Origin of the sequence: Geomonas sp. Red32, from assembly GCF_023652955.1 — a bacterium.
GTDB lineage: Bacteria > Desulfobacterota > Desulfuromonadia > Geobacterales > Geobacteraceae > Geomonas.
The window spans coordinates 338,655-453,997 of the sequence record NZ_JAKLOY010000003.1 but is presented as its reverse complement, the minus strand read 5'-3'; the positions used below and the strand labels follow the sequence as shown (position 1 = coordinate 453,997).

Annotated in this window: 99 protein-coding genes and 1 riboswitch (2 of these 100 cut by a window edge); of the genes, 28 read left to right on the top strand and 71 right to left on the bottom strand. The window is 62.4% G+C overall.

Features of this window, described 5'->3' with window-relative positions; genetic code table 11:
* The 5 genes from sucC to L4X63_RS11295 all read right to left on the bottom strand — a co-directional run.
* Positions 1-1,000, bottom strand: the 5' portion of a protein-coding gene (sucC, locus tag L4X63_RS11315; protein WP_250678736.1) for an ADP-forming succinate--CoA ligase subunit beta. It extends 188 nt beyond the left edge of the window; the window shows 1,000 of its 1,188 coding nt (coding positions 1-1,000); its start codon is at positions 998-1,000; its stop codon lies beyond the left edge, outside the window.
* A gap of 195 nt (positions 1,001-1,195) precedes the next feature.
* The gene (locus L4X63_RS11310; protein ID WP_250678735.1) at positions 1,196-2,104 is read right to left on the bottom strand and encodes an electron transfer flavoprotein subunit alpha/FixB family protein; all 909 of its coding nucleotides are present in this window, start codon (positions 2,102-2,104) and stop codon (positions 1,196-1,198) included.
* Between the two features lie 9 nt (positions 2,105-2,113).
* Complete coding sequence (locus L4X63_RS11305) at positions 2,114-2,890, bottom strand: electron transfer flavoprotein subunit beta/FixA family protein (RefSeq protein WP_250678734.1); 777 nt, start codon at positions 2,888-2,890, stop codon at positions 2,114-2,116.
* A gap of 135 nt (positions 2,891-3,025) precedes the next feature.
* Positions 3,026-3,802: a helix-turn-helix domain-containing protein gene (locus tag L4X63_RS11300; RefSeq protein ID WP_250678733.1), complete on the bottom strand. Its 777-nt coding sequence runs from the start codon at positions 3,800-3,802 to the stop codon at positions 3,026-3,028.
* A 29-nt stretch (positions 3,803-3,831) separates the two neighbouring features.
* Complete coding sequence (locus L4X63_RS11295) at positions 3,832-5,823, bottom strand: heterodisulfide reductase-related iron-sulfur binding cluster (protein WP_250678732.1); 1,992 nt, start codon at positions 5,821-5,823, stop codon at positions 3,832-3,834.
* 584 nt (positions 5,824-6,407) lie between these two features.
* On the opposite strand from L4X63_RS11295, the gene L4X63_RS11290 reads away from it, so the two are divergent.
* The 3 genes from L4X63_RS11290 to L4X63_RS11280 all read left to right on the top strand — a co-directional run bounded on the left by L4X63_RS11290 (position 6,408) and on the right by L4X63_RS11280 (position 7,888).
* Entirely contained in the window at positions 6,408-6,800 is a 393-nt protein-coding gene (locus L4X63_RS11290; protein WP_250678731.1) for a class I SAM-dependent methyltransferase, read from the top strand.
* Positions 6,801-6,958: 158 nt separating this feature from the next.
* A complete protein-coding gene (locus tag L4X63_RS11285; RefSeq protein ID WP_250678730.1) occupies positions 6,959-7,405 on the top strand; it encodes a DUF2147 domain-containing protein in 447 nt (148 codons plus the stop codon).
* Positions 7,406-7,489: 84 nt separating this feature from the next.
* Positions 7,490-7,888, top strand: a complete 399-nt coding sequence (locus L4X63_RS11280; protein ID WP_250678729.1) for a MerR family transcriptional regulator — start codon at positions 7,490-7,492, stop codon at positions 7,886-7,888.
* Positions 7,889-8,110: 222 nt separating this feature from the next.
* On the opposite strand, the gene L4X63_RS11275 is transcribed toward L4X63_RS11280, so the two are convergent.
* From L4X63_RS11275 to L4X63_RS11215, 13 genes are all read right to left on the bottom strand, one after another.
* Entirely contained in the window at positions 8,111-8,533 is a 423-nt protein-coding gene (locus L4X63_RS11275) for a hypothetical protein (protein ID WP_250678728.1), read from the bottom strand.
* A gap of 62 nt (positions 8,534-8,595) precedes the next feature.
* Positions 8,596-10,293 (bottom strand): acyl-CoA dehydrogenase family protein, encoded by a 1,698-nt coding sequence (locus L4X63_RS11270; RefSeq protein WP_250678727.1) that lies wholly within the window; start codon positions 10,291-10,293, stop codon positions 8,596-8,598.
* 24 nt (positions 10,294-10,317) lie between these two features.
* On the bottom strand, positions 10,318-11,508 hold the full coding sequence (locus L4X63_RS11265; protein WP_250678726.1) for an ATP-binding protein: 1,191 nt from the start codon (positions 11,506-11,508) through the stop codon (positions 10,318-10,320).
* A 212-nt stretch (positions 11,509-11,720) separates the two neighbouring features.
* Positions 11,721-12,497, bottom strand: coding sequence for an enoyl-CoA hydratase (locus L4X63_RS11260; protein WP_250678725.1), 777 nt, complete (start codon positions 12,495-12,497; stop codon positions 11,721-11,723).
* 29 nt (positions 12,498-12,526) lie between these two features.
* Entirely contained in the window at positions 12,527-12,910 is a 384-nt protein-coding gene (locus L4X63_RS11255; protein ID WP_250678724.1) for an acyl-CoA thioesterase, read from the bottom strand.
* 118 nt (positions 12,911-13,028) lie between these two features.
* Entirely contained in the window at positions 13,029-13,946 is a 918-nt protein-coding gene (locus L4X63_RS11250; RefSeq protein ID WP_250678723.1) for an alpha/beta hydrolase family protein, read from the bottom strand.
* A 15-nt stretch (positions 13,947-13,961) separates the two neighbouring features.
* Positions 13,962-14,513: a chalcone isomerase family protein gene (locus L4X63_RS11245; RefSeq protein ID WP_250678722.1), complete on the bottom strand. Its 552-nt coding sequence runs from the start codon at positions 14,511-14,513 to the stop codon at positions 13,962-13,964.
* Between the two features lie 163 nt (positions 14,514-14,676).
* Complete coding sequence (locus tag L4X63_RS11240) at positions 14,677-16,677, bottom strand: oxidoreductase (protein WP_250678721.1); 2,001 nt, start codon at positions 16,675-16,677, stop codon at positions 14,677-14,679.
* 16 nt (positions 16,678-16,693) lie between these two features.
* Entirely contained in the window at positions 16,694-17,635 is a 942-nt protein-coding gene (locus L4X63_RS11235; protein WP_250678720.1) for an MBL fold metallo-hydrolase, read from the bottom strand.
* A 190-nt stretch (positions 17,636-17,825) separates the two neighbouring features.
* Complete coding sequence (locus L4X63_RS11230) at positions 17,826-19,598, bottom strand: acyl-CoA dehydrogenase FadE (protein ID WP_284694584.1); 1,773 nt, start codon at positions 19,596-19,598, stop codon at positions 17,826-17,828.
* 164 nt (positions 19,599-19,762) lie between these two features.
* Complete coding sequence (locus tag L4X63_RS11225) at positions 19,763-20,935, bottom strand: thiolase family protein (protein ID WP_250678719.1); 1,173 nt, start codon at positions 20,933-20,935, stop codon at positions 19,763-19,765.
* Between the two features lie 181 nt (positions 20,936-21,116).
* Complete coding sequence (locus L4X63_RS11220; protein ID WP_250678718.1) at positions 21,117-23,504, bottom strand: 3-hydroxyacyl-CoA dehydrogenase/enoyl-CoA hydratase family protein; 2,388 nt, start codon at positions 23,502-23,504, stop codon at positions 21,117-21,119.
* 34 nt (positions 23,505-23,538) lie between these two features.
* A complete protein-coding gene (locus tag L4X63_RS11215; RefSeq protein WP_250678717.1) occupies positions 23,539-25,347 on the bottom strand; it encodes an AMP-dependent synthetase/ligase in 1,809 nt (602 codons plus the stop codon).
* A 598-nt stretch (positions 25,348-25,945) separates the two neighbouring features.
* Here L4X63_RS11215 and L4X63_RS11210 point away from each other — a divergent pair.
* The 6 genes from L4X63_RS11210 to L4X63_RS11185 all read left to right on the top strand — a co-directional run bounded on the left by L4X63_RS11210 (position 25,946) and on the right by L4X63_RS11185 (position 33,211).
* Positions 25,946-27,271, top strand: coding sequence for an OmpP1/FadL family transporter (locus L4X63_RS11210; RefSeq protein ID WP_250678716.1), 1,326 nt, complete (start codon positions 25,946-25,948; stop codon positions 27,269-27,271).
* A 49-nt stretch (positions 27,272-27,320) separates the two neighbouring features.
* Positions 27,321-29,660 carry an Ig-like domain-containing protein gene (locus L4X63_RS11205; protein ID WP_250678715.1) on the top strand — a complete coding sequence of 780 codons (2,340 nt, stop codon included), beginning with the start codon at positions 27,321-27,323 and terminating at the stop codon, positions 29,658-29,660.
* Between the two features lie 49 nt (positions 29,661-29,709).
* Positions 29,710-29,901, top strand: a complete 192-nt coding sequence (locus L4X63_RS11200; protein ID WP_250678714.1) for a ribbon-helix-helix protein, CopG family — start codon at positions 29,710-29,712, stop codon at positions 29,899-29,901.
* 17 nt (positions 29,902-29,918) lie between these two features.
* Entirely contained in the window at positions 29,919-30,224 is a 306-nt protein-coding gene (locus tag L4X63_RS11195; protein ID WP_250678713.1) for a hypothetical protein, read from the top strand.
* Positions 30,225-30,522: 298 nt separating this feature from the next.
* Positions 30,523-32,781 carry a PAS domain S-box protein gene (locus L4X63_RS11190; protein WP_250678712.1) on the top strand — a complete coding sequence of 753 codons (2,259 nt, stop codon included), beginning with the start codon at positions 30,523-30,525 and terminating at the stop codon, positions 32,779-32,781.
* Positions 32,782-32,869: 88 nt separating this feature from the next.
* Positions 32,870-33,211 (top strand): helix-turn-helix domain-containing protein, encoded by a 342-nt coding sequence (locus L4X63_RS11185; protein ID WP_250678711.1) that lies wholly within the window; start codon positions 32,870-32,872, stop codon positions 33,209-33,211.
* A 207-nt stretch (positions 33,212-33,418) separates the two neighbouring features.
* Here L4X63_RS11185 and L4X63_RS11180 read toward each other — a convergent pair whose 3' ends face one another.
* Positions 33,419-35,098 carry an FAD-dependent oxidoreductase gene (locus L4X63_RS11180; RefSeq protein ID WP_250678710.1) on the bottom strand — a complete coding sequence of 560 codons (1,680 nt, stop codon included), beginning with the start codon at positions 35,096-35,098 and terminating at the stop codon, positions 33,419-33,421.
* 489 nt (positions 35,099-35,587) lie between these two features.
* On the opposite strand from L4X63_RS11180, the gene L4X63_RS11175 reads away from it, so the two are divergent.
* The 4 genes from L4X63_RS11175 to L4X63_RS11160 all read left to right on the top strand — a co-directional run bounded on the left by L4X63_RS11175 (position 35,588) and on the right by L4X63_RS11160 (position 39,667).
* The gene (locus L4X63_RS11175) at positions 35,588-37,252 is read left to right on the top strand and encodes a cytochrome c3 family protein (RefSeq protein WP_250678709.1); all 1,665 of its coding nucleotides are present in this window, start codon (positions 35,588-35,590) and stop codon (positions 37,250-37,252) included.
* Positions 37,253-37,342: 90 nt separating this feature from the next.
* Positions 37,343-37,939, top strand: a complete 597-nt coding sequence (gene mobA / locus L4X63_RS11170; RefSeq protein ID WP_250678708.1) for a molybdenum cofactor guanylyltransferase — start codon at positions 37,343-37,345, stop codon at positions 37,937-37,939.
* The gene (locus L4X63_RS11165) at positions 37,936-38,283 is read left to right on the top strand and encodes a winged helix-turn-helix domain-containing protein (protein WP_250678707.1); all 348 of its coding nucleotides are present in this window, start codon (positions 37,936-37,938) and stop codon (positions 38,281-38,283) included. Before mobA ends, L4X63_RS11165 begins: the two co-directional genes overlap by 4 nt.
* Before the next feature lie 166 nt (positions 38,284-38,449).
* Complete coding sequence (locus L4X63_RS11160; protein ID WP_250678706.1) at positions 38,450-39,667, top strand: molybdopterin molybdotransferase MoeA; 1,218 nt, start codon at positions 38,450-38,452, stop codon at positions 39,665-39,667.
* 10 nt (positions 39,668-39,677) lie between these two features.
* Here the strand turns inward: L4X63_RS11160 and L4X63_RS11155 are convergent, their stop codons facing one another.
* Positions 39,678-40,328 carry a L,D-transpeptidase family protein gene (locus L4X63_RS11155; protein WP_250678705.1) on the bottom strand — a complete coding sequence of 217 codons (651 nt, stop codon included), beginning with the start codon at positions 40,326-40,328 and terminating at the stop codon, positions 39,678-39,680.
* Positions 40,329-40,660: 332 nt separating this feature from the next.
* Between L4X63_RS11155 and L4X63_RS11150 the strand changes: the two genes are divergently transcribed.
* Complete coding sequence (locus L4X63_RS11150) at positions 40,661-41,551, top strand: homocysteine S-methyltransferase family protein (protein WP_250678704.1); 891 nt, start codon at positions 40,661-40,663, stop codon at positions 41,549-41,551.
* A gap of 51 nt (positions 41,552-41,602) precedes the next feature.
* On the opposite strand, the gene L4X63_RS11145 is transcribed toward L4X63_RS11150, so the two are convergent.
* The 17 genes from L4X63_RS11145 to L4X63_RS11065 form a co-directional block, all read right to left on the bottom strand.
* Positions 41,603-42,121, bottom strand: a complete 519-nt coding sequence (locus L4X63_RS11145; protein ID WP_250678703.1) for a GSU3529 family protein — start codon at positions 42,119-42,121, stop codon at positions 41,603-41,605.
* On the bottom strand, positions 42,111-42,332 hold the full coding sequence (locus L4X63_RS11140; protein ID WP_250678702.1) for an Rdx family protein: 222 nt from the start codon (positions 42,330-42,332) through the stop codon (positions 42,111-42,113). The genes L4X63_RS11145 and L4X63_RS11140 overlap by 11 nt, the downstream gene beginning before the upstream one ends.
* 64 nt (positions 42,333-42,396) lie before the next feature.
* Entirely contained in the window at positions 42,397-43,185 is a 789-nt protein-coding gene (gene extS / locus L4X63_RS11135; protein WP_250678701.1) for a selenite/tellurite reduction operon c-type cytochrome lipoprotein ExtS, read from the bottom strand.
* Positions 43,161-43,577, bottom strand: coding sequence for a selenite/tellurite reduction operon b-type cytochrome membrane protein ExtQ (extQ, locus tag L4X63_RS11130; RefSeq protein ID WP_250678700.1), 417 nt, complete (start codon positions 43,575-43,577; stop codon positions 43,161-43,163). Before extQ ends, extS begins: the two co-directional genes overlap by 25 nt.
* Positions 43,574-44,194 (bottom strand): cytochrome b N-terminal domain-containing protein, encoded by a 621-nt coding sequence (locus L4X63_RS11125; protein WP_250678699.1) that lies wholly within the window; start codon positions 44,192-44,194, stop codon positions 43,574-43,576. The genes extQ and L4X63_RS11125 overlap by 4 nt, the downstream gene beginning before the upstream one ends.
* Positions 44,191-44,589, bottom strand: coding sequence for a QcrA and Rieske domain-containing protein (locus L4X63_RS11120; RefSeq protein ID WP_250678698.1), 399 nt, complete (start codon positions 44,587-44,589; stop codon positions 44,191-44,193). Before L4X63_RS11120 ends, L4X63_RS11125 begins: the two co-directional genes overlap by 4 nt.
* Positions 44,544-45,776: a selenite/tellurite reduction operon b-type cytochrome iron-sulfur cluster-binding subunit ExtO gene (gene extO / locus L4X63_RS11115; RefSeq protein ID WP_250678697.1), complete on the bottom strand. Its 1,233-nt coding sequence runs from the start codon at positions 45,774-45,776 to the stop codon at positions 44,544-44,546. The genes L4X63_RS11120 and extO overlap by 46 nt, the downstream gene beginning before the upstream one ends.
* Positions 45,730-47,565 carry a selenite/tellurite reduction operon c-type cytochrome ExtM gene (gene extM / locus L4X63_RS11110; protein ID WP_250678696.1) on the bottom strand — a complete coding sequence of 612 codons (1,836 nt, stop codon included), beginning with the start codon at positions 47,563-47,565 and terminating at the stop codon, positions 45,730-45,732. The genes extO and extM overlap by 47 nt, the downstream gene beginning before the upstream one ends.
* 174 nt (positions 47,566-47,739) lie before the next feature.
* Positions 47,740-47,961, bottom strand: a complete 222-nt coding sequence (locus L4X63_RS11105; protein ID WP_250678695.1) for a hypothetical protein — start codon at positions 47,959-47,961, stop codon at positions 47,740-47,742.
* Between the two features lie 47 nt (positions 47,962-48,008).
* Complete coding sequence (nrfD, locus tag L4X63_RS11100; protein ID WP_250678694.1) at positions 48,009-48,977, bottom strand: NrfD/PsrC family molybdoenzyme membrane anchor subunit; 969 nt, start codon at positions 48,975-48,977, stop codon at positions 48,009-48,011.
* An 11-nt stretch (positions 48,978-48,988) separates the two neighbouring features.
* Complete coding sequence (locus tag L4X63_RS11095; protein ID WP_250678693.1) at positions 48,989-49,549, bottom strand: 4Fe-4S dicluster domain-containing protein; 561 nt, start codon at positions 49,547-49,549, stop codon at positions 48,989-48,991.
* Positions 49,542-51,746: a molybdopterin-dependent oxidoreductase gene (locus tag L4X63_RS11090; RefSeq protein WP_250678692.1), complete on the bottom strand. Its 2,205-nt coding sequence runs from the start codon at positions 51,744-51,746 to the stop codon at positions 49,542-49,544. The genes L4X63_RS11095 and L4X63_RS11090 overlap by 8 nt, the downstream gene beginning before the upstream one ends.
* 156 nt (positions 51,747-51,902) lie before the next feature.
* Positions 51,903-53,276, bottom strand: a complete 1,374-nt coding sequence (locus tag L4X63_RS11085) for a rhodanese-like domain-containing protein (protein WP_250678691.1) — start codon at positions 53,274-53,276, stop codon at positions 51,903-51,905.
* 27 nt (positions 53,277-53,303) lie between these two features.
* On the bottom strand, positions 53,304-53,621 hold the full coding sequence (locus L4X63_RS11080) for a hypothetical protein (RefSeq protein ID WP_250678690.1): 318 nt from the start codon (positions 53,619-53,621) through the stop codon (positions 53,304-53,306).
* Positions 53,622-53,688: 67 nt separating this feature from the next.
* On the bottom strand, positions 53,689-55,347 hold the full coding sequence (locus L4X63_RS11075; RefSeq protein WP_250678689.1) for a DUF3373 domain-containing protein: 1,659 nt from the start codon (positions 55,345-55,347) through the stop codon (positions 53,689-53,691).
* A gap of 893 nt (positions 55,348-56,240) precedes the next feature.
* Positions 56,241-57,185 (bottom strand): diguanylate cyclase domain-containing protein, encoded by a 945-nt coding sequence (locus tag L4X63_RS11070; RefSeq protein WP_250678688.1) that lies wholly within the window; start codon positions 57,183-57,185, stop codon positions 56,241-56,243.
* Positions 57,182-61,720 (bottom strand): PAS domain S-box protein, encoded by a 4,539-nt coding sequence (locus L4X63_RS11065; RefSeq protein ID WP_250678687.1) that lies wholly within the window; start codon positions 61,718-61,720, stop codon positions 57,182-57,184. Before L4X63_RS11065 ends, L4X63_RS11070 begins: the two co-directional genes overlap by 4 nt.
* A gap of 580 nt (positions 61,721-62,300) precedes the next feature.
* On the opposite strand from L4X63_RS11065, the gene L4X63_RS11060 reads away from it, so the two are divergent.
* The 5 genes from L4X63_RS11060 to L4X63_RS11040 all read left to right on the top strand — a co-directional run bounded on the left by L4X63_RS11060 (position 62,301) and on the right by L4X63_RS11040 (position 68,114).
* Positions 62,301-63,455: a hydrogenase small subunit gene (locus L4X63_RS11060; protein WP_250678686.1), complete on the top strand. Its 1,155-nt coding sequence runs from the start codon at positions 62,301-62,303 to the stop codon at positions 63,453-63,455.
* 2 nt (positions 63,456-63,457) lie between these two features.
* Positions 63,458-64,531 carry a hydrogenase 2 operon protein HybA gene (hybA, locus tag L4X63_RS11055; protein WP_250678685.1) on the top strand — a complete coding sequence of 358 codons (1,074 nt, stop codon included), beginning with the start codon at positions 63,458-63,460 and terminating at the stop codon, positions 64,529-64,531.
* Entirely contained in the window at positions 64,524-65,726 is a 1,203-nt protein-coding gene (gene nrfD / locus L4X63_RS11050) for an NrfD/PsrC family molybdoenzyme membrane anchor subunit (protein ID WP_250678684.1), read from the top strand. Before hybA ends, nrfD (L4X63_RS11050) begins: the two co-directional genes overlap by 8 nt.
* A gap of 199 nt (positions 65,727-65,925) precedes the next feature.
* Positions 65,926-67,635 carry a nickel-dependent hydrogenase large subunit gene (locus L4X63_RS11045; RefSeq protein ID WP_250678683.1) on the top strand — a complete coding sequence of 570 codons (1,710 nt, stop codon included), beginning with the start codon at positions 65,926-65,928 and terminating at the stop codon, positions 67,633-67,635.
* Positions 67,632-68,114 (top strand): HyaD/HybD family hydrogenase maturation endopeptidase, encoded by a 483-nt coding sequence (locus L4X63_RS11040; protein WP_250678682.1) that lies wholly within the window; start codon positions 67,632-67,634, stop codon positions 68,112-68,114. The genes L4X63_RS11045 and L4X63_RS11040 overlap by 4 nt, the downstream gene beginning before the upstream one ends.
* A 94-nt stretch (positions 68,115-68,208) precedes the next feature.
* Here the strand turns inward: L4X63_RS11040 and L4X63_RS11035 are convergent, their stop codons facing one another.
* The 10 genes from L4X63_RS11035 to L4X63_RS10990 form a co-directional block, all read right to left on the bottom strand.
* A complete protein-coding gene (locus L4X63_RS11035) occupies positions 68,209-68,673 on the bottom strand; it encodes an RES family NAD+ phosphorylase (RefSeq protein WP_284694582.1) in 465 nt (154 codons plus the stop codon).
* Complete coding sequence (locus tag L4X63_RS11030) at positions 68,673-69,125, bottom strand: Xre family toxin-antitoxin system antitoxin (RefSeq protein WP_250678680.1); 453 nt, start codon at positions 69,123-69,125, stop codon at positions 68,673-68,675. The genes L4X63_RS11035 and L4X63_RS11030 overlap by 1 nt, the downstream gene beginning before the upstream one ends.
* Before the next feature lie 187 nt (positions 69,126-69,312).
* Positions 69,313-69,639, bottom strand: a complete 327-nt coding sequence (locus L4X63_RS11025; protein WP_250678679.1) for a putative signal transducing protein — start codon at positions 69,637-69,639, stop codon at positions 69,313-69,315.
* Positions 69,640-69,791: 152 nt separating this feature from the next.
* Positions 69,792-70,343 carry a dihydrofolate reductase family protein gene (locus L4X63_RS11020; protein ID WP_250678678.1) on the bottom strand — a complete coding sequence of 184 codons (552 nt, stop codon included), beginning with the start codon at positions 70,341-70,343 and terminating at the stop codon, positions 69,792-69,794.
* A gap of 157 nt (positions 70,344-70,500) precedes the next feature.
* Positions 70,501-71,262, bottom strand: a complete 762-nt coding sequence (locus L4X63_RS11015; RefSeq protein ID WP_350339187.1) for an HNH endonuclease — start codon at positions 71,260-71,262, stop codon at positions 70,501-70,503.
* Between the two features lie 199 nt (positions 71,263-71,461).
* Complete coding sequence (locus L4X63_RS11010; protein ID WP_250678676.1) at positions 71,462-72,388, bottom strand: abortive infection family protein; 927 nt, start codon at positions 72,386-72,388, stop codon at positions 71,462-71,464.
* 308 nt (positions 72,389-72,696) lie between these two features.
* Complete coding sequence (locus L4X63_RS11005) at positions 72,697-73,200, bottom strand: DUF4259 domain-containing protein (protein WP_250678675.1); 504 nt, start codon at positions 73,198-73,200, stop codon at positions 72,697-72,699.
* A 721-nt stretch (positions 73,201-73,921) separates the two neighbouring features.
* Positions 73,922-74,365, bottom strand: a complete 444-nt coding sequence (locus L4X63_RS11000) for a VIT1/CCC1 transporter family protein (RefSeq protein WP_250678674.1) — start codon at positions 74,363-74,365, stop codon at positions 73,922-73,924.
* 837 nt (positions 74,366-75,202) lie between these two features.
* Positions 75,203-75,562 carry a hypothetical protein gene (locus L4X63_RS10995; protein WP_250678673.1) on the bottom strand — a complete coding sequence of 120 codons (360 nt, stop codon included), beginning with the start codon at positions 75,560-75,562 and terminating at the stop codon, positions 75,203-75,205.
* A 191-nt stretch (positions 75,563-75,753) separates the two neighbouring features.
* Positions 75,754-75,903 carry a hypothetical protein gene (locus tag L4X63_RS10990; RefSeq protein ID WP_250678672.1) on the bottom strand — a complete coding sequence of 50 codons (150 nt, stop codon included), beginning with the start codon at positions 75,901-75,903 and terminating at the stop codon, positions 75,754-75,756.
* A 181-nt stretch (positions 75,904-76,084) separates the two neighbouring features.
* Between L4X63_RS10990 and L4X63_RS23880 the strand changes: the two genes are divergently transcribed.
* A complete protein-coding gene (locus L4X63_RS23880) occupies positions 76,085-76,291 on the top strand; it encodes a ParB N-terminal domain-containing protein (protein ID WP_350339185.1) in 207 nt (68 codons plus the stop codon).
* 159 nt (positions 76,292-76,450) lie between these two features.
* On the opposite strand, the gene L4X63_RS23875 is transcribed toward L4X63_RS23880, so the two are convergent.
* Both L4X63_RS23875 and L4X63_RS10980 read right to left on the bottom strand, forming a co-directional pair.
* Complete coding sequence (locus tag L4X63_RS23875; RefSeq protein ID WP_250678671.1) at positions 76,451-77,155, bottom strand: response regulator transcription factor; 705 nt, start codon at positions 77,153-77,155, stop codon at positions 76,451-76,453.
* Entirely contained in the window at positions 77,152-79,236 is a 2,085-nt protein-coding gene (locus L4X63_RS10980; RefSeq protein WP_250678670.1) for a sensor histidine kinase, read from the bottom strand. Before L4X63_RS10980 ends, L4X63_RS23875 begins: the two co-directional genes overlap by 4 nt.
* A 423-nt stretch (positions 79,237-79,659) precedes the next feature.
* Between L4X63_RS10980 and L4X63_RS10975 the strand changes: the two genes are divergently transcribed.
* The 3 genes from L4X63_RS10975 to L4X63_RS10965 are packed head-to-tail and all read left to right on the top strand — an operon-like array spanning position 79,660 to position 82,582.
* Positions 79,660-80,931: an SAM-dependent methyltransferase gene (locus tag L4X63_RS10975; protein WP_250678669.1), complete on the top strand. Its 1,272-nt coding sequence runs from the start codon at positions 79,660-79,662 to the stop codon at positions 80,929-80,931.
* On the top strand, positions 80,918-82,018 hold the full coding sequence (locus L4X63_RS10970; protein ID WP_250678668.1) for an NAD(P)/FAD-dependent oxidoreductase: 1,101 nt from the start codon (positions 80,918-80,920) through the stop codon (positions 82,016-82,018). Before L4X63_RS10975 ends, L4X63_RS10970 begins: the two co-directional genes overlap by 14 nt.
* 12 nt (positions 82,019-82,030) lie before the next feature.
* Positions 82,031-82,582, top strand: a complete 552-nt coding sequence (locus L4X63_RS10965) for a hypothetical protein (protein ID WP_250678667.1) — start codon at positions 82,031-82,033, stop codon at positions 82,580-82,582.
* A gap of 30 nt (positions 82,583-82,612) precedes the next feature.
* Here the strand turns inward: L4X63_RS10965 and arsS are convergent, their stop codons facing one another.
* Together arsS and L4X63_RS10955 are read right to left on the bottom strand one after the other, a co-directional pair.
* On the bottom strand, positions 82,613-83,566 hold the full coding sequence (arsS, locus tag L4X63_RS10960) for an arsenosugar biosynthesis radical SAM (seleno)protein ArsS (RefSeq protein WP_250678666.1): 954 nt from the start codon (positions 83,564-83,566) through the stop codon (positions 82,613-82,615).
* A gap of 12 nt (positions 83,567-83,578) precedes the next feature.
* Positions 83,579-83,911 (bottom strand): arsenosugar biosynthesis-associated peroxidase-like protein, encoded by a 333-nt coding sequence (locus L4X63_RS10955; protein ID WP_250678665.1) that lies wholly within the window; start codon positions 83,909-83,911, stop codon positions 83,579-83,581.
* Positions 83,912-84,286: 375 nt separating this feature from the next.
* On the opposite strand from L4X63_RS10955, the gene L4X63_RS10950 reads away from it, so the two are divergent.
* The 3 genes from L4X63_RS10950 to L4X63_RS10940 are packed head-to-tail and all read left to right on the top strand — an operon-like array spanning position 84,287 to position 86,695.
* Positions 84,287-84,706: a QcrA and Rieske domain-containing protein gene (locus L4X63_RS10950; protein WP_250678664.1), complete on the top strand. Its 420-nt coding sequence runs from the start codon at positions 84,287-84,289 to the stop codon at positions 84,704-84,706.
* 49 nt (positions 84,707-84,755) lie between these two features.
* Entirely contained in the window at positions 84,756-85,859 is a 1,104-nt protein-coding gene (locus L4X63_RS10945; RefSeq protein WP_250678663.1) for a cytochrome b, read from the top strand.
* The gene (locus tag L4X63_RS10940) at positions 85,856-86,695 is read left to right on the top strand and encodes a cytochrome c3 family protein (RefSeq protein ID WP_250678662.1); all 840 of its coding nucleotides are present in this window, start codon (positions 85,856-85,858) and stop codon (positions 86,693-86,695) included. The genes L4X63_RS10945 and L4X63_RS10940 overlap by 4 nt, the downstream gene beginning before the upstream one ends.
* An 89-nt stretch (positions 86,696-86,784) precedes the next feature.
* On the opposite strand, the gene L4X63_RS10935 is transcribed toward L4X63_RS10940, so the two are convergent.
* The 5 genes from L4X63_RS10935 to asnB form a co-directional block, all read right to left on the bottom strand.
* Entirely contained in the window at positions 86,785-87,306 is a 522-nt protein-coding gene (locus L4X63_RS10935) for an acyltransferase (protein WP_250678661.1), read from the bottom strand.
* A gap of 15 nt (positions 87,307-87,321) precedes the next feature.
* Complete coding sequence (locus tag L4X63_RS10930) at positions 87,322-87,582, bottom strand: acyl carrier protein (RefSeq protein ID WP_250678660.1); 261 nt, start codon at positions 87,580-87,582, stop codon at positions 87,322-87,324.
* 36 nt (positions 87,583-87,618) lie between these two features.
* Positions 87,619-88,611 (bottom strand): NAD(+) synthase, encoded by a 993-nt coding sequence (gene nadE / locus L4X63_RS10925; RefSeq protein ID WP_250678659.1) that lies wholly within the window; start codon positions 88,609-88,611, stop codon positions 87,619-87,621.
* Positions 88,612-88,735: 124 nt separating this feature from the next.
* Positions 88,736-90,331 carry a class I adenylate-forming enzyme family protein gene (locus tag L4X63_RS10920; protein ID WP_250678658.1) on the bottom strand — a complete coding sequence of 532 codons (1,596 nt, stop codon included), beginning with the start codon at positions 90,329-90,331 and terminating at the stop codon, positions 88,736-88,738.
* Entirely contained in the window at positions 90,300-92,327 is a 2,028-nt protein-coding gene (gene asnB / locus L4X63_RS10915; RefSeq protein ID WP_250678657.1) for an asparagine synthase (glutamine-hydrolyzing), read from the bottom strand. The genes L4X63_RS10920 and asnB overlap by 32 nt, the downstream gene beginning before the upstream one ends.
* A gap of 314 nt (positions 92,328-92,641) precedes the next feature.
* A riboswitch (cyclic di-GMP riboswitch) is annotated at positions 92,642-92,718 on the top strand.
* Between the two features lie 143 nt (positions 92,719-92,861).
* On the opposite strand from asnB, the gene L4X63_RS10910 reads away from it, so the two are divergent.
* The gene (locus tag L4X63_RS10910; protein ID WP_250678656.1) at positions 92,862-94,442 is read left to right on the top strand and encodes a malectin domain-containing carbohydrate-binding protein; all 1,581 of its coding nucleotides are present in this window, start codon (positions 92,862-92,864) and stop codon (positions 94,440-94,442) included.
* 182 nt (positions 94,443-94,624) lie between these two features.
* Positions 94,625-96,379: a glycosyl hydrolase family 28-related protein gene (locus tag L4X63_RS10905; protein WP_250678655.1), complete on the top strand. Its 1,755-nt coding sequence runs from the start codon at positions 94,625-94,627 to the stop codon at positions 96,377-96,379.
* 408 nt (positions 96,380-96,787) lie between these two features.
* Here the strand turns inward: L4X63_RS10905 and tssF are convergent, their stop codons facing one another.
* From tssF to L4X63_RS10830, 15 genes are all read right to left on the bottom strand, one after another.
* Positions 96,788-98,542 (bottom strand): type VI secretion system baseplate subunit TssF, encoded by a 1,755-nt coding sequence (gene tssF, locus L4X63_RS10900; protein WP_250678654.1) that lies wholly within the window; start codon positions 98,540-98,542, stop codon positions 96,788-96,790.
* Positions 98,543-98,545: 3 nt separating this feature from the next.
* A complete protein-coding gene (gene tssE, locus L4X63_RS10895; RefSeq protein ID WP_250678653.1) occupies positions 98,546-98,956 on the bottom strand; it encodes a type VI secretion system baseplate subunit TssE in 411 nt (136 codons plus the stop codon).
* A gap of 76 nt (positions 98,957-99,032) precedes the next feature.
* Complete coding sequence (locus L4X63_RS10890; RefSeq protein WP_250678652.1) at positions 99,033-99,512, bottom strand: Hcp family type VI secretion system effector; 480 nt, start codon at positions 99,510-99,512, stop codon at positions 99,033-99,035.
* Positions 99,513-99,562: 50 nt separating this feature from the next.
* Positions 99,563-101,047, bottom strand: a complete 1,485-nt coding sequence (gene tssC / locus L4X63_RS10885; RefSeq protein ID WP_250678651.1) for a type VI secretion system contractile sheath large subunit — start codon at positions 101,045-101,047, stop codon at positions 99,563-99,565.
* A 9-nt stretch (positions 101,048-101,056) separates the two neighbouring features.
* Complete coding sequence (gene tssB, locus L4X63_RS10880) at positions 101,057-101,542, bottom strand: type VI secretion system contractile sheath small subunit (protein ID WP_250678650.1); 486 nt, start codon at positions 101,540-101,542, stop codon at positions 101,057-101,059.
* A gap of 20 nt (positions 101,543-101,562) precedes the next feature.
* Positions 101,563-103,164: a type VI secretion system protein TssA gene (gene tssA / locus L4X63_RS10875; protein ID WP_250678649.1), complete on the bottom strand. Its 1,602-nt coding sequence runs from the start codon at positions 103,162-103,164 to the stop codon at positions 101,563-101,565.
* A 24-nt stretch (positions 103,165-103,188) separates the two neighbouring features.
* Complete coding sequence (locus L4X63_RS10870) at positions 103,189-106,596, bottom strand: type VI secretion protein IcmF/TssM N-terminal domain-containing protein (RefSeq protein WP_250678648.1); 3,408 nt, start codon at positions 106,594-106,596, stop codon at positions 103,189-103,191.
* Positions 106,597-107,268: a type IVB secretion system protein IcmH/DotU gene (icmH, locus tag L4X63_RS10865; protein WP_250678647.1), complete on the bottom strand. Its 672-nt coding sequence runs from the start codon at positions 107,266-107,268 to the stop codon at positions 106,597-106,599. It lies immediately after the preceding gene.
* Between the two features lie 22 nt (positions 107,269-107,290).
* Positions 107,291-108,652, bottom strand: a complete 1,362-nt coding sequence (gene tssK / locus L4X63_RS10860) for a type VI secretion system baseplate subunit TssK (RefSeq protein WP_250678646.1) — start codon at positions 108,650-108,652, stop codon at positions 107,291-107,293.
* 12 nt (positions 108,653-108,664) lie between these two features.
* Entirely contained in the window at positions 108,665-109,180 is a 516-nt protein-coding gene (tssJ, locus tag L4X63_RS10855; protein ID WP_250678645.1) for a type VI secretion system lipoprotein TssJ, read from the bottom strand.
* Between the two features lie 470 nt (positions 109,181-109,650).
* Complete coding sequence (locus L4X63_RS10850; protein ID WP_250678644.1) at positions 109,651-110,766, bottom strand: phosphotransacetylase family protein; 1,116 nt, start codon at positions 110,764-110,766, stop codon at positions 109,651-109,653.
* An 8-nt stretch (positions 110,767-110,774) separates the two neighbouring features.
* Positions 110,775-111,806 (bottom strand): ATP-binding protein, encoded by a 1,032-nt coding sequence (locus L4X63_RS10845; protein ID WP_250678643.1) that lies wholly within the window; start codon positions 111,804-111,806, stop codon positions 110,775-110,777.
* Positions 111,807-111,977: 171 nt separating this feature from the next.
* Entirely contained in the window at positions 111,978-112,568 is a 591-nt protein-coding gene (locus tag L4X63_RS10840; protein WP_250678642.1) for a chemotaxis protein CheB, read from the bottom strand.
* A complete protein-coding gene (locus tag L4X63_RS10835) occupies positions 112,561-113,394 on the bottom strand; it encodes a CheR family methyltransferase (protein ID WP_250678641.1) in 834 nt (277 codons plus the stop codon). The genes L4X63_RS10840 and L4X63_RS10835 overlap by 8 nt, the downstream gene beginning before the upstream one ends.
* A 10-nt stretch (positions 113,395-113,404) precedes the next feature.
* Positions 113,405-115,343, bottom strand: the 3' portion of a protein-coding gene (locus L4X63_RS10830; RefSeq protein ID WP_250678640.1) for a response regulator. It continues 1,430 nt past the right edge of the window; the window shows 1,939 of its 3,369 coding nt (coding positions 1,431-3,369); its start codon lies off the right edge, out of view; it ends in the stop codon at positions 113,405-113,407.

Below are 115,343 nucleotides of genomic sequence, written 5' to 3'. Positions count from 1 at the left end.
CGATGACCCCGGTGGCGATGACGTCGCACTTCATGATCCCGCCGAAGATGTTGACAAAGATGCCCTTGACGTTAACGTCCGAAAGTATGATTTTGAAAGCTTCGGTGACCCGTTCAGCGGTAGCCCCGCCGCCGACGTCCAGGAAGTTGGCCGGGTCGCCGCCGTAGTGCTTGATGATGTCCATGGTCGCCATGGCGAGACCGGCGCCGTTGACCAGGCAGCCGATGTTGCCGGCGAGCGAGATGTAGGAGAGGTCGTGCTGGGAGGCTTCCACCTCGTTGGCGTCCTCCTCGTCGAAGTCCCGCATGTCGGCAATCTGCAGGTGCCGGAACATGGCGTTGTCGTCGAAGCCGAACTTGGCATCCAGCGCCAGGAGCTCCTCTTCCTTGGTCACCACCAGCGGGTTGATCTCCAGAAGGGAGCAGTCGCAGGCAATGAAGGTCGTGTAGAGCGACTGGAAGAGCTTGACCGCCTTAGTGAGGAGCCTGCCGGTGAGCCCCAGGCTGAAGGCGAGCTTACGGCACTGGAACGGAGTGAGCCCGGCCAGCGGATCGACCGTCTCCATGAAGATCTTCTCCGGGGTGTTGGCGGCCACCTCTTCGATGTCCATCCCCCCCTCGGTGGAGGCCATCACGGTCACCTTGGAGGTGGCGCGGTCGACCAGCAGGCTCACGTAGAGCTCGCGGCCGATGTTGCAGCCGTTTTCGACCAGCACCCGGGTGACGACCTTCCCCTCGGGACCGGTCTGGTGGGTCCTGAGCGTCATCCCCAGCATGTCGCGGGCGATCAGCCGGACCTCTTCGGAGGTCCTGGCAAGCTTGACGCCGCCACCCTTGCCGCGGCCGCCAGCGTGGATCTGGGCCTTGACGACCCAAGGGCCGTCGCTCAGGCGTTTGGCCCATTCGCGGGCGCTGGCACCGTTGTAACAGACGTGCCCATCGGGAACCGGCACGCCGAATTTGCGTAGAATTGCCTTCGCTTGATACTCATGAATGTTCACGGCAGTCTCCAGACAGAGATAGAGTGTATGCCCCCGCTCAAGACGAGCGGGGAGCAGGAGCCAGGATTGCCCTCCGCGTTGGAAAGGAAATCTGGGCCTTCAGCAGCCTTCCGAACCGAGGCTCCCCCTCCCCTGGAGGGAGGGGTCTAGGGGGTGGGGGAACCAGGCATGGGAAGCGGTTGTTACTGCGACTTGTTACGTGAGCTTAGCGGTCAGTGCGGGAACGAACTGCATCAGGTCGGCGACCACCAGCACGTCGGCCACCTCCCCGATCGGGGCGTCCTTGTCCTTGTTGATGGCGAGGATGAAGTCGGACTTCTTCATGCCGGCCAGGTGCTGGATTGCACCGGAGATGCCACAGGCGACGTAGAGCTTGGGGGAGACCGTCTGGCCGGTGGTGCCGACCTGATGGTCGTGGGTGACCCACTCGGCGTCGACCACCGGGCGGCTGGCGCCCAATTCGCCACCGAGGGCCTTGGCCAACGCGGCGATGACGGAGACGTTGTCCTTCTTGCCGATGCCGCGGCCAGCGCTGACGATAACCTCGGCCTTGGCGAGATCGACCGCCTTATCCTCGGCCGGCTCGTAACCAAGAAATTCGATGGCGCTGGAGGCGGAGACGGCCAGCTTCTCGACCTGCGGGGAGCCGCCCGGCTGTACCGGCTGGAAAGCGCCGGCCTGGATGGTGATGACCGCCTGGGCGGTGGCGGGCTTGATGAGCCGCCTCATCTTGCCGTTGCAGGCGCCGACTTCATAGCCGCCGTCCTTGACGGCGACAACCTCGGAGACCTGGGCGGCCTTCAGCGCTGCGGCGACGCGGGGGGCGAGGTCCCAGCCGTAGGAGGAGTGGATGAAGACGATGCAGTCGGGGTTCTCCTTCTTGACCGCATCGAGGACCAGCTGCTTGTGCAGGTCGGGATTGAATTCCCCCGCCTCGGAGGCCGGGGCGAGGTAGAGCTTCCCGCCGTAGGCCGGCAGGGCGCTATCGCTTCCCACCAGGAAGAGCGCGGCTTCCGCGCCGAGCTGTCCCGCGAAGCCCAAGAGCTCGTAGGTGGAGTCGAGCAGTTTGCCGTCCCTGTATTCGCCGATAAGTAAGGTTTTCATGGTCGCCTCCTAGCGCAGCACCGCGGTTTTTTCTTTGAGGAGAGAGATGACGCGGGTTACCTGGTCCGCGATCTCACCTTCGATGACGATCCCGCCCCCCTTCTTGGCCGGGGAATGGAAGCTGGCCGTCACGGCCAGGGATTCGACCGTGAGGAGATCGGCCACCGGAATGGCGGCAATTTCCTTCTTCTTCGCCTTCATGATGTTGGGAAGGGTCGGATAGCGCGGGGTGTTGAGGCCGAGCTGGCAGGTCACCAGCGCCGGGGTCTTCATCCTCACCACGCCCTTCACGCCCCCTTCCAGCTCACGCTTGGCGGTGACGGTGCCGTTATCGTAGGCAAAGCCGACCAGGGTGGTGGCGCAGGGGATGCCCAAGTGCTCGGCCACGGTGACGCCGACCTGGGCGGAGCCGCGGTCCTGGGACTGCATCCCGGTGAAGATCAGATCGAAGCCCTGGTCCTTGGCGTAGGCGGCGATGATGGAGGCGATCTGCCAGGGATCCTTCAGGTGGACGGCGGGGTCCTGGACGTGGACGGCGCGGTCGCACCCCATGGCGAGCGACTTCTTGATGGCCTCGACCACCCGGTCCGGCCCGATGGAGAGCACGGTGACCTCCGGCGCGTCGCCCAGCTGCTCCTTGAGGCGTACCGCCTGCTCGACGGCGTACTCGTCGTACTCGTTCATCCGGAACGCCAGGTCGGTCTCCGCGAACCATACCCCGGCGGCGTCGGGCTTGAAGCGGGACTCCATGTCCGGAACCTGTTTGATGCAGACTAAGATCTTCATGTGGTACCTCCCCTTGGTCCTGTTGAACGGCTGTGCGTGAAAATGTGTCTAGCGGTGAAGTCCGTGCCGCCGGCGGCTGCGCAACCTATGCTCTCCCTGAATTCCTGAATTCCCGGGATTTCAGGCCACTGCCGGCTACGGCATCCCCGCGCTGTAAGTTGCTTTTTCCGAAAGAGAGCGCTTGGCGGCCCGCTGCGGCGCCAGGTGGACGACTGCCGGCTGCGACCTCCGCCTTTTTGGCTCCGACTGCTCCTCCCTGAGCTCGCGGACCGCCTCCCGCAGTGCCGGAACGATCTCTTCGGCGATCCGCTGGTGGGACATCCGGAAGCTCGGGGCGACCACCATGAGGGAGCTGAAGCCGTCGTCTCCCACGGGGGCCACGTCGAGCGCCACCGTGGTCACTTCCCGGTCCACCGCACCGACGGTGATCCGCACCCCCTCCATCCCCTTCCCCGCCGGCACGGTTTCGCCGTTAGCGCGCTCGAAGAAGACCGAGCCGACCAAGGAGCGGACCCGCACCTTCTGGTTGCAATCGGCCATGTACATGAGGGTGGTCCGGGAGGCGCACCGGTGGGCGAAGTAGACCGATTCGTCGAGGATGCTCGCCACCTTCTTCAGGGCGGGATCGGCCGCATCCCCCACGTTTCCCCTCCAGAGCACCTTGCGGGCCGCCACCGAGGCGGAGCTTCCCAGCGAGTAAACCCCGTAGAGGTCCTTGTCCAGGATCCCCTGCTTCTCGAAGGTGCTCAAGAGGCGGAAGGTCTTGTTCTTGCTAATGCCGCTGGCCATGATCAGCTCGGTGAGGGTCATCCCCCTCCGGGACTCGAACAGCAGGGTGAGCAGGGACCAGGACTCCTCGATCGACTTCACCCCGTAGCAGCTTTTCGTCTTCGTTTTCGGTTCCGCGGCCATCGAGGCCCCCCTACTTCTTAAGGCTTTAGTCAGTGCGACTCAGCCAGCCGCCCGGCGACTACTTCCGCCAGGTCCTTGACCACCAGGTGCCCTTCGGCTCCGCCGGTCTTGATGCCGTCTTCGAACATGGTGAGGCAGAACGGGCAGTTGGAGATAAGAAGCGGCGCCCCGGTTTCCTGGGCCATCTGCACCCTGGCCACGTTGATGCGGCTTCCCAGTTTCTCTTCGGCCAGGATGCGCCCCCCGCCGGCTCCGCAGCAGAAGCTCTCCAGCCCCTTCTTCTCCATCTCCGAGAGCTCTCCCCCCGCCTTGGCGAGGATGGTGCGGGGCTCTTCGAAGATGTCCATGTAGCGCCCGAGGTAGCAGGAGTCGTGGTAGGTGAAGTGGAACGGCTCCGGCTTTAATTTCAGCTTCCCGCTCTCCATCAGGGCCGCGAGGTAGGTGGTGTAATGCTCCACCGGGATATCGAGGCCAAGATCGCGGTAGTCGCGGGCCAGCGTGTTGAAGCAGTGCGGGCAGGTGGTAACGATCTTCTTCACGCCGTAGGCCTTGATGAGCTCGATATTCTCGGCGGCGGTGGTCTGGTAGAGGTACTCGTTGCCGAGCTTTCTGGCCGGTTCGCCGCAGCACTTCTCTTCCTTGCCGAGGATGCCGACCTTGATCCCCGCCGCGTCGCAGATGGTGACGAAGCTCTTGGCGATCTCCTGGTTGCGCTTGTCGAAGGAGGCGTAGCAGCCGACGAAGTAGAGGACGTCGGCCTCGCCTCCCGTTTCCATCACGGTCACCGGAAGCCCTTGCGCCCAGTCGCCGCGGGCCGCGTAGGCGAGGCCGAAGGGGTTGCCGTTTACCTCGATGTTGCCCACTGCGGTGCGGACCTCGTCGCCCGGGAAGGATCCCTCCATCAGTGTCAGGTTTCTTCTCATCTCAAGGATCTTGTTCACATGCTCGACGCCTGCGGGGCAGATCTCCTGGCAGGCCCGGCAGGTGGTGCAGGACCAAAGGGTATCTTCGCCGATGGCTTCGCAGAGGCTTTTCTCCGGCTCGTCCTGGGCGATCTCCCCCACCTTCTTGACGAGCTTCATCGGGGAGAGCGGCTTATCGGTGTTATGGGCCGGGCAGCGGTCCTGGCAGCGCTGGCAGCTCGTACAGGCGTCGGCGTCGAAGATGTCTTTCCAGGCGAGATCGGTCACCTTGGCCGCACCGAACTGTTCGAGCGTCTCGTCCTCCAGGTTGATGGTGGCCAGCGCCCCCTTGGGCCCCAGGTCGGCAAAGAGGTAGTTGGCCGAGGTGGTGATCAGGTGCCTGAGCTTGGTGAAGGGGATCGCGGCGATGAATCCCATGGCGAGGAAGAAATGCACCCACCAAAGCCCCTTGTGAATCCGGGAGAGCGACTCGGGCGGCAGGGAGGCGAAGAACCCGGCCACCCATTTTCCCACCGGCGAGAAACGCGCGAGATCGGGATTCTGCACGATCTCGGTGGCCGCCATCCTCACCCCTTCGGCCACGAATCCGGTGACGATGATGGCCATCAGCAGAGCGTGAACCACGTAGTCGTCGCGGATCGACTCGATCTCCTTCGCCTTGACGAAGAAGCGGCGCACCAAAAGAAGCCCCAGCATCACGGCAGCGATCAGCCCCGCAGCGTCGAGGACCAGGGAGTATCCCTGGTAGAACATCCCCTTGAGTATGGTGATTCCAAAGAGCGGGTGGAGAAAGTCGGCCTGGACCATCACCAGCAAGGTGCCGATGAAGAGCAGCGCGAAGCTCCAGAAGAAAAGTGCGTGCAGGCTCCCCGGATCGAGCACCCTCAGCACCTTGGACTGCGACAGCACGCGCCCGGCTAGAAGCTTTATGCGGCGCGGCAACTGGTCCAGCCGGTCAAGCGGCTTGCCCAGCCGGTATACCGGAAGCCGGCGATAAACCCCGTAGCCGAAGATGGCGAAGGCTACGATGGCGAAGAAATACATAGGAAGGACGACCCCATGCCCGACGTTCCAGTAAATCTCTCTTGTTGCTTCCATGGACCACCTCGTCCTAGAACTGCTTTATAAAGCTATTTGACGTTAACGTCAATCGAAAATGTAGATTTTTTTTGTTTGCGCTCCCCCTCCCCCCTTCTCGATCGGGGAGGGGAATGGCAGGTTTTTAGCCATGTTCGGGAACTTCGTTCCCTTTCGACACCTGCCTGGTCAGAGGTCACCGGGAAATCGGTTCGTGACAGCGGTGGCTTCAGCATGCTCGTGGGGAGCCAATACCGGTTTTGGATCCCCGATTATTTTTGTAACCGTTTTATACTTCTCCTTAACGTCGATGTCAAGTATGAAATTTCTTCTCTCCCCTTCTTTTTTTTCTTCAATCGGAGCCTTTGTTGTAAAAACGCCTGCTATCGCAGGCTGCTTCGGTGGACAACCTTCGCCTACCGACTCCTACGGGGCGGGGATCGGGATCAAGCTTCCGAGCGGCGTCTCGGTGGATCTGGCCGCCGGTTACCTGATCAACAAGTCGTTCACCATTAAGGACAACGGGAGCACCAACCTGAACTCCACCGATTTCACCAAGCCGGTGTACAACCCCTATTTGGGTCCGGCGGGTGGAGGAATCCCGGATGCTGCGGCCGGAGCCAGCTTTCATCATCTGGGAGGGGGTCTCCTATTATCTTCGGGAGGAGGCGGTCCGCTATACCCTGAAGGCCCTCAAGCGTCTCTTCGCCGTGGGCAGCCGACTCATCTTCGACTGTGTCCCTCCCGCCAAGGCCAACGGGCACATACCGAGCCGGGAGCTGATGCTCACGGCGAAATACGTGGCGAAAAAAGGGGAGCCGCTTCTGTGGGGTGGGACCGACACCCAGATCAGGGAGATGCTTTCGGGAAAAGGTTATGGCGACCCCGACGTCTGGTCGCTGTCGCAGGTGGCGGCGAGGCTCCGCTCGCACGAGGGGGTGGGTATCGCACCGGAGAGGATCTACGACGAGTTCTACCTGGTGGAAGCGGAGATTTAAATGAAACACTGAAGCTGGTTCCCTCCCCACTTGAGGGGGAGGGACAGGGTGGGGGGGAAGGCCGGCTTCGGCACTCCGTGGATGGTTCCCCCACCCCCTCCCCCACCCCCTCCCCCCCTCCCTCCAGGGGAGGGGGAAAAGTCTGGAAAGGAAAAGTTATGAGAACTGCATTGCTGATACCGGCGTGCTTGCTGTTGACCTCTAGCGCCTGGGCCGCCGATACCGGTGCCATCACCGGGCGCTGGACGACCGAAAAGGCAAAATCCACCGTACTTATCTACCGTTGCGGGGAGAAATACTGTGCGAAGATCGAGGCGCTGAAGGATCCCCTCTACACCGACGCATCGGAGGGTCCCCCCGGAACACCGCGGGTCGACAGTCACAACCCGGAACCTTCCCACCGCAAGCGGTCGCTGGTCGGGCTGCAGTTCATGGAGGGGTTCACCCCGGCCGGGGACGGGAAGCTTGCCAACGGGACCATCTACGATCCGGAGAACGGTAAGACCTACCGATGCACCATCACCCTCAAGGATCCCCACCGCCTCGATGTCCGTGGATTTATCGGAATCTCGCTGTTCGGGCGCACCACCGTCTGGACCAGGTAACTGGGAAAAAATGCCTTCATATTAACTGCTTGACAACACACCTTGGTACACTGTATATGTCGGTAATTGACATGGAGGTTAAGTATGCGGCTTAGTTCCGATGAATATTTGCAGATCAGCGACCTGGCGAAGAAACTCAACATAACTGCGCGGACCATCAGGCTTTACGAGCAGATCGGGCTGGTGGACTCTCCCCAGCGGACCGAAGGCGGCATCCGGGTGTACGACAAGGAAGCGGTCAAGCGATTCAAGTTCGTGCTGAAGTTGAAGGAGTTGGGCCTTTCTCTGCAGGAAATGCAGGAGCTCGCATCGATCTACAAAGAGTACAAAAAGCCGGACAAGATCATGCCCCGGCTTATTGAACTTCTCGACACCCAGTTGAACACCATCCAGACCAAGGTGCGCAACCTGCAGTCGCTGGAGAAAGACATCTCCGAATACCGACACAAGATTGTGGATCTGTATCATCTGCCGAGCAAGTAGAGAGCATCATCCTGGCATAAGCTAACAGACAGAAAGAAACAAAGCCCCGCGCACCGTTAAAAGGTGCCGGGGCTTTTTAGTTAAACAGTTCCCCCTCCCCTTGAGGGAGGGGGTCAGGGGGTGGGGGAAGCGCCAACGGAGTGCCGAAGCCTGCCTCCCCCTCACCCTAGCCCTCCCCCTCCAGGGGGGAGGGAACATTCCTCACCGGGGAGGGAACGTTACTCACCTCATCGCCGCGCTGGTGGCCGCGGGGACGGGATCCGCGCTGTAACCAAGCAGCCAGTCTTTGGCGTCGGTGGAGTTGTCGAACAGCCTCAGGTTGTTCCGGCCCGACATCTTTAGCGACACCATGTAGACCAGCTTGCGCCAGCCGTTGACGCCGACCACCGCCCCCGCCTGTACGAACGGCTTGTTGTATTCGAGAAGCTCCTTGAACACCTCTTTCGCCTGATCGTCGAACTCCGTATCCGAGACATCGGTCAGGCTCAACAGCGTCCCCTTCTGCATCCTCGAAATCATCGGCTTTCCGTAGGCGATGACCTCCTTGATATCTTCCAAAGTGAGCCCCGAGAAATCGAGCTTGAAGATCAGCTTTCCTCCCTCCCTGATAAAGCCTACCCGCTGGACCAGTTCCGAATGTTTCATCTCATCCCTCCTTAACGTTCAACGTCCCGCCCGTTGCCTGCTCGAACCATTGTCCACGCTAGTTATTCCGACATCTCGTAGCAGCCGCTCAATGAGAGTACCTGCTCGTTCCAAACCCTGAGATAGCGCGCCTCATCCACTTCCGGTTTGGCGATCATCTTGAGGCACCCTTCCATCTGGCCGGAAGTGGTGCTCGTTTTGCTGTAAAGCTGGAGGGCGAACCTGGAGAAATCCCTCACCATGAAGTCGAAGATCTGGGCCAGCAGGTCGTCGCCGATCCCCATGAGGGCGGCGTTCTCGAGCACCAGCTGTCCGTAGACCACCAGGGTGAAAAGCTCGCCCAACGCCAGCATGAAATCGATGTCCCGCTGCTGCGCCTCGTCGGGCGGCGTCGCGCGCAAGAAGGCGGAGAGCGCCTCGATCTGGGAGACGAAGATCCTGACGTTGGCGAGTTGGCAGCTGTCGTAGACCTTGCGGTAGTCGTGGAAACGGATGGATCCGAGCCCCTTGGTCGGCCCCTGGTCGAAGAGGAAGCCGTCGTTGGCCGCCTCCAGCCGCCGGGGGACCAGGGGATACTCTCCCGGATTGAAGAAGTAGTTGACCATGAACTTGAGGATCAGCGCGATGTTGACATGCACCGTCCCCTCCAGCTTGGGCAGCGCCCGGATATCCCTGGCCGCGGTGTCGAAGTAGGTATCCTTCTCGAATCCCTTAGCGGCGATCACATCCCACAGGAGGTTGATCACGTCCTCCCCCTGGGTGGTAACCTTCATCTTCATCACCGGGTTGTAGAGGAGATAACGGCGATCAGTCGGGGAGGCCGAGCGGAAGTAGTCGGAGGCCCTCAAGGCGAAGAGCTTCATGGCGACCAGCCGCGCGTAGGCGTCGGTGAACATCTGCTTCACATGGGGGAAATCGGTCACCATCCGGTCGTAGAGCCGCCGGTTGGAGGCGTGGTTGATCGCCTCGTAGAAGGCATGGGTGCAGATACCGATGGAGGCCCAGCCGAGGTTGTATTTGCCGACGTTGACCGTGTTCAGCGAAGAGTCCCAGGCCAGGTCGCCGCGGGAAATGATGTCGGATTCGGCGATCGGGTAATCGTGGAGGATGAATTCGGAGACGTAGGACTGGGTGGCGGTGATGTTCTTCACGCACTCGTAGGCTTCGTGCTTGCTATCGACCGCGAAGAATACGTACTCGCTGGTGCCGGGGATCCTCCCGAAGGTGGACACCAGCGCGGCCTCGTTGCCGTTACCGATGTAGTACTTGTCGCCGCGGGCCAGATATTTACCCTCCCCGTTCGGGATGAGCTCCATGTCGGTCGAGTAGATATCCGCCCCGTGCTCCTTTTCGGAGAGGCCGAAGGCGAAGATGGCGCCATCGTCCAGAAGAGCGGCGGCCTTGCGGCGCACCTCCTCGTTCCGGCTCATCCATACCGGGCTGAGGCCGAGGATGGATACCTGCCAGACGTACCAATAGCAAAGCCCGTAGAAGGCCACCACCTCGTTGAAGACGCAAAGGCGGGAGGTATCCCAGCGGCAGTCGCTCCCGCCGTAGCCTGCCGGGGTGAGCAGGGTGGCGAAGATCTTCTCTTTCTTCACGAAGTCGATGAAGTCCTGGTACCAGACCCTGTTGAGGTCGTCCTCCTTGAGCTTCTTTTTCCCCTTCGCCTCGAAGAAGGCGACCGTCTTCTCGACGATTTCCCTCACCACCGGATCGGGGTGGCTGACGGCCAGCTTTTTCGGGTTGAATAGCATCATGTCATCTCTCCTTGCATCGCAATCTCATCCCTTGCCGGGGAGAAAGCTCCTGATTTTCTTCTTGATTCCGCTGATCACGTAGGGGGTGAGCCGCCCCTTCTCCTTGAGGATCTGGCGGTAGAGATCGTGGCGTTTAAGCGGCGGGAGTGGGCGATCCGCCTTCGGCACCATGGAAATTGCGCCGACCGGGCAGGCGGTGATGCAGGCGGCACAGCCGAGGCAAACATCCTCCTTGATCGCTGCATAGCGCCCGGTCCGCTCAGTGAATTTCACTCCCTTCGGCTGGCCGATTGCCTTCACGTTGCAGGAGGAGAAGCAGGCTCCGCAGTAGCTGCAGCGTTTGGGATCGATGACCGCAGTGAAGCCGGTCTTCCCTACCCCCTCATGGAAACCGTGCTGAACGCCGGCCATCAACTCGCAGCAGCAGCCGCAGCAACTGCAGATGAAGGACGGTTTCTGCCGGATGTTATCGGTAACGAAGGTGAGGTTGAAGGAGCGGGCGCGGTCGAGGATCTCCAGGAGCTCGTCGACGCTCTTGCGCTCGGCGAATCCGCGTCGGCAGAAGAACTTGGCGGCGGCACCGAGGGAGATGCAGATCTCCTCCACCGGAGCACCTTTCTTGCAGCTCTGGCCGAGGTGCTCCTTCTTATGGCGGCAGAAGCAAAGGCCGACGGCACCGCCACCGGCGTCAATGATGATCTGGCGGGTGCTCTCGTAGCTGACGATCTCGGAGGTGACCGGGATGTGCTCCTCATAGACGAGCGAGCGGGTAAGCGGAGTCTTGGAGCCGAAGAACTCGTCCCCCTGCCCTCTTCCGTTCTGGTCGTGCATGTACTCCGACATCAGGCGGGCGATCCGCTCCTGGGGGAGGTCGGTCCGGTTCTTCATGAAGGTGAACTCGAAGAAACCGATCAGGCCGGGAACCAGCAGGTAGTAGGTCACGCCGTTGTACGGCATGTCCATCAAAAGCCCCTTGTCCGCCATGCGGTCGAGGATGAGTGCCAGTTCGCCGGCGGGAATGCCGGTCAGCTTCACGAGCTCGGAAAGGGTGGCCTCCTCCAGCGGAAAACGGGAGGCGACGAAGGCCTCGCGCTCGTCGAAGAGAAGCGAAAGGATCTCGCGCAGCTTTTCGTTGTCCACCAGCCCAACCGGAAACATGTTCAACCGGTCGATCAGCGGGACCAAACTGCTCTTAGAACCGAGGTGATGCCCCATAAAGTCTCCAGTCCTCTTTAAACAACTTACAATTGCCTTCCCTCCCCCCTTGAGGGGGAGGGTCAGGGTGGGGGGGAGGCCGGAGTACGGCACCCAATGGAAGCTTCCCCCACCCCCTCGCCCCCTCCCTCCAGGGGAGGGGGAACCTTGTACGTCGGCTTACGGTTCCCCCCTTTGCGAAGGGGGGACAGGGGGGATTTGCCTTTCCGAAGTCAACTGAACTTGGAAAAATCCGGCTGCCGCCGCTGCATGAAGGCCTGCAGCGCTTCCGCCGCTTCCGGGGAGGCGAGCCGCTTCATGAACTGGGCCCCTTCTTCCACGATGGTCTCCTTGAGCCCTACCCGGTATTCGCGCTTCAAAAGCGACTTGGCGAGCCGGACCGAGGCCGCCGGCTGGGCCGCGAGCTTCACAGCCTTATCCCTGGCCACTGCAGCCAGATTCTCATCAGGATGGACCTCGGAGACGATACCGACCTCCCGTGCGGTCTGAGCCGTAAAAGTCTCTCCCAGGAGAAGGAGCTCCGCCGCCCGCTGGTGCCCCATCATGCGCGGCAGCAGCAGCGTGGAGCCCGCCTCGGGGCAAAGCCCCAGGTTCACGAACGGCATCTGGAAGGCCGCGCCTTGCGCCGCATAGACGAGGTCGCAGTGGAGGAGCATGGTTACCCCGACACCGACCGCCGCACCATTCACCGCCGCCACAATCGGCTTGCGAGCTTCGCTGATGGCCAGCAGGAACTGCATGACCGGGCTGTCGTTCCCGGTGGGAGGCGAGGCGAGAAAATCGGCGAGATCGTTGCCGCTGGTGAAGGAATCGCCGGAACCGGTCAAGAGGATGACCCGCACACTGTCATCCCCGTCGGCGCTTCTGAGCCTCTCGGAAAGCTCACGATACATGCTCAGGTTCAGCGCATTCTTCTTGTCAGGCCGATTGAAGCAAAGGGTGAGGATCCCCCCCTCGCACTGGCTCAGGATCTCCTGGGAGTTGCTCATAACTACATTCTCCTTCTGTTGCGAAACGGTCAGGCCAGAGCCCTGATACTTTCGGGGACCGGAACCGGAGCTCCGCTCGTTTTGTCGATACAGACCATGGTAGTGCGCGCGGTGGCGTAGACAGTGTCCTGGCCGTCGTGCAGACGGTACGCAATCTCGAAGCTGCTCGAACCTACCCGATCCAGCCACAGGGTCGCCATCACCTTCTGGAAGAGGACGATCGGGCGCTTGTACTCGCACTCGGCGCGCGCCACCACCAGGTAGACGTTATTGCGGGTGGCCTCGAGAAACTCGTCACCCATCAGCTTCACGCGGGCGGTCTCCAGATAGGTAAAATAGACGGCGCTGTTCACATGCCCGTAGGCGTCCAGGTCCGCGAATCTCAACTCTATTTCAGTGTTGTGCTCTTTCATATCGGTCTCCTTCTCTTGCCTCGTTTGCCGGACTGGGGGACAGGCCGGACAGGGGGCCAGGCACCTAACGGAGCCAGTCCCCTTCACCCCATCCATGAATATTCAGGTCCCCCCCTTGTCAAAGGGGGGACAGGGGATGGGTAGCAGCATGTTGCCTGAGCCACTCAAGGACCTGCGGAAAGTGGTCCTTGTCTGCGTCGCGGTGGGTCAGCATGTCGATGTGTCCATAGTCGTGCAGGTTGCCATTTGCCTTCGCGAGCACCGTAAACCGGCGTGCCTGCTTCCCCGCCGACTCCATGAACCTCCTGACATCCTCCGGGTGCCCCAGCGCGCCGTCGTTCTTCCCGGCCAGGTACCAGGCAGGTGGAAGCCTCAACTGCCGGATCACCGCTCCGTAGTCGAAGCCGTCGTCCGAATCGACCCAGGCGTCCTTGCGCACCCACTCAGAGCTCTGCCGATGGGACTTCCTGGTCTCGCTCTCCGAGCCGATCCCCATCCTGCGGGCGGGAAGGTAGCCGGCGGCCGCCGTCACCAAGTGGCAGAGGCCATTCCACATCAGATCCACCTTCACCAACCGCTCGAAATTTGCCACCCTCACCGTCCGCTTGCTCCCGAAATAAACGAGCGAGCTCACCGTATCGAGATACCTTGGGAAACGCGCCAGCACCGAGGAGAGGATGATCCCTCCCCAGGAATGGGCCACCCACTGCTGGGGAACCGGGCCGCGCAGCTTCATGATCGCCTCGATGAGCGCCGGTATATCCTCGGTAATCGCCTCGGTCTGGCCGAACCGGGAACCGCGCCCGATAGCCGGGGTGCTTTCGCCCCGCCCGCGGAGGTCGGCCACGTAGACGTCGAATCCCTGGCGGGCCAAGAAGGGAGCGAGCCCCTTACCGGAGCCGGAGTAAAAAATCCGGCCGCTCTCGATGGCGCCGTGCAGCATGAACACCACCGGTCCCCGCGGGTCGCCACACAACCTCAGCAGGTGGAGGTTGTCCCCGGTGGGAAGCGGAACCGCTATCGGTTGGCGGACCATGAGCTTACGGCCCGGTTAGTGGCCGAGCATCCCCGCCTTGAGATCATCGTCGGCGGGTTTGTTGCCAAGGTAGATGGCGAGAATGGCCGGCCCGAGCTGGGGCGACGACACACTCCCCATCGCCTTGCCGTTGTGCTTTACGCTCACCTTGCCGCCGGCGCCCAGATAGATGTCCACCGTGTCACCACGCACGAAGTCGTCGGTGAAGAGGGACAGGAAGCGCTTGACCTCGACCGAGTTGGCAATGGCCGGCGTGTTGTTGGCGAATCCCTCGCGGAAGGCTTCGATGATCTTCTCTTTGCCCACCTTGGAGTACAGGAAGTTCATCCGGATCAGTTTGTCGCCCGGATCGCGCAGCGCTTCGGCGGCGGTGCTGAGCTTTTTGGTGGCGTAGAGGGAACCGATGTAGACCTTGACGAAGAACTTCTTCCGGATGCCGCTGCCGTTGAGGTTGAGGGCATGATGGTCGACGGTTACGGTCGGTTCGATGGCGACCCCGGCGATTTCCTTGGCCGGAGCGATCCCGGCCATCAAAAGGGTTATCAAAAGCGCCAGCAGAATTCTCATGTCTATTGCTCCTTAGTTTTAGTTCCCTCCCCCTTTGAGGGGAAGGGTCAGGGCCTCCCCGCCGAAGCATGGTGCGAAGGCGGGTGGGGGGGAGGCCGGCTTCGGTACTTGGTCGAAGCTTCCCCCACCCCCTAGCCCCCTCCCTCCAGGGGAGGGGGGACGATTACAGCTTCCTTCCGGCGGCGAAGCCGGCGTGGATGGCGTCGAATACCATGGCGGGTTTCGTTGCGTCGCCGACCACCTCGAATGGGATTCCCCTGGCCTCCAGCACCTCCACCAGCGGGGCATGGCGGCGGGTGCCGACGGCCAGAACGACAGTGTCTGCGGGGATCTCTTCGGCAACGCCGTCCACTTCGATTGTCACGCATTCGGCGGTGATCTCCACCACCCTCGCCTTCAGCTTGCTCCTGACCCCGAACCTCTCCACGTCCTGCATCATTCCCCAGCGGGTGCTCTTGCCGAAGTTGGTACCCATCTCGTCCAGCATCTCGATCACGGTGACCTCTTTGCTTCCGCGGGTGGCGAGGGCATAGAGGGATTCCGGGGTCTCCGCGCCATGCACCAGGAGGAACTTGAGCGCGTCGCCGGAAAGGGTTCCCTGTTCCGCCAGCATCAGCGCGGTCTCGATGCCGACCGCCCCGCCGCCGATAACCGCCACCCGTTTCCCCGATACCTTCCTCCCCTTCAGGATATCCCAAGCCTGCAGCACATGGGGAAGCGATGCGCCCGGTATGGGGGGACGCACCGGCTCACCGCCGGTGGCAAGCACCACGGCATCGGGAGCCTCGGCATCGAGCAGAGCGGCATCTACTTCAGAGCCCAGCCTGACGGTTATGCTGGATAAGGCAACCTGGTGGTCAAGGTCGCGGGCCAGTTCCAGGAATTCTTCGCGTCCCGGAGGAGCCCCGGCCAAAAGGAGCTGGCCGCCGAGCCTGCCGCTCCGCTCGTGAAGGGTCACCCGGTGGCCGCGTTCGGCGGCGGTAAGAGCGGCGGTCATCCCGGCGGCCCCGCCCCCGATGACCATGACCTTACGGGGAGTCTCGGCAGCGGTCACCGCCCGCGACTTCTCGTAGCCAGCCTTCGGATTGCAGAGACATTCCACCGCCCGCAGCTTGAAGAGGTTGTCGAAACATCCCTGCCCGCAGGCGACACAGTGGACGATCTCCTCCTCGCGCCGCTGGCGTGCTTTTTCCGGGAAGAAGGGATCGGCGATCAAGGCGCGGCCGATGGCTATCATGTCGCAGCATCCCTCCTCCAGAAGCTCCCGGGCGACGGCAGGATCGTTAATGCGGTGGCTGGCGATGATGGGGATGGCAACCCTTTCCTTGACGCCGCGGGCCAGGTAGGCGAAGACACCGCGCGGCACCTCTGCGACGATCTGTGGGACCTGCGCCTCGTGCCAGCCGACGTTGATGCAGAGCGCGTCGACCCCGGCCTCGGCCAATCTCACTGCGTACTCGACGAGCTCTTCGCGGCTGGAGCCGTTTTTCATGAACTCGTTGCCGTTCATCCTCACCACCAGCGGGAAGTCCGCTCCCACCGCGGCGCGGACCGCCCCCACCACCTCCAGCCCGAAGCGGATCCGGTTGTCGAAGGAGCCGCCGTAGCCATCGGTCCGCTTGTTGGTGAGCGGGGAGAGGAATTCGCTGATCAGGTAGCCGGTCCCGGAGAGGATCTCGACCGCGTCGAAGCCGGCCTCCTTCACCCGCCGCGCCGCCTGGGCGAAGCTCTCCACGATGGCGGCGATCTCGTCGGCCTCCAGCTCCTTTGGGGTCTCGCGAGTCAACCGCGAGGCGATCGCCGAAGGTGCCACCGGCTGGCGTCCCCCCATCAGCATCGAGTGGTTATAGCGGCCAGCATGGTTCAACTGCACCGACGAGCGGGCGCCGTTCTCCTTGATAGCGGCGGCCAACCGGGTGAGTCCGGGGAGATAGATGTCCTTGTGGGCGCCGATGTTGCCGGGATTGCCGGAGTGCTCGTCCACGGTGGCATAGCCGACCGTAATGAGCCCCGCCCCCCCGCGGGCGCGCTCCGCGTAGAAATCGACCAACCTATCCCCAACGGCGTAGTTGGCGGCCATGTTGAGGTGCATGGCCGGCATGAAGATCCGGTTTTTGACCTCCAGGCGGTTGATGGTGATCGGTTGAAAAAGAGGGTCGTGCATGGTGTTTCTCCCTTGGCTACCCGGCGGCCACAACATTGAAAGGTTCGGCGACCCTGTCGAAGAGCCCGATCCGCTCCAGGGAGGACCTGAGCTGGGATGGCTGTTCGATGAAGTCCAGCATGAAGACCATCTCCGAAGCCTTTAGGTAGAGGTGGAAAGGATCGGTGATCCTCCCCTGGAAGATCCGGTCCACCATCTCCGCCACCGGGATCCCCCGGTAGGGCAGGAGACGCGCGGAGCGTTCGAGGAGGGTGGTCACGTAGAAAACAATGGCCTCGTCGACCCCGTCAACGGAGTCGCGATGCCCCGGCATGATCCGCTTTCCCCGCAGGGTGGCGAGCTTGACGAGGGAGTCGCAGTAGGCGTCGTAGTTCCGGAAGCGCCGGGAAAAGTTGTCCAGATCGATGTCAAGAAGGGGCGCCTGGAAGATGTTTCTCAGCAGCAGGTCGCCGGTCACGGCACAGTCGCCGGTCAGATAAACCAGGTCGCTTTGGGAATGGCCGGGGGCGGCAAACCACTCGATGCCGAGCTCGGCTATCTCAGGCGACTCTTCCACTACCCGGTACCACCTGGGACGTTCCGGGAAGACCTTGTGCGCCTGGTACGAGTCCCGCAGCCCCAACACGAACTTCTTGGAAAAGCCGCAATCGAGCAGGAGCCTGGTGATGCCAGCGATCCGCTCGTCGTGCCGTTCGAGCTTGATGGCGTCCTGGCGGGGGATGTAGACGTCCGCGGAGCTGTTATCGAGGATGAAGTTGACCAGGCCGTAGTGGTCGACGTGACAGTGGCTGATGAAAAGGTACTTGAGGCGACTCAGGTCGACGCTCGAGCAGAGGGCGAGCTCGCCTTCACGGGTGGGAGGGCCGGTGTCGAAGAGGGCCAGCCCCCTTTCGGTCTCGGCAGTGTAGAAGTGGACTTCCCCGACCATGTAGGGGGTGGTTACCGTGTGCTGTCGCATAGGCTTGGGACTCCACGTTGCGGGCGAGGGAGGTTGTCGCCGGCCCAGAAGCAAATCCCCCCTCTCCCCCCTTTGACAAGGGGGGGGACCTAGTGGCCCCTCTCCGGGGGGGGACCTAGTGGCATCTCTCCCGGGGGGGGGACCTAAAGACCCCTCTCCCGGGGGAGAGGGGATACTTCGACTTCTCTTTTTAGAACACGTGCTTCTCCGCCTCGATGGCGGCCGCAGCCAACTGGCGCTTGGCCTGCAGAAGGCCGCTGGCGTCGTACTTGGTGAAGCGGCGGATACCGGCCAAAAGCATGGTCAGGTTGTCGCCCGACTCGATGTAGTAGGCGGCCCGCTTGGCGGCGGTGGCGGCTTTCTCGGAGGCGTTGAAGGCAAAGATCTTCACCGCCGACTCGACCGACTTCCGCTTGGCCTCGCTCACGCTGGCCATCATCTTCTCGGCGCGCAAGACGGCGCTTTCGATGGCGAAGATTCCGATGGCCACATCGGCCACCGCCATGAGAATCTCCTGCTCGTCCTTGATGTTGTTCATAAACTTCTGGACGCCGGAGCCTGCCAGCACCAGGAAGGCCTGCTTGAGCCCCGCCACCAGCGCCTTCTCGGCCGCGAACGGCACATCCTCCAGCTCCTCGAAGGAAGGAGACATGAGCGATTCGAAGGCCTTCATCGCCTCCTTCTGCAGCGGGATCTCGCCTTTCATGGCGCGCTTCAAGATGATGCCGGGGATCAGCAGGCGGTTAATCTCGTTGGTCCCCTCCCAGATGCGGTTGATCCTCTCGTCGCGGTAGAAGCTCTCCGCCGGGTACTCGGCGATGAAGCCGTAGCCGCCGTGGATCTGGACCACCTGGTCGACCACGTCGGCCAGCACCTCGGAGCAGAAGACCTTGGCGATGGCGCACTCGATGGAGTACTCCTCAATCCCTTCCTGGTAAGCCTCGTAATAGTTCTCGGTTCCTTTCGGGATGGTGGCGAGGCGGTCGTCGATCAGGCCTGCCAGGCGGTAGACGACCGACTCGGAGGCGAAGATGGCGGCGCTGGCGTCGGCGATCTTCTCCTGCAGTGCGCCGAAGGAAGAGATGGGGACCCCGAAGGCCTTTCTCTCGTTGGCGTAGCGGATCCCCTCGGTGATGGCCCGCTTGGCAGCGCCGGTGACACCGGCACCCAGCTTGAAGCGGCCCACGTTCAGCACGTTGAAGGCGATCTTGTGCCCCTTGCCGATCTCGCCCAGGAGGTTCTCCACCGGGACCTTGGCGTCTTCCAGGATGATCTGGGTGGTGGAGGAACCGCGCACCCCCATCTTGTGCTCCTCTGCCCCGACGGAAAGCCCCTCGGTGTCGCGCTCGACCAGGAAGCCGGTAAAGTGCTCCTTGTCGATCTTCGCGAAGACGGTGTAGAGGTTGGCGATACCGCCGTTGGTGATGAACTGCTTGGTCCCGTTAAGGATGTAGTGCTTGCCGTCCTCGGAGAGCCGCGCAGTGGCCGAGGCGCCGAGGGCGTCGGAACCGGAGCCCGGCTCGGTCAGGCAGTAGGCGGCGACCCACTCTCCGGAGATGATCTTCCCGAGGTACTTCTCCTTCTGCGCCGGGGTGCCGTAGTAAACGAGCGGCAGGGTGCCGATGCCGGTGTGGGCCGAGTAGGTGACCGAGAAGGAGCCGGCCGGGGCCAGCTTCTCGGCGGCCAGCATGCTGGTGGCCTTGTCGAGCTCGAGCCCGCCGTACTCCTCGGGGGCGTCGATCATGAGGAGCCCGAGCTCGCCGCATTTCTTCATCAGCTCCACGTTGAGCGGAAGGTCCTTCTCCTCCAGCCTTTCGCGGTGCGGAAGCACCTCGTTGAGGACGAACTGCTCGGTGGTCTCGCCGATCTGGCGCTGTTCGTCGGTGAAGTCCTCGGGGGTAAAGATGTCATTCTTGCCTGCTGCGGAGATCAGGTATTCCGCGCCTTTGAATAGCTTTGCCATGATGTCACCTCGCTTAGGTTTATTGTCATCGTAACCCTGATCCTCCCCCCTTTGAAAAAGGGGGGGCGGGGGGGATTTGCCTCTTGGCTGCCTGAAATCAAATCCCCCTAAATCCCCCTTTTTCAAAGGGGGACTTGAACGTCCGAGGGGGAATGGTGAAGCTGCTACACTCGCTCGAATATCCCGGCGGCGCCCATGCCGCCGCCGATGCACATGGAGACGATCCCGTAGCGGGTCTTGCTCCGCTGCATCTCGTGGACGATGCTGGCGGTAAGCTTCGCCCCGGTGCAGCCGAGCGGGTGGCCGAGCGCGATGGCGCCGCCGTTGACGTTGACCTTGGCCGGGTCGATGCCGAGCTCGCGTACGCAGGCGAGCGACTGGGCGGCGAAAGCCTCGTTCAGCTCGAAGAGCCCGATCTCGTCCAGCGAGAGGCCGGCCAGCTTCAGCGCGGCGGGAATGGCGGCCACCGGGCCGATCCCCATGACCTCCGGCGCCACCCCTTTCACCGCGAAGGCGACGAAGCGGGCGATAGGCTTCTTGTCGAGGCGCTTGATGAACTCTTCGGAAACCACCATCACCGCGGCGGCGCCGTCGGTCATCTGGGAGGAGTTACCGGCGGTGACGGAACCGTTGGCCTTGAAAGCGGGCTTCAGCTTGGCGAGCCCGGCGGCGGTGGTGTCCCCGCGGACGCCATCGTCGATCTCGACGGTCTCGGTCTTTTTCTGCATCTTCCCCTTCACGAGCGCGTAGCTCTCGGCCTGCACCGGGACGATCTCGTCCTGGAACTTCCCGGCCGCGATGGCGGCTGCCGCCTTGGCGTGGCTCTGGGCGGCGAAGGTGTCCTGCTCCTCGCGGCTGATCTCGTAGCGGTCGGCGACCAGTTCGGCGGTGATCCCCATGGAGGCGAAGGACTCCGGCCAGGAGGCCATCAGCCCCGGGTTGGCGCTGTACTTGGAGCCGCCCATCGGGATCATGCTCATGCTCTCGGCGCCGCCGGCAATGATGCAGTCCGCGAAACCGGCGATAATGCGCTCGGCGGCGCTGGCGATGGTCTGCAGCCCCGAGGAGCAGAAGCGGTTGACGGTCTGGGCGGGAACCTCGACCGGCACCCCGGCCTTGAGAGCCGCCACGCGGGCGAAGTTCATCCCCTGCTCGCCTTCCGGGAAGGCGCACCCCATGATGATGTCTTCGACCAGCAGCGGATCGACCCCGGTCCGGTCCAAAAGCCCCCTGATGGCCGCAGCCGCCAGGTCGTCCGGCCGGACATCCTTCAATTTCCCTTTCTTGGCCCGGCAAGCGGGAGTGCGGTAAGCCGCTAAAATATATGCCTTTCTCATCGTATCCTCCGTAGGCCGCGTTGAGTTTCGAAACGCGACACTCCATTGTTGACGCAGGTTGTTGTAGACATCGGAAGTCCCCCTTTGCAAAAGGGGGATTTAGGGGGATTTGGCCCATGCTGCCGACGGCGGGAAATCCCCCCCTGCCCCCCTTTTTCAAAGGGGGGAGAGTGGAAGGTGGTTAATTCCTAAGCGGCTTCCCTTTCTTCAGCATGTGCTGGATACGCTCCAGGGTCTTCTTCTGCCCGCAGAGCTTCAGGAAACCTTCGCGCTCCAGGTCGAGCAGGTACTGTTCGGTGATCAGGGTGCCGGACGGGATGTCGCCGCCGGTGATGACGTCGGCGACAGTGCCTGCCAGGAACTGGTCGTACTCGGAGATGAAGCCCCCCTGCTGCATGTTCCAAAGCTGGGACTTGATGGAGGCGGCCACGCCGCGTCCCGGCGCCTTGAGGTTCACGAGCGGGCGGCCCGGACGGTAGTTGGCGGCCAGCGAGATCGCCTTCAGCTTCGCGTCGTGGATACGGCGGTCGACATTCATGGTGATGGCGTCGCCCTGGCGGAGGAAGCCCATCGGCCCGAGCTCGGCGGCCGACATGGAAACCTTGGCCATGGCGATGTTCATGAAGTTCTTGAAGATGAACGGGGTCGCGTCGATGTCGTTCTCCTCGGCGAGCTTGATGGCGCGGATTGCCATCTCCTTGGTCCCGCCGCCGCCGGGGAGAAGGCCCACCCCGATCTCGACCAGGCCCATGTAGGTCTCGGCGTAGGGGATGATGGCGTCGGAATGGAGGCAGGTCTCGCAGCCGCCACCCATGACCAGGTTGTGGGGAGCCGCCACCACCGGGATCTTGGAGTACTTGATGGCCATCATCGCCTTCTGGAAGTTGTTGATGGTCATGTTGATCTCGTCGTAGGCACCTTCCGCGATGGCCATGACCAGCAGCATGAGGTTGGCACCCGCCGAGAAGATGGTTCCCTCGTTGGCGATCACCAGGCCGACGCCGTCCTGCTCGGCCCGCTTGATCCCCTTGTGGACCATGGAGAGGATCTCGCCGCCGATGGCGTTCATCTTGGTGTGGAATTCGAGGCAGAAGACGCCGTCGCCGAGGTCGAGCACCGAGGCGCCGGAGTTCTTCTCCACGACGCCGCCGTTCTTGCGGATAATGGAGAGGCTCACCTGCCCCGGAGCCACCGGCACCTCGCGGAACTGATTCCCGGTCACGCAGAGGTATTCACGCTTGCCGTTCTCGAAGCGGTAGAAGCGCTCGATGTTCTTGAGAGCTGCCGGGACCGTCACCCCGTCCTTCTCCGCGCGGTTGACGAAGTAGGAAACCCCGATGGCGTCCAGCATCTCGAAGGGGCCGAGCTCCCAGTTGAAGCCCCACTTCATGCCGTTGTCGATGTTGACGACGTCGTCGGCGATCTCGGGGATCCGGTTGAAGGTGTAGATCAGGGTATCGCGCAGGTTCTTCCAGGCGAATTCGCCCGCCTTGTCCTTGGACTCGATGAGCGCCTTGAGCCTTTGGCCCGGATCGTCGATCCCCTTGGCCGCCTCCACCGAGGCGAACTTGGGACGGGTGGCGGGTTTGTACTCGCCGGTCAGGTAGTCGTAGTAGAAGAACTCCTGCCCTTTCTCACCCTTGACCTTCTTGAAGAAGCCCTGCCTGCTCTTGTTACCCAAGAGCCCCTTCTCTACCATCTCCCCCACGAAGGAGGGGAAGTTGAAGATCTCCCGCTCCTCGTCGTTGGGAAGCAACTGGTAGGAGTTGTCGGCCACATGCTTCAGGGTGTCGATGCCGACCAGGTCAGCAGTCCGGAAGGCGGCCGACTTCGGGCGGGCGGTGGCGGGACCCGCGATGGCGTCGACCTCTTCCACCGTCATCCCCATGGAGACCATGTTCCTGACGCAGTTGCAGATGGCGTAGACCCCGATCCGGTTGGCGATGAAGTTCGGGGTGTCCTTGGCGGTCACGATCCCCTTGCCAAGCCGGGTGGAGAGGAAGTTCCCCATCGCTTCCGCGACCTTGGGATCGGTGTAGCGGCAGGAGACGATCTCCATCAGGCGCATGTAGCGCGGTGGATTGAAGAAGTGGGTCACCAAGAAGTTCTTCCTGACCTCCTCCGGGAGGCACTCGGCCATTTCGTTGACGGAGAGTCCGCTCGTGTTGGTGGAGAGGATGGCGCCCGGCTTGAGGTTCGGGACCACCTTCTCGGTGAAGAGCTTCTTCTTGATGGCCATGTTCTCGATGACCACCTCGACCACCCAGTCGCACTCTTTGAGGCGCCCCATGTCGTCGTCGAAGTTGCCGGTCTCGATGTAGTCGGCGTAGCCGGGAAGGAAGAAGGCGGCCGGCTTCATCTTCATGAGCCCGGTAAGCCCGTCGGCGGCGATGCGGTTTCTCACGGCTGCGTCGGTAAGGCCAAGCCCCGCCTTCACTTCGGCTTCGTTGGGCTCTCTCGGTACGATATCCAAAAGCAGTACCTGGATCCCTGCATTGGCCAGGTGGGCGGCGATGGTGGCACCCATCACCCCGGCCCCCAGTACGGCCACCTTGTTGATCTGATTCATGGCAATCCTCCTGTCGGTTATGACCAATCCTGTCTCATTCGCCCTGGTCGGCGTAGAGATCCTCAATTTTGTGTTTGTACTTCTCGTAGATGACCTTGCGCCGCAGCTTCAGGGTGGCGGTCAGTTCGCCCCCATCGATGGAGAAGTCGCGCGGCAACAGGACGAACTTCTTGATGCTCTCGTATCGCGCCAGCCTTCCGTTGATCTCGGCGAGCCGCTGTTCGAAGAGCTTGTGGACGGCGGAGTGCATCACCAGGTCGTCCAGGTCGACGTAGTCGATGTGCTTGGACTTGGCGAACTCCAGCACCCGTTCCATGTTGGGGACGACCAGCGCCACCAGGTAGGGCTTCCTGTCGCCGTACACGAAGGCCGAGGAGACGTACTTGTCGAGTTTCAGCTCGTTCTCGATCGGCTGGGGGGCGATGTTCTTTCCGCCCGCGGTGATGATGAGCTCCTTCTTCCTATCGGTGATGTAGAGGAAGCCGTCATCCATATGCCCGATGTCGCCGGTTTTGAACCAGCCATCCTCGACCGCGGTGGAGGTCGCCTCATGGTCGTTGTAGTAGCCGACCATCACCTGCGGCCCGCGCACCATGATCTCGCCGTCCCCGGCAATCTTCACCTCGGTGTCCCGCAGCGGGATGCCGACCGATCCGAAGCGGACGTGGTTGAAGTTGTTGAACGAGATGGCAGGGCTGGTCTCGGTCAGCCCGTACCCTTCGAAGATAGGGATACCGATGATCCAGAAGAACTCGTTGATGGTCTTGTCCAGGGGAGCGCCGCCGCAGCAGCAGAGCTTCATCCGGCCGCCGAAGCGGGCCCTGATCTTGCTGAAGATGAGCCGGTCGGCCAGGCCGTACTTGAAAGCCAGCATCGCCGACGGCTGCCTCTTCACGAACTTCGCCTCGACATACTGCTTGCCGACCTCGATCCCCCAGTGGAAGAGGCTCCTCTTCACGACCGGCATATGGTGCACATTCTCGAAGATGCGGTGGTAGATCTTCTCGAAGAGCCGCGGCACGCTCACCATGACGGTCGGGCTCACCTCCATCATGTTCTCCGGGATCTTCTCGATGCTGTCGGCGAAGACCATGAGCGCGCCGTTTCTGATGGCGGTGTAGTAGCCGGCGGAGCGCTCCAGCACGTGGCTCAAGGGAAGAAAGCTCAGGAGGACGTCGTTGTCCCCCACCGCGCCGCTTTGCTCGGTCAGATACTGGGTGTTGGTGAGGATGTTCCGGTGGGAGAGCATGACCCCCTTGGGGACCCCGGTGGTGCCGGAGGTGTAGATGAGGGTCAGGATGTCGTCCGGCCCCAGGCAGTCGATCCCGCACTCGAGCTCGCGCCTCTCCTGCTCCGTGATCGGGTGATCCACCTCGGAGAGCTGGTAGAAGGTGCAGACCGGCAGCGCGCTGTCGCCCAGGAAACGCTCGAAGGAAACCACCAGCTCCACGTCGGGGATCGACTCCCGCACCTTGAGGAGCTTGTAGTACTGGAAGCGGCTGGAGACGAAGACGATGCGGGCGCCGCAGTGGTTCAGCATGTACTCGATCTGCTCCGGGGTGTTGGTCGGATAGATCGGCACCGTGATCGCCCCGGCGGCCAGGATCCCCATGTCGGCGATGACCCACCCGGCACGGTTCTCGGAAAGGATGGCCACCCGGTCCCCGGCGCGGACGTTCATCTTCTTCAGGCCGCGGGCGGCCATCAGGGCCCGGTCGTAGTACTCGGCGTAGCTCAGGGTGACGAATCGCCCCTGCTTCCGGTACTTGAGCGCGAGCTGGCCGTCGAACCTGGTAGCGTTCCGGCGCAGCATGTCGGGAATCGATTTGAAGGATTTGTCCATCGGTTGCCTCCTTCGGCGTGGCTTAGCTTGAGCGAACACTATATGACCTTAACGCTCATGTCAAGTATAATTCTTTTCTATTTTTTTCGACCACGCCAAAAACGCTTCAGAATTAAAGGCTGCGACTCTTCTCCCCCCCCCTTTTTCCGTAACCCTCCCCTATCCTCCCTCATCGGCATCGGATTTCTCTTTCTCTATATAAATAGTAGGCGATCCACCGCCGCCGGCCGGTGCCGGCTTGCCAAATCCGGAAAAGCATGTATATTTTCACGAAATTACGAACTACCAGTGCGGCCCGGGGCGCAACCGGCGAAAGGACGCTTTACCGCGGACGATAATTTATCCCGGGCGGATTTTTTATTCTTGACATAAACGTCAAGGTGATTTAAACAGCATTACCAAAATAACGTTTTATTGACAACGTAAACGCCCCTCGTAACTGCCGCCCAGCACCCTTCCCGTTTAGCAGGGAGAGCGCGGGCGGAGGCGGGGATAAATAGTCCGGTAACCAAGCGTAAAACGGGTGAAATTGCACAGATCGGCATCGGAAGATTTCATGAAGCAGCGGCCCGGCAGCGGACCGCGAAAGGAGAGGAACATGGGAAAGAAGCTCGTATGTTGCGCCGTCGGGGCGGCCATCCTCGCGACGGCGGGATTGGCCCAAGCCGCAGGGCTGAAGATCAATGAGCAGGGAGCCAAGGCGATGGGTATGGCCAACGCCTTCGTGGCCCAGGCCGACGATCCGACCGCCCTTTACTACAACCCCGCCGGCATCGCCTACCTCAAGGGGGCCCAGGTCAACATGGGATCCCTGCTGATCTCGGTGCCGGAGACCAAGTTCAGCGGCACCACCGCCCTCTCCGGCTCCAGCCCGGTGGAGGAAGAGGCCAAGAAGGATCTCTTTATCGCCCCTTCCCTCTACGCCACCTACAGCCTGGAACGGATACCGCTCACCTTCGGCCTCGGGATCAACTCGATCTATCCGCTGGCCAAGAGCTGGGACGATTCGAGCGCCTTCCGGAACCAGGTCCAGAACATCGCCGTGAAGCCGGTCAACTTCCAGCCGACCGTCGCCTACCTTTTCGAGGACTGGAACCTGGCGGTAGCCGCCGGTCTCGACGTGACCCACGCCATCGTCACCCTGTCCCGCTCGGTCTATGTCCCCGACCCGACCAACCCCGGCACCCCGGCCGAGCTCGGGATCATGGGTCTCGACGGCACCGCGACCGACTTCGGCTACAACTTCGGCCTCATGTGGAAGCCGATCAAGGAGCTCTCCTTCGGCGCCTCCTACCGCAGCGAGGTCACCCTCCACGTCGATGGCGCCTCCAACTTCCTCGCCACCACCCAGGCCGGTGCTGCCGCCATCGGGCAGAGCGCCAACTTCAACTCCTACAACTCGCGGCTCCGCGCCACCTCCAAGTTCACCTCGGATATCACGCTGCCGGACGACCTGAATCTCGGCGTCGCCTGGCACCCCAACGACGCCTGGGTGGTGGAATTCGACGCCGACCGCACCGGCTGGAGCTCGATCGACAAGCTCCTCTTCTCCTTCAACAACACCCAGTTCAACAATTTCAACAACCAGCCCATCGAGACCAAGTGGAAGGACGCCTGGTGCTACCGGCTGGGCGGTCAGTACTCCTACAACAAAAACGTCGACCTCAGGGCAGGCTACGCCTACGACACCAACCCGATCCCCTCCTCATCCCTGGGGCCGATGCTTCCCGATGCCGACCGCCACAACGTCTCCATCGGTATGGGGCTTCATAACGACTACGCGACCCTGGACCTGGCCTACATGTGGGTCCACTGGCTGAATCGCACGGTCGCCAACCAGGACGCCGCCACCCTGACCGGCGAAAACGGGTCCTTCAAGAGCGATGCGCATCTCTTCGGCGCCAACGTCACCATCAAATTCTAGGCGAGCCGGGCAACGAGGCCCCTCCCCTGCTATTTAGCGAGGTACGATCATGAAACTCGTGACACGTTTTGTTGTAATTCTCGGGTTCCTGCTGGCGATGGCGTGCAGCAGCGACAACCATGAACAGTCCGGTGCCCTCAGCACCAACCAGGCGCTCTTCGACCCGACCACCAGCACCATTCCGCTCCCCAACGTCCTGGCGACCGCGGTGGCGGCCAACCCGCTTACCAGCTATACCAACCCGCTCACCGGGGCGACCGGCGCCCGTCCGGCCAATATCCCGATGGATCCCTTGGAGGCGCTCGCCTACGTGAACCTCAAGGAAGTTGGCGGCACCAACGCGGTAGCGGGCTTGAACGCGCCGGTCTATATCCGTTTCGGCCAGCCTCTCGATGCCGCTTCGGTGACCCCGGCCACCATCAAGGTCTTTCAGATCACCGGCGACAGCACGAGCCCGCTCGCTACCGAGAATAACCCGCTCACCTTCACCGACGTCTCGGGGATGTTCACCTACCAGTACGCGGCAGGCGGGACCGACGTTTTCCTCTTCCCCAACTTCCCGCTGCAGCCCGCCACCCGCTACCTCTACGTGGTCACCAGCGGCGTGAAGGATGCGGCGACCGGCAAGCCGGTTATCAGCTCCACCTATTTCGATGCGCTGAAATCCACCATTCCGCTGATCGGCCCGTTCGCCCCCCTGGAGCCGATCCGTGCCAACGCCATGACCGGCACCAGCATCCAGCTCTCCGGCTATGCCAAGGTGATGAACGACCTGATCACCGCCTCGGCCACCACCGGCATCGCCAGCCGTGCCGACATCGCCGTCATGGGACGCTTCATAACGACCGCCGCCGGGTACGTAGCCCCCGACGCCTCCCAGCCCGCCAGCGTGATCCCGGTAGAGAGCGCCCTGCGCGCCTTCGCGGCCGGGACCAACCTCCCCGGCGGGCTCCCCGGCAAGACCTGGGTGAACGGAGTCGCCAACACCCAGACCTTTCCGGGTGCCGCCTTCTGGACCGCCGCGGGTGCTCCCGGCACCGCACCGGCGGGCCTTTCCAGCGTTACCACCGGCACCCTCAACAGCGCCGACCTCTCCATGGACCCGGTGGTGGTCGCGGCCAACGCGGGGAGCATGGACCTGACAGGCGTGACCGGCGCCGACAACCCGGCCGCCGGGGTGGTGCAGCCGTTCCGCAGCGGAGTCAACCTGGTCGGCTACTACCATGTCCCGCGCGCGATACCGTTCATCTACCTGGCCCCCGCCACCCCCAACGGCAAGCTGGTCATCTTCCAGCACGGGATCACCGGGCAGAAGGAACAGGTGCTGGCGGTGGCCCAGACGCTGACCGGCGCAGGCTACGCGGTGGCCGCCATCGACCTTCCGCTCCACGGAGCGCTGGCGGTGACCGGACACAGCAACCCCACCCTCTGGGGGCAGGATTTCATGGCCGTGGGCGCGCCCTTGGCCACCCGCTCCAACATCGAGCAGGCCGCCTTCAACCTGGACCGTCTCGAATTCTCCATCAGGACCGGCGCCCTGGTCGCGGCAGGGATCGCCGCCGCCCCGCCGGCCGAGATCAGCTACGTCGGGCTTAGCCTCGGCTCAATCGTGGGGGCCTACTACCTGGCCGGGAACACCACCCTTTCCGCCTCGGTTCCTCCCTACACCCAGGCCACGCTCAACAACGACATGAAAGGGTTCCTGAGCGTCCCGGGCGGCCGGCTCGCCTATCTCATCAAGGACAGCCCGGCCTTCTCCCCCAGCATCAATGCCGGGCTCGCCGCCGTGGGAATCAACGTCGGCACCCCGACCTATAACCAGTTCTTCCTGCTGACCCAGTCGGTGATCGACCCGGCCGACCCGGCCAGCGTCACCACTCCCTTGGCCGCCGGACTGCCGTCGCGGCTGTCGGGACGGGTCGTGATGCAGGAGGCGGTAGGCGACCAGGTCATCCCCAACAGCAGTACCCGCTATCTCGGCAACGCCCTCGGCGGCAGGGGTGTCCTTGGCTCCGCCGGAGCGGCGGTGGCCCCGGGCTTCGACCAGCTGGCCTACCTCTCGGGGAGGGTACCGGCCCAGTTCATGTACACGATCGCCGGAGGCCAGGTGGCACCGAAGACACAGGCGGCCCGTGCGGTGACGGCGGCCGGGAGCACGCCTTCCGAGGGGTACTTCCAGTTCGACCAGACCGGTATCGGCCATGGATTCCTGATCGACAACAGCACCCCGGCCAACACCGCAATGGCCCAGCTCCAGATGGCGTACTACCTCCTGCAGGGAGCGGTGGTCGATCCGACTACCGCAGGCGGCGTATCCGCCGGGGCGGCCATCCCGATAGCGGCCCGGGAGATCGCCTTCCCGAGAACGATCAAGATACTGGCACATTGAGGACCACCACGCGGCGGGGCTTCGGCCCCGCCGCTTCGAGGGATGAACAATGAGGAAAATAGTCACCACGGCGCGCCATAACGTGATCTCCCTTCGCATCAGCGACCAGGAGTTGTCGATGCTGAAGAACCTGCGAGAGGAGACCAACCAGAGCACTTCCGAGTTTCTGCGCGACGCGCTTTCCCTCTTCCTCAAACGCACCGGCGGCCGGGGGGAGAGGGCCACCGCGAGAACCAACTAACCGCAAAGGAGAACCGCATGTCGGAGATATTCAACAACCTCGAGCAGAGTTACCAGAAGGGGGCCTTCCCCGTCCCGACCGTCTTTTATTTCTCGATAGACGAAGACGTCAAGAAGACCCTGACGCTCAACGCCGAGGGATGTACGGTAGCCGAAGGAAAGCCGGCCGGCGAGGCCGACTGCGTCTGCAAGACCAGCAAGGAGATGCTGGAGAAGATCTGGTTCCAGGGATACCGTCCCGGGATCATGGATTTCATGGGGGGGAAGATAAAGTCCAACGCCCCGCAACTGTTGCAGCAGTTCCTGCAGGCTTTCGGCAAATAGCCACGGAAACAATCTGAGAAGGCGTTAGCCACGGAGACACGGAGAAAATCTGAGAGAGACAAGATACTGAGACACTGAAAACTGGATTTAAGTATTAATCTTTCTAGATCTTAGGTTTGGGTTTAACTTTCAAGTTCCTAAATACTTTCTCCGTGTTCTCAGATTTTCTCCGTGGCTAACTGCTTTTCTCAGAAGTTCTCAGATTTTCTCCGTGGCTATGCCGTTTGTGCTTCATTAATTTTCCTCTGCGCCGATATATGAGATATCCGGCGCTCCACTGTGTAAGCGAGGAAAATCCATGAAGCATCTCCGCCCCTTCCCCGTCCAGTCCAACCATCAGGGAGACCATCCCCTCCATCCCACCGCCCGCATGCTCCCGCTCTTCCGCTACGGAGTCATCTGCGCACTCTTCTGGACCGTTATCGTCGGCACCTTCGCCCTCTGGAGCATGCGCGAGCTCCACAGCCACCTCAACGACCTCGCACTCCAAAAGGCCCGCACCGCCTTCGCCACCAAGCTCCTCTCCCACCGTTCCTCCCCTCCCCTCGCTCGAAAGGATGGGGCAACTACTTCCTCGACCGAAGAGACGGATACTGCCACCCGCCTGACCGCCCTGGGTGCAAAAGCCCCCCATGCTCCCGACCAGTGGGAAGCCGCCGCCCTCAGACGCTTCGCCCAAGGGGAGAACGAGGCGAGCGGCCAGATCGAGCTTGGCGGCACCTCGTATCTACGGCTGATCCGCCCTCTCCTCCAGGACGAGACCTGCCGTGGCTGCCACCGCGATACCGCCACTGACAACGGCGACGTCCGCGGCGGCATCACCGTCCTCGTCCCCCTGCAGCCGCTGTTCGACGCCCAAATCCACCACCGGCACGAGGTCCTCTTCTGGATCGGCTCGATCTGGCTGATCGGGCTGGCCATGATGGCCGCCGGTTTCTCCCACATGCGCCACGAGGAGCTGGCCCGGCTGGCCACCGAAAGCGCTCTGCGCGACAGCGAGGAGGAGTTCCGCCTGCTCGCCGAGAACGCCAACGATCTCATCTGGACCATGGATCTGGACGGCAGGTTCACCTACGTGAGCCCCTCGGTCGAGCGCCAGCTTGGCTACAGCCGCGAGGAGGTACTGCGCTTCACCTTCGACCAGCTCCTCTCCCCGGTCTCCCTCGCCTCGGTCCGCCCCAGGCTGAACGAGGCGATCACCGAGATCGCCGCCGGCGAGCGGATCACCGGGACCCGCCTGGAAATCGAAAAGACCAGGAAAGACGGCTCGACCGCCTGGTTCGACGTCACCTTTACCGCCATCTACAACGATGCCGGCCATTTCCTGGGTTTCATGGGAGTCTCCCGCAACATCTCCGCCCGCAAACGGACCGAGGAAGCGCTCCGGATCAGCGAGGAGAAGTACCGCTCCATCTTCGAATCTTTCCAGGATCTCTATTACCGGACCGACATGAACGGCCTCATCACCGAGATCACTCCATCCATCCTCCCCATGGGGGGCTATACCCAGGAAGAGGTACTCGGCAAGGCGGTCACCACCTTCTATGCCGACGCGGCCGACCGACAGGAGATGCTCAAGCGCCTGAAGGCGCAGGGGGAGCTGAACGATTACGAGACCAAGCTGAAGAGAAAGGATGGGCGGGTAGTCGACGCCTCGCTCAATGCACGCATCCTCTTCAATGCCGGCGGGCGGGCCATCGGGGTGGAGGGTATCCTGCGCGACATCTCGGAGAGGAAACTGGCGGAGGCTCGGCTTCGCGACCTGTCGCTCAAGGACGAGCTGACCGGGCTCAACAACCGCCGCGGATTCGTCACCCTGGCGGAACAGCAGATGAAGACGGTCGGACGCAAGCGGCAGTTCGTGGCGCTCATCTACGCCGACCTGGACGGGATGAAGTGGATCAACGATACACTCGGCCACAAGGAGGGAGACCGGGCCCTGGTCGACGCCGCCGGCATCATCCGGCGCTCCTTCAGGGATAGCGATATCGTGGCACGGCTGGGAGGAGACGAGTTCGTCGGGCTGGCGGTCCTGAGCGGGAAAGAGGACGGCGAGTTATTGCTGGTGAGGCTGCGCGACGGCTTGACTCTGCATAACGAGGAAGCCGGAAGGACCTATCCACTCTCCATCAGCTTCGGCATGGCCATCTACGACCCCGCGGCCCCCTGCTCCCTCATGGACCTGATGGTCCGCGGCGACGAGATCATGTATGAGCAGAAGCAGCGCCGGAAGTCATCCCGCGGCAGCAGGCCCGGCGGTGGCACCTCCGCGGAGGCCGCGGTCCCGGCGCCGTCCGCAGCTACAGGGAGCATGGTGCCGTCCGCGGCCATAGTCGGCGCGGTGCCGTCCGCTGATGCAACGGTCCCGGCGCCACCCGCAGATGCAATGGACACGGCCGCCCCCGCAGAGCCCGTGTCCCCTGCCCCGTCCGTCCGCCGTCCGGTGACCACCGCCTCCCCCCGGCCGACCGACGGCTCCGGCCAAAACGATCTCCCCCCCTCCGGCGTCTCAACCGAGATCCCCCGGAAGAAACCTTTGGTAACGGTTGTTGATTAACAACCATTGAAAGTATTTCGGCACTATGCTATGGTCGTCCCCGTTCAGCCGGTGGAAGGGTGAGTTATTGATCGGAAGCTGACAGATTATGATGGCTGCCCGGGTGGCCAGAATAGGAAAGGCTGGTGAGAAAATGGATATGATTGGAGTCACCGCTGCTTCAAAACTGTTCGGAGTTGCCAGAAGAACACTGTACAACCACATCGACAACCAGAAGCTTCCTGCCGAGAAGGTTCCTTCCGGATATCTCTTCAAGTTGGATGACTTGATGAGACTCTATCGAGTACCGGTTGAACTTCATGAGGAACTTACCTTGGGCTTGCGAGATCGCATCGCAGAGCTCGAATACGAAGTCGAACGCCGTGACGCTCTGTTGAAAGTCCTGCTGAAAGAGAAGGCCGAGACCGCGAGCCGGACCGCCAAGCGCTGAGAAACATCATCAAGGAAACCTCGCCTTTCGCCTGACGAGCCTCCTTCCTATCCCCATCCCGTCCATCCCCTCGAAGGGGAAGGGACGCGTAGTCTAAGAATTATCGCTGTTCCGCAATAAAAAGAGGCCAGCCCTACCGGTACGAATCCCGATAGGCCTGGCCTCAGTTTTTTCTGCTCCAGCCGTCCTAAGCCTGACGCTGTCCCATCACCCTCTCCTTAACGCATACGGCCAGGCGAGGATCCCACCGTCCATGAACTTGGCGTCGGCGAAGCCTGCCGCATCCAGGATCTTCTGCGCCTCGTATCCCCTCAGGCTGATCTTGCAGAAGGCGATGATCTCCTTGTCCTTGGGAAGCTCCGCCGCTTTTTCCCGCAGCATGCCGAGCGGGACCAGCTTCGCACCCTCGATGCCTACCTCGGCGTGCTCCGCGGGAGAGCGGACGTCGAGGAGGATGAAGTCGTGGCCGTCGTCGAGTTTGCGCTTCACCTCCTGGGCAGAGATACCGCGGGCGTGGCCAGCCAGCTTATTCTTCATAATGTCCGCCGCCACGATCAGGTTATCCATGGCCGCGGCATAGGGCGGTGCGTAGGCAAGATCGAGCTGGGACACCTGTTCGGCGGTGGCCCGGAAGGTGATGGCGGTCGCAGCGGCGTCGAGCCGCTTGTCCACCGCCCCCTCGCCCGCCGCCTGGAGCCCCAGCACCCGGCCCGTCGTGCGGTCGGCCACCATCTTCAGGACGATCGGCTTCGCGCCCGGGAAGAAGTGGGCGCGGTCGGGGGCCGGGGAGATGACGGTCTCGACGTCGTATCCGCAGGCGCGGGCCTCGCTCTCGGTGAGCCCCGTCTTCCCGGCGTTGATGCGGAAGGCCCGGAGGATGCTGGTTCCGGCTACCCCGGCGAAGGTCGCCTCGCCGCCGGCGGCGTTGATCCCCGCCACGCGCCCCTGCTTGTTGGCCGTGCTCCCGAGCGGGATGTACGAGGGCTTGCCGGAGACGATGTGGGTAGCCTCGCAGCAGTCGCCGCAGGCGTAGATATCGGGATCGCTGGTGCGCTGCATGGCGTCGACGGCAATGGCCCCGGTTGCGCCGATGGCGATCCCGGCTTCCCTGGCCACCGCCACGTTGGGGGTCACGCCGGGAGCGAGGATCACGAGACTGGCCGGGATCTCCTGTTCGCCAGCCAGGACCTTTTCCACCGTTTCGCCACCGGCAAAGCCGGAAACGGGCGAACCGGTGAGGACGGTGATCCCCTGCTGCTTGAGCTCCCGTTCCACCAGGAAGGCGATCTCGCGGTCCAGCACGCCAGGGAGGAGCTGGTCGCGCATCTCGACCAGCGTGACCTTCATCCCCTTCTGCCTCAGGGCTTCCGCGGTCTCGAGACCGATGAGACCGCCCCCTACGATGCATGCCGTGGCGTCGGCGGCGGCAGATTCCTTCACCGCCTTCGCCTGCTCCAGGCTTTTCACCGTGAAGATGTTGCCGAGGGTGACGTTATCGAGCCGGGGGACGATGGGGGAGCTTCCGGTGGCGAGCACCAGGCGGTCGTAGCCGAGCTCGGAGCGGCCGCCGGAGGCGAGGTCGTGGAGCTGCACGATCTTCCTCTCCCGGTCGATGCCGGTCACCTCGGTGTTGGTCCGGACCTCCACCCCCTTCACCTTCTTGAAGAAGTTCCCGTCGCGGATGACGCCGACCGGGGTGCTCATCAGTTCATCGAGGTGGGCTACGGTGTCGGAGATGTAGTAGGGGATACCGCACGCACCGTAGGAGATGAAATCCCCCCGGTCGATGACGATGACTTCGGCCTGCGGATTGACCCTCTTGGCCTTGGAGGCGGCCTTGGCCCCTGCCGCGTTAGCGCCGATAACGACAACTCTTAGCTTCATCATGGACTCCTCTTATGGTCGTTGGTTCCGTTCTCACGCTCGTTGTGGCACCGGTGCGGGATGTTGACAACCGGCACGTTTCCGCATTATATATTCGAAAATTCGCATGTCAACATACTCTTAACTCCCGATGCCCCGCACCAACACGGATTCGGCCATGTGGTCTTCGAAAGGGAGGACCTCCCACCTTAGGAGAACGAGTGCGGAGCTGCTGTTGCGCAGGCTCACTAAGACGTTATTCTTGCTCATAGCCTGCGCCGGATCACTTCACAGGATTAACCGAGCGCATTGCTTGTCTCAATGCCAATTGTGAAAGTAGGCAAAACGGTGCCGACCAACAGTCACAGGAGATCAACAATGGCGATCCGGCAGATAATCCGGCCAGTGGGAGTAGTCGCGGCTTTCACCCTTCTTCTGTGCCTGCCGACGGCCAGTGACTGTAAAGAGCTTTCTCCTGACAGTTGCCTCGATTGTCACGGCAACGCCCAGAGAATGGCCGCGTTCGGTTTCCCGCACTTCACGGTGACCAAGCGCGAGGTAGAAGAACAAAGCGGGATGACCGCCGACTGCACGGAATGCCACCTGGGGAACCCCGCCAAGGCGGAGCGCGAGGAAGCACACCGGGGGATGGGACGGCTGCGCCTGGTCATGAAGAAGGGGCTGCGGGCGGAAACGGCCGTCCGCAACTTCCCGCTGGAGAAAAGCGGAGACCCGGTGCTGCGACTGAAGCCGATGATGGAAAAGCAAGGGCGCAAGGTGGTGGATCCGGCGGTGGCCGCCCTCCTCGCCCAGGACAAAAGGAGCGACACCCTCTCCCAGGATTTCGACGTGATGGAAAAAACCTGCGGGAAATGCCACCACGAAGAGTTCGAGCAGTTCAAGCGAAGCCCGATGGGGAGTAACGCCAAGCAGAGCCAGTACGGGAGCTGGGACGATCCCCGTCACGGCCCTCACAACTGCGGCGTCTGGTCGGCGGGCAACTACCGCGCCATCTCCGCCAACACCGCGGTCCCTTTTACCCAGGAGATGAGCGATCTCAACCAGCGGACCTGTAACGGCTGCCACGTCGGGTGCCTCGACTGCCACTACCGCCCTGATGCGGGCGGCGGCTCTCCGGGTAAGGGAATGCACACCTTCGTGCGGGTCCCGCCCCCCGACAGCTGCTACGGAGGGGGACGCGGAGCGCTCTGCCACGGCGGCCCGGAGGACCGGCGCCGGGGTGCCGGGTACTTCGGCGGCCCCTACTCCCACCCGGAGGGGATGAATCCCGACCCGCACGCGGCCCGTAAGGTCGGCTGCCTCGACTGTCATGAGAGCAGCAGGGACGACAAGAGCCTGGGACACGCCACTTTCAAACGCCAGGCGCGCTGCGAGAAGTGCCATCCGGAGGCGGTGGCGAGCCTGGCGACCTCCCTGCACCGCAAGCTCTCCTGCGAGGCGTGCCACATCACCAACGTCGGCGGCTACCAGGCGACCTTCTGGGGTCCCGGCAAGCTCGCCGGCTACGACACCCCCTATTTCAAGTACAAGGACTACTACGGGATCATGAAGGAGCCGATCCTCCTCAAGGACCAGCGAGGCCGGTGGATTCCCGTCAAGCCGTTCCCCATGGCGGTTCTCAACCAGAAGGACTCCCGCCTGGAACCGGGCCTCCACTGGCGCTACCCGGCCGGCCTTCCCGACCTCCAGCGGACCGACGACGCCTGGGGGTACGTCGGGCTGGTGGATGGGCTTCCCGAGGGTAACAAGGCACTGCTCTGGATCCAGATGGACAAGCTCTCCCACAAGTACGGCAAAAGCCGCCCCTGCGCCTCCTGCCACACGAAGGACGGCCAGCAACTCCAGGAGATCGCCTGGGAGTTCAGCGACGCCGGGGCCTTCCCCTTCAACGGGAGGCATACGGTGGCCGCCAACCGGGACGGGCTGTTCATCAAGGGGATCCGGGCCGACGAGAAGATCGACCTGTCCGAAGGGTACCGGCTTTCCAGCCTGGCGCCCTGGTTCTACCTTAAAGATGCCTGGGCCATCAAAGGGGACTTCTCCCTTCCGGTGATTGCCGGCTGGCAGGCGGCCGAAACGCGGTATCGCGAAGGATCGGCGGCGGTCAAGGCGAGCATCATCCACCGCTCCCCATCCTCACCCCCGCCCTCCCCTTGAACGGGAGAGAGAGGCCACAACGACACCCTTGCCATCGTTATGCAGATTTGGTATAAGGCCTGGACGGCAGGACAAACAGGAGCAGAAATCATGCAGGGAACCAGGTCAAACGACATAACGGGGATCATCCTGGTGGGCGGAAAGAGCCGCCGCATGGGGAGGGACAAGGCCTTCCTGCGGGTCGGCGGAAGGACGCTCATCGACCGGACCATCGAGCTCTTTCAGCGCTGTTTCACCCGGGTCCTGCTGGTAGGAGACCGGGCCGAGCGTTTCGACGAACACGGTCTGCCGGTGGTGCCCGACATCTATCCCGGCAGCTCGCTGGGGGGCCTCTACAGCGGCCTCTACCATGCCGAGACCGAGTACATCTTCCTCGCCTCCTGCGACCTCCCCTTCCCCAACGAGGCCATCGTCCGGCACCTCTGCGCGGCCAGGGAGGGATACGACGCCGTGGTCCCCTGCCGCGAGCATGGCTACGAGCCGCTCTTCGCCCTCTATTCCAAGCGCTGCCTGGATCCCATCAAGGAACAGATCGCCACCGGCGATTACTGCGCATACAACTACTTTCCGAAGATCCGGCTCCGGAGCGTGCCGTACCTGGAGCTGGCGTCCCTCGACCCCGAGCAGAATGCCTTCGTCAATGTCAACACTCCAGAGGAGCTCCTGGAGATAGGAGGAGAATCATGACCACGGCAACCGCACCTCACGTCCGCTCGAAAATCTGGCTGGAGGTGGACGGCCAACCGGTCTTCGGCCAGGGGCGCGAGGAACTGCTGCGCCTGATCGGGAAGACCGGCTCCATGAACGCCGCCGCCAAGGAGATGGGGATTCCGTACCGGAAGGCATGGACCTACGTGGACGCAATGGAGAAGCGGCTCGGGTTCGCGCTGGTGGATAGGGTGAAGGGCGGGACCGGGGGGGGAGTATCGACCCTCACGCCGCAAGCGGTCGATCTCCTCGACAAGTACGCCCGCCTCCACCAGGGGGTACAGGAGATGATCGACGCCAAGTTCCGGGAGATCTTCGCCTAACAGTCAGTAACATCCACTCAATTCACTCAATCCACGACTCCCCCTCCCCTTGAGGGAGGGGGTCAGGGGGTGGGGGAACCATCCGCGCAGTACCGAAGCCGGCCTTCCCCCCACCCTGCCCCTCCCCCTCAAGGGGGGAGGGAATTGATTCCAGCGAGGGACACTCATGGTCACCATAGAAGAGGCACAACGAAGCATACTGGCATCGATTTCACTTTTAGAGACGGAACGGGTCTCGCTCTTCAGCGGGCTCAATCGCGTAACCACGGTCGACCACATCGCCCCTTGGGACATCCCGCCAGCAGACAATTCCGCCATGGACGGCTATGCCTTTCTCTACGACACCATGGATGGCGACCGGCTCCGGGTGACCGGCTTCCTCCCCGCCGGGGAGTATCGCTCCACTCCGGTCGCTCCCGGTGAGGCGATCAAGATCATGACCGGGGCGCCGGTTCCCCCCGGTTGCGACACCGTGGTCCCCGTCGAGGACGTCCGCGAGGATGGAGACGCGATCCACGTTGCGGCCAGTGCCAAGAAAGGTGCCCACATCCGCAAGCGTGGCGAGGACATCACGGAGGGAGAAAAAGTCATCCCGGCGGGATCGCTGATCCGCCCGCAGGAGATCGGCATGCTCTCCGCCATGGGGACCTCGTCGCTCGCCGTCTACCGCCGCGCCCGGGTAGCCATCCTCTCCACCGGCGACGAGCTCCTGGAGCCCGGCTCTACCCCGCTTCCGGGGAAGATCATCAACAGTAACAGCTACAGCCTGGGAGCTCAGGTGCTGGATGCAGGGGGTGAGCCGCTGATGCTCGGCATCGCGCCGGACACGCTGGAGGGAACCATCGAGAAGATCAAGTCGGGGCTGAACGCCGACATGGTGGTCATTACCGGCGGGGTATCGGTGGGGGACCGGGACTTCGTGAAGCTCGCCATCGAGAAACTGGGAGGGAAGATCACCTTCTGGAAGGTCAACATGAAGCCGGGGAAACCGCTGGCCTTCGCCATGCTGGACGGCAAGCCGGTCTTCGCGCTCCCGGGAAACCCGGTCGCCGCCGTGGTCTCCTTCGAGCTCTTCGTGCGCCCCTCGATCCTCAAGGCCATGGGGCACGACAGGATCTTCCGCCCCCGTATCCAGGCCGAACTGCTCGAGGCGACGGCCAACAAGGGAAAGCGCCCCCACCTGGTCCGCGGCATCGTATCGGTGGAGGGAAACCGCTACCTCGTCTCGACCACCGGCAACCAGAGCTCCGGCCGTCTTTCCTCCCTCACTCAGGGGAACGGACTCATCCTCCTCCCTCCCGACGCGAGCCTTTCCGCCGGGGAGAAGGTGGACATCATGCTCCTTGACCGCGGCTTTGAAATGGGGAAAGAGGCAAGTCTGTAACGGACTTGCCTCACCTCCCGAGAGCCGCCAGTACCCGCTTCTGCCCCATCACCGCGACCGGTCTCTTGGCGGGATCGAGCCACCGTAGTAGCCTCATCAGCTGCTCTTGGGGCATCGCGATGCAGCCGGAAGTGGCGATCCCGGGCCCGGCCCAGGTGTGGAAGAAGATTGCACTCCCCATCCCCTTCACCACCGGACGGGTGTTGTACTCCACCACCAGCAGGTAGCGATAGAGGTCGTTACGCAGTTTGAGCTTTTCGAAGGAGTTGGCCCTGGTCTCCCCTTTCTTGGCTGGCCGGTTGTAGTCGTCCGCATTGACGTCGTCTACCCAGACGTCCTCCCCGGTAACCTGGCGGTACGGCATCTTCGAGTCGAGGGAAGGCTGGTAGCCGAAGGTTCTCTCCAGCGGAAACACCCCGCTCGGGGTCCTCATGTCCCCTTCCCTCTTCCTTCCCGGCTCCGCGAACCCGCCGCTGCCGATCACCGCGTCGATCGCAGGAACCGCCACCCGCCATGCCCCGTCCTCCTTTTCCAGCCCGATGGCCAGGACTGCGGAAGCGGTGGCACCGGCCTCCCCGGTGACCAGCACTAGCTGGCTCGATCCCGGAGCTATGCGGTTCAAGCGACCCACGATCTCATCGACGGCCGGTGCGCCTCTCATTCCAGTCGCAGATGGACTGGTTGTGGTGGCACACCCGGTGACAATGACCATGGTCAGCAGCAGGAGTATCTGAAGGATCTTTCTCTTGTTCAATGTTCACCTCGCCTGGCCGGCACCTGCCGATGCCGATCTTGCTCTCGGCGGCGCAATCTCCGGTATGCTGTAACTGAAGGTGGTGACCGGTGGCCACCGGAAGACGACCCAGAATAGCAAATAATTGGCCATCCTACGACTTTTATGGCAAAAGGACGGGGATGGGAGGAGGTACATACACGGTGGGAACCTTGACTGAACTACTTGAGAGAATCCCTTGTGTCCTGGGGGAAGGAGCCGTGATAGAGCGGCTGCGGCGCGCAGAGGGGATCGAGCTCGATCCTTTCGTCGTCAACTCGGCCTTCATCTACCAAGATGACACAAGGAGCGCCCTGGAGGCGATCTGCCGCGATTACCTGGACATCGGCTGCGAGTATGGGCTGCCGCTCCTCATGTCCACCCCGACCTGGCGGGCGAGCCGCGAACGGATCGCCGCGGCTGGGCTCGAAGGGCGCGATCTCAACGGGGACAATGCCGCCTTCCTGGACGGGTTGCGGAAAAGCTACGGCAGGTACGGAGAGAAGGTGCTGATCTGCGGATTGATGAGCTGCAAGGGGGACGCCTACCATCCCTCCGAGGCGCTCCCGGTGGAGGAGGCGAAGGAGTACCATGCGTGGCAGGCGGAAAAGCTGGCCAAGACCTCGGTCGATTTCCTCCTCGCAGCCACGCTTCCGGCCTTGAGCGAAGCCACCGGGCTGGCGATGGCCCTGGCCGCCACCGGAAAGCCATACGTGGTGAGTTTCGTGGTCCGTCCCGCCGGGACACTGCTCGACGGCACCCCGTTGCGGGAGGCCATCGCGGCCATCGACGCGGCGGCCGATCGGAAGCCGGAAGGGTTCATGATCAACTGCACCCACGCCTCCTTTGCCAGGGCCGCCCTGCTCGACGAGGCCAACTCCTCGCCGGAGGTCCGCAGCCGGATGATCGGCCTGCTCGCCAATACGGCGGCCCTCAGTCCCGAGGAGCTCGACAACGCCGCGGAGCTGGTGGAGGAGGATCCGGAATCGTTCGGCCGGTCGGTGGCCGCCGCCGGTGCGGAGTTGGGTCTGAAGATACTGGGCGGGTGCTGCGGGACCGATGGCCGCCATCTCCGTGCCCTGGCCACCCGGTTGCAGGCGGCAAGGCGGTAACGATCTCGCTGAGGCCGCTAGCTCAAGACAGAGGAAGATCCGGGGGCAGGCCTATGGCTTTGCCCCCTTTCGCTTTTCGAGGCAACGCAGCGCCTTGGCCACCTCGTCGACGTCCATGGGGCTCAGGTGGGGGGGGAAATCCTGGCCGTGGTGGGCCTTGAAGATCCGGTACCGCGGGCAGGAGGGGAAGTCGCCGCGGCACAACTTTGACCTTATGTACTCGGCGGCCTTCGGGAGATCCTTCATGCTGTCGTTGAAAAACTGGCAGCATTCGAGGAGCTCGCAGGTGATCGCATTGTCCTCGGACTGCCGGCGCCCCGCCCGTATCTTGCGGACCGTGGTTTCGATGGTACCGGCGCCGACCGAGTCGCCGAAGCAACCGGCCCCCGCGTAGGGGTCGTATCCCTTGATCTGGGCGATGAGCTCGGCAATCAGCGCGGTCTGGCCCGCGTAAACCTCCCTCCCGTCGGCGATGGCCAGGATATCCGGCAGCAGCCAGTCGGGGAAATCCCCCTGATCGCTTAGTTCCAGGGCGACGGCGCGCAGCTCGACGAAGAGATCAGCTTTCATCTCCCCTCACCTCCCCGCCCGAGAGCCTCGCCTCCAATAACGGCAGGATTTCGGAAGCATCCGGCACCCTCCCTTTCTCCTGACGGCAAAAGACCCTCTCATGGCCGATGTAGACATTGAAGTCACCCCACTCGGCCTCTTTATCGAAGTCGACGACGACGTCCCATCCCGTCTGCTGGATTGCGCGAGCCAGACCGGCCGCCGCAGTCATCAGGTTTCAGGTCGGGCAATACTGGATCCGTACTTTCAGGGTCATAGCTGTTTCCTCCCTTCATTCAGAAAAGCCGCTCGAGTTCCCGGCGCTCCTCGGCGGTGAGCGGAACCGGCTGCATGCGCGCCTCGGGCGCGATCCGGCGCGGGTTCTCCACCCACCTGAAAAGACGCTCCGCATTCCACCGCTCGCTTCCCCGGAAGGTCGGCGGATACCAGGGTGTCAGGAGCCCGGAGAGGTTGGGACCGATCTCGCCGCTCCCCAAAAGCCCCAGGCGCGAGGTCAGCATCCGGTGGCAGGACCCGCACTTGCGGCTGAAGACGTCCTGCGCTCTCCCGGCCCGGTCGGCGAAATGGACCGAGACCGGCGGCTCCTTGACGGGCGCGGGCGCCCGGGAACTCCCGGCGTACAGCGCGTTGATAAGCGGGGTGAGCTCGCGGTCGGTCAGCCGGAAGTCGGGCATCCCGAGGGCCGGGGTCCGGATGGCGGCCACCACCGCCGAGGCCTCCCGGCTCCGCATCACGCCGTCCAGTGGCGTGGCGAGGTGGTTCCCCTTCCCCCCGGAGACGTGGCAGCGGCGGCAGGCGAAGCGCTCCATCAGCCTCTCCCCGCCCGCCAGGGCATCCCCCTTCCCCACCGTGTACCAGAGATACTTCCCGGGAATCAGCAGGTGATGGGCGACGTTTTTCCGCAGCGCGGCCGGATTGCCCCGATGGCAGGAGATGCAACTCCCCCGCTCCCGGTAGTGCGGCTTATGGCAGGAGGTACAGAGCTCCCTCGCCACCGCCCCCTGCGCCAGGGCAGGTGCGAAGACCAGCAGGAGAAGCGTTAGCCGGGAAAAGAGAGCGACCAATTCTCCCCCCTGAAGTAAAGGGCGACCACGGTGAGGACGACGATGGCGACGAAGACCGTCACGGTCGCCAGGTTGATCCAGCGAAGCTCCCGCGGGAACCACGTGGCCCGGTTGACCCGCAACTGCCCCGGAAGCCAGGGGAGGAACAGAAAGAAGAGCGCCCCGGCCAGCACCGGGTAGATCATCAGCCGGGAGTGGCTGACCAGTTCCTGGATCCAGAGGAGAAACCAGGCGGCCTTGACCGGATTGGGGGTATGGGCCGGATCGGCCGCCTCCTGCAGCGGGGCCGGGATAAAGGGGGCCAAGGCGGCGAGGAGCACCACCAAAAGAAGGAGCGCACGCCCGACCGGGCGGAAGAAGTGCGGCGAGCTTTTGACGAATCCCCTTTTCATAGGTACGGCAGCACCCCCTTGTTCTTCCTGACCCGGTAGAAATGGAGGAAGCAGAGAATGAGCAGGGTCAAGGGGATGAGCGCCACGTGCAGGGCGTAGAAGCGCAAAAGGGAAAGCGGCTGCCCGACGCCGTCGGGGACCAGTACCTGCCGGATGACGCCGCCGAAGGGGACCGCCCCCAGAAGCTCCATGCCGGTCTGGGTGGCCCAGTAGGCGAGCTGGTCGAAGGGGAGGAGATAGCCGGTGTATCCCTCGAAGACGCAGAGGCCGAGCAGCAGGCAGCCGATCACCCAGTTGAGCTGCCGGGGGCGCTGGTAGGCGCCGGTCAGCACCACCCGCATGGTGTGCAGAAACAGCAGCACCAGCAAAAGGTGCGAGGTGAGCCGGTGCAGGCTCCGCAGGTAGGCGCCGCCGAAGACCCGGGACTCCAAAAAGAGGATGGAGGGGAAGGCGCGCTCCGGGGTCGGCTGGTAGTACAAAAGAAGGAGCAGGCCGGTGGCGGCCATCAGCATCAGCGCGGTGAAGGCCAGTCCCCCCAGGCAGAAGGTGTAGCCGATGCGCAGGTTGCGCTCGATCACCACCCGCGGAAACAGATGTTTCAGGAAATCCCGTATCACCCTTCCATCACCTCGATGTCATCGCCCCTTAGCTCCAGTTTCAACCGTTTCAGTGGTGCGGTGGCCGGTCCCTTCATCACTTTGCCGAAGCGGTCGAACTCGCTGCCGTGGCAGGGGCAGGAGAGCCGGTCGGCCGTCACGTTGACGGTACACCCGAGGTGGGTGCAGACGAGGCTCAGGCCGTAGATGTCGCCGGCCGAGCGGACCAGGGCCACCCGTTCCTCGCGAAAGACCAGCGCCCCACGCTCCGGGACATCGGATTTCCGGGCGCGCACGAGCACCTTCCCCTTCCCCGCCCCGGCCGGAACCAGGTAGCGCCAAAGGAGCGGAAGCCCGACCAGGAGGGCGATTATCTTGGCGAGGAACCGCCGGCGTTGCCGAGAAACTTCTTCCATTTTTCGACGTACATCCTCTTGTAGTTCGGCCCCTTGGCGCTCATCCGGGCGTAGCGCGCCGCGGGGAGGAAACTGCCGTTGACCATCCGCTGTCCGTCCTGGCTCCAAAACGACGCGAGCCCCATCCCGTCGCGCGCGAGGGAGTAGATCCGCTCATCGGGGGGCTCCAGGAGGAAGCGGCGCGGGTTGTCGTGGCACGCCTCGCACCCGGCCGTTCCCCGTTGCACGGTGTGGGGGAAGAACGCCCGCCACTCGGCCGCAAGGAGAAGGTTCTCCCCCCCGCCCTGCCGGGCGATGGCGACGTCGGTGTAGTAGGCGATGAACTCGGGGCGGATGGGCGAGATCCTCCCCCGGCTGTTGATCCCCAACGGAGGAGCGTCCTGCTTTTTCAGGTAGCTGCTCCGCAGGTACTCGGCGCTTGGCCCGGGCTTCAGGTCGAAGCCCTCCTTGAGGGACTGATCGCGGAAGCGGAGCATGAAGGTCCCGTACTCCTGCGCCCCCCAGGCCGAGTGGCAGGCGTAGCACTCCAGGCGCTCCATGTGGGCGGCGACCCGGTGCTCGAGAACCTTCGGCGACGGCCGGTGGCAGTCACGGCACCCGCGGGGGGCTCCCCCCGGCAGGAGGCTCCGCATCCCGTGGCAGGCTCCGCAGGTCATACCGGCACGGTAATGGACGTCGGGGAGCATCTTCAGGAAGGTCTCCCCGTTGACTGCTATTCCCCGCTGGTAGCGCATGTTGTCCTCGCGCGGCGCCCTCCCCGAATAGTCCCACCCGGTGTAGTACCCCTTGTGGCAGAGCTGGCAGTCGGAGGTTTTGGGAAGCGAGATGGCGTGGGGATCGCCGTGGCAATCGAGGCATCCGGTGAGATGGCAGGAGGTGCAGTTCTTCTCCCAGAATTGGCGATCCATCTTACCCCAGCTCCGCCCGGCAAACCGCCGCTCACCGTCCCGTTTCCCCATCGCGGAGGCGAAGATCGCCTGGTAGCCGCGGTGGCAGCCAACGCAACCGGCGGCGCCGCTCGCCTTCGAGGCGGGGTCGCTATAGCTTCCTCCCCGGCTGTGGCAGGCGGTGCAGGCAAGACCGCGGTGGGGCGGCAACCTTTTCGCCGCGCCGGGGCCCGCCCACGCCGCGGCAGCTAGGCTAACGGCCAGAAAGCAGGCGACGGTGGATAGTATCGTCCAGCGCACGGTAATTCAATCCTTTCCGATAGATCGGGTCGTTGCCCTTCCCATGGCAGGGAAGGCAGAGGTTGACCGAGAGGGTCCTTTTCACCTCGGCCGTGTTCAAGGGGCGCCCGTTCTCCCGGGTGATGGCGGAGTAGGCCTTCACCCTCCCCCTTTCCATGAGGAGAAAGCCGTCGAGCGGCTTATCGTTCGAGCGCTCACAGATCATGGTGCCGCGGATGCTGTTTCCTTCCATCACGTGCTGGCCGAAGCCGAGGAAGGCCGGGTTCGCGTGGCACTCGGCGCAGCCGATCGCCTTCTTGCCGGTATTGTGCGAGTAGAAGGGGGCGAAACGGAGCTGCTGGCTCCCCTTGAAGCGTGTGACGTACTCGGTCTTGGAATTGGTCCCGTCCGGCTCGGTGACGGTGACGAAGGTCTGGCAGCCGGGAGTGACCGGCGAGATCCTCCCCCGCTGGTTCAGGGCCAGCGGGAAGGGATAGAGCATCCGGTAATCCTCGCTCTCCTTGAAGAGCCCGGGAGTCTCCTCGCCGGTGATGGCGTCCTCCCCCTTCTCCCGCTTGTCGTAGGTGGTGTGGCACCCGAAGCACTGGATCGAGGTCCGGGAGTGGCAGCTGTAGCACTCGAGCCGCCTGTGGCCGGCGATCCGGTGCTCGGGGGTCCCGGTGATGAGCGGGCTTTTGTGCAGCTTGCCGCTCCGCTTTTCCTGCAGCCAGACGGTCCCTTCCCGGTAGAAAACGTTGGAGTAGCTCCGCCCCTTGGCGGTCAGCACCATCCGCATCCCCATGGCGGCGGGCTTGCGGTAGGAGCGGGATTCCCTGAGCGGCTCCTCGTTCTCGCGCGCGATGGTGCGAAAGCGGGGGGGGACGTCGCCGGAGCCGTGGCAGTCCTCGCAGGAGATCTCGGTCTGGCGGTACATGTTCCGGTAGGCATAGCCGTCCCCCATCGTGTCGCGGGAGGTGTGGCAGTCGATGCACTCGAGTCCGGCGGCGAAGTGGACGTCGGGAGCGATGCGGGAGAGCGAGCGGAGGCCGCTGGCCGCCACCGGCCCCGCCTCCCCCCTGAAAGTCGGGACCAGGCTGTTGTTGCCGTCGTAGAGCCCCTGGTAGAGGTAGCCGATGCGGCCGCTGCGGCTGTGGCAGCGCGTGCAGCTCTGCATGGCGGGGAGGGGCTCCATCTTGTGGCTCTGCGAGTGGCCACCCTTGCCGCGCACGGCAAGATCGCCCCCGAGGTAGGTCCCCTCGTCGTTCCAGGAGAAATGGCAGGCCGCGCACCCCGAAGCGTGTACGGCGCCGTAGCTTTGCTTGTTGGAGCTCCCGATATGGCAGCGGGAGCAGAACTTCCGGTAGAGCTCGCCGGAGAGGTTGTCGAGATCGGCTACCGGGGCGGCCTCGAAGGGCTTCCCTTCCGGAGAGAAGAATTTTCCCCAGTCGGTGGCGTAGGTTTTCCCGTCCTCACCCTCCCAGGTGAGCTGAATATTGCGGATCATGCCGGCGTTGGTCTGCATGATGGTCGACTTCACCCGCTCGAGCTGATAGCGGTGGCAGCGGCCGCAGCCGTCCTCCCAGCTCTCCGGGTCAGAAGGGTTACTCCCTCCCAAAAGCCCACGGTGGGCGGTGCTCTTGTTGGCCGCGCGGCCGTCGCCGCCGTGGCAGGAGGTGCAGCCGTGGTGGGAGGCCGAGACCGCCTCGATCCCACGATGGCAGGAGAGACAGCCGGAATCGGCGGCGGGCATGCACCCGGAACTAACGAGGGCGATCATGGCGACCGCCAACAGCAGCAGGGTGGCACCCATGCGCTTACCCCACCCAGGGAACGCGCGTCCTATCCCGCTGCTGCTTGAAATTGTGGGCCCTTCTTCCGGCACGATACTCCCGTTCCCCCGCCAGTCTCCCTCTCCCATCAACGGCCGGGGGCGTAAAAAAAAGGGGGGCATGAGCCCATGCCCCCCCGAAAAGCCGGCAGGATGTTAGCAGCCTGCAGCCTCTTTTTTCTTCTTGGCCGGAGCCTCTTCTTTCTTCTCTTTCTTAGCAGCCTTCTTCTTGGCAGCCTTCTTCTCTTTCTTCTCTTTCTTCATTTCCTTCTTCTCGGCGGCCGGAGCGGTCTCTTCTTTCTTCTCCTCTGCCATTACGACTGCTGCGAAGCTCAGGGTCATCAGTGCTGCGACGAAAACGGTTGCCAATCTTTTCATGCGTACTCTCCTTTTTTTGAAATAATGCCCGGTCTGGCCGGACAAGGCTAGGACAGGTGACTCAGCTGACCGGCATAGACGAAGGAGAAACGGATGATGAGTCCCCCCAATAATACCAGCAGCGCGCTCAGATTCATCTTCATCAAGGCCACCGGAGTCAACTCCTCCCCGTGGTCTTCCTGAACCTCGAGAAACTTCAGTACCATGGCGGCGGGAAGGATCACCACTAACAGTAACAGTCCCAAACCATACCAGAAGTAATCGTGGTTGAAAGTAAAAAATGGCAGAATCGACTCACGGTGTGCCCCGGAGGAAGTGTACTGCCCGTAGAAGAACAGGGGGAGCAGCACCATTTCGGCGAGGATGAGCCAGATGTCGACCTTGGTGAAGAAGAGCTTCACCTTCTTCTCCTTGGCAATCATGATCATGAAGGCCGCCCCGGCCGACATGGCCGAGGTGAGAAAGAGCACCGGCAAAATGGCCGAGTTCCAGAGCGGACGGGCCACGAAGGAGCTCAAGAGCACCCCCGTGTAGATGCCGATGAAGATCCCCATCCCGAAGTTGCAGGCCGCCAAGTGGAGGCGGTAGGCGCGCAGCCGCTCGGAGAGGTTGATCAAAAACGGCAGGGTCAGCTTGGGCCGGTATTGGTCGGGCAGCATGGCGAGCGCGTAGAGAATGCAGATCGGGTAGAAGACCAGAAGCCCCCACGAGCCCCAGGACATGGGCGATAGCGGCTGAACGGTCAGGTAGAACCAGAAGACGTTCAGCTTCCGCTCGAGGTCGAGAAAGATGAAGAACATCCCGATGCTCAGGATAAGCGGGACGTAGAGGGGCGCGGTCACCGCGGCGATCTCCCCTTCCGCCAGTTTTCCACCCTTTCTCACGTGCAGGATGGAGGTCATGATCGCCAGGCCGGCCGAAAGTCCCCCCAGGAAAAGGTACAAGGACACCCGCCAGTCCCAGACGTGGAGATGGGGCGAGGTGATAGCGTTTGCTCCCGTAACGGTAAGTTCCATAGCTAAGGCTCCTATTCCGGCTTGCCGTATTTCTTGATGTAGAAGACGCGCGGCTTGGTGCCCGCGCTGGCCAAAAGGACCTCGGAGTGGTTCTCACGCAGCGCGATGCTGACCGCGCTCTTGGGGTCCTCCAGGTCGCCGAAGATGCGGGACTTCCCGATGCAGGTCGCCACGCAGGCCGGCTCCTTCCCTTCCTTCACGCGGTGCTCGCAGAAGGTGCATTTGTCGGCGAAGCCTTTCTCCTCGTTGATGTAGCGGGCGTCGTAGGGGCAGGCGGCCACGCACGACTTGCAGCCGACGCAGCGGTACTTCTTGAGGAGCACCATCCCGTTGTCCTTGTTCTTGTAGGAGGCGCCGGTCGGGCAGTTGTAGACGCAGGGGGGATTGTCGCAGTGGTTGCAGAGCTCCGAGCGAAGCTCCATCCTCAGCTGCGGGAAGGTCCCCTCGGTCTTCTCCACCACGCGGGTCCGGAAGTCCCCGAGGGGAACGTCGTTTTCCTTCTTGCAGGCTACCACGCACGCCATGCACGCGACGCAGCGGCGTTGATCGATTACCATGGCGTACTTAGGCATCTAATCCCTCCTTCTTGATGCGGACGAAATTCACCCTCATGCCGGTCGACCCGCAGATGGGATCGACGGCGAAGCGGGTGATGAGCCCCTGGTCGTCCGCCCCGCGGGCGAAGGCGCGGGAGAGCTCCTTGCTGTTGGTGCCGAAACCGTGGACGAGGTAGACGCAGTCCTCGCGGATCCTCTCGGTCACCTTGGCCCTGACGGCGTTACTGACCGCGCCGTCCTGGTTCTCGAGCCGTACCTTGGCGCCGTTGCTGATGCCGAGCTCGGCTGCCTTCTTGGCGTTGAGCCAGACCTCGTTCTCGGAGTAGAGCTCGTTGAGCTCCGGGTTGTTGGTGGTCCGGCTGAAGGTGTGGACCGCGCTTCTGCCGTAGATCAGGCGGAATTCCCCTGCCGGGGGCTGCGGGTGCTTGGTGTAGCGCGGCACCGCGTCGAACCCTTTCTCCTTCAGCTCGCTGCTCGCCAGCTCGATCTTGCCCGACTTGGTCTTGAAGGTTGGCTGGTTGAGCGGGGTGATGTACGGGTTGGAGGTGTTGGGAACCGTGAGCGACCCTTTCTGCTTGAGCTCGTTGTAGTTGACCCCCCAGGCGGCGCACTGGCTCTTGATCTTGTCCTCCAGGGTGTTCCAGGGGAAGTACTCCGCGAGCCCCAGGCGCTTGCCGAGCTCCTTGGCGATCCACCACCCCGGCTTGGACTCGAAGCGGGGCTCGACCACCGGCTGGCGCAGCGAGACGGTGAGCGATTTCCCCTTGCCGACCGCGAGGGCGTCGTGGCGCTCGAGGTAGGAGCACTCGGGAAGGATGACGTCGGCCATCATGGCGGTGTCGAACGGCATGACGTCCACCACCACGAGGAGGTCGAGCTTCTTGATCGCCTCGATGGTCTCCTTCTGGTTGGGGACCGCCTTCATCAGGTTGGTGCCGGTCACCATCCATCCCTTGATCGGGTAGGGATTGCCGGTGATGGTGGCCGAACGGATCACCTGGGTGACCCCCTCGCCCCCCGCGAACGGGTAAGGGCCGAGGTTCAGCGCGTCGCGGGCCGGGGTCGGGAACGGCTTGGACTCCCCTTTCGGGAAGGAGGCGGTGGTGGCGAGGTAAAGCCCCCCTTCCCTCCCCCAGGAACCGAGCAGGGCGGCGAGGATGCCGATGGCGCGCGAGCGCTGGACGTCGTCGCCGTGCCAGGTGGCGTGGCGCCCCGGGTGGACGCAGACGGCGGGGGCGTTTTTGGCCATCAGCCGGGCGGTCTCGATGATCTTCCCGGCCGGGATGTCGGTCTCCACGGCGGCCCAGTCCGGGGTGTACTCCTTGACGGCGGCGGCGAGCTCATTGAAGCCGACCGCGTAGCTGTCGATGTACGCCTTGTCGTAGAGCCCCTCGGAGACGATCACGTTGATCCAGGCGAGGATGAGCGCAAGGTCGGTGGCCGGGCGGATCGGGAGCCAGGTGTGGGCCTTGCCGGCCGCCACCGAGAAGCGGGGGTCGACCACCACGAGCTTGGCGCCGCGGGCGATCCCGTCGCAGAAGTCCTGCACCTGGGAGTTGTGCATGTTCTCGCCCAAGTGCGAGCCCAAGAGCACCACGACCTTGCTGTTGGCGAGATCGACCCGCTCGGGGGAGCCGATCCCCTCGCCGAAGGTAAGCTCCAGCCCCACGTCGCGGGGTCCGCGGCACTGGGCGAAGGAGGGCATCCCCACGTTCTGGGAGCCGTAGGCCTGGATGAGCGGGAGGAAGTGGTCGGTCGGGGTGCCGTGGGTGAAGAGCGCCATCGACTCGGGGCCGTACTTCTCCTTGATCTTGGTCATCTTCTCGGCGACCACGTTGAGCGCCTCGTCCCAGGAGGCCTTCCGGTACTTCCCTTCCCCGCGGGCCCCGACGTTGATGAGCGGGGTCTTCAGGCGGTTCGGGTCGTAGAGAAGGCCCGCTCCGCCGTTGCCCCGGCCGCAGAGCTTGCCGCGGGAGCCTGCGTGGGCCAGGTTTCCTTCCAGCTTGACCACCCGGCCGTTGATGGTCTTGGCCATCACGCCGCACTTCCAGAAGCAGATCTCGCAGAAGGTCGGGGTGTAGGTCGCCTTGAGCATCCCCTGCTCCTCGGCCCAGAGAAGGAAGCGGTCGGGGAGGGTGGCGGCCAGCGAAAGCCCGGCCGTGGTCCCTCCGGTTATTTTTAGAAACGATCTACGTGAAATTGTTTTGGTCACGTCATGTCACCTCGTGGATCTCGGTACCGGCCGGGCACCCGCCTAAAAGGGGGCGCCCGGCCGCTGATGTATGGTTGGGCGAGGTCAGGCAAAGAAACCGAATATAGCGAACTCTGAATCTATAGAACGCACTCCGGCCCCTCCCCGTGCTCCTTGCTACTCCTTCTTGAAGGTGTAGGTGCCGTTTTTGTCGAACTCAACTTTGGCATTGAGGAAGCAGACCGACTGGTAGCCGAGCTTCTTCAGCATCTGGTAGGCCATCTCGGCCCGCACGCCGGTGGCGCAGTGGGTGACGATCTTCTTGTCCTTGGGGATCTCGGCGAGCCTGCTGGCGATATCCTGCTGCGGGACGTTTTTGGCACCCTTGAACATCCCCCCCTTGGTCTCGTCGGCGTTGCGGACATCGATGATGACCACGTCGGCGGGAGTGGCGGCGAGGTAGCTCTTGAAGGTTTCCAGCGGGATCTCGCCGGTGCGCGGCTTGGCGGCGTAGGTCGCCTTGGCGGAGAGCTTGCCGGAGGCGATCCGGTATCCTGCCTTCTTCCAGGCGCCGTACCCGCCGGTCAGCACCCGGACGTTGGCGTATCCCGCCTTGGCGAGGACCTTGGCAACCTTGGCGGTATCCTTGCCGGCGCCTTGGCCGTAGACCACCACCGGGGGATTCTTCCCGGAATCGGGAAGGTTCTTGACGAGCTTGGCCGCGGCGGCGGCCGGGAATGAAACGGCCCCGGCGATGTGCCCTTTGGTGGCATCCTTGGCGGCCCGGGCATCGAGGATGATGGCCGGGTTGTGCTGGTCGATCCAGGCCTCCTTGAGACCGCGCGGGGAGAGGGCCAGGGCGTTGGCGGCGGACCAGCCGGCCACGCCATCACGGTAGATCTTGACGTTCGTGTACCCCTGTTTGGCGGCCTGCCCGGCGGCGGCCAGGGCCTCGAAGCTGAAGGAATCGGCCCCGTAGAAGACGAGCGCGGACGCCTTGTCCGCCGGAAGGGCGGTCAGCGAAGGGGTAGCGGGGTCGAAGGGAGCGCTCACCGCACCCGGCAGCGCACCGGCCAGAAAGGCTGCGGCCGGACGGCAGTCGACCAGCACGGCACCCTTCTTGGCGGCCAGCTTGGCCACCTCGGCGGTGGATACCAGGCTCCCGGCGGGAACCTTCACTTCCGGCTTCTCGGCCACCGAGACGGCGGTCTTCACCCCGCCCTGCTCGGTGTAGACGACCTTCAGCGCCTGCCCTTTCTTGGTCTTGTGCAGGCCGTCGCCGTCCATCTTCTTGCCGGCGGCGGTCAGGTACTTGATTTCGTCCTCGTCGAACTTCATGAGCTCCACGGAGCTGTCGCCGTGCAGCTGCAGGGTGGCCGATTTGAAGGCCACGCTGTCGAAGTAGCCAAAGACGGTGTTCGGCTCGGCCTTGTGGCAGCCGGTGCATCCATTGACGAAGGGTGTCCCCTGCGGCGGGAGGTCCGCGCCGTGGGCGGCGGAAACGGTCAGCGCCGCCGCCAGTACCATGAGGGGAAACGTATTCTTGAACATCGCTTTCTCCTTATCCCTGGACCGCCGTTAGCATCCTGCCGTTTTCTTGAAGATCTTGCTGTTGTTCTTCTCGCCCTTCTCGAACTTGCAGCGGATCTCGTCCCCTTCCACGATCCGCTTGTCCTTGAACTTGTCGAGGGTCAGGTCGTCGGTGACGAGGATGGTGACCGATTCGCCGCTCTTGGTGTCCTTGAGGACCGCGGTGGCGGATTTGCCGTCGGCGGCCAGGGTGATCTTGGAGAGGGTACCGACCATCTTGATTTCTTCGGCGTTGGCCGGGAGCGAGAGGAAGACGGAGAGGAGCAGGGCGGCGCAGAGTACGAGCAGGTTCCTTTTGGTTTTCATGTGACACTCCTTTTGCGGCTTGCTTCGGTTGTGCGCCGGGCACCAGGTGCCCGGCGCAGGTTGCCGGTTAGAACTTGACGTCGAAGGTTGCGTAGATGTCGCGGGCGACGGAGAGCGGGGTCAGCATCAGCATGCTGGTCTGCTTCACGTCGGAGATCTTCATCGGGGCACCGACCCAGTTGTTGCTGCCGGTGTACTCGAAGTCGTAGTACTGCATGCCGACCCTGAAGAAGGCCTTGGAGAGGTAGCTGGAGATCGGCTTCAGGTTGAGCTCCTGGATCAGGTACGCCTCGTAGACGTTGCCGCGGGTACCGAGCTTGGAGGTCCACATGTCGTCGGCGGCCGGATCGAAGGGGATCCAGTTCTTGGAACCGTGGTTGAACTCGAGGCCCACCTTGGTCTTGGTCGGCTCGTAGTCGTAGCGGGCGCCGAGGTAGACGGCCCAGCCGGTCTTGTCGTTGGGGGCCTCGGGGTTGAAGAAGTTACCGGTCATAAGACCCTGGAAGCCGGCGTTGGAGGAGACGTTGTTGTTCGGGTGGGTGATGCTCATACCGGCGTCGGCGAAGAAGTTGAGTTTCCCCGGGCCGATGTTCTTCAGGGTGCTCATGGCGCCTGCGCCGTACCAGTCGATATCGCCCAGGTTGACGGTGGGTGCGGTGTTGCCGAAGGCGGTGTTCTTCATGACCGGGAAGTCGAAGATGTTGAAGCCGCGGTTCCACTGCAGCCAGACCCTCAGGGGATCGGTGTCCACCGGGAGAACGGCGACCCCGAGCATGTCGGTGTCATTGAGGCTGTTGCCGGGGTTCTCGAAACCGGACTCGAAGCCGCGGCCGTAGCAGATCTTCGCGTAGGCGCCGGGGAGGGCCTCGATGTCGGGGGCGTAGCCCAGGGTCATCCCGTCGAAGGCGTAGTCGACCAGCAGCGACGGGGTCCCGCCGTTACCCGGCCGCTCGTTGTTCAGGCGGACGTTGGAGGGGGCACCTTCGGTGGAGGGACGGCGACCTACCGAGAACCAGATCGGCTGGTCGGCGATGTTGGACCAGGTGGCGTAGGCGCGGTCGACGTTCAGGAAGCTCGAGGAGGGAACGCGGCTCAGGGTGCCGTCGAAAACGCCGACGCGATCGGCGAAGAACGGGGTGGACCCTCCGTTGGTGATGGCGGCGTCTTCCTGGGAACCGAAGACCTTGTAGGCCAAGAGGCGGACGTTGACGGTGACGTCCTGGGTGGCCTTGGCGTGGAGGTTAAGGCCGAAGCGGTTGGTGTAGAGGGTGTCGTTGTTGGGCTTGTAGGCCGGGACGGCCACCGCGAAGTTCTGCAGGCCGCCGAGCATCGCCTGGTTGGTGGGATTGCCCAGGAACTGCTGGGCGCCGGTGAAGGTGGTGGTCCCCCTCATCTGGGTGACGAAGTTCTGGAAGGCCGCCACCTGCGGGCCGAAGCCTGCGGGGTTGTTGAGAAACCCGGCGTTCATCTGGTTCTCGGCGTTGGCGAAGGTGCTGTTGACGTCGGTGTAGGCGACGGTCCGGCCCCACAGGGAGTCGAGCCTGAAGCGGTAATCGCCACCCACCTGCAGCCACTTGCTGAGCGACCTGTCCTCCAGCCGCTCCACCTTCTTGGTCAACTCGTCAACCTTGAGCTGAAGATTCTGGTCGTCCGCCAACGCGCAGGTTGGGGCAACCAGGGACATCAACAGCGCTCCCGACAGAAATCCTTTTTCGACTCTGTTCACTTTTCCCTCCTTGTTTTGTCGTGCTGCCACAGATGTATTCGCTGCTTCCACGGTCAAACCTTAGAACGTCACAATTTTACTCGGCTAATTCTTCCCATGATCCAGAGCGGACCGCTGCATTAATTAGAATAAATTGTGAATCAATCGTATAAACAATCTACCGGAATATTCCAATAATACGATGTTTGAAAACGAAAAAAAGGGAGGTTAAGCGCCATTCTTAATGAGATGCACATCCACCTCGCCTTTCATCTTGCCGTATCGGCATAAAAGTCGTGAACTTTACTAAAAAAACGTCTGTACCACATTTAGCAACTATCAAGCCAAACCACTGCTTTCCCCTGATTACCGCGGTTTAGCTCGCGGGTGCCCGGGGGGCTTTTGCCATATGGCGGGATGGCACGGTCATATCACGGGGAGTTATTTCGGCACGGGAATCGTCCCTCGGGGAAAACGGAGTGGTCGCCGGGAGGGAGGGGAAAGGGAAAAACAGCCGGGGGAAACACGCACCATTTTAGTCAACTACTTCATTAAATCACCGCTCAGCAAAACGGTACCATCACTTCTTTCTGAACATGCACTGCCCACCCTCGCTGGAACGGCAGAGGAAGGCGATCGCCGCGACCGCCAGCCAGACCAGTATGGTTACTGCCACCAAGATCTTCACCTGAACCTCCCTGGGTACCGGCCGATTTCCTCCCGCCGGGAGGCGGTAAGGGCCAACCGCTCCCGGGGCCGGTGCCCCTGGCAGAACCGGTACGCGGCCCCAGTATATGCTTTTTTGAATATATTACAAGTGGAATTAGACTGGCAGAGTCGCAGGTGTGGCCGCCACAGAGTCCACTGGGGGGGGGAGGTGGTAAAAGCTGGTTTCGGGGGAGACCGGCGGGAAATTACCGCGGGCAGCCTTCGCCCGCCGCGAACCCTTCCGGCATCAGCTTCACGAGGTTGCGTCCGGCCTGCTTCGCGCAGTAGAGCATCTGGTCGGCCAGGTTCACCAGCCGTTCCGGGAAGTACTCCCGGCTCGGGACGAGCGTGGCGCCGCCGATACTGACCGTGATGACCCGGGCGGTCGGAGAGGCGGGGTGGGGAATTCCGAGCGCCTGGATGCCGCTTCTGATCCTCTCCGCGGTCACCTCCGCGCCGTCATGGCCTGCCCCGTGGAGCACGCAGGCGAACTCCTCGCCGCCGAAGCGGGCCGCGAAATCGGTCCCCCTGAGCGAGTCGTGGACCGCATGGGCGACCTGGCGCAGGCACTCGTCCCCTTCCAGGTGCCCGAGGGAATCGTTGTAGAGCTTGAAGTGGTCGATGTCCATGAGGAGCAGGGAGAGCTCCCCCTTGGAGCGTTCCAGGCGGAGCCATTCCCGGTGGAGATGGTCGTCGAAGGCGCGCCGGTTGGGGATCCCGGTCAGCCCGTCCAGGAGGGCCAACTGGGCGTACTTCTCCCTGAGCCGTTTGAGCTCCAGCTGGGTGGCGACCCGGAGGCGGACCACCTGGGGGTGGAAGGGCTTGGTGATGTAGTCGACCGCCCCCGCCGTGAGGCCGGCGATCTCGTGCTCCTGCTCGGAGAGCCCGGTGAGGAAGATGACCGGTATCTCCTTCAGGAGGGGATCCTCCTTGAGCTCCTCGCAGACCTCGAGGCCGCTCAGGTCCGGCATCAGGACGTCCAGAAGGATCAGGTCCGGTAAGAGCCGTTCGGCGAGCTCCAGCGCCTCGCGGCCGTTGGTGGCGAAGCATATGTGGTAGTCGTTCTCCAGCGCCTCGGTCAGGATGGCGATGTTGACGGGCATGTCGTCCACCACCAGGATGGTGGGACGGTCTCCGGGACGATGTATCATGGTTCCTCCCTCACTCCGCTGTCGTAGCGGATCTTGAGCTCCCGGGCCAGGGTTTCCAACTCTCCGAGGGCCTTCTTGAAATCGAGCGCATGCAGGCTTTGTTCGAGGGACTCGAGCCGCCCCCCGGGAGGTAGCAGTTCCTTTAAGGAGGCGAAGGTCCGGCGGGCCTCCATCCGGTTGAGAGTTAGCTGCCCTGCCAGCTCGCCGAAGAGCGCCCCGACCTTCACCCGCCCCTCGTCCCCCGGTACATCACCGGCCGCTTCGCTTGGCTCCTGCGGCAGCAGGCGGACCGCGGCGGCCACCTCCTCCAGCGCGCGGGAGAGCGATTCGAGCAGCACCGCGTCCACCTCCAGCTTCCCCTTCCCCTTCTCCAGCTCCTGTTCGACGGTCCGCGCCGCCTCGGCCACCCGGAGGGCGCCGATGTTGCCGGCGGTCCCCTTCACGGCGTGGGCCAGGGAGCGGATCCCCTCCTCGTCTCCGGTTTCCGCCATCTGCCGAAGCCGCTCAACCGTGTTGGCGTTCTGGCGGCTGAACATTTCGAGCAGCGAGGCGAAGAGGCGGGCGTTTCCTCCCAGGCGCTCGAGGGCGGAGGGGACATCGATGCCGGGGAGCTCGGGAGGGAGGATGGCGCTCCCCGGTCTCTCGGGGGGCGCCCCCCCCTCCCCTTCCGTCCGCCGGCGGGGAGCCCACTTGAGGAGCAACGAGGTGAGCTCGCGGGGGTCGATCGGCTTGGCCAGGTGGTCGTTCATACCCGCCGCCAGGCACTTGGCCCGTTCCTCGGCCAGGGCGTGCGCGGTCATGGCGATGATGGGAAGCTCGTCGCCACCGGCAAACTCCCTGATCGTCCTGGTTACCTGGTAGCCGTCCAGCCCCGGCATCTGGATGTCCATCAGCACGAGGTCGAACTGCCCCTGGCGTACCGTCTCGACCGCGGTGGCGCCGTCCCCGGCGATCTCCACCACGCCCCCCGCCATCTCGACCATCTCCCGCGCCACCTGCTGGTTGATGACGTTGTCCTCCACGATCAGCACCCGGGTCCCCGGCAGGCTCCCCCGTCTCACCCGCGGAAGCGGCCTGACCGGACGCCGGTCGAACGCCTGCTCGGGAAGGCCGAGGAGCTTGCCGAGCGTCTCGAAAAGGACCGGTCCCTGCACCGGCTTGGTCAAAAAGGCGGCCTTGGGGAGCGCCGTCACTTCCCGCCTGAGATCCTCGTTGCCGAAGGCGGTGACCATGATGGCGGCGGCGGGCTGCGGCAGGGCCGCCTCCCCCCGTATCCTCCTGAGGACCTCCAGCCCGTCCATCTCCGGCATCCGCCAGTCCAGGATCACGAGGTCGTACGGCTTTTCCCCCGCCTCCGCGGCGCGGCCGAGCTCGGCGATCGCCTCTCCCCCCGAGGCGGCGGCGGAGACCAGGCAGGAGAACGAGGTGAGGAGGTTGGCGAGGATCTTGCGGGAGACCTCGTTGTCGTCCACCACCAGCGCGCGCCTGCCGGAGAGGTCGCGGCGCTGCGCGGCTCCCGGCGCCGGACGCGCCTCGGCCACCCCCATGGTGAGGGTGAAGGAGAAGGAGCTCCCGTTACCCGGCTCGCTCTCCACCTTCAGCTCGCTTCCCATAAGCGACAGCAGGCGGGTGACGATGGCAAGCCCGAGCCCGGTCCCTCCGTACTTCCTGGTGATGGAACTGTCGGCCTGGGAGAACGGCTCGCAGATCCGCGCCCGTTGCTCCTCGGTGAGGCCGATGCCGGTATCGCTCACCGAGAACGTGAGAGCGATCTTCCCCTCCGCCATCTCCCCCGCCTGCCGCACGGAGATCACCACCTCCCCCTTTTCGGTGAACTTCACCGCGTTGGAGGCGAGGTTGCCGAGCACCTGGCCAAGCCGCAGCGGATCCCCCAAAAGCACCAGCTGCCGGCCGGCCGGCAGCGACAGGAGCACCTCCACCCCCTTCACCTCGGCGCTGCGGCCGACCAGGGTCCCGACGTTGCCGATCACCTCGTCGAGCTCGAAGGGGATCTCCTCCAGGGTCAGCTTTCCGGCCTCCACCTTGGAGAAATCGAGAATATCGTTGATGATCCCGAGAAGCGTCTCGGAGGAGCGGGAGATCTTGGTGAGGTAGTCGCGCTGCTGGGGGGTGAGCCTCGTCTGCAGGGCCAGGTAGGCCATCCCGGTGATGGCGTTCATCGGGGTGCGGATCTCGTGGCTCATGTTGGCCAGGAACTCGCTCTTGGCAAGGCTCGCGAGCTCGGCCGCCTCCTTGGCCTCCCGGAGCGCCTTCTCGGCGTTGATGCGGTCGACGATCTTCCAGACGGCGTCCATCAGGAGGGTGAGCTGCAGGATGTCGGTCTGCTCGTAATCGCTCTCCTTGTTGGCCACCGCCGCCACCCCCACGATCCGCTCCCCGGTGATGACCGGGATGGTGAGGAAGCGGGTGAGGTGGATGTGCCCTTCCGGGTACCCCTTCTTGAGCGGATGGGAGGCCTGGAAATCGTTCATCATGACGGGGCGCCCCTGGCGGACCGCCTCCCCCCAGATCCCGGTCTCTTCCAGCCGGTAGCGGGTGGCGGGGTCCCTCACGTTGCACTCGTTCATCACCTCGTGGGACCAGCTGTTGAGGACGAACTCGCGGCTCTCTTCGTTGTAGTAGTAGACGTAGCCGATCTTGCTGGCGGTCAGGGTGATCGCCTCGTTGAGGGCCTGGTCGAGGATCTCGCTCGGGTCGTCGCCGCGGTACTGGGAGATGGCCAAAAGGCTCTCCAGGCGGGTCTGGTTCTGCCTCAGCTGGATCTCGGCCTTCTTGATCTCGCTCACGTCGGAGATCAGCACGAAGAAGCCGCGCACCTCCCCCTCGGCGATGTCGGGGATGTAGTGGGCCCAGGTGTGGCCGATCTCGCCCGAGGGCTTCACGACCGCCCGCTCGAAGTGAACCGTCTCCCCCTTAAGCGCCGCCACCACGTACGGCTCGTTCCTGCGGTAGAGCTCCTCTCCCAAGAGTTCCCGCAGGTGGATCCCCCGCATCTCGTGGGGGCTTTTGCCGAACCATTCGCGGTAGCCGATGTTGGCGAACCCGCAGTGGAGGTCGTCGGTCCAGTAGCCGACCATCCCCGGCACGTGGTCGGTCAGGGTCCTCAGGAAGCGCTCGCGGGCGATCAGTTTCTCCTCGGCCACCCGCCGCTCGGTGACGTCGCGGGCCGCCGCGTAGATCAGCTCGCCGTACGGGTAGGCGCGCCACTCGATCCAGCGGTAGGAGCCGTCCTTGCAGCAGTAGCGGTTGATGAAGTTCAAGACCGGGCGGTTGAGGGAGAGGTCGGCCATGGCGTTCATGGTGATCACCCGGTCGTCGGGATGGACGAACTCCATGAAATTGGTGGCCAAAAGCTCCTCGACCGTGTAGCCGAGCACGCTCTCCCAGTAGACGTTCAGGCGCCGGAAATTCCCGTTCAGGTCGGCGATGCAGAGGAGGTCCAGGGAAAGGGTGAAGAAGCGGTCGAGCTCGGCGGATTTCTCCCCGAGCGCCGCCTCGTTCCTTTTCTGCTCGGTGACGTCCCGCAAGACCTCGATGGCACCGGCGCGCTCCCCGGCCGAATTGTAGAGCGGCGCGCCGGAGACCCAGAAATGGGCACCCCTGCCGTGGTAGACCGCCGGGGTGAAGGCTTCGGCGTAGAGGACCTCCCCCTTCTTGACGACGTTCTGGTAGCCGGAGGCGAGCTCGGCGTCGTCCAGGTCGAGCAGGTCCAGAAGCTGCGGCCGGCGGTCGCCGTAGAAGGGGACGGTGTAGGCGTAGTCCCCCTGGCCGAGGATCTCCTCCTTGGGGATGCCGGTGACCTTTTCCATGGCGCGGTTCCAGGCGATGACCTTCATCTCCCGGTCGACCACGAAGGTGGCGTCGGGGAGGAAATCGATGATCTCGGTGGTCTGCTGCTGGGAATCGACCAGCGCCTGCTCCAGCTTTTTGCGGTCGGTGATGTCGTAATTGCTGACCCGGCGGCCGTTCACCCTCCCCTGCCGGTCGCAGACCTGGCGGCAGCCGTGGGAAATCCAGCGGACCTCGCCGTCCTTGCGGAAGATGCGGAACTCCACCGAGCACTCTTCGGCGCTGTCGATCGCCGCGGCGTGGCGGGCCAGGGCGCCCTGGTCGTCGGGGTGGACGATGGTGGTCAAAAGGCGGGGGGCGGCGGCGAACTCCCCGGCGGTGTAGCCGGTGATCCTCTCGCAGGAGGGGGACATGTAGATCACTTCCCCGTCGTGCCCCTGCCAGTACTCCCAGCCGTAGGTGAAGTCCATCATGGTGCGGAACTTCGCCTCCTGCTCGGCCAGGGTCCGGTTGGCCTCGGACTGGCGCTGCCAGCCGCGGAAGATGTAAAGGCAGACGATGGCGGTGAAGACGAGGAATAAGATCCCCCGCAGGGGAGCCCGTTCGACCTGCTCGGTCAGCTCCACCGCCGCCAGCGGCAGGACCATCAGGGCCAGGATCACCGCAGCGGTGCGGAGACCGATCGGGAAGGAAAACGATGTCGAGGTGGGTGATTTCTTCGGCACGAGGCCCTCACGTACTTTTTGCCGGAAAACCGACACCGGGCATGCCCGCCGCAAATTTTTTTTTACAGCGATCCGGAGGCCGAACCGTGGGCGCAGGGATACCCCTCCGCCCGCGGAGCCGCACCAGGAGCCGTCTGGCGGCTCACAAGAAGCGCTGACCGTGGAACAATTATGGAACACCGCAGACTTAGTACAAACGACGTTTGCAATTTAGAGACCACCGTAATTAAAGTAGTTTTTCGCCGGTAGGCCAGGTCAGGACACAACAATGGCAGGGGCCACAGGAAGGACCATGTATAAAAAAATAACACTGTCTGAAAAAATTTCCACTGACTGTACCCGCTTATTTTCAGTCATCACCTGTTCGCAGAAAGTAACTTTATGTCACCTCCCAAATATATCACACGCTCTGAAGCGCGTCCCGAACGTGACTGAACGCATTTTATTTTGATGAAGAAGCATTGACATTCACTAAAGCGGTAGTTAGCTATAGCTAATTATGCGCGTTAAACACAGATAATGTCAGTCTGTCAGATGAACCGATGACGTCCGTCAGCCAATCTTCCCCAGGAGGTGGAGCATGAAAGGAGAGTCGGAGTATGCCAGGCAGAAGCTAGCAGGTGTTTCGCGAAGGGAGTTTCTGAAGTTCTGTTCGGTGATGGCGGTGAGTATGGGGCTTCCCCTGACGGCGGGAGCCCGGATCGCCGAAGCCATCGCCGCCGTCAAGCGGCCGCCGGTCATCTGGCTATCCTTCCAGGAGTGTACCGGCTGCGTCGAATCGCTTTTGCGGGCCAACCACCCCACCCTTGAACACCTCCTCCTGGATCTCATCTCGCTCGACTATTCCGAGACCCTGGCGGCGGCCGCCGGGCATCAGGCGGAGGCGGCCAAGGAGGCCTCGATCAAGGCCAACCAGGGGAACTTCATCCTGGTGGTGGACGGGGCGGTGCCGACCAAAGACAACGGCATCTACTGCAAGATCGCCGGCAAGACCGCGCTTTCCATCCTCAACGAGACCGCCCCCCACGCCGCCGCCATCGTCGCCATGGGCTCCTGCGCCTCCTGGGGAGGAGTGGCGGCCGCCGCACCGAACCCGACCCAGGCCAAGGGGATCCCGGAGATCCTCACCGGCAAGAAGGTGGTGACCATCCCCGGCTGCCCCCCTTCCCCCTATAACCTCCTCTCCACCCTGGTCTACTACCTCACCTACAAGAAGCTCCCCGAGCTCGACGAGCGCGGCCGGCCGAAGTTCGCCTACACCCGCCTCATCCACGAGAACTGCGAGCGGCGCCCCCACTTCGACGCCGGGCGTTTCGCCATGCAGTTCGGCGACGAGATGCACCGCCAGGGGGGCTGCCTCTACAAGCTCGGCTGCAAGGGGCCCGAGACCCACTGCAACTGCCCCCAGGTCCAGTTCGGCGACGTGGGGGCCGGGGCCTGGCCGGTCGGGACCGGGCATCCCTGCTTCGGCTGCGCGGAGCCGGGGGTAGGATTCACCACCCCGCTCCATACGCTCGCCACCATCCGCGACTTCACCCCTCCCACCTTCTTCGGCGAGGCCTTCCCGAACAAGCCGGGGGTCCCGGGGAACTTGAAGGCCATGGCCGCCGGGACCGCGGGGCTCGTGGCCGGTGCCGCCGGCGCGGCGCTGTTGACCGGGCTCGGCAAGAACCGCGAGCATCCCCCCGAGACACCTTCCGAAGGATCCGACCGTGACGGCCGCAAGGAGGTGTAGCCATGAGCATCAGCAGACGGAATTTCCTGAAGGGGGCCGCGGGTAGCGGCGTCCTTTTGGCCACCGGTGCGCCCGCCGCCCAGGCCCGGATGTCCAAGGAGCTCCCCCCCGAGGCGGTAGGCCTTCTCTACGACGCGACGCTCTGCATCGGCTGCAAGTCCTGCGTGGTGAACTGCAAAAGGGCCAACAGCGTCCCGGGCGGGGCGCTGTACAAGGAGGGGCTGGTTCCGGCGGTCGCCGATTCCTTCCTCTGCACGAAGAGCGAGAAGAACGCCCCGATGACGCCCCCCTACGAGACCTCCGGGCTCAAGGGGAACGAGGGAGTCTGGGACGCGGCGCAGGATCTGACCGGCAACACGCTGAGCGTCATCAAGGTCTACAAAAACGGCACCGGCTTGCAGAAGGATGCCGCCGTCAACGGGCACGCCTTCTTCAAGCAGCAGTGCCTCCACTGCATCACCCCCGCCTGCGTCTCGGTCTGTCCGGCCGGCGCCTTCCGCAAGGATCCCCACGACGGCACCGTCTACTACGAGGCGTACCGCTGCATCGGCTGCCGCTACTGCCAGATCGGCTGCCCGTTCAACGTCCCGCGCTACGAATGGGGGGCGGTCTGGCCCGAGGTGAGGAAGTGCCAGCTCTGCCGCCACCGCTACCAGGAGGGGAAGTACGCCGCCTGCGCGGAGTCCTGCCCGACCGGGGCCACCATCTTCGGCAAGGTGAGGGATCTGCGCGAGGAGGCGAAGAGGCGCTTCGCCATGAAGGCGGGGACCATGTATGAGTACCCGATCCAGACCCTTGGCTCCACGTTCACCAATCTGCGCCCTTCCGCCGCCTACGCCGACCGGGTCTACGGCCTGACCGAGGCGGGGGGAACCCAGAACCTGATGCTCTCCGGGATCTCCTTCGACCTCCTGGGCTTCAACAAGGACATCCCCTCCTCCGCCCTCCCCGACCTGACCTGGGCCTACATCGCCAAGATCCCCTGGGTCTTTCTCGGGGTCTTCCTCGGGGGGACCGCGCTCCATCAGATCACCAGCCGGATGAACCATTCGGACAAGGAGGGGCGCCATGATTGACTTCACGAGATACGCCGGGGCCAGGGTCGGGGGGACCATCAACCGACTCCTGGACGACAGCCACAGCCGCCACCTGGGGATCAAGCTGGACACCCCGTTCACGCGTCTTTTGGTCGCCCTGATCGTGGTCGCCTTCGCGGTGGCCGTCTACCGGATCGCCTTTGGCCTCGGGGCCTCCACCAACATGACCGACTACTGGCCGTGGGGGCTCTGGATCTCCTTCGACGTCCTGGGGGGGGTCGCCATGGCCGCCGGGGGATTCATCATCGCCGCCATGGTCTACATCCTCAACATGAAGAAGTACAAGTGCATCGCCCGCGCCGCCATCCTCAACGCCTTCTTCGGCTACCTTCTGGCCGCCATGTCCATCTGCCTCGACATCGGGCGCTCCTTCGTCATCTGGCATCCGCTCGTCATGTGGCAGGTGAACTCGATCATGTTCATCGTCGCCATCCACGTGGTCCTCTACACCACCACGCTCGGCACCGAGTCGAGCCCGATGGTCTTCGAAAAGCTCGGGTGGAGCCGCGCCATGGGGAGGGTGAACCGCTGCATGGTGGGGATCGCCCTCTTCGGGGTGCTGCTGTCGCTGTTGCACCAGTCCTCGCTGGGGGCCGTCTACCTGATCGCCCCGAGCAAGCTCTCGCCGCTTTGGTACGGGCACTACATCCCCTACATGTTCCTGGTCTCGGCCATCATGATGGGGCTCGCCATGGTCTGCTTCGAGACCATCCTGACCGGCAAGGTGTTCAACCACAACCCGCCCCGGGACGTTTTGGAGGGGCTCGCCCGCGGCGTGGTCATGATGGGATCGCTCTACCTGGTCATGAAGCTCATCCACCTCTTCACCGGCCCCGGCGTGGGGTACCTCCTCTCCAGCGGCTTACTCGGGGTGCTGTACCTTTTGGAAGTCGTGGTGGGGGTGGCGATCCCGGTGGTGCTTCTCGTCCGGAAGGAGAGCCGCAAGAACCTCGACACCATCTTCGTCGCCAGCATCCTGGTGGTGCTGGGGGTGCTCCTGAACCGGCTGAACGTCGGAGTCTTCGGGATGTCCAGCTACGCCAACCGGATGGGGGCCGACTACTTCCCGTCGGCCATGGAGCTCCTTTTGACCATGGGGATGATCGCCTTCGCCATCCTCGGCTTCAAGCTCTGTGCGAAGTACCTGAACCTGTTCCCGGAGACGCACCATTAAAGAGGCGCCCTCTCCCCGACGAGAGGGGCAAGGGCAGTGTTGCTCCCCCCGAGGGGAGAGCTAAGGGCGAGTTCCCTCCCCACCTGAGGGGGAGGGTCAGGGTGGGGGGGAAGCCGGCTTCGGCACTTGCGTGAAAACGTACCCCACCCCCTACCCCCCTCCCTCAAGAGGAGGGGGAACTGTCGGCAGGAGGGAAACCATGTCAACGAGAATAACGATCGACCCGGTTACCAGGATAGAAGGGCATCTGAGGGTGGATTGCGAGATAAGCGGCGGGACGGTTACCGACGCCTGGGCCTCCGGCCAGATGTGGCGCGGCATCGAAGTGATCCTCAAGGGGCGCGACCCGCGCGAGGCGTGGCTCTTCACCCAAAGGATCTGCGGCGTCTGCACCACCGTACACGCCATCGCCTCCGTGCGCGCGGTGGAGAACGCCCTCAACCTGGAGATCCCGTTAAACGCCCAGTACATCCGGAACATGCTGATCGCCGCCCACGCCATCCAGGACCATATCGTCCACTTCTACCACCTCTCGGCCCTCGACTGGGTGGACGTCACCTCGGCCCTCAAGGGGGATCCGAAGAAGGCGGCCGCGCTCGGCCAGGGGCTCTCCTCCTGGCACCTCAACAGCGTCCAGGAGCTCGCCAAGGCGCAGGAAAAGCTCAAGGTGTTCGTGGCCAGCGGGCAGCTGGGCATCTTCGCCAACGGGTACTGGGGACACCCGGCCATGAAGCTCTCCCCGGAGGTGAACCTCCTGGCCTGCACCCATTACCTCCAGGCGCTCGAGGTGCAGCGGCGCGCCAACATGATCATCTCCATCCTCGGCTCCAAGACGCCGCACATCCAGAACCTGGCGGTCGGCGGGGTGGCCAACCCGATCAACACCGACAGCCCCTCCACCCTCTCGGTGGAAAGGCTTCTGTACGTGAAGAGCCTGATCGACGAGGTGGGCGATTTCGTCAACAACGTCTATCTCCCCGACGTCTGTGCCATCGGCGCCTTCTACAGCGACTGGACCGGCTACGGGGCAGGGATAAAGAACTACCTGAGCGTCCCCGAGTTCCCCATCGACACCAAGGGGACCGTCTTCGAGCTCCCCGGAGGATACCTTCCCAACGCGGCCCTCGGGCAGTTCAAGCCGATCACGGGCTTCCACGACAAGTATTTCGCCGAGGGGGTCAACGAGAGCATCAAGCACGCCTGGTATCAAGGCGACTGGGACCGCCATCCGTGGCAGGAGGAGACGGAGCCGCACTACACCGATTTCCAGGATCGCGGCAAGTACTCGTGGGTGAAGGCCCCGACCTTCCGGGGCGCCCCTGCCCAGGTGGGGCCCCTGGCCAACGTGCTGGCGCTCTACGCGGCGGGGCACGCGCCGACCAAGAAACACGCCGAGAAGGCGCTCTCCACCGTGAGCTCCCTGGCCGGGAGCAGGGTCGGCCTCGACGCGCTCCACTCCACCATCGGGCGGCACGCGGCCCGCGCCATCCGGGCGGCGGTTTTGCACGAGACCCTGGAGAAACAGTGGACGCTCCTGGTCCAGAACATCGGCAAGGATACCGCCACCTTCAACAGGCCGGAGTTCCCCAAAGGCGAGATCCGCGGCGTGGGGATGCACGAGGCACCGCGCGGCGTACTCTCCCACTGGGTGGTGATCGAAGACGGGAAGATCAAGAACTACCAGGCGGTGGTTCCTTCCACCTGGAACGCGAGCCCGAGGAACTCCAAGGACCAGCCGGGGCCGTACGAGGCATCGCTTCGGGGGACTCCGGTCGCGCAGGCCGATAAGCCCCTGGAGGTACTCCGCACCGTTCACTCCTTCGATCCCTGCCTCGCGTGCGCGATTCACCTCGTGGACAAGGAGCACCCGGAAGCGATCACGGTCACCGCGCGTGAGGTGCCGGAATGAACGTATTGGTGATGGGGATAGGGAACCTGCTTCTCCAGGACGAGGGTGCGGGAGTGAGGGTGGTGGAGGAATTCGGGAGAAGGTTCCTCCCCATCCCCGGCGTCCACGTTCTGGACGGGGGGACCAGCGGCATCGAGCTTCTTTCCTACCTGTCGGGGAGGGATGCCCTTATCCTTCTGGACGTAGTCAAGGGAGGCCTCCCCGCCGGGGCGGTCTCCCGCTACGAGGGGGAGGAAGTACCGGCACTCTTTCAGCAGAAGATATCGCCCCACCAGCTCGGGATATCGGACCTCTTGGCCACCGCCCGGCTGATGGGCGAGCTTCCCGCCAAGGTGGTCCTCCTCGGGATCGAGCCGCAATCGATAGGGACGGGGCTGGAACTGACCCGGGAGGTGGCCAGAAGCGTCACCACGGTCGCCGAGCAGGTAGCTGCCGAACTCTGGCAGATGGGCGTACCGGTCCTCCCCCGTCCGGCGTAAGAGGCGCTCGCCTCACCATCGCGAGCACGTGACACTGCTAAGAAGTCTGGGGGAGAAGGAAGCGGCGATGGATGCTACGAAAGTTGAAAGGGGGTCAGGGGAGGACCCGTGAGTCCAAAGGCCAGTCGAGGAGCGAAACGGTCACTTTGCCAGCCAGCTCGGGGTGAAGGGGGTTGAGGATAAAATTCCATCCCATGCCGTTAGGGGTCATCACCGACGGGACCTTCAGGATCGAGGCAACACCGTCATCCAGCCATTTCTTGCCGAACCGGACCGTCGTCATCGGCGCCGGCCGCGCCTGCCAATCGGAAGGTAGGTCGTCAAGGGACGGGGAATAGATCGTGCAGCTGCCGGGTAACGTTATGGTCGCCAATTGGAGATCGGGCGGCGCACAGGACCTGTCCAAGTGGGCCAGGATCTCGAGCATGGCAAGTGACGGATGTTCGGCGGTGTAGAGTGCAGGACGGCCGGAGGGATTCCACCTGCCTCCGGCAATTCGGGCACCCTCCCCGGTGACATCCATAGCGAACGCCCTGGATGAGACCCTGAAGAGTTCCATCAGGCGAAGATCCCGTATTGGATCTTGATCAGCACGGCGTGGACCAGTTCGACTCCTTCACTGGTGTCGAGAAGGCTCAGAGGAGTCTGATCGCCGAGGGAATAATTGGGAGTCTTAAGCCATTGCAGCACCTTGTTGCGGTCCTGAAAGACGTCAAGACACTTGTTGTGGAGCTTTATGACTTGTACCAGGCGGTCGGATACATCTGAGTCCAGCCTGTCGCTGTTTATCAGTCTCTGCGCCGTTCTCGCCTTAAGATGCAAAAGGGGATAGAGCTCACTCAATGACAGTTGCCACTCTTCGGCGACCGACTTGATGGTGCTTCCCGGCAACCCCCTCCTCACTGCCTTGATGATCTCCATCGGATCCGACGGGTTCAAAGCATGTAAGACGTTGGCGGCTTCTTTCGGGTTGTGTCGTGGCCTTGCTGTGGCCGCTCTTTGGATAGCCATTATCGTCTCCTCCCGGCATGCACGTCAAATTGTCGCACACAATACGCCAAATGGCAACCGCTTCCCCAGGGCACCTGAATCGCGGCGGCGCTACCGGCGGTTGATCCAGGACATCCTATAACGCGACGACAGCTTCTGGGTATGGAAGTGCTGACCTTAACAATTTTCGTCCCACTGCAGCGAAGGGTTAGGCACTTTGCTCTGGAAGCGGCTTATTGCATAAATAGCAGATCTCAAAATTGCCAGGGTTAGGTTCTCCACAATGAGGGCAAATGATGTCGACATCTGAATTGTTTGCCTTTATCTGAGCCTGGTTCAGAATCTCCCACGCCTTCTGGAAGTCATCATCATTTAAAACGGAGATATTCGGGTAGAACTCAGGAATGGGGATACTTGTGATTCCTGATGCTGTCGTATACTCGTTGCGTAAGATGACTGGGATACCTTCATCTTCTAATAATGATTTGTAGTATCGTACGGTCGTTAAATTTAGATCTCGATAGATTTCTTTCATAATTTCTCCTAACGGCTGGAAGTTGACCGGCGCGGCCGCCGCTCCAACTTACTGGTTGCGATCCCTTCTCACCAAGTTATCAATTCTCAATGACCAGTCCCGCACCCTTACCCTTGTAGCATCGCATCGGCTAAATGATTTGGTAGGCGGTGCTATTTGCCTACCTCATACCGAAGCTCAACCATGCCGACCCCCATCTGACGAACTGAAATAAGGCGCAGGATTGGACTCAGAACTCGGCGCGGAAACAGTTGCTTCCCTCTGCCTAGGGTAACTGAACCAATTTGGATGATGAGTTCATCCAGAAGTCCTGCATCATGAAACTGCCCCGCCAAATCTCCGCCCCCCACAATCCAGATGTTCTTTGTCCCCGCGGCCACGCGCATCTCATGGTGAACCTGGCGCACATCGCCTTTCACGAACCTGATCTCTGAATCTTCTAGTACCGGGAGTACTCGACTGGTGAATACCCAGACAGGCTGAGAGTACGGCCAAACGGATCCGGCCTCGGCCGCAACCTTATCGGAATTGCGGAGGATCCACTCGTAAGTGGCTGACCCCATGGCCAGCGCGCCAACCTCATCAATGAAATTGGGGTAGCTGGAGTCATTCAGATCTGCAAGGGGAAACAGCCACTCCAAGGAGTCATCCTCAGTGGCGATAAATCCATCAAGACTCGATGCGGTGTAATACTGGGTTTTCATGACTCCGATTACCTCTCGTGACAAATTTCCGACCGCTCAACGATTGGGTGACCGGCGGAGGGCTCGAACTCCCATCACTCCCTTCAACTTTCATCTACCTAGCTCCGACCGCGTCCACCCGACTGGTTGGAATTATTCTCTTCAAATTATCACACTACTAACACCCGGCCCCGGTCCCATCGCCTTCCCCTAAATTGCCTGTTTCATCATTTACAGAAATGATACTTGGGTCCGTTCTCCTGATGACCGAAATGTGCAACACCTTAAAAGTTGATGGATTACCAACCCCGCCCTCCATTCGCTGAATCTCAATACCAGCGAACACAACAAAGCCGATAGTATTCAACACTTTTATTTCGTCATCTATTGATTTGGTTGCTCTGACTTTATCGATAGGTTGTAAATCCCCACAAATATCGATCCAATCTTGTAAATTTTGCAGGAATCCGCCTACTGTTTCCACTTCTTCGTCGGATAGATCATCACTGTAGTTCTGGTAGGAGCCGTGGCAATCTGAGGCCAGATTGAATAAGTCTTTTCCAGATGTGACGGCTGGCAGATGTGTAGGTATTTCGTTTTTAAACCGTCGTATCCTTACGGGTGCAATTTCTTCCTGGCCCTTTAGTTTAGACTCCACCCACTTTTCATGGCTTGCCTTGATATTTCGTAATAGTTCTGCTGAATACGTTTCAAACTGGTCGTCGACCATTTTATGGTGGACTCGGCAGAGCAGCAATAGGTTTGAAATGTCGTCAATCTCATCTGCTGGAAAAGTTGGCTCGTGACGTGGTCCGTTTGGTGCCCCAGAAATAATGTGGCATTCATCGCCCACAACAGACTCAGAATCTAACTCGGTCTCGTCAACGACCAATCTTTGTCGGCAAATCGCGCATAGGTTACCTGACCGTCCCCAAAGCACCTTTCTCGTCTTGTCAGTTATAGCCACTTCTTATTCCTTCCCGTACAACGGCGGAAGTTGATCCGTCGGGTTCGGTCCAACCCATTGGTTGGAATCAGTTGTTCCGTGCCTGCCGCATTTTTAAGTTACATAAGTTACCAGCGTCCCCTCTGCCCCTCTCCAACCTACTGCTCCTAATCAGCGAGTAAGTAAGGCGATGTTAGCAGAAATTTTCCTTTTCCAGTCGCGCAAGCAGAAGGATGTTTGCGGCGGAAAGGTGTAATGCATAGCTTGCCAAAGACTCTGTTACCGTTATGGTTGCCGCACCTTGTCCATGTCCACCAAGCTTATTGCGGACAGTCGGCACACCACTTTCTAGCAGTGTTCTGAGGCTACTAAACTGAGCCTGTAGATAAGCGGGTATCAGCTCCTTTTGGAATAAGATGTCTATCAGCTTCTTGGCGGTGTCATTCTGGTTATAGGCCCATTTTTGACTGTGGCAAATGGATTTCATCACGCTCTCCAGCGCTTTTAACGAGTCCACAAGGCATTCTTTGTAACGTTGATGCCGATAATGTTCATGAGCTTTTAAAAACTCCTCGTTTGCTCCCTTAAAGCGATCCTCCCTCCCCAGCAACTCTAAAGTCGGTTTTACAGCTTCTGAGTGGAGGTACTGAGAGTCCACGCGGATTATCTCATTTGACTCAAATTGATAACCAACTCCATGTTCTTTGAAGCGCAAATTTAACTCTTTAATCGCATCATCAGCCTCTATCTTTCTGATCGAATTCCACCTGTAATCGTCACTACGAACATGTGTATTGATTATTTTAAATGATAATTCAATTACATCTATAACCTTCTCATAATCCTTACATTTTAGAAAGTAATCATACACTGCTTGGAAGTCAGAATCTGGGTATTCATGTAACTTGAATACACCATATTCACGACACAATGATTCGTGGATAAATTTAAAAGCACTTTCTGGATAATCGTTTCCTGTCCTGTCTTTACCAAATGCATCCTTGACAATATGAACAATCTGAACTCGCAAAGGGTTTGGAATATCTTCATATTGGTACACATCCGGTACCTGTCCCCGAATTCTTTTTTGCCGTTTAGAAAATAAGTCCATCACTCCCATTTTTCATTCTCCTTATTTTGTGCCAACACCTGGCTGAGCAGCGGAGCGCCCAGCTATCATCGGCTTCCATCAACTCTCACCATCCGCGGAGTCTGCTCCTGCCTTCCCTCGTTGGCGATCGCCGTTCATCAACTCTCTTGGCTCATCTCGGCCTTCTACCTGCTTCCGTCGACTGAATCGGCCCTCACCAGCATTCATCGACATCCTCAAGCTCAATGCACTAATCAGCCGAGTTTCACAGCCACAGTTGTCAATTTATCAATACCGGTCCCCATCACGGTCGTTCAACGTCCCCAGGCGGGTCTGTTTCACCAGAATCGCCACCAAGGCCGCTGCGGTTTCTCTCCATCTTGCGAAAGCGACTTGAGAAGTTCCAGCAATTCAGTAACATCCTTTCGCCATGTCGAATAGTCCTGCTGATTCTCAGCCCACAACTCGTCGAGTTCGCTATCCTTTGCAAGCACACGCTCAACTTTTGCGATAGCCAACGGAACCAACGGCTTAATTTTCGTATTCGTGTGTTTGGTAACCCATAATGATACGTTATCAGGTAGGGAAGATCGCGGTCGCCCAACGACACCTGCGATGACTTCAGCCGCACAGAGCACGCGGACACAATCCGAGGCATCCAGGTAGTAATTATCGACTTCGGCCGGCGACAGCGAGGATTCCAGCAGGACCTCATCCTTTGTGCTTTCGAGATCATTGGCCCAGTCGAGCGCCTCGTCGTTCTCGAAGGTTTTCATGCCCCATGTTCCCATTTCGTTCTCCTTGCCAACGGCGCGGGGTGACCGGCGGAGCGTCTGGCTCATGCCAGCTTCTACCAGCTTTCACCGGCCGCGGAGTCCTGGTCTACCCGCTTGGTTGTGCCATTTTGTCCCAAGGTACCCATCCAGAGTTGCCGCTCTTAGGCAACATCTTCAATCGTCAGGACTACCGTTCAATCAACTTGCCCCACTTGTCCATTTCGCTCCCACAGGAAGAGCATGTTCCGCCTCCCCAAAGAGCCTGCCTCAGGTTTTTCGGTACCCGAAAAGATTTCATCGGGCAACCACAACTTGGACACCTGACGGGCGACAAATTGATTGCGCGTTTTTTCCACAGGATGCAAGTAATGACAACACAAACAGGGAGGCCAACAAACACCGCCAGGTACAGCCAGTAAATAACCTTGATCAATAGCATCTTTGTCTTCCTGTACGGTTTGTTGCTCCTACCCTTATAGAACTTCCTACGGTGAGGAAATGATTAAAAGCGAGAGGCCTCCTCAATGCTTCCATGTCGACCGACCTTCCAATGTTCGACCGCAGTTCCATGCCGGCGCTGATTTCATCCGCCTTGGGTTTGTCTTGCTTAGTCCTGATTGGCTTTTTGGGGTCCATTCTCATCGCGTACAACGCGAGGGTGACCGGCGGAGCGCTCCTACTCTTACCGACTCCCGAAGCATATACCCACCAAGCGGAGACCGTGTCTACCCGTTGGTTGGAAGTCGCGTCACATTAAAGGTCCGTACTCCCTTCGGGGCTGTATCGGTCATGGGTTCGAGACGTTCTCGATTTGGTATCCAAGGTTCTTTCCGGCTGTCACAACTTCTGTTGGAGTGCAGTTTCCAATATTTACCTTCCTGCTTCCATGATTAGTCACAATAAGTATGTAGTAGCCTTTACTGAAAATTGGTTTTATCAAATAAAATCCAAATACAAATAACGTTAAAGCTGATCCAATTATGGCACCAAATGCGCCACCTTTGGGATGGGACTCTGAAAGATAACCAAGCAGTGGCCACAACCCGATAAAGAACCCCATGATAATTAGTAATGATCCAGCTAGGAGTTGTGTTTTAGGTTTTTCGACAGTTTGGCCGTATGATAATTGCAGTGAGGATATCTCGTTCTTAGGAATTGAGATCATCACTTGACCATCATCAAGTTCTTCAATTTTTGTCTCAGTAAATCTAACACTTCCGCAAATAATCATTTTTCTTCTCTTCCAACGTTTGGGTGACCGGCGAAGCGCTCAACTATCTTCAGCTCTCTTCCGCTATTACCTACCGCGAGACCGCGTCCACCCATTTTGTTGGGCTCTTATCTTCCAAGTTACCACTACATCAATAGCTGGCCCCGTCGTCTTCCGTTCACTTCCTAAAAAAAGAGCTTCTTACTGAGAAGAGCCGCATAAACTATGAATATAGCAAACATGATAATAGCAATTAATGCCAGTAATTTGCCCACGAAGGCAACCGGTTTGGACATTGAGCCGCAATACAATATTTTCATATCAGGTGGCTGACCGCTGGAGGCTGCCTCCTTTAAGGCACCCTCTCGATCATCCTTTCCAGATGCTTGCAACTGGGTATTTTGACGTCGAGACCATCGAGCTAGTACAAAGAGTATTATTCCGAAAAATGTAAACGCTATGCAAAAGATACCCGCATACATTGTGCTTGTCATTTAAACTTCCTTATCATCGGCTTATGACTATAAGATCGACTCGCTGACTCTGCTGTAGGTTAAGGGCTAGCCTCATCTTCGGATCTTGTTCGTTTCATGTTGGCCGGACATTCACTGTGTCCATTTCATTTTTCGGCTGGAACCTGATCGGTCCTTGCCGTTAACCCACAGGATTTCGATCTTTTTTGCGTATTTTTTGCCTTTTTGTGGCTAGGTCACTTGACTTGGACTCATTCTTCATCCTATCCAACAATATGTTGATCAGTATCCGTATATAGGTGACTTGTCACCTATATCGGTTACTTGCATCGTATATTGGTGACTGCGTGGTCACTTATATAGGTAAGTCGGGTGAGACGTCAACTCACTCTGATTCTTGTATGATTCGTGACGTCAGGTCGGGATCGGACTTTATCTCGCCAAACTGTACCTGCCATACCTTGCGCTCCGGGGCCCAACGCCCTCCGGCGGCTTTTAATTTGTCACGCAGGTTCTTCTCGGTGAAGGCGACGGCTACCTGAACTATATCGGTATCGTGATGGCGAAACGTACGTTTCCGCGGCCTCCGTTCAACCACGATTTCAGCCGTCGTCACGTTTTCATCCGTCTGCTCATCGTAGCGGTACCGCACGCAAAGGAGCGCTGATCCAAACTTCGTCACCAACCTCTTTGTCCCTCTTTGCCCCGGTTTCAGATGCCCATACGCTTTCATATTTTTAAGCATTGGCTCTCCTTCGCGGTTGCGGACCCGCCTATCGCCCCTCGTCGGGGCGGCTAAGCGAGCGGGCTAAGGTTAGGTGAAAAGGACTATATAGAGATTAATCTTTGTTGTCAAAACGATTAATTAACCTGATTAGCGATGATCAAAGGGGGGTGAGCCGGCAAGAGCTTAGCGGAAGATGATGACTAATCAGCTTAATCGGGAGGGGGAATGAGGAGAGGTTCCAGCGCCCTGAGGAAGAGGTCACGGTCGGTATCGTCCTCGAAGAGCAGTTGGCCCGGGACGGCTTTGACGATGACGTGCTGGAGAAGTTCGACCTGGTCTAGGCGAGCGAGGGTAGGCATGCCGGAAGTCTACCAGCCCCCCTCGCAGGCAACTGAAAGCTGTACCCGTTTTGACCGTCCTGGACGGGGCCGAGCATGGACATGCCGACCTCTTGCCGACAACAAATTACGCTGCAATTCCGGGTAAATATCCGTTATCCCACCATGTGCTCCCGCTCCGACGGCACATCGGCGAGAGGTGATGATATTTCGGGTAATCCTGTGCGATTCCAACCGGTTAAGGCATTTCATTCCGGGTTCTGGAAAAAGTGTCTTTTTCCCCCTCTCCCTCATCCACCCGAACCCCAACCAGATGCGGACACACTTCGACGAGGAGGCATTGGCGAACCTTGCCCAATCCATCACCGCTCATGGGGTAATGGAGGAATTTCTAAGGGGTGAAAAATAGGAGAGCCGGATTGCGGGAGCGGCAGGTGGGGAGTAGCGGCAGGTGGGGAGTAGCGGCAGGTCGGGAGTAGCGGGGCCGGGGGAGTAGTGCGGCGGATGGGGGAGTAGCGGCGGAGAGGGGGACAGGCACCTGACGGAGCCAGCCTCCCCCCTGCCCTTCTCAGGCGGCGCCGAGGCTTGCGGCGAAGCAGTAGCCGACGCCATGGACGGTTTTCAACGGCGAGGGGAGATGGGCCTCCTCCTCGATCTTGCGTCTCAGTCTGCGGACCAGCGAATCGAGGGCGCGGCTCGCGTACTGGTCGTCCCGGTAGCCGAGCGCCGCGAGGATACGCTCCCTGGCCACCGGCTCGCCCGGGGCATCGGCCAGGCAGGCGATGAACTTCATCTCCTTCCCGGTCAGGCCGATCGCGGAACCTCCCGGTGCCACCAGTTGCCAATGTTCCCGCACGAGACGCCACGGCTGCTTTTCGTCGGGCTCCGCCTGCAGGCCGTGCCCCAGCCGGATGGAAAGGTTGTTGATCGCCCCGGAAAGCTCCCGGCAGTCGACCGGCTTCAGCATGTAGAGATCGGCCCCGCTGTTGTAGCCGCGGACCCGGTCCTCGGTGCCGGTACGGGCGGTAAGGATGATGACCCCCATCGCGCTGCTCTTCCGTATATGCTCCACCAGCTCCAGGCCGCAGCGGTCCGGGAGCCCCAGGTCCACCACCGCAATGGTGTACGCGTTTTCCGCCAGCTCGCGGTAGAATTCCAGCGCGCTCCCCACCCCGGTCACCTCGTGGCCCAGCATTTCCAGGCACTCCACCAGGCTGTCCCGCAGGTCCCCGTTGTCCTCCACGACGATCACCCGTCCCTTGTACTTCCTCACCCAAAAACCTCCACGCTTTCTACCGGCAGCCGCACGGTGGCCACCGTTCCACCTTCGGGGGGACTGTCGAGCGACACGCTCCCCCCGTACTGTTCGACGATCCTGAGCACCAGGCTGAGCCCCACACCGGCGCCGGTGACGTCTGCGCTGCCTGCTCCCCGGTAATGGCGCTCGAAGACCCGTTCCAACTCCTCGGCGGCGATCCCCCGTCCCCGGTCGGTCACCCGCAAGGTGGCCTCCCCTCCCTGGCACCGGAGCGAGATCCGCACCGGTTCCCGGTCGGGAGAATACTTCAGGGCGTTGTCCACCAGGTTGAGGATGGCGGTCTTGATCAACAGGGGATCGCCGGTCAGCCGCCCGCCCCCCTCGACCTTCTCCAGGACGATCCTCCCCTCCCCCCAAAGCTCCCCCATCTCGGTCACCAGGGCCGGGACGAACGACTCCACCGGTATGCTCTCGTGGCCGGGGTCGCGCCCTACGGTACCGCTCTGCCCGCGCCCCAGCGAGACCTCCAGCACCTCGATGAGCCTGGCGACGGCGCGCTTCATCTTGACGAGGTTGCGGGAAAAGGGGGAACCGGTATCCGCCGACAGCATCTCCATGATGTCCAGGTTGGCCCGGATGATGGCAAGCGGGGTCCGGTACTCGTGGGAGATCATGTCGACGAAGCGGGACTGGCACTGGGAGGCCTCCCGCTCCATCTCCAGGGCGATCTCCAGCTCCCTCCCCTTCCTGACCAGCTCCACGGTCATATCCTTGGCGAGTTCAGCGGCACGCTGCTCGGCCTGGCGGCTGGCGGTAAGCGCCTTCTCCTCCGCCGCCCTCACCCGCTCCACCAGGGCCAGGGTCATCAGCACCATGCTCACCACGGCGCCCACTTCCAGCGAATAGATGGTGAACCAGTTGACCGGCACCAGGCCGACCAGGCGGAGCAGTACGGTCACCGCGCCGATGCTGGAGGCGAGGAAGGCGGTGAGGAAAAGCGCTCCCTCCACCACCCTCTTGCGGCAAAGGCCGACGGCCAGCCAGTTGAGGTAGCCGATGAAGAAGAGGCCGTTGCCGATCACCACCGGAGCGAGCCGGTTGTACCACTCGAGGGGAACCGCCGGGATGGTAGCGAGCCCCAGCACCACCGTAAAACGGAAGTAGGCATGGGTGAGGGGGCGATTCACCCTGGTATCGAAGAGGCGGCCGGCGAAGAGGGCAAAGAAACTGAAGGCGAGCCCCAGCCCGTAGCCGGTGAGATAGTCGGCGACCAGGTGGGCGCCGCCCGGCCACAGCAAGGGGAGCAGCCCCTCGACGCCGAGATAGCTGCTGGAGACCGCCAGCAAAAAGCAGGCGTAATAGCCGTAGAGCGGCTTGCGCAGCCTCAAGCCGTAGATGGCGTTGATGAGCGACATCACCACCGAGATCCCGAAGAAGGCGCCGTTGAAGAGGGCGTTGCGGTCCGACCAGGTGAGAAACCTTTGCGGGGAGCAGACCCATCCCTTCAGGTTGTGACTGCTGGTGGTCCGGATCCGGAGGTAGACCATCCGCGGCGTGCCGCCGGCAAGCCTGAGCGGCACCACGAAGCCGGAGTGTACCACCTGGCGCCCCGCCGCGGGGTGGTGGTCCCCCAGCAGCTCTTCGCGGTAGGAAGAGGGAAGCGCGGGGTCGGCCCCTTCCTGCACGTAGACGGTGAGGTGGTCGAGGAAGGCGGGGCCGAGATAGAGCATCCAGTCGCTTTGCCCGGAGCTCCCCGGGGAGATGGCGAAGCGGACCCAGCTGGTCTCGTCGGTGTATCCCCGGTTGAGGAACCCGGGCTCGGGGCGGAAGCGCCGGGTGGTGGCGTCGCTTAGCACATCGGCCAGGGTGAGCCGCCCCGCCGGGTCGGTGACCGCCTCGAGATGCCCGGCGAGGGAAACGGTATCGGAAGGGGAAGCCGTCAGCGGGAAACGGGGGGGCGAAAAGCCATGGGCATTCAGAGGTGCGAGAAGAGCGAGGCAAAGACAGAAAAGGCACAGGAGAGACAGCCGGAAGTAGCAGCGGGAACCGTTTCTGAATCTCGCGAAGGAATTCGGCTGGTGACCTGACAGAGACATGCATTGGCCTTAGTGGTGAAGTTCGGCGGAACATAGCACAGGATGCATCGACTGACAACCGCCGACAGCCAATGAGTGTGCGGTCCGGGCTTTTGTCCTCCCGCGGAAGGAGCGGCAAAAGCAGCTCCGTTCCCTGATCGATACCGGGATCGCCACTGTCATAGGACAACGTGAGAGTGATTATCGGCAAGGAAGGCGGTCAGCTCGCGTGCGGAGAATGGAGACGTGCGGCTTGACATTTGCCAATTTAAAAACAAAATAATTAGCATACTCTCAACAAGCTATGACAACCCCTGATTTTACCGGGCTGCGGAAACCGCCAGCCGCGGGAATCTATCTGTGCGTTCATGCCACGGATTTCCCGCCGGAATCCGCTCCGGCACAGCCTGCCCCCCCCTGCGGGACAAGGACACGAGGGCCATTATGGACGTTTCGAAGGTTTGCGGTGTCTGCCCCCCATCTCTCTTCTCGACCAGGAGCCGCAGTTCGGGACCGGTAATGGAATGGGACCGCTGGCTCCTGAAGGCGCTGCTACGGGGAATGGGTCAGCCGGCCATCAGGGCCGCCTTGTGGGACGACGGGGAGATCGTCACCGGTTCCGGCCCCCGCCTGGTCGTCAACAACCGCTGGACGCTGTTCAGGCTCATGCTCAACCCCACCCTCTACTTCGGGGATGACTACGCGGCAGGAAACATAGAGGTCGAGGGTGGCCTGGTCCCCTTCCTGGAGGCGGTCAACCGCGCGGCATCCCGCCCCGGCGACGTGCGCCGCCGTTCCACCGGCCGCCGCCAGCGCGGGACCATCAACTCGCTCTCCCAGTCCCGCGACAACATCCACCACCACTACGACCTGGGGAACGAATTCTACCGGCTCTGGCTGGACGACGAGATGCTCTACACCTGCGCCTATTTCCCGCGCCCCGGGCTTTCCCTGGAGGCGGCCCAGCGCGCCAAGATGGAGCTCATCTGCCGCAAGGTGGGCCTTCGCGGCGGGGAACGGGTGATCGAGGCGGGATGCGGCTGGGGAGGGCTCGCCCGCTACCTCGCCAAGCACTACGGCGCCCGGGTGAGGGCCTTCAATATCTCCAGGGAGCAGGTCGCCTATGCCCGGAAGCAGGCGGAAAAGGAGGGGATCGAGGGGATCGAGGGGGTCGAATACATCGAGGACGATTACCGCAACATCACCGGGGAATGCGACGTATTCCTCTCGGTCGGCATGCTCGAGCACGTCGGCCCCACCAACTACCGCAGCCTCGGCCAGGTGATCGACCGCACCCTCACCGGCCGCGGCTTCGGCCTCATCCACTCCATCGGCCAGGACGTGCCGGAGCCGATGACCGACTGGATCGACAAGAGGATCTTTCCCGGGAGCTATCCCCCGACCATACGGGAGATGATGGACATCTTCGAGCCGTCGGGATTCTCGGTGATCGACGTCGAGAACCTCCGGCTGCACTACGCCCGCACCCTCGAGCACTGGCTGGAGCGCTTCGAGCGGCACGAAGAGCAGGTCGCCGCGCTCTTCGACGAGAGTTTCGTCCGTGCCTGGCGGCTCTACCTCTCGGGCTCCATCGCCGGGTTCACCACCGGATCCTTGCAGCTCTTCCAGCTCCTTTTCACCCGGCGCGGCAACAACCGGGTCCCCTGGACCCGCGATCATCTCGCCAATTGCGGTGGTAACGATGCAGCGCTGTGAGGTCCTCGTCATCGGAGGGGGGCCGGCCGGCTCCAGCTGCGCCCGCTTCCTCGCCAGCGAGGGGGTGCCGGTGCTGGTCATGGACCGGGAGCGTTTCCCCCGCGACAAGCCGTGTGCGGGATGGATCACGCCCGAGGTGCTGGCCCTGCTGGGGATCGATCCCGCCGTCTACGGCAGCGAACGGCTCCTGCAGCCGATCCGCGAGTTTCGGACCGGCCTCATGTACCGCGACGAGGTGGTGACCGATTTTGCCCACACGGTCAGTTACGGCATCCTGCGCAGCGAGTTCGATCACTACCTGCTGCAGGCCGCCGGCTGCCCCACCCTGCTCGGGGAAGCGGCGGCCAAGATCGTCAGGACGGCGAACGGCTGGCTCATCAACGACCGCATCGAGGCGGCCGTCATCGTCGGGGCGGGAGGTCATCACTGTCCGGTGGCGGCCTTCATGGGAGCGGCACCGGGCCGGGAATCGGCCATCCTCGCCATGGTAGCGGAGTTCCGGCTCCCCGAAAGGGAGCTCTCGGTATCGTTTCTTCCCCCCGGCTGCGTGGAGCTCCATTTCACCCCCGACCTGTCCGGCTACGGATGGCTCTTCCGCAAGGGGTGCTACCTCAACGTGGGGTTCGGGATCTATCCCGGCAGCGGCGTGCGGGTCCAGACCCAGGACTTCTGCGCGCACCTGCAGCTGCGGGGGGACATCCCGCTCGACCTGACTCCCCATCTCAAGGGGCATGCCTATCTCCCCTACCGCAGGACGGGAGGACGCGACGTGGTGGCCGACGGTGCCCTCCTGGTCGGAGACGCCGCCGGGGTCTCCTCGCCCCAAAGCGGAGAGGGGATCCTGCCGGCGGTGGAGAGCGGGAGGATGGCAGCCCGCACCATCCTGGAGGCGGCCGGCGACTACCGCCGGGAGCGGCTGGAGCCGTACCGGGACTCGCTCAAAAAGCGCTTCGGGGCCCACCGCGCGGACGCCCCTTCGGCACCGGCCACCCTCAGGAAACTGGCGGCGGCCGCCATCCTGTCCAACGGCTGGCTGACCCGCCACCTGGTCCTGGACCATTGGTTCCTGCACGCAGACGAGACCTAACCCGGGGGTGCGATGAAAAACCTGGCCCGCTTCGCCGCCGCTGCCGCCTTGACCCTGGCCCTTCCCCTGCCGCTGCACGCCGGCGGCACCTACTATCCCTATCAAAGCTACGACGATTACTATAAGAAACATGCGGTGGATGCGCCGCCGCCCCAGCCCGCACCGCCTCCGCCGGCTCCCCTTCCGGAAACGCAAGCCAAGCACCCGGAACAGCCGATCACCCTCCGTGAGCCCCCCGAGTTCCTTTTCCCTCCCGGCCTCGGGTTCGGGGTGGCGGTGGCGGTCCCTTACGAGCTCTTCTACCTCCCGAAGGAATACTACCTGCTGACCGGCGGGACCTGGTACCGCGCCCGCTCCTGGCAAGGGCCCTGGCTCGCCACCCCGGCCAGCCGCCTCCCCCCCGAGATCCGCAGGCAAAGCCTCTCCAAAATTCACGAGCTGAGAAACAGGGAATTCAAAAAGTACTTTAAGGATAAGGAGCACTACCAGGGGAAACGGTACCGCCCCGGCGAGGAAACCAGGGTTCCCACGAGGCACGAGAAGGAAAAGGAGAAGAAGCGATGAGGTGGCCTAACTGGCCACGATGCTGCCGCCTCAGGTGAAGCCGGAGCCGACCGTACAGGCGTAGCAGTGGTCGCCTACCGGGATCGGGGTCCCCGGCAGCGGCAGCTCGGCGAGCTCGGAGATGGAACCCGCCGCCCCGCCGTGGGGAAGCCCGGCCGCCAGGTTGAAATCGCAGTCGTAGAGCCGCCCCCGCCAGTCGACGCAGATCTGGCTGCGGCACATCAGTCCTCCCACCGTGCAGGGGTTGAATCCCTCGCTAAGACGGGAAAGGTAGCCGTCGAGGTTGCCGGAGCGCTCGAGAAAGCCGCGGAAGCGCCCCAGGGGGACGTTGGCGAAGGTGTAGAGCGAGTTGAACGAGACCCCGGCCTTGCGGGCGAGATCGGCGCGGAACTTCTTCTCCGCCCCCCCCTGCGGGGCCGGCAGGAAGGCCCCCGCCGGGTTGGAAACCAGGTCGAGCTCCAGCCCGCTCCCCTCCACCCCGTACCCCAGGGCATTGAGCCTTTTCAGTGCCGCCAGGCTTCTCTCCCACACCCCGGCTCCGCGTTGCGCATCGGTCTGCGAGGCGTTGGAGGCGGGAAGGGAGGCAACCAGCACCACCTTCATCTCCCGGTAAAGCTCGACGAGCTCAGGCGCCCGCTCCAGGTCGAGGAGGTTACTCCGGACGATGAGGAGCGGGGTCAGGGGGGCCAGGGAGGAGACTAGGTAGTCGAGGCCGGGGACCAGCTCCGGCGAGCCTCCGGTGATGTCGATACCGGCGAAGGAAAACCGCCGGGCGCAGGCCACCACCTCCTCCATGGTCTCCCGCTTCATCACCTCGCGGCGGTCCGGCCCGGCCTCCAGGTGGCAGTGGCCGCACGACAGCCCGCAGGCGAGGCCGGCGTTGACCTGCAGCGTGCGGGTCGGCTCGCGGGTGAGCTGGAGGCCGTTACGCTTCAGGGCCTCCTGGAACGGTTCCACCGCGGATCGTTTTTCGGCGTCGGTCATCCGTTTCGCCCCCTACAGCGACAGCTTTTCGGCGATCTTGCGCATCTGGACGCCGTGTACCAGCGAGGCGCCCCCCCGGATGGCATTCACCACGTGGACCGCCTCGGTCATCTCGCCCAGGTTCGATCCCTTCTCGAGGCAGGCCCGCGTGTAGGCGTCGATGCAGTACGGACACTGCACCGCGTGGGCCACCGCCAGCGCGATGAGCGCCTTTTCCCGCTCGGTCAGCTCCCCTTCCGCGAACACCGCTCCGTAGTAGTCGAAGAACTTGGCCGCCAGTTCCGGGGCGTCCTTGCCGATTTCGGAGAATTTTCCGAGGTCCTTGGGATCGTAATAGGTTTCCATGTGGGCTCCTTTGAAGAAGACATGCCGCCCGGAAAGGGACGGATGGATCTATGGCCGGGCCGGGATCCGGCGCAATGGTAGTTGGCTAAGCCGCCAAGATATCCAAATCGGTGCTTCAGGTAAAGCCGAATCCTTACCGGGAAACGATACCTGCCTCTGGTCGCCGCGGTACATTTTACTCTCATACCTTTTCGGCGCTTCAGTAACAACAAGTCGCGACCGATATTCTATAACAATCCCGGAATTTCCATTGCCAGCTCTGAACTTGCCAGGAACTCTCCCGGGACCTGCGGCGAAAAACTTGTCTATCGGGTTGAAATCATTGCGAACCCATTTATACTTTTGCGGAACCTTGAGACTATACCGGGAGGAGATATGGAGAACGAGAGCAGGAGAAAATTCCTCGGGGTCTGCGCAGCCGGGGCCGCGGTGGTCGCCGCGGGAGGCGTCGCCTATCCGGTGTTCCGCTACCTGGCGCCCAAGGCCGGGGAAACCGGAACGGAAAAGGTGGTCTTCGCCGAAACCGACGTTCCCGAGGGGGAAGCCAAGTTCTTCCAGTATGCAGGCTCCTCCGCCGTGGTGGTGAGAACCAAGGCGGGGCAGCTCATCGCCCTCTCCGCGGTATGCACCCACCTAGGCTGCATCGTCCAATGGGAAAAGGACCAGCAGGATTTCCTCTGCCCCTGCCATGCCGGACGCTACACCCCCGACGGGACCGTCATCTCCGGTCCGCCCCCCAAGCCGCTGGCCAAGCTCCCGGTCGCCGTGGCGGAGGGGAAAATCACCGTCGGCTGATCTGCCGAAAGCCAATTCAACGCACCATCCTGAAGGATTTGGAGGTTACATGCCCCTTTTAAAACGGGTGTACGACTGGATCGACCTGCGCATAGGCGCACGGGAGGTCGTGAAACAGGAACTGACCGGCTATCTTTTGCCGCGCAACATCAACGAGTGGTACTCGCTGGGGAGCGTGCTGCTGGTGATCTTCGCCCTGCAGGTGGTGACCGGGATGCTTCTTCTGGTCTACTACGTGCCGGACGCCGACAAGGCGTTCAAGAGCGTCTCCTACATCATGAACGAGCTTCCGTACGGCTGGCTGATCCGGCTCTGCCACGCGGTCGGCTCCAACATGATGGTGGCCGTGCTCTTTTTGCACATGCTCTCCACCCTGTTCATGGGGAGCTACAAGAGCCCCCGCGAGCTCAACTGGCTGACCGGCTTCACCATCTTCGCGCTGGTGCAGGCGATCTCCTTGACCGGGTATCTCCTCCCCTGGAGCCAGCTCTCCTTCTGGGCCACCACGGTGGCAACGAACTCGGCCTCAGCGATACCGGTGATCGGCCCCTACATGGTCGAGTTCCTGCGGGGAGGAAAGCTCGTCGGGCCGCCCACCCTGGGGCGCTTCTTCGCGCTCCACGTGGCGGTCATCCCGGCGGTGATCGTCGCCCTGATCGGCCTGCACCTGTTCGTACTGAAGCGGACGGGGATCTCAACGCCCCCCTTCGGTGCCAAGGGAGAGGCGAAGACCTGGCCGGGCGACGTCTACCGCCACGAGAGCCATCCGGGGGGGATCCCGTTTCTCCCGAACTACGCGCTGACCGATCTGAGCTCCATCTCGATCTACTTCGCGCTCTTCCTGGCGGTGGTCTTCTTCGCCCCCAACCTTCTCTTCACCGCAGACTCCTTCGTGCCGGCCAACGCCTTCAAGACCCCGGCCCACATCAAGCCGGAGTGGTACTTCCTGGCCAACTACCAGACCCTGAAGATCTTCCCGAGCGAGCTGCTGGGGATCTCCATCCAGGCGGCGGCCGGGACGTTCCTGGCGCTCTTGCCGTTCATCGACCGCAGCCGCGAGAGAGACCCCTTCAGGCGCCCGATCTTCCTCGCCTGCGTGATCGCCGGCATCCTGCTCTGGTTCGGACTAACCATATGGGGGCACTACTCATGATCCGGAAACTACGCAAACTCAAACCGGCCCTCTTCGCCGCCGCCCTGACCGGGCTCCTTGCCGTCACCGCCTACCCCGCCGGGGTCCGGGCCGAGACCGCCCCCACCCCTCCCCCGACGCCGGAGACTGTCTGCATCCAGTGCCACTCCTCCCTCCCCGACCGGCTGGGGGCACCGGTGGCCCTCTGGAAGCAGAGCATCCACGCCGAGAACGGGATCTCCTGCAACAGCTGCCACGGCGGCGATCCCAAGAACGCGGCCGATGCCATGAATCGTTCCCGCGGCTTTTTGGGAGCTCCCAAGGAAGAGAACATTCCCGCCTTCTGCGGCCGCTGCCACGTGGGGGTCATGAAAGACTACCTGGCCAGCGCGCACGGCAAGATGCTCGGCAAAGGCGGACCGCACTGCGTCACCTGCCACAGCAACCACAAGGTGTTGAAGGCGTCCCTCGACCTCATCAACGAAAAGACCTGCACCCAATGTCACACCTTCGAGCGGGCCGCCGCCATCAAGGCCGCCATGCAGCAGACCGAGGGATACATCGTGCAGATCGACCGCCGGATCGGCGCGCTGACCGCGGTGGGAGTCGACACCGAGACCATGGGCAAGGCCCTGTTCGCCCAGCGAAACCGGTTCCACACCCTGTTCCACGACCAGGATGTGAACCGGGTGAAGAGCGAGTCGACCCAGATCAACGCCGAGCTCGGCAAAATCGACAAGCAGCTGAAAGGGATCGAGGACCAGCGGGCCGGCCGGAAGGTGACCGGAGCCATCGCCGTAGCCGTAGCCCTGGTACTGGCCGTCCTCTTCCACCTGCTCCGCAAGACCTACGACTAAACCCGTCCACCCAAGTCCACCCCGTCCACGAGGTCCACAAAATGCAAAACGGGGAGCGATTCCATCGCTCCCCGCCACCGCTTTCCGCCCTACCGTCCCCCCCTTTGCGAAGGGGGGACAGGGGGGATTTCCCTCAGCCCAAAGAGAAACTTGTCGTACTGCACCTGCCCGTCGCAGGTAAGAGGCCGGGTGATCTTAGCCAGCGGCAGCGGCGGAGGGGGCCCGTAGAGCACCCCCGGCGGCACGTTCCTGGTCACCACGCTCCCCGCCACCACCACCGCCCCCTCCCCTATCGTCACCCCGTTCAATATGGTGCAGTTGGGGCCGATGAAGGCCCCCTTCCCGATCACCACCCTCCCCACATCGTCATCCGAGTAGCGGTCCCCCAGGTAGAAATGGGCGAAGATGGTGCAGCGCAGCCCGATGGTGACGTCGTCCTCGATCACGATGTTCTCGGGATGGATCTCGTCGATGTAGACGTACTGGCTGATCCAGACGTTCTCCCCGACCTGGACCCCACGCCTGCGATGGAGCCACGGGCGCAGGGAGTACCCGCCCGGCGCGATCATCGCCAGCTTTCCCAGGAGCCTTTTCACGAGCGCGGCGGTCACCGGTGCCTCCCGCCCCTAGGGCGCCCCCGGCGAGCTCCGCAGCTTGTCCTCCACGAAGGTGGTCACCCGCCGGATGCTGTCCAGGTTCTCGGGAGTGAGCTCCTCGTCCTCCACCGAGATCCGGTACTGTTCCTGGATGTAAGAGACCAGCTGCATGATCCCGGTGGAATCGACGATCCCCTCCTTGATGAAGGAGCTGTCGTCCTTGAGCCCCGCCTCCTCACCGAAGAGGAAGTTTTCCACTATGTAGTTGCGAATCTCTTCCTTAAGACTCATTTCCATCCTCCTTTAATTTCGGCCCCTCGCCTCGCCCTAGTCGTCCAGTGAAACCGGCTCGATCAAAAGCGGGGAGAGGTGCAGATAGCGCGTGGTGGTCCTCTTGGTATCGATGTCCCGGTAGACCATCTCCACCTGTGCCGCGGTCAGCTCCAGGCAGTGAGCCACCCACTCCGCCGGGATGCCGTGGTTGCGGGCGAAGAGACAGAGATCCATCTTCTCGTAGGGAAGTGCGAAGTAGAACTCGTCCTGCCCCTGGGCGAGCGAATAGGTGTCAGTGGTCGGTTTTCTGCGCCGGATCTCCTCGGGGACCCCGAGATAGGCGGCCAGCTGGTAGACCTGCGATTTGTACAGGTGCGCGATCGGCTTGATGTCGGCGGCGCCGTCACCGAGCTTCACGAAGAAACCCTGGTCGTATTCCAGGCGGTTCGGGGTCCCCGCCACCGCGAAGTGCAGACGGTCGGCGTGGTAGTATTCGAGCATCTTGCGGACCCGCTGCTTGAAGTTGGTGGCGGCCACGATCTCCAGGTAGGGGGTGATGGGAAGCCGCTTCCGCATCCTCGTCCCTTCCGGAGATTCGGCCACCAGGTGAAAGGCGTTGATCCCCGCCCCTTCGCTGATCCCGGAGATGACGATCTTGGACTTCCACCCCTCCCGGTACTCGGGAAGGACCATCCTGACCGCCTTGTCGTAGCGCCGGTAGAAGCCGACCGCTTCGAGGATGCCGGAGATGTCTTCCCGGACCGTCTCGATCCCGAGCGAGGAGGCGACGAGTCCGCTCAGCATGAGCGTCTCGTCCGCCGAATGACGCTCCGGCATCTCGAGGCCCAAGACCCGCTCCTTCCCGAGCGCCCGGGCCGCGAGGGCAACCGTCACGCTGCTGTCGATCCCCCCCGACAGCCCCACCACGAGCCCCCGCCTCTTGACCCGGGAGAGCATAAGCTCCCGGATCCTTTGGCAGATCCTCTCCGTCTCCAGCTCCGGATTGATCCGGAGCACATCCCGCGAAAACCCACCCGTAGCGCTCATAGTAACCCTCCCCGTCCTACCGCCCTCTTCACTTACGCCCTCTTCATCCACCGCCGGCCCCCATCCTCACCCCGAGCGTCCCTTACCGTGGAGAGGGGATCCCGCGCCGTGGCAGGGGGCCGCCCTACCCCCGGTTTCCCGCCGTCTCCCGAGAGCCTTCCGCGCCCCCCAGAAGCGCGAGACACCGCGCACGGTCGATCTTGCTGCTCGCGTACTTGGGAAGCGCCTCCACCATCCTGATCTCGGCCGGGAGCTTGTGCCGGGGGAGCTTGCCGAGACAGAAGGCGAGCACCTGGTTCGCCGTGGTCTCCCGGTTCAGGGGAGCCGCCACCGCCACCAGCTTCTTCCCGAGGAGCGGGTCGTCCACCCCCATCACCGCCACCTCCAGCAGCAGGCCGGTCGCCATCAGCACGTCCTCGATCTCCTGGGGATCGATCCGGTGCCCCCCGGACTTCACCAGGTCGTCCTTGCGGCCGACCACGTAGAGAAAGCCGTCGTTGTCCTGGTAGCCGAGGTCTCCGGTATGGTAGCCGTGGTGGTCGAGCGCCCGCCCGGTGGCCGCCGCATCCTTCCAGTACCCGAGCATGATGTTGGGACCCGACGCGACCAGCTCCCCGAGCTCCCCGGCCGCCACCTCGCGCCCGTTTTCGTCCAGCACCCGGATCGTCACCCCGGGAATGGCCCTGCCGATCGACTCGATCTTGTGGGGAAGAAGCTCAGGCTCCACGTAGGTGAGCCGGGCCGCCGCCTCGGTGGCGCCGTACATGACGTAGAGCTTGGTGTGGGGAGGAAGCGCCTCTAAAAGCTGCTCCTTGATCTGGCGCGACATGTGGCCGCCGGCCTGGGTGCAGTAGCGAAGCGAGGAGAGCCGCTCCCTGAAGGCCAAAAGCGGTGAGCGGTGCAGAAGGTAGGCGTAGGTCGCCGGGACCCCGGAGAAGCCGGTCACCTTCTCCTCGGCCATCTGCCGGATCACCGAGGCGGGATAGGCGAAGTTGTTGTTGACCACCACCGTCCCCCCCACCGCGAAGTGGGTGTTGAGCAGCGACTTCCCCATGACGTAGAAGAAGGGGAGCACCACCATCTGGATGTCCTTCTGGGTGAGGTGCAGGTACTGGACGATGGAAGAGGTGTTGGCCACGATGTTCTGGTGGGTGAGCATGACCCCTTTCGGCTTTCCGGTGGAGCCCGAGGTGTAGATGATGCTTGCCAGGTGATGGGGGGCGACGGCAAGCGAGGGATTTTCCGGGCGGCCGCGGCGGATCATTTCGTCCCAGGAGGAGACCCGGACCCCGGTGGACTCCCAGGGGCGGGTCGGGCTCTTCACCAGCATGAGGGGGATCTTGAATTCGGCGGTACCGAGGTCGTGTAGGAGCTGCTCGCTCTTCGCGCCCGACACCAGGGCGGCCGGTTTCAGCTCGGTCAGCACCTCGGCGAGGCTCTCCGCCCGGGCATCCACGTTGAGCGGGACCGCCACCGCTCCCGCCTTGAGAATTCCATAGTAGCTCACCACGTATTCGAGGCTGTTCTCCAGGAGGATCACGATGCGGTCGCCCCCCTTGATCCCCTGGTCGAGCAGCCAGAGGGCCAACTGGTTCGCCATCTCGTTGATGCGGGCGTAGCTCACCCGCTCCTCGTCCTGGATGAAGGCGATGCGGTCCGGGTAGCTGACCGCGCTCATCTCCAGGAACTTATGGACTGCCTGAACGTGAGAAAGATCCATGGCGGAGCCCCCCTTTGGCGATGGCATTTCCATACACCACCCGGTCCGGGGCCACCGGCACGACGGGACGCTGTGAGTCGTGGGCCACGAACTGGCGGTGCAAAAGCTGGGTGGACAGCGCGCCGACCAGGGCCATGTTCTGGAATTCGCTGGAGAACTCGGCTCCGGCCTGGCGGAATTTCGCGTAGAGGCGGCTGATCTTCTTGGCGTTGAAATAGCCGGTACCCCGCAGGCTCTCCTCGGAGAGGAGGTCGTCGACGTAGTCGATCGGGGCCCCCGGAACGAAGAGCTCCCGGATGGGCGCCCGGTACGGCTGCTTCGGACGGTGGGTGATCCTTTCCGGGATCATCCCCTTGAAGGCCCGCTTCAGCAGGTACTTCTCGTTGAGGGCGCGGATCTTCCAGCTGGCCGGGAGCCGGAAAGAGAAATCGATCACCCGGTAATCGAGGAACGGGTGACGCATCTCGATGGAATTGGCCATCCCGACCCGGTCTCCCTGCGACGAAAGGAGGAAGTTCGCGAGGAAGATCTCCATCTCCAGCACCTGCGCCCGGGCCAGGGGATCGCGGTGCCAGAAGGAGGCAGGCAGCAGCGTGGCCAGCTCGTCGAACGGATCGTAGGAGGAAAGCGCCGCGTTGCACTCCTCGGACAAAAAGCCGAGATTGCGGCGGCCCCCCTCCCACCGGACCCGGTGCGAAAAGAACGGATCGTCCAGCTCCTCGGGCTTCACCGCGAAGAACTCCTGCAGGAAGGCGCCGCCCCGGGAGGGGTTGGTGAAGATGTACGGGTACAGGCGCTGCAAAAGAAGCGGGCGCCGGACGGAAGCCGGGTGGCGTCCCCAGTACTGGCGGATCTTGGCCTCCTTGTAGATGTTGTAGCCGCCGAGGATCTCGTCCGCCCCCTCCCCCGAGAGGACCACCTTGTACCCTTCCGACCGGACCAGCCGGGAGAGGATGAACATGGGGACCGGCGAGGTGCGCAAAAGCGGCTTCTCGCAGTGCCAGACGGTCTGCGGGAAGAGGCTGCGGATCTCGCCGTTGCCGATGGTCACCCGGCGGTTGTCGGTCTCGAGGTAGTCGACCAGTTCCTGCTGGAACGGGGTCTCGTCGAACCCTCCGGCCTCGAACCCGAGCGAAAAGGTCTTCAGGTGCGTTTTGCCCAGGCGGGAGATCAGCATCGAGATGATCGAGGAGTCGAGGCCGCCGCTCAGGTACGCGCCCACCGGGACGTCCGCCCTCAGCCTGAGCCTCACCGCGTCGGCCAACAGCTCGCGCAGGTGCTCCGCCGCTTCCTCGAAGGTGAAGGAGGGGTGCTGCAGCGGGTGGAACGGGATCTGCCAATAGGGGCGGTCCAGCGTCTCGCCCGCTCGGTAGATCATGTAGTGCCCCGGGGGAAGCTCGCGGATCCCCTTGAACACGGTCCTGCCGGGAAGCGTGCTCCAGAAGACGAAGACCTGGGAGAGCGCCTCGAGATCGAGCCCGCGCGGACCGTCCACCGCGGTGATGGCCTTGATCTCGGAGGCGAAGATCAGCCCTCCCCCCCACAGGGAGTAGTAGAGCGGCCGGATGCCGACCCGGTCCCGGGCCAGGAAGAGCTCCTTTTTGACGGAGTCCCAGATGGCGAAGGCGAACTGGCCGTTGATCATCTCGAGGGAGGCGGGGCCGTACTCCTCGTACAGGTGCAGGAGGACCTCGGTATCGGTCTCGGTGGTGAAGCGGTGCCCCTTGGCCACCAGGCCCGCCTTGAGCTCGATGTAGTTGAAGGCCTCGCCGTTGTAGACGATCCAGAGGGTGCCCGTCTCGTTGCTGATCGGCTGGATACCGCTGTCGATGCCGATGATGCTCAGGCGGGCGTGCCCGAGAGCTGCGTCGTCGTCGAGATAGACCCCCGACTGATCAGGCCCGCGGTAGCGGAAGGCGGAGATCATGGCCGTGATGCGGGTGAGCGGGTCCGGCTCACGGACCGGGACATTGACAATACCGGCAATTCCGCACAAGGGAGCGCTCCTTTCCCTGCCTTTGAGGAGGAAGATCCTGTTCGGTTGCAGCCTTTAGATATAAGCCCCTTGCGGGGCGGCATCGGGGAACGGTGAGAGTATACCAATGAATTAGAAGATGCCAACTTGCAAAAACATTAAATCTCCCCTTCCCTTCAACTTAGGAAGAGGTGTGGTCCCTCACCCCTTCAAGGGGAGGGACAGGGTGAGGATGGGGTTGCCATAGCGTTGGAGAGCCAATTAGGTGACGGCCGTCACAAACCCGATCCCCCCTCCTGTGCTAAGGTCTCCAAAACTCGAATACCGAATCCGATAGCCGACAATACTAAAACTTTCGCGAGGAAGTGACGGAAAGCCTACAGGGTCTCACCGAGACAGCCGGGTCGCCGAAATATCAACCGATATCCAGGCCCCGGCTTTTTTGCGTCTGGAACCGGGGGACCGGACGCATCCGGAGCGGGCGGCGCCCCACGCAGTCGAGATCGCCCAAGTGGCTGCCAGCCACCGGCAGACTATCAGGAGGAAATAGCGAAGATGAGTGAACGAGGCGAAGTAAACAGTACCGCGCTGTTCTGGCGATGGGGGAGCTTCCTGCTGCTCCTTCTCACCTTGACCGCCGCCACCCTCACGTGGGGAGCCCGCCCTGCGGAAGCGGCCCAGGCTACCCTCAACTGGAGCGCCCCCACCACCAACACCAACGGCAGCACCCTTACCGACCTGGCCGGCTACAAGGTTTACCTAGGCTCAGCCAGCCACAGCTATCAGCAGAAGATCGACGTGGGCAAAGTAACGAGCTACGCGGCCAGTAACCTCACCGCGGGAAGCACCTACTATTTCGCCGTCACCGCCTATGACACCGCAGGAAACGAGAGCAGCTACTCCAACGAGGTAACGAAGACCGTGGCGGTCTCCACCTACACCGTCACCGCCACCTGCTACGCCGGCGGCACCCTCACCGCAGTGGGCAACAGCAACGTGAGCACGGCCACCAACGGCACCACCACCATCACGAGCGTCACGGTAGCGGCCGGAAGCAGCCAATCCTTCACCATCACCCCCGCCAGCGGCTATGCCATCAACGGGGTGAGTGTCGACGGCAACGGGATCGGGCCGGTGACCAGTTACACCTTCAGCTCGGTCGGCGCCAACCACACCATCGCCGCGAGCTTTGTGGCAGCCAGCACCTCCACGGGCTCCAGCAGTTCCAGCGGCGGGGTGATCTTCGCGGTCAACAGCGGGGGGGCGAGCTACACCAACTCCTCCGGGCTCACCTACAGCGCCGACACGGCCTTTAGCGGCGGCACCCCCGGCGGGACCACCGCCACCATCAGCGGCACCACCGAAGGGCCCCTCTACCAGAGCGAGCGCTACGGCACCAGCTTCTCCTACAACATTCCGGCCGCCAACGGCACCTACAACGTCACCCTCAAATTCGCCGAGAGCTACTTCACCGCCTCCGGCAAGCGCATCTTCTCGGTCGCCGTCAACGGCACCACCGCGGTGAGCAACCTCGACATCTACGCCAAGGTGGGGGCCAACGCCGCCTACGACGTCACGGTCCCGGTCAGCGTCACCAACGGGACAATCAACGTCGTACTCACCGCCTCGGTCAATAACGCCGAAATCCGCGGCATCAAGGTGGCGGCCGCCACCAGTACCGCCCCGGCCAGCGGCACGGTAGCCTTCGCCACCAACGCCGGCGGGTCGAGCTACACGAGTGGCAGCACGGGGGTCACCTACCAGGCCGATGCCGATTACAGCGGCGGCACCCTGGGGGCAACCACCGCCACCATCAGCGGCACCAGCGACGGGGCACTCTACCAGAGCGAGCGCTACGGGAATTTCAGCTACGCCATCCCGATGGCCAACGGCAATTACAACCTGACCCTCAAGTTCGCCGAGAGCTACTTCACCGCCTCCGGCAAGCGGGTCTTCAACGTCGCCGTCAACGGCACCACCGTGATCAGCAACCTCGACATCTTCGCCAAGGCCGGGGCCAATACCGCCTACGACGTGGTCGTCCCGGTCTCGGTCACCAACGGCACCCTCAACGTCACCTTCACCAGCGTGATCAACAACGCCGAAGTGAGGGGGCTCCTGGTCAAGACCCCGTAGCCACCTCCATCGCCCCTCCCCCCTCCTTGAGGGAGGGGGCCGGGGGGGTGGGGGAAGCCTCAACGGAGTGACCAACCCGGCCATTCCGCGGTTTACCGGGTCCAGAAGTCCACAAGGTCCCTCGGCCCCGAATCCAAATTGCATCCCGATGCCCCGCGTCGGCATCGACAAGGAAGGAATACATGGAAAAAGCTATCGAAAGCCACCTGCATCACTGGCGGGTGATCATTTTCACGGTCATGGTGGCGCTGACCGCCTTCGCCACCGCCTCCCACGCCACCTACTCGCTCCCCACCGACCGCTCCTATCCGTGGGCGGGGAACGTCGGCGTCGTTGGAGACATCCCCAACCGCACGACCATCTACACCACCCTCTCCCCCTCCGGGGGGGATGACACCTCCGCCATCAAGAGCGCCATCTCCAACTGCCCGTCGGGCCAGGTGATCCTTTTGAAGAGCGGCACCTTTACGATCAGCAGCCCGGTGGTGATCAAATCCGGCATCACCCTGAGGGGCGCCGGTATGGGGTCCACCATCGTCAAGGGAGCCTCCGGGATGGGGGGCGCCTACCTGATCGGCTTCAGCAACGGTGCAGGCTACGGCACCTCCTACTCGATAAGCGCCGGGATGAGCAAGGGTTCCACCACCATCACCACCTCCTCGGCCCACGGCTGGAGCGTCGGTGACGTCATCCAGATCGACCAGCTTAACAACGCCTCCGGCAACCCCGTCGTCACCAACGTCGGCAACAACGGCACCTGCAGCTGGTGCGGCCGTGCGAGCGGCACACGGTCGCTCGGGATGCTCAACAGGGTAGCCGCGGTACCGAGCTCCACCACCGCCACCCTGGAGATCCAGCTCAGCTGGAACTTCTCCGCAAGCCAGAGCCCCCAGGCAACCAAGATCAACGGGACCACCAGCGACGCCGGTATCGAGAGCCTGACCGTGGACAACAGCGCGAGCGGGTCGAGCTCCCAGACCAGCGACGGCTGCACCATCGCCATGTACGGCACCAACAACTGCTGGCTTTTGCGGGTGGAGGCGATCGGCTCCTACGAGACCATGGTGAGGGTGAAGCAGGCCTACCGTAACACCGTGCGCGGCTGCAAGTTCCACGAAGGGGTCCCCGCCCTGCCGATCAACGGCACGAGCTACGCGACCAGCAGGGCCTACGGCATCTGGATTGGCCCCGGCTCCGGCAACCTCTTCGAGAACAACCAGCTCTACCACCTGTTCATGCCCCACAAGCTGGACGGGCCGACCTCGGCCAACGTGTTCGCGTACAACTACATAACCCAGCTCTACTACACCAACACCAACTGGAACCTCGGCGTCTTCGAGTTCCACGGCGCCCATCCCTCCATGAACCTCTTCGAAGGAAACTACGGCGACGGCCGCATCCTGGCCGACGACGTGTGGGGGAGCTCCAGCCACAACACCTTCTTCCGGAACCGGCAGACGCTGACTCCGAACAAGACCGGGGCGGGATGGGACATGGACCTGCAGAAGAACGCGCAGTACTACAACGCGATCGGCAACGTGATGGGGAGCGGGGTTGAGAGCCTGTACGAGGCGAACAACATGACCCTTTCCGGCCAGCTCGCCATCTTCCGGCTGGGCTACACCGGCGACGGCGACGGCGACGCCTCCGGCAACGACAGCCAGGTAGCCGCCACCTTGCTGCTGCACGGGAACTGGGACAGCGTGAACAAGACCGTCATGTACAACGGCTCCAACGACACCGTGTTGCCGCCGAGCCTGTATCTGACCGGCAAGCCTGCCTGGTGGGGGACCATGCAGTGGCCCGCCATCGGCCCCGACGTGAGCCCGATGTATCCGACCGCCCCCGGCGCCGGCAACGGCACCCCCTGGGGCGACAACGCGAACGGCACCAGCAACGCCACCCCCTCCGCCCCAACCGCGCTGGCCGTGCAGTAACCGAAGCAGGCGTAGTAACAAAAAAGCCGCCAGGGAAATCCCGGCGGCTTTTTCATTATCAGCAAGCTTCTGTAGTGTGTAGTGACATCTGTCACCCAACCCGAAGGGTAAATCTCACTGAGTTCACCTATAACCTTGAAGTTATGGGCAACTACTATAGCCGTAGGGAGGTCTTGCCGTTCCTTATTGGGCTGCTGACGCTCTAGATAATCATGAGCCCATACCGACACTATATATATTTCCGCTTCATGCTGAGGTTCCCGCTTTAGCGGACAGACTCTAATAAAGCCAGATTGAGGAGCCAGGATCCAGGGAGCTCAGGCACCCTCTCCTCCCCCAGTATGACCCGAGCCAGGCACATGACCTGTTCGAAGGAGAACTCGTGACCGAGGCTGATAAGGTCTTTGATCAATGGATGGGACGCGTTGCCAGTTGTGTCTGCCATTGCCAGCTCGCTCCTGTCAGGGTGTCGAGCAACTCGAAGTGGGTGTAGCAGTTCGCCGGTGCGCTACGCACGAGAAAACGATCCAGCACACAACCGAAGAGGTACATATCGCCTGCCCCGGCGAAGTGGTCCTGGCGTACCTTCACGCGGATCTCCCGCCCCCTCAGAACGACTCCGCTAACGAGACGTTCGCCGGCGGTTACCTCAACCGACTCGATGCCGGCTATTCTCTTCAGGCTGGCCGTACCACGCGTTCCGTCATCGGCGGCAAAGACATACAGCTCCAGGAGCGCACGCAGGCGTTCCGCACTTTCCAGGGGGAGATAGTTCAGATAAAGATGGGAAAGTAACCGGCGAAGCAAGGCGAGGCCAGCCGGGGGATCCTGGCCGGGGCTGATCGGGGTGACATTGCGGCCGATCACCACTTCGGGCAGGGAGGCGGCCTCTCCGCGGATGTCGCCGATGCGCAATTTGCCCGGAAGGGCTCCGTTCGTACAAGTCAGTGAGATAGAGAGAGATTCGTCATCGGGAAGTGGGGGCCCGCCGGGAAAGCTCAGACAAAGTGCAGTTCGGTGCCGATCGGGATGCGAGGAGTGATCGGCTTCTGCGTGATAGAGCGGTGCCGTTCCGTGGTCGCCGGTGAAAAGCTCGAAGGGGAAGTACTCGCGCTCCCTCCACGTTGACCGCGTGTAACCGGTCACCCGGTCAACGGAGAAGATCCTGTATTGGCCGGGATTCAGGCCGCTCGGGCGGATCGGGTAGCGGCTGGTGCGATGGGTTACCAAGACCGGCTCGGCCTCCTGGGAAAAGAGATTGACGGCCGGAACAGCATTCACGATGAAGTTCTCCTGCTTTATTCGAGGCCAGGCGGTGATGTTATCGAGCTCGAAAGTCACGGTGAAGTCTCGGCAGGGCTCCCAACAATCCAATCCCTGCACATCGAGACAGAGAAACCTCTGCGGGAAGCTGAAATACTCCTGCAGCAGCCGGTAGCGGGGTAACGCATGAGGTGGATACGGGAAAACCGGCTCCGCATCGACGAAGGCGGCAGGGATTACGCTGCCGGAAGGGAGCACTACACCGCCCTCGCCATTCAGGGGAGCCACGAGAATCCGGCTAACGTGCCGGGTAAGCAGCAAGAAGAGGTCGGTCGCTGTGGAGTGATCGCCCGAGAGGAACAAGCGCAAACTCTTAGGGTGCCACCCTGATTGCGAGGCTCCAGCCATTGTGAAACGGAGGAAAATCTCGCCACGTCGCCCAGTTCGCCGCGCTGACGTTGCATCGACGAGTTCGACAGGGTGAACCTCGGCCGCGGCGGTCGTGGTGAAGAGGCATGGCGTACCGTCAACAGGGGCGGAAGCGAACCGGGTCCCGGCGGGGACCGTGACCGGACAACTCTGAGAAGGATGCGGCGTATAGGCGATCAGGGTCGTGGCCGGGACAGGACGCAGGTAGTGGGGCAGGATCAGTTGCACCAGGGTGTGGACCAAGGCGGGGAAATCGCCCTCCAGCTTCTGAAGAAGCAACGAGTTCTGAAACACGGCGCCCTCGAGCAGGCGCTCGACATCCGCGTCGTTCTTGTCTTTGTCGAGTAGGGGGGCGAGTGCCGGATGGGCGGAAGCGAACTCCGCTGCAAGGTCGTGAAACAGAGCCAGTTCCTGTTGAAAAAAGCGGTCGGTCACGAATTGACTCCGGTAACGGGAGGTGTCCTGCAGCAAAAATCAGGCGAGGATCAGGAGCTTTCCGTCGGCATCGACCACGGTTTCAAAGCAAACTCTGCGTCCCCCTTCCCCGGTCAGGTTGGCGTTGATCTGGAAGCGGAGCGTCAATACGTCGTCCTGATCCGGGAGAAAGGCCACGTTTACGTTGGAGAGTCTCGGTTCATACTTTTCGATGGCGGTCCTGATGCTGCTTTCGATTGCAACAACCGATTCCGGGAAGGTCTGAAGGAAATCGATGAAATCCGGAACGCCATAGTCGCCGGCGATCGGCACATTCCCCTGGCGGGTGTTGAGAATACGCTGCAGGTGCGAAACCAAAGATCTGATGCCTCGCCGCAGGTCATCCCCCCGTCGCCGTTGCGGCTCCTTCTCCACCGACCGGATACGTTCCAGCAATCGTTCTTCGTGCATGTCGGTCACCGTTGGATTTCAGTCGGGGTAATGCCGTGCGCCCCCCTCCCGCCTGGGAGGGAGGCGGCATTTTTCTCTACCGCGGGACGGTCCAGCTATCCTCGGCTTCGATACCGTTGGGCTCCCAGGTCCACTTTATCTTCTTGTAGGTGAAGGAGACCTCTTCCATGTGGCGGTACGGGTCGTTGGCAGCCAGGAGGGTTACCGGCATGGTGGGACGCATCTTGACCACGATGGCATCTTCCAGGACGTGACTGAAGTAGTGCTCCTCAGTGCCCTGTTTGGTAATCCGGTACCATTTGATAGTCACGTTCTTCAGGTGCTCGCCCGTGCAAAGAGCCTGATACAGCTTGGGCGAGCTCTTGTCATACTCTTTGGTGACGGTGAGGGCTCCATGCACTCTCTTTCCGGTGGCGAGGCCATCAGTCGAGCTGCGCGGGATACTGACATCATGATCCATGGCGTACACCAGGATGCTCCCTTCTCTCCCTTGCATGTCGCACGAACCTTCAATCTTTCCCTGCTTCTCTCCTACCAGGGTTAGATGCGCAGGCATTGCCATAACGTGATCCTCCTTAACTAGAGCGGTTTGAGAACCTGAAAGAACTATCCCTTCTCCATCTTCCCCACCAGTGAGAGGGTGAAGTAGGCGCCCATGTATTTGAAGTGGGGAGTGACCTTGAGCCCCACGCGGTACCAACCGGCCTCGCCGGGGACCTCTTCGACGGAGACTTCGGCTTGACGGAGGGGACACCGACTGCGCACGCCTGGCATGGGGTTGTCCATGTCGGAAACATACTGCCGGATCCAGAGGTTCAGCTCGCTCTCAAGGTCCGCGCGCTCCTTCCAGCTTCCGATGTTCTCCCGCTGAAGAACCTTGAGATAGTGGGCGAGCCTACTGACGATGAAGACATAGGGAAGCTGCAGTCCGAGACGGTGGTTCAACTCGGCCTCTTTCCCTTCCTTGCTGGCACCGTAGAATTTCGGCTTCTGCGCGGAGTTGGCGGAGAAGAACGCGGCGTTGTCGCTTCCCTTGCGCATGGTGAGGGGTATGAAACCCTCCTCCGCCAGTTCGAACTCGCGCCGCTCCGAGACCAGCACTTCGGTGGGGATCTTCGACTGCAGGGCTCCCATGGACTGGTAGTGGTGAAGCGGAAGGTCGTCGACGGTGCCACCGCCCTGGGGCCCGATGATGTTCGCGCACCAGCGGAAATTGGCGAAGCTCTCGGTGAGCCGGGTGGCGAAGGCGAAGGCGGCGTTTCCCCAACAGTAGCGCTGGTGGCTGCCGGTGACCCCTTCCTCGTAACCGGCATTCTTCACCGGATTGCTCTCTTCGCCATAGGGAAGCCGCAGCAGGAACCGGGGCAGGGTGAGGCCCACGTAGCGCGCCTCCTCGCTCTCCCGGAACGAGCGCCACTTGGCGTACTGAGGCCCTTCCAGAATGGCAGAGATGTCCTTCAGGTTGGGGAGCGAAGTGTAATCCTCACAGCTGAAAAAGCCCGGTGCCACCGCCGCGATGAAAGGGGCATGGGCGATACTTGCGACCGCGGCAACGTTTTGCAGAAGCTTGATGTCCTGCGGTCCGTGTCCAAACTCGAAGTTACCGATCAGGGCGCCATACGGTTTGCCGCCGAACTGACCATACTCTGCGGAGTACACCGTCTTGTAGAGGCCACTCTTTATTACTTCCGGTGAATCTTCGAAATCCTCAGAGAGATCCTCCTTGCTGGCATTGAGGAGGTCGATCCGGTTGTTCTCCCTGAAATCGGTCCGGTCAACGAGGAAAGCGAGCGATCTCCAGGCAGACTCCAGTCTTTGAAATTCGGGATGATGGAGTATCTCGTCGAGCTGTTGAGAGAGCTTGCGGTCCAGTTGGGCGATCATGTCGTCGAGGACCGCCTTCGAGACCTGGACGCTTTCCGTTCCGCGTCCGGCGACCTCGGCCACCAGTGCCTCCACACCGCTCCTGGTGATGGCATAGGCCTCGTCGGCGGTTTCCAGCCGGGTGGAACTGACGATGTCGTCCAAAAGGGAGCAGCCTGCCCCCGGCCCTTGCAGAGGTCTTTCCAAGGTAATCGTTTCGGTCGTCATGGCGTCCTCCTAGCGGCCGGCCGTGCCGACTTCGGACAATAGCTTCGCCCGGGTATCGGCATCGGCCAGCAGTTCGTGGATCTTGCGACGGAACTCCGGCACGTTGGCGAGGGGCCCCTTCAGGGAGCGCAGTGCCTCCCGAAGCTTGAGAATCCGCTTGAGCTCCGGGACCTGCTCCATGATCGATTCCGGTCCGAAGCCGGAAAGGGTCTGGAAATCGAGGGCGACGGCAAGCTCGTCGCCCGGGTTACCGGAGAGGCAGTTAGGCACGGCAAACTGCACAGCAACTCCCAGCGACCTCATGACCTCGTTGAAGTTTTCCTTGTCGATCGACACCGGCTCACGCTCCTCGATCGGTCTTTCGTCCGGTCTGCCGGTGAAATCACCCAGCACGAGAAGCTTCAGAGGCAGCTCGACCTCCTCGCGAGCATCGCCCTCGGCAGTGCGATACACGATGTTGACCCGCTCCTTCGGCGCGACTAGATCTTTGCTCATGGCAACTCTCCTTTGGTGCTTCACCGGCTGCTCGTTTCCGCGAGACGAACCATTGCTACGGTGTCTATGGATGCAATCCGCCGAAGAAGCTCTTCCCGGTTCAGTATCTGGGTAGTGTTTTTTGCTGCTGAAACGATGTGGAAAGCCAACATCAGGCCGTCGAGAGCAACGGCGGGATCGTAATCGTACAGTCCCCGGCCCTCTATCTCAGTCACCACCTGCGCGACAACCGGCAGCGCAAGCCCAGCCCTCCCGGCCGATAACAGGATGCGGCAGAGGAGGATCCTTCCCCGGAGTTTCCCCCGCCCGGACGCGACCAAGCCGAGCGCTTCTTCAATCAGCTTCACCGCCTCGACCGGCTTTCCCTCGCGCGCCAGCCCATCCGCCTCAGCCAGGATTCGCTCATCGAGCGGTTCGTCCCCCGGCTTCGCCACCGGAGATAACGACGGCATGGCATCAGGCTTCGCCATCGGAGATAACGTCGGCATGGCATTGGCGCCGGCTCCTGGAGTGGAGACAAACCCTTCCAACCACCGCCTGGTCTCGGAGTCAGCAAGTGGAGTCCCATCGGCAAAGCAGAGATCGTGAAGGGAGGGAAGGCGGTAAACGAAGAAGCCGGCCTCCTGCCTGACGGCTTCCGCCGCGGAACCGGCCCCGGCCACTTTGAGTGCATCCGCAACTATCTTGTTCCCGTCCAGCCAAAAAATATGCTGTCCGAGCTGCCGCTCGCCTTCGTCTACGGCATTTTCGACAAGCCCCGATGCGATCAGCCGCCGGAGCCGATCGTTAGCCTCGGCTGGTGGGGGAGCGAGCCTGGTGCGGCCATTTTCCGAAGGTGGCGGTTCCAGCACGGCGAGCCAACAAGCCTGACGCAAGAGCCGGTAGGGAAGCGGGGCACGGAAGTCTGCGCGGCGCAATTTGCCTGCGGCTTCGAGGAGGCGGGAAAGAAGTACGTCGGCCGGCTCCGCATGCGGCGAAGGCCTGCTTGCCTGAACGGGAGCGGCCAAGGGAGCGGCAAATTCCTCGACAGGGTTCGCACCGCCAGTCAAGGGAGTAGACAGGAGGGCTCCCCCTTCCGGCTCCCCCTGGAGGGAAGCCACATCTGCCACGCACCTTTGAAGATCCTTCAATGGAGACGGGTGATCCGGTATCAGTTGGTTGATTGACGCATCGAGTGCGGTCAGCTGTTTGGCCAAAGCCTCGCATTGCGTGGCCGAGATAGTCCCCGCATCCACCGACTCGATGGCAGCAGCGCACCTTTCCACCAGCCAGCGGATGCTCAGGGCGCGGGCTCTCTGCTTTCTGGGGAAAAGCCGTTCGCCGTGCTCCTCGACGAGGTCGCGAAGAATGGAAAGCCCCAGCTCCAATCCATCCATTCCCCGCGTCCGCGCCAGGCCGACGGTCAGATAGCTTGCCACCAGCAGATCCTTCGACTTCTCGCGGAGGATCCCGGCGGACAAGGCAACTATCTTTTCCCAATCGACGCCGGTGGCCGCGGCGGCTGGCAAGGTTCCCCGGTCGACTTCCGCCTGGAGCTCCTCGAAGAGAGGGTCGTAGCGCACATCCCCGCCAGCTGGCTCCTCCGCGGAAACGGTTCCTTTACCCAGCAGGTCGAGGTTCATGGCAGCTCCCGGCACGAAATGGAATCAGTCCCAGCTTTTGGCGATGCGGCTCGGGGGGCGTTGGCTTCCCTCGGAGACCTTCGTTTTCAACACGGCGCCGCTACCTATCACACGATAATTGACCCTGATGTACTTGATCCCCATCTTCTCCAAAGCGCTCCTCTCCCCCGGGAAATCGCGGGGATAGAAAGTTCGCCTACCGCCGGGAAAGCTCTCGAGGAAGTCGGCAAAGGCTTGGGGACCCGAATACCTGCGGGTCAGCACGAGGTCGCCGACCTCGATCTGCATCGTAACGTCGCCACAGCTATCTGGGGACCAGTTGAAGGTTTTACCGGTCGGATAGTTGAGATTGGTGAGAAGTTGGGTCGAGGATCCGCACTGGAGTTCGAGGCGGGTTGCGTGAGGCTTTACCCCTGCATCGGAGTTGCTGTCGGTAGGGAGCCCCTCGATGCCGACCGTGTAGCTGGTCTGCTTCGACATCGCGGCAGCCTGCACGACGGCGCCTTTTTCGAGATAGCCGAGGAAAGGCACCTCGAACAGGAGGCAGCCCCCTAATGCCTCCTTGGCACGGTATCCCTTCTGTGAGCGGCAGAGAAAAGGTGCCGCCGGTCCGCGGACGAACTTCCATACAAGTCCATCCTGACCGAGGAGAGCCGGAGCCGCCTGTTGCCCCGTCATCCCCAGGGTCCCTCCCAGCACCTGCTCCTCCCACTGGGTCTGCAGGTGAACGGCAGCCTCCCTCCGGACGAAGGACCAAAGAAAATCGGCCGGACCGGTGACCAGTCTCACCACGGCCGGATCAGGGACGGCGGTTCCCGCTAGGACAGCGATCACTTTTTTTGACGAGGCGAAGGCCGCGAGGAAGGGGGACTTGCCCGCAACGGGGTCCTCGCCGTAGACCTGCACAGCCGCCTGATGGGCCTGCATACGCGAGGCGATGGCCGGGGCCAGGGCGGCGAGAGATGCGTGATACTGCTGAAAAGCCACCGATCCGGACAATGCCTGCTCTGCCACATTGGCACCCGCGCCCTTAGCCCTCCCCGGTTCCAGCGAGGAAACAAATTGCTTCCCACGCTCGGCCACCTTCGCCAGCGGGAGACTCCCGGTGCTCTTCATCCTCTGACAAAGGCGAGCCTGATGGAGCCAGAGAGGGGCCTGGTCTTCCACCCCACCCTCCGGGAGCTCCCTCGTCAGCCGGTCGATGAACCGGAAGTGAGGCGCCTGATCCGTCACCATGCGGGCCGCGGCCTCCTGCCATTCGCGCTCACCTCTTAGCCGCTCTGCCCCCCGATGGAATCCGGCAGCGAACAACTGCCATGCGGCGACCCGTTGGAGCCTGTAGCTCTTCTCGAAGGCCGCCAAACCAGGGGGAGCAGCCGGCCCGCCGCCGAGGGCCGTGGCGATTTCCTTAACGAGGCGATCGATTTCCTCTTTCCCGTTACAAGTAAAGGCCGGCGCCACCGCCGGCTCCTGTGCCATCTGATTGGTGCCGCCCCAAAATTCAGCCAGAGTCAACGCCGGAGTTCGCCCCTGACGGTTCACCCAACCGACCAGCCACTGAAAGTCACCGCCTTTAACGGCGACCACGGCTTTCAACTCTTTTCTGAGAAAGGCTATATCACGGTCTATCTCACTCCTGTCGTCGTGCCAAAGAAGACACCAGAGATAGCCAGGCAAGCATTTGTCTTTACTGGTCCCGTCCGCCGCCGTCTCCCCAATGAAAGGCAAGAACTCCGGCTGCGGCATAGCTGCCAGCCGCTCACTTCCCTCGCCACTCCGCCACGCCTTGAGGAGATTGATCCGCCTGGCCAGATGCACCATGACGTCCCCGGCTTTCTGATCGGCACCGGAAGCGGTAAGGTCTGCCAAGGTATCCGCGAGCCGCTTGTCAAAGGAGGCGAGGAAGACATCGTGGTAGTTTTTGCAGAATCTTTTTTTCAGCTCCCTCTCCAGATCGAGGGTAGCGTTGAGACCGAAACGCGGGACCAGCCAGTGCCGGTTCCTTTCCTCCACCACGGCTATCACGCGGCGATAGGCATCCAGGGTGCGAAGGTCGCTGGAGACATCGCCCCGCAGTTGTGGGACCGCAGAAAGGCCGGGCGGCAGGCGGCGGAGAGTAGAGAGATTTTTGACGAACGAGAAGGTGAGGAGACCGCACAGGGCGGTCATCACGGTTACCCACGATACCAGCCCCAGGTTGCCGGTTACCCGCTGCCACTCCATCCGCCGCTGGGTCGGCATGGAGATCCAACGGTCGTGGGGGAGGATGGTGGTGAAAAGGTCGTGGAGAAAGGCGGCCTTCTTGAAGCGCGTCACCTCATTTTCCGCGGCCTCCTGGCTCTCTTCATGCGGCTGCCCGCTGGAGAGGAAGATCCCGCGCAGGACAGGCGTTTCGTGGTAGCGGTTGTTGCCGAAGGCCGTTTCCGCCAAAGCCGAAATTTTCTCCCTCAGCCTGGCCAGTTCCTCGGGGAGTGCTATCAGGTCCCCTACCCCCCTTTCGTCGAGCGTATCGAGCAGCATCCCCAACCGCAGGGTGCCCAACTGGTCACAAAGAGCGGGGAATGCGCGATTGAGAAAAGCACCGGCTCCCCCCTCCAGATCGGTATTGACCACCCCCATCGCCTCTTTGCAGGCGCCCTCGGGAAGGAGCCCGGTGAAGAACTTCATCCCCGGGATGAGATCGCACTTGGTAATCAACAGGTAGACGGGAAACTTGATCCCCAGCACCGACATCATGTCGTTGAGACGGTGCCGGATGACCTTCCCCTCTTCGGCCAAAAGGTCGCAGCCGCCAGCGGCCAGCCGGTCCACCGGCACCGTCACGATGACGCCGTTCAGCGGCTCCCGGGTCCGGTACTTGACCAGCAGGCGGAGAAAGAGCTTCCATTCCTCGTGGTCGGCCTCTTCGTCGAGGTGCACCACGTACCTGCCGGTAGTGTCGATGGCGACCGCTTCGTTGAAGAACCACCAGTCGCAGTTCGAGGTACCGGTGATGGGGGATTGCGCCGGATGATCGAGCAGAAGAGAGGGAACGGCGGCATTGGCGAGGAGAGTGGTTTTTCCGGCCCCGCTGGTCCCCAGCAACAGATACCACGGAAGGACGTACAGCGGGTTACCGTGCTTTTTGAGGTGGGAGCTTCGCAGGGTCTCGATGGCCTGTTTCCACTTCAAGCGGAGGTCGTCGAGCTTTCGCGCGCCCTCCTCTCCCTCCCCCACCAGGTCATGCTCGACCACCCGTTCGAAGCGCCGTAACCAGATCCGCCGCAGAAAGAGGGCACCGAGAGCAGTGCCGAGAAGAAAGAGGGCCAAGGAGACGGCGGCCCACGGGGGCCAATCGAGAAGCAGGGCGACGGCCAGCAGCAGAAGAACCGAGCAGACAGTGGCGAGCACCCACAAAGTCACTTTGAAAATAGTGCGGTTGATCCGGTTCATTTAGCTCCCCACGGACTTCAATACATGCTCGGTCAGGGTTGCCAAACTGAGGCGGTAGACGACGTACAAGGTTCCAAGTACCAGTAACGGAGCGAACAGGGAGATGAGTACCACCGGCGACAGCTTGCTGCCCCCCCCTTCCCGGCCAAGGCCGCTGGCGGCTCCCGACTGGTATGCCTCGGGGAAGAGCCTCGCTCCCGCCGCGCCCTTGTCCGGAGATAGCAGCGCTAAATTCTCCCTTTTTAATCGATCAAGCTCTCTTTCGCCGCCTACCTGGCAGTATCTTCCCTGGAAGCCGAGGCAGAGACAGAGATAGTAGACCTCCCGCGCATCGATCCGATCCCTCCCTAGTGCAGTCAAACGCTGAAAGAACTCTTCACCGGCTTCGGTGGTATTGAAGTGACGGCGTTGCAGTTGATCGCTCAACCAGGCCTGTTTGTGCAGCCAGGCCGATTTCGCCAAAAACTCGTCGATCAAAGCGCAGACCGCGAATCTTGACAAGGCCACGTCTTCACGGGCGGCACCAGTGGCAAGCGCCGCCGCCTCGGCTTGGGCCAGCAGGCGGTCGACCTCGTCGCGGACGGCATCCTGAGCGGGCTGCGCCAAAGCGAGAGAACCGTGGAGCGCGGCGGCATACGTAAAGAGAGGAATGAAAGAAACGGAGAGGGCCATTGCTCCTCCATCGTCCACCCAGCTATCTCCCCTCGACCACCAAGAGTCTCACTTGGAGGCCGGCAGGGGCGTCCGGCCAGCAAAAGGCGATACTTCCTTCGCGGGCAATGGTTTCCCACTGCTCGTGCAGGTGATCGACGGCGAAATATACGGTTCCCTGTTCGGGGGGGATTTCGTCGGGAGGGCTGGCAAGATGACTGAGCGGCACACCCGGCAAGGCGTGAGAGGTCAGGATGGGAAGACGGTTGCGGGAGGCCAGCTTGGCCGCCACATCGACGCGTCCGTCCATCAGTTCGGCGATTTGGTCGGCAGTTACCGCAAGGTAGAAAGATCTCCCACGGGTCACCGACTCGGAGGCGAGATCGGCAGAATAGTAAGTGCCGTCGTGCACAAGGGGGATGATCTGGTCCGGCCCACCGGCGATCTCGGCGAGGAGGCCGGAGCAGAGGGCAGCGCCGCTTGAGAAGCATCCCCAGAGATCGCCGTGATCGTAGGGGGGAAGCTTTTCCAGATCGGAGGAGCGCCGGGACGAATAGGAGGTCAGTTCGCCGAGCAGCTGGCGGAGAGCTCCATACAGGAGGCTGGGATGAACGAAGGGGGCTTCGAGGTACTGGGTGAAAAGCGGCAGATAACGGTTGAGGGCGGCCAAAACCAGCAGAAGAACGAGGGGCCGGCCCCCTTCCCGGCACTGCATGAGGAGCTTCGGCTTCCCCTCACCCAGCCGGTCTATCCAGGAGGCGGCAGTATCGCGAATGCCGGAGGAGAGCTTGAGAAGCAAAGGGGACGACGCCAGGGAGAGAGCCGGCGGAATGAAATCGCCGTGGGTGGCGTCCGAGGAGCCGGCAGGCCAGCCGAGAGGAATGGCGGCGTATTCGGCCATTGCGTCCCTTTCGTCTTCCGAAAAGAAGCGCAGCACGTGATAGAGGCGCCGCACCTGGGCGTCCGGTCCTTCCACGAGGAAATCGACTGAAACTTCTGGCTCTTCCAGAGCAACGAAGCGGGTGGAGACCGATACTACCTCGTCCCTACTCTTGACGACCGTCACATTGCGGCCGGACGGATTCCACCGTCTCACGCCGAGGAAGACCTTAGGCGGCCGCTCCCCCGGAGGGGCACTGGGAAAATACCTGGAGGCAACGATGGCATTGCCCGGATACGCGATGTAGGTGGCGTCATCAAAGAGGAAACGTCCGGAGTTGAGCCTGCAGGTTCCGGCGAGAAGAGCAGTGCGGTCGAATTCGATGCTGACGACACCCCAGAAGTGGGGTCCCTGGGCAACCAGCAAGGGAACCAGATGAGAGCGGGCCGCCAATTCCTGGAGCTGGAAGTGCTGAGGCTGGAGGAACAACCCTTGGTGCCAGAAGAGAGGGGCCTCGGTCCGCATGAGGAGGGTTCCCTATTTCCTCTCGCCCGACAGTTGCAGCGTCTGCATAGCCTGGGGGCCGAGTTGGAGGGCGATGGACATCTTCTGGGGGGAAGCACCGGGGGCAGGAATGGCCAACGATCGGACGCTCTGGTCTTTCCGGGCGTTGAAGTAGCCACCCACGACGCTGACGAAGCGGGCATCCTCCGGCCTATCGATCGCTTGGTCCAGTTCCTGGCCGGGTTGCAGGACCAAGCGGCGGGCATGAAGGATAGAAGAATCGAATCTCCCGCAATCAAGAAGCTTCTGTAAACCGTCCCGCTCCTCCTGAAGTTGGTTGATGGTGTACGGGTCGCGCAAAAGGTAAACGCAGAGCAACACTGTATGAGGAATTTTGTTGAATAGGTTTAGTTGGGGGTCCGCTTTGATGTGGAGGTGAATGGGCGGTATTGGGAGTGGAGACGATGCAACTTTAGCACTCGATGAGCAACCAGAGAGCAGGGCGAATACTGCGACAAGGGAGGCAATGTAGGCAATATTCTGTCGCAAAATGCACTCCTTGGGGTGAAATGACCGCAAGTCAGATTAGCTTTAACTAATCTTTGTTATTGTATTCCGTTCGCGGCACAATGCAAGGGAGGAAATAAATAAAAAATCTTCGGCAGCCTCCACAACCTCCCGCAAAAGGCCTGTCTGGCCTGTCTGGCCTGTCTGGCCTGTCTGGCCTGTCTGGCCTGTCTGGCCTGTCTGGCCTGTCTGGCCTGTCTGACCTGTCTGACCTGTCTGACCTGTCTGACCTGTCTGACCTGTCTGACCTGTCTGACCTGTCTGACCTGTCTGACCTGTCTGACCTGTCTGACCTGTCTGACCTGTCTGACCTGTCTGACCTGTCTGACCTGTCTGACCTGTCTGACCTGTCTGACCTGTCCGACCTGTCAGCCGGCCACCGGAGGCCGCAGACGGCTGTTACGCAATTCGCTTTGAAGGAGAAAGGTGTGAAAAGAGGCTGGGAGACGAGCTCAGGCGGGTGCTGGAATAGCGAAACAAAGGCGCTCCAGTTCGTCGAAGTCGAGCCCCCCGTCGGCCAGCGTCCTGATCAAGGCCAGCTTCTCGGTATCCTCGGCGGTAATCTTGGAGACGTCTTCGCTGATCATGTTGTGCAGTTCGGTGGTGGTGTGGGTCTGGGTCCTCAGGTAGGGGATGCGGCTCGCGTCGAGGATGCGCTCGGTGATCTCGCTCATGGGGGCAATCCCGGGGACGATGAGCCCCACGATCTTCTCCCTGAACTCCTTCATCTGGTAAAGGTTCGCCAGAGTCACCAGCAGTTCGTCGCGGCTGGAGGTGACGATCAAAAGCGAGGAGTCCTTCAAAAGCTCGGTGACCCGCTGGGTGGAGGCGGCCCCGATCTGGACATGGTGGATGATCCTCCCGGCATCGCGGCGGTTGCCATGCAGGGGGAGATCCAGCAGGTGGGAAATCCTCCTCAGGGTCGGGTTGGCCAGGGTCGGCTGGTAGTCGAAGCCCCCCATCACCCCGAACTCCTCGCCGGCGAAGGCTCTTTTCAGGTAGTCCAGGGCGCTCTCCCGCTTGTCCGCCCGGATCTTGTTAATCAACACCGCCTTGACGGCTACCTCTTCCTGGCGAAAGAGCGCCAGGTTCATATGCACGTTGTCCACCACGTTGCCGAGCCCCCCGCCGGTCACCATCACCACCGGCGCATCCACCAGCCGCGCGATGCGGGCATTGGAGAGCTTCATGATGGAGCCGACGCCAGGATGCCCCGACCCCTCGATGACGATAAAGTCGCATCGCTTCTCCAGCTCGCAAAGCGCGGCCTGGATGTCTTCGGCGAGCCCCTCCACGGAAATCTCGCCGTCCACCACCTTGCGGGTGGTGCCGGGGTGTACCACGACCGGGGACATGAAGGGGAGTAGCCGCGTGAGCCCGAAGACCCGCGCCATCAGCACGGCGTCCTTGTCGTACCAGTGCCCTTGGTAGAGGGCCGGCTTGGGCCCCATCGGCTTGATGAAGCCGATGCGGGCATATCTGTTGCGCGCCAGGTGCAACAGCGACAGGCTGGTAGTGGTCTTCCCTACGTTCTGCCCGGTCGCCGCGATGAAAATCTTTCTCGCCATCTGCTACCTCACACTTCGATCCTGAACTGCGCCCCCCCCTCGACGTTGGCCGCCGTGAGGGTCCCCCCCATCCCCTTCTCGATGATGTTCTTGGCGATGAAGAGCCCGATACCGGTCCCCTTGCCAAGCTCCTTGGTGGTGAAATAGGCGTCGAACACCTTGCCGATGATCCCGTCCGGGATGCCGCCTGCATTGTCGGTGACGGTAACCACCGAGCGGCCGTTTTCCGTGAATATCTTCACCTCGATGGCCGCCCCGGCCGCGGGCTGGTCGCCGAAGGCGTCCTTGGCGTTCATCAGTACGTTCAGGAGCACCTGCCGGTACTCGTTGGGATACCCCGTGATGCTCGGCTTCCCGTCGATGGAGAGCCGGACCTCGATCCCGCGGTAGCGGAAGCTTTCCTCCACCAGCGACAGGGTGCGGGCCGCCGCCTCCCCCACGTCGAAGACCGTCTTCTCGCGGTCAGGGGAGGAGAAGTCCCGGAAGTCGTCGATGGTCTGGGAGAGGTGACGGACCACCTCCATGCATTTGGCGATGTTGCCGTCCACGAACTCCTTGGTGCAGATGCCGTGCTCGAAGCCGAGCCCGATCTCCTGCACCTTGAGTCCCAGGACGTTCAACGGCTGGCGCCACTGGTGGGCGATGTTGTTGAGCATCTCCCCCATGGCGGCCAGCCGGCTTTGCTGGATCATCATCTGGTCTTTCTGGCGGAGCTCCTCGGCGGTCTTCAGCCGCTTTTCGGTCTCCCGCTCGAGCTCGCGGTAGGTCTCCCTGAGCCGCGCGTTCTGCTGGGCGAGCTCGTTTTGCACCCGGGTGAGCTCGAGCCTTTGGCGGTAGAGGTCGCAGAAGACCTGGACCTTCCCCCTCAGGATGGCCGGCTCGATCGGCTTCATGAGGTAGTCGACCCCGCCCAGCTGGTACCCCTTGAAGAGGTGCCGGTCCTCCTTCATCCCGGCGGTGACGAAGATGATGGGAAGCTGCCTCGTGCGGGGATTGCTGCGCATGAGCTCGGCGGTCTCGAAGCCGTCCATCTCCGGCATCTGCACGTCCAAGGACCAGGGCGAAGTCGTGGTACAGGGTTTGCCGGAGCGCTTCGTTCCCGGAGTTGGCCTTGACCAGGTCGAGCCCCATGTCCTTCAGGAGCGCCTCCAGTGAAATCAGGTTGTCCGGCCGGTCGTCCACGATGAGAACCGGGACCGTCTCGTTTGCGTTCATGATCGCTTGGCCTCCGAAAGTTTTATCAAAAGCTGGGGAAGAGCGGCCAGGGTGACCAGGTGGTCGGGCTTGACCGCCATCAGGGCGGCCTGCGGCATGGCCCGCGCCACCGCGTCGGCCGGGTCCTGGATCACCGCGAGCCCCCCCTTGTCTTTTATCCGCCGGAGCCCCCGCGCCCCGTCCTCGCCTGCCCCGGTCAGCACCACCCCGACCAGTTCCCCCCCGTAGGCGTCGGCGGCGGTCTCGAAGAGGACGTCGACCGAGGGGCGCGCGAAGTTGACCGGGGGATCGGTGGAAAAACCGAGCCGCCGGTCGGGCTCCACCAGGAGGTGGTAGTTGGGGGGGGCCAGGTAGACCGTGCCGCCCCCCGGGCTATCATGCTCATCCGCCTCCTTCACGTGCAGGGCGCAGATCCGGTCCAGCAGGAGTGCGAGCCGCCCCCCGCTGTCGGGGCTTACGTGCTGCACCACGAGGATCGGAAGCCGGAAGTCGGCCGGAAGCGCGCCAAGGAGAGGCTTCAGGGTCGCCACCCCGCCGGTGGAGATCCCGATCGCCACTGCGCGGTAACGAAAGGGGCGGTCAGTCATACCGTTTCCTGTAGATCCGCGTCTGCGGCTCGACCTCCTGGTAGTGCGGTCCCTGGGGATAGCCGTCCAGGGTCTCCTTGGTCCCCAGGCAGAGAAAGCCCCCCGGCGGCACGCAGGAGTCCAAAAGCGTGAGCACCCGCCCCTTGAGCTGCTGCTTGAAGTAGATCAGGACGTTGCGGCAAAGGACCAGCTGCATCTCCCCGAAGGCGGCGTCGACCCCGAGGTTGTGGGAGGCGAAGACGATCTCCTCCCGGAGCGAGGGATCGAGCAGCGCCCGGTCGTAGCCCGCCGTGTAGTAGTCGGAAAAGGAGCTCCTGCCGCCGCTCTTTTGGTAGTTGCCGGTGTAGCGCCTCATCTCCCGCAGCGGAAGTACCCCCTCTTTGGCCTTCTCCAGCACGTAGGGATTCAAGTCGGTGGCGTAGATCCGGTAATGCCCGGCGAGCCCCTCCTCCCTGAGCAGGATGGCGAGCGAGTACGCCTCCTCCCCGGTGGAGCACCCCGCGACCCAGACCTTCACGAAGGGGTAGGTCTTCAGGTGAGGGACCACCAGTTCCCGGATGGCGCGAAAGACCCAGGGGTCGCGAAACATCTCGGAAACGTTGACGGTGAGCCCCCGCAAAAGCTCCTCGAAGAGAGGGGGCTCCCGCAATAGCCGCGACTGCGCCTCGGCGAAGGAGCTGAAAGGGGAGTTGGCGAGCCACTGGAGCATCCGCCGCCTGAGCGAGGCCTCGGCATAGCCGGTGAAATCGTAGCCGTAGACCCGGGCGACCCCCTCAAGGAGGAGCTCAATCTCGATGCCGGTCAGATCGTCGCGTTCTTTCGCCATCGGATCCCATTCACCCATGGTTGTAGAGCCAGACCCTCAAAAGGGACAGCAGGCGGTCGAGGTCGACCGGCTTGGTGATGTAGTCGCTCGCCCCCGCCTTCAGGCAGGCCTCCCGGTCCCCCTTCATCGCCTTGGCGGTCAGCGCGATGATCGGGAGCCGTCCGAAGCGCGGGTCCTGGCGGATACGGCGGATTGCCTCGTAGCCGTCCATCTCCGGCATCATGATGTCCATGAGCACCACGTTGACGTCGGTGTTCTCCTCGAGCCGCTCGAGCGCCACCCTGCCGTTTTCGGCCTCCACCACCCGCATCCCCCGCTCGGTGAGGACGCTCGAGAGCGAGAAGACGTTGCGCATGTCGTCGTCCGCCAGGAGCACCTTCTTCCCGACCAGCAGGCTTTCGTTGTCGAGGGCGGTGCGGATCATCCTCTGCTTGTCGGGGGGGAGGCGGCTCTCCATCACGTGCAAAAAGAGGGTCACCTCGTTCAGCAGGCGCTCCGGGCTCTTGGCCCCCTTGATGATGATGCTCTCCGCGTACTGCTGGAGCCGGTGGGCATCCTCGCGGCTCAGTTCCTGGCCGGTGTGGATGATGACCGGGACCCGGCGGCTCTCCTCCATGGTGCGGATATGCTCGAGGAGGTCGAAGCCGGACATGTCGGCCAGGCCCAGGTCCAGCACCACGCAGTCGAACGGTTCGGCGGTGAGGAGCCCGATGGCCCGGGCGCCGGAGTCGGCCACCGTGATGGCGACGTCCCGCTGCTCGAGAAGGGCCACCAGGGCGGCGGCTTCCCGCTCGTTGTCCTCCACGATCAGGAGCTTCCCCACCGTCCGGTCCACCGCCTCCTCGACGGCACCCAGCACCTGGTCGAGCTGCTCGCTGGTCACCGGCTTGGTGACGAAGCCGATGGCCCCCATGGCCAGGGCCTTTTGCCGCTCCTCGAGGCAGCTCAGGAAGTGGACCGGGATGTGCCGGATCTCCGGGTCCTCGGTGATCCGCTGCATCACCCCCCAGCCGTCGGTACCGGGGAGCATGACGTCGAGGAGGATGGCGCTCGGACGGTAACGCCTGGCGAGCGTCAGCGCGGAATCGCCGTCGGCGGAGACCAGGGCGGCGAATCCCCGCTCCCGGACCCGGTCGGCCAGAAGCCTCGCGAAGATGGGATCGTCCTCCACGATAAGGATGGTGCGGTCCCCCCCGTTCAGCCGCTCGCGGTCGTCGGGGACCGGGGGAGCCGCGAGAGGAAGGGGCGGCTCCTCTATGTTTCCGGGATGCCGGCCCTGACCGTCCGGCGCCCCGGGCGCAGCCGGGGTTGCCGCGGCGGCGGGGGGAGCGAGGGGAAGGTAGAGGGTGAAGACGCTCCCCTTCCCGTCCCCGCTGGCCACCAGGACCTCTCCCCCCATCCCGCGGGCGAGCTGCCGGGAGATGGAAAGCCCGAGCCCGGTGCCGCCGAACTGGCGGCTGGTGGAGCCGTCCGCCTGCTGGAAGGCCTGGAAGATCAGCTCGTGCTTGGCGGCCGGCACCCCGACCCCGGTGTCGGTCACCTCGAAGGCGACCGACGGGGTGGCGAGCGGGCTATCGGGGCCGGGGAGGTAGGTCCGGAGCCGGACCGCCCCCTCGCGGGTGAACTTGATCGCGTTGGAGAGCAGGTTCTTCAAGACCTGGAGGGTACGCTGGCTGTCCAGCGTCAGCTCGGCGGGGACCCCCTCTTCCACGGTAATGCCGAAGACGAGCCCTTTCTGCTCGGCCACGGGACCAAAGGCGGCGGCGAGCTGGCCGCAGAGCTCGGCGGGGCGCGACGGTCCGTAAAGGAACTCGAGACGTCCCGACTCGATCTTGGAGAGGTCGAGGATGTCGTTGATCAGGTTGAGGAGCTCGGTCCCGGCGGCCTGGATGGTGGAGGCGTACTCCACCTGCCGGGCGGTCAGGTTCCCCTCCTTGTTATCCCGCAGA

Bases quoted from the DNA above. Each gene is read 5' to 3' on its own strand.
- L4X63_RS11310 (WP_250678735.1), bottom strand. From the start codon at position 2,104: ATGAAAACCTTACTTATCGGCGAATACAGGGACGGCAAACTGCTCGAC.
- L4X63_RS11305 (WP_250678734.1), bottom strand. From the start codon at position 2,890: ATGAAGATCTTAGTCTGCATCAAACAGGTTCCGGACATGGAGTCCCGC.
- L4X63_RS11300 (WP_250678733.1), bottom strand. From the start codon at position 3,802: ATGGCCGCGGAACCGAAAACGAAGACGAAAAGCTGCTACGGGGTGAAG.
- L4X63_RS11295 (WP_250678732.1), bottom strand. From the start codon at position 5,823: ATGGAAGCAACAAGAGAGATTTACTGGAACGTCGGGCATGGGGTCGTC.
- L4X63_RS11290 (WP_250678731.1), top strand. From the start codon at position 6,408: ATGCTGCGGCCGGAGCCAGCTTTCATCATCTGGGAGGGGGTCTCCTAT.
- L4X63_RS11285 (WP_250678730.1), top strand. From the start codon at position 6,959: ATGAGAACTGCATTGCTGATACCGGCGTGCTTGCTGTTGACCTCTAGC.
- L4X63_RS11280 (WP_250678729.1), top strand. From the start codon at position 7,490: ATGCGGCTTAGTTCCGATGAATATTTGCAGATCAGCGACCTGGCGAAG.
- L4X63_RS11275 (WP_250678728.1), bottom strand. From the start codon at position 8,533: ATGAAACATTCGGAACTGGTCCAGCGGGTAGGCTTTATCAGGGAGGGA.
- L4X63_RS11270 (WP_250678727.1), bottom strand. From the start codon at position 10,293: ATGATGCTATTCAACCCGAAAAAGCTGGCCGTCAGCCACCCCGATCCG.
- L4X63_RS11265 (WP_250678726.1), bottom strand. From the start codon at position 11,508: ATGGGGCATCACCTCGGTTCTAAGAGCAGTTTGGTCCCGCTGATCGAC.
- L4X63_RS11260 (WP_250678725.1), bottom strand. From the start codon at position 12,497: ATGAGCAACTCCCAGGAGATCCTGAGCCAGTGCGAGGGGGGGATCCTC.
- L4X63_RS11255 (WP_250678724.1), bottom strand. From the start codon at position 12,910: ATGAAAGAGCACAACACTGAAATAGAGTTGAGATTCGCGGACCTGGAC.
- L4X63_RS11250 (WP_250678723.1), bottom strand. From the start codon at position 13,946: ATGGTCCGCCAACCGATAGCGGTTCCGCTTCCCACCGGGGACAACCTC.
- L4X63_RS11245 (WP_250678722.1), bottom strand. From the start codon at position 14,513: ATGAGAATTCTGCTGGCGCTTTTGATAACCCTTTTGATGGCCGGGATC.
- L4X63_RS11240 (WP_250678721.1), bottom strand. From the start codon at position 16,677: ATGCACGACCCTCTTTTTCAACCGATCACCATCAACCGCCTGGAGGTC.
- L4X63_RS11235 (WP_250678720.1), bottom strand. From the start codon at position 17,635: ATGCGACAGCACACGGTAACCACCCCCTACATGGTCGGGGAAGTCCAC.
- L4X63_RS11230 (WP_284694584.1), bottom strand. From the start codon at position 19,598: ATGGCAAAGCTATTCAAAGGCGCGGAATACCTGATCTCCGCAGCAGGC.
- L4X63_RS11225 (WP_250678719.1), bottom strand. From the start codon at position 20,935: ATGAGAAAGGCATATATTTTAGCGGCTTACCGCACTCCCGCTTGCCGG.
- L4X63_RS11220 (WP_250678718.1), bottom strand. From the start codon at position 23,504: ATGAATCAGATCAACAAGGTGGCCGTACTGGGGGCCGGGGTGATGGGT.
- L4X63_RS11215 (WP_250678717.1), bottom strand. From the start codon at position 25,347: ATGGACAAATCCTTCAAATCGATTCCCGACATGCTGCGCCGGAACGCT.
- L4X63_RS11210 (WP_250678716.1), top strand. From the start codon at position 25,946: ATGGGAAAGAAGCTCGTATGTTGCGCCGTCGGGGCGGCCATCCTCGCG.
- L4X63_RS11205 (WP_250678715.1), top strand. From the start codon at position 27,321: ATGAAACTCGTGACACGTTTTGTTGTAATTCTCGGGTTCCTGCTGGCG.
- L4X63_RS11200 (WP_250678714.1), top strand. From the start codon at position 29,710: ATGAGGAAAATAGTCACCACGGCGCGCCATAACGTGATCTCCCTTCGC.
- L4X63_RS11195 (WP_250678713.1), top strand. From the start codon at position 29,919: ATGTCGGAGATATTCAACAACCTCGAGCAGAGTTACCAGAAGGGGGCC.
- L4X63_RS11190 (WP_250678712.1), top strand. From the start codon at position 30,523: ATGAAGCATCTCCGCCCCTTCCCCGTCCAGTCCAACCATCAGGGAGAC.
- L4X63_RS11185 (WP_250678711.1), top strand. From the start codon at position 32,870: ATGATGGCTGCCCGGGTGGCCAGAATAGGAAAGGCTGGTGAGAAAATG.
- L4X63_RS11180 (WP_250678710.1), bottom strand. From the start codon at position 35,098: ATGATGAAGCTAAGAGTTGTCGTTATCGGCGCTAACGCGGCAGGGGCC.
- L4X63_RS11175 (WP_250678709.1), top strand. From the start codon at position 35,588: ATGGCCGCGTTCGGTTTCCCGCACTTCACGGTGACCAAGCGCGAGGTA.
- mobA (WP_250678708.1), top strand. From the start codon at position 37,343: ATGCAGGGAACCAGGTCAAACGACATAACGGGGATCATCCTGGTGGGC.
- L4X63_RS11165 (WP_250678707.1), top strand. From the start codon at position 37,936: ATGACCACGGCAACCGCACCTCACGTCCGCTCGAAAATCTGGCTGGAG.
- L4X63_RS11160 (WP_250678706.1), top strand. From the start codon at position 38,450: ATGGTCACCATAGAAGAGGCACAACGAAGCATACTGGCATCGATTTCA.
- L4X63_RS11155 (WP_250678705.1), bottom strand. From the start codon at position 40,328: ATGAGAGGCGCACCGGCCGTCGATGAGATCGTGGGTCGCTTGAACCGC.
- L4X63_RS11145 (WP_250678703.1), bottom strand. From the start codon at position 42,121: ATGAAAGCTGATCTCTTCGTCGAGCTGCGCGCCGTCGCCCTGGAACTA.
- L4X63_RS11140 (WP_250678702.1), bottom strand. From the start codon at position 42,332: ATGACTGCGGCGGCCGGTCTGGCTCGCGCAATCCAGCAGACGGGATGG.
- extQ (WP_250678700.1), bottom strand. From the start codon at position 43,577: ATGAAAAGGGGATTCGTCAAAAGCTCGCCGCACTTCTTCCGCCCGGTC.
- L4X63_RS11120 (WP_250678698.1), bottom strand. From the start codon at position 44,589: ATGGAAGAAGTTTCTCGGCAACGCCGGCGGTTCCTCGCCAAGATAATC.
- extM (WP_250678696.1), bottom strand. From the start codon at position 47,565: ATGGGTGCCACCCTGCTGCTGTTGGCGGTCGCCATGATCGCCCTCGTT.
- L4X63_RS11105 (WP_250678695.1), bottom strand. From the start codon at position 47,961: ATGAAAAGATTGGCAACCGTTTTCGTCGCAGCACTGATGACCCTGAGC.
- nrfD (WP_250678694.1), bottom strand. From the start codon at position 48,977: ATGGAACTTACCGTTACGGGAGCAAACGCTATCACCTCGCCCCATCTC.
- L4X63_RS11095 (WP_250678693.1), bottom strand. From the start codon at position 49,549: ATGCCTAAGTACGCCATGGTAATCGATCAACGCCGCTGCGTCGCGTGC.
- L4X63_RS11085 (WP_250678691.1), bottom strand. From the start codon at position 53,276: ATGTTCAAGAATACGTTTCCCCTCATGGTACTGGCGGCGGCGCTGACC.
- L4X63_RS11080 (WP_250678690.1), bottom strand. From the start codon at position 53,621: ATGAAAACCAAAAGGAACCTGCTCGTACTCTGCGCCGCCCTGCTCCTC.
- L4X63_RS11070 (WP_250678688.1), bottom strand. From the start codon at position 57,185: ATGATACATCGTCCCGGAGACCGTCCCACCATCCTGGTGGTGGACGAC.
- L4X63_RS11060 (WP_250678686.1), top strand. From the start codon at position 62,301: ATGAAAGGAGAGTCGGAGTATGCCAGGCAGAAGCTAGCAGGTGTTTCG.
- hybA (WP_250678685.1), top strand. From the start codon at position 63,458: ATGAGCATCAGCAGACGGAATTTCCTGAAGGGGGCCGCGGGTAGCGGC.
- nrfD (WP_250678684.1), top strand. From the start codon at position 64,524: ATGATTGACTTCACGAGATACGCCGGGGCCAGGGTCGGGGGGACCATC.
- L4X63_RS11045 (WP_250678683.1), top strand. From the start codon at position 65,926: ATGTCAACGAGAATAACGATCGACCCGGTTACCAGGATAGAAGGGCAT.
- L4X63_RS11040 (WP_250678682.1), top strand. From the start codon at position 67,632: ATGAACGTATTGGTGATGGGGATAGGGAACCTGCTTCTCCAGGACGAG.
- L4X63_RS11035 (WP_284694582.1), bottom strand. From the start codon at position 68,673: ATGGAACTCTTCAGGGTCTCATCCAGGGCGTTCGCTATGGATGTCACC.
- L4X63_RS11030 (WP_250678680.1), bottom strand. From the start codon at position 69,125: ATGGCTATCCAAAGAGCGGCCACAGCAAGGCCACGACACAACCCGAAA.
- L4X63_RS11025 (WP_250678679.1), bottom strand. From the start codon at position 69,639: ATGAAAGAAATCTATCGAGATCTAAATTTAACGACCGTACGATACTAC.
- L4X63_RS11020 (WP_250678678.1), bottom strand. From the start codon at position 70,343: ATGAAAACCCAGTATTACACCGCATCGAGTCTTGATGGATTTATCGCC.
- L4X63_RS11010 (WP_250678676.1), bottom strand. From the start codon at position 72,388: ATGGGAGTGATGGACTTATTTTCTAAACGGCAAAAAAGAATTCGGGGA.
- L4X63_RS11005 (WP_250678675.1), bottom strand. From the start codon at position 73,200: ATGAGCCAGACGCTCCGCCGGTCACCCCGCGCCGTTGGCAAGGAGAAC.
- L4X63_RS11000 (WP_250678674.1), bottom strand. From the start codon at position 74,365: ATGATTATTTGCGGAAGTGTTAGATTTACTGAGACAAAAATTGAAGAA.
- L4X63_RS10995 (WP_250678673.1), bottom strand. From the start codon at position 75,562: ATGCTTAAAAATATGAAAGCGTATGGGCATCTGAAACCGGGGCAAAGA.
- L4X63_RS10990 (WP_250678672.1), bottom strand. From the start codon at position 75,903: ATGCCTACCCTCGCTCGCCTAGACCAGGTCGAACTTCTCCAGCACGTC.
- L4X63_RS23880 (WP_350339185.1), top strand. From the start codon at position 76,085: ATGATATTTCGGGTAATCCTGTGCGATTCCAACCGGTTAAGGCATTTC.
- L4X63_RS10980 (WP_250678670.1), bottom strand. From the start codon at position 79,236: ATGTCTCTGTCAGGTCACCAGCCGAATTCCTTCGCGAGATTCAGAAAC.
- L4X63_RS10975 (WP_250678669.1), top strand. From the start codon at position 79,660: ATGGACGTTTCGAAGGTTTGCGGTGTCTGCCCCCCATCTCTCTTCTCG.
- L4X63_RS10970 (WP_250678668.1), top strand. From the start codon at position 80,918: ATGCAGCGCTGTGAGGTCCTCGTCATCGGAGGGGGGCCGGCCGGCTCC.
- L4X63_RS10965 (WP_250678667.1), top strand. From the start codon at position 82,031: ATGAAAAACCTGGCCCGCTTCGCCGCCGCTGCCGCCTTGACCCTGGCC.
- arsS (WP_250678666.1), bottom strand. From the start codon at position 83,566: ATGACCGACGCCGAAAAACGATCCGCGGTGGAACCGTTCCAGGAGGCC.
- L4X63_RS10955 (WP_250678665.1), bottom strand. From the start codon at position 83,911: ATGGAAACCTATTACGATCCCAAGGACCTCGGAAAATTCTCCGAAATC.
- L4X63_RS10950 (WP_250678664.1), top strand. From the start codon at position 84,287: ATGGAGAACGAGAGCAGGAGAAAATTCCTCGGGGTCTGCGCAGCCGGG.
- L4X63_RS10945 (WP_250678663.1), top strand. From the start codon at position 84,756: ATGCCCCTTTTAAAACGGGTGTACGACTGGATCGACCTGCGCATAGGC.
- L4X63_RS10940 (WP_250678662.1), top strand. From the start codon at position 85,856: ATGATCCGGAAACTACGCAAACTCAAACCGGCCCTCTTCGCCGCCGCC.
- L4X63_RS10930 (WP_250678660.1), bottom strand. From the start codon at position 87,582: ATGAGTCTTAAGGAAGAGATTCGCAACTACATAGTGGAAAACTTCCTC.
- nadE (WP_250678659.1), bottom strand. From the start codon at position 88,611: ATGAGCGCTACGGGTGGGTTTTCGCGGGATGTGCTCCGGATCAATCCG.
- L4X63_RS10920 (WP_250678658.1), bottom strand. From the start codon at position 90,331: ATGGATCTTTCTCACGTTCAGGCAGTCCATAAGTTCCTGGAGATGAGC.
- L4X63_RS10910 (WP_250678656.1), top strand. From the start codon at position 92,862: ATGAGTGAACGAGGCGAAGTAAACAGTACCGCGCTGTTCTGGCGATGG.
- L4X63_RS10905 (WP_250678655.1), top strand. From the start codon at position 94,625: ATGGAAAAAGCTATCGAAAGCCACCTGCATCACTGGCGGGTGATCATT.
- tssE (WP_250678653.1), bottom strand. From the start codon at position 98,956: ATGCACGAAGAACGATTGCTGGAACGTATCCGGTCGGTGGAGAAGGAG.
- L4X63_RS10890 (WP_250678652.1), bottom strand. From the start codon at position 99,512: ATGCCTGCGCATCTAACCCTGGTAGGAGAGAAGCAGGGAAAGATTGAA.
- tssC (WP_250678651.1), bottom strand. From the start codon at position 101,047: ATGACGACCGAAACGATTACCTTGGAAAGACCTCTGCAAGGGCCGGGG.
- tssB (WP_250678650.1), bottom strand. From the start codon at position 101,542: ATGAGCAAAGATCTAGTCGCGCCGAAGGAGCGGGTCAACATCGTGTAT.
- tssA (WP_250678649.1), bottom strand. From the start codon at position 103,164: ATGAACCTCGACCTGCTGGGTAAAGGAACCGTTTCCGCGGAGGAGCCA.
- L4X63_RS10870 (WP_250678648.1), bottom strand. From the start codon at position 106,596: ATGAACCGGATCAACCGCACTATTTTCAAAGTGACTTTGTGGGTGCTC.
- icmH (WP_250678647.1), bottom strand. From the start codon at position 107,268: ATGGCCCTCTCCGTTTCTTTCATTCCTCTCTTTACGTATGCCGCCGCG.
- tssK (WP_250678646.1), bottom strand. From the start codon at position 108,652: ATGCGGACCGAGGCCCCTCTCTTCTGGCACCAAGGGTTGTTCCTCCAG.
- L4X63_RS10850 (WP_250678644.1), bottom strand. From the start codon at position 110,766: ATGGCGAGAAAGATTTTCATCGCGGCGACCGGGCAGAACGTAGGGAAG.
- L4X63_RS10845 (WP_250678643.1), bottom strand. From the start codon at position 111,806: ATGCCGGAGATGGACGGCTTCGAGACCGCCGAGCTCATGCGCAGCAAT.
- L4X63_RS10840 (WP_250678642.1), bottom strand. From the start codon at position 112,568: ATGACTGACCGCCCCTTTCGTTACCGCGCAGTGGCGATCGGGATCTCC.
- L4X63_RS10835 (WP_250678641.1), bottom strand. From the start codon at position 113,394: ATGGCGAAAGAACGCGACGATCTGACCGGCATCGAGATTGAGCTCCTC.